The sequence below is a fragment of the Brachybacterium sp. p3-SID957 genome, assembly GCF_025144775.1.
In the GTDB taxonomy this organism is placed as follows: Bacteria; Actinomycetota; Actinomycetes; order Actinomycetales; family Dermabacteraceae; genus Brachybacterium; species Brachybacterium epidermidis.
In genome coordinates this window covers 1-114,161 of the sequence record NZ_JALXKT010000001.1, presented here as the reverse complement: position 1 = coordinate 114,161, position 114,161 = coordinate 1, and the positions used below count along the sequence as shown (strand labels likewise).

78 protein-coding genes and 1 pseudogene are annotated in these 114,161 nt (G+C 69.1%); 40 read left to right on the top strand and 39 right to left on the bottom strand.

Annotation, left to right across the window (positions count from 1 at the left end; all coding sequences use genetic code 11):
• Window positions 1-207 precede the first annotated feature (207 nt).
• The 6 genes from M3B01_RS00400 to M3B01_RS00375 form a co-directional block, all read right to left on the bottom strand.
• Complete coding sequence (locus M3B01_RS00400; RefSeq protein ID WP_259788861.1) at window positions 208-633, bottom strand: hypothetical protein; 426 nt, start codon at window positions 631-633, stop codon at window positions 208-210.
• Window positions 630-1,955 carry an amidohydrolase gene (locus M3B01_RS00395; protein ID WP_259788860.1) on the bottom strand — a complete coding sequence of 442 codons (1,326 nt, stop codon included), beginning with the start codon at window positions 1,953-1,955 and terminating at the stop codon, window positions 630-632. The genes M3B01_RS00400 and M3B01_RS00395 overlap by 4 nt, the downstream gene beginning before the upstream one ends.
• Window positions 1,956-2,025: 70 nt before the next feature.
• Window positions 2,026-2,709, bottom strand: coding sequence for an NUDIX hydrolase (locus M3B01_RS00390; protein ID WP_259788859.1), 684 nt, complete (start codon window positions 2,707-2,709; stop codon window positions 2,026-2,028).
• A gap of 146 nt (window positions 2,710-2,855) precedes the next feature.
• Entirely contained in the window at window positions 2,856-3,863 is a 1,008-nt protein-coding gene (gene glpX / locus M3B01_RS00385; protein ID WP_259788858.1) for a class II fructose-bisphosphatase, read from the bottom strand.
• An 81-nt stretch (window positions 3,864-3,944) separates the two neighbouring features.
• Window positions 3,945-4,100 carry a hypothetical protein gene (locus M3B01_RS00380; RefSeq protein WP_259788857.1) on the bottom strand — a complete coding sequence of 52 codons (156 nt, stop codon included), beginning with the start codon at window positions 4,098-4,100 and terminating at the stop codon, window positions 3,945-3,947.
• Between the two features lie 24 nt (window positions 4,101-4,124).
• On the bottom strand, window positions 4,125-4,589 hold the full coding sequence (locus tag M3B01_RS00375) for a DUF2871 domain-containing protein (RefSeq protein ID WP_259788856.1): 465 nt from the start codon (window positions 4,587-4,589) through the stop codon (window positions 4,125-4,127).
• Window positions 4,590-4,754: 165 nt separating this feature from the next.
• On the opposite strand from M3B01_RS00375, the gene M3B01_RS00370 reads away from it, so the two are divergent.
• The 3 genes from M3B01_RS00370 (at window position 4,755) to M3B01_RS00360 (ending at window position 8,216) form a co-directional block, all read left to right on the top strand.
• Window positions 4,755-5,231: a GNAT family N-acetyltransferase gene (locus M3B01_RS00370; protein WP_259788854.1), complete on the top strand. Its 477-nt coding sequence runs from the start codon at window positions 4,755-4,757 to the stop codon at window positions 5,229-5,231.
• 146 nt (window positions 5,232-5,377) lie between these two features.
• Window positions 5,378-6,940: an HNH endonuclease signature motif containing protein gene (locus M3B01_RS00365; protein ID WP_259788852.1), complete on the top strand. Its 1,563-nt coding sequence runs from the start codon at window positions 5,378-5,380 to the stop codon at window positions 6,938-6,940.
• Between the two features lie 190 nt (window positions 6,941-7,130).
• Window positions 7,131-8,216, top strand: coding sequence for a Gfo/Idh/MocA family protein (locus M3B01_RS00360; RefSeq protein WP_259788851.1), 1,086 nt, complete (start codon window positions 7,131-7,133; stop codon window positions 8,214-8,216).
• Window positions 8,217-8,225: 9 nt separating this feature from the next.
• On the opposite strand, the gene M3B01_RS00355 is transcribed toward M3B01_RS00360, so the two are convergent.
• Genes M3B01_RS00355 through M3B01_RS00340 form a run of 4 tightly spaced genes read right to left on the bottom strand, consistent with a single transcriptional unit; the run spans window position 8,226 to window position 12,976 of the window.
• Window positions 8,226-9,986 (bottom strand): long-chain-fatty-acid--CoA ligase, encoded by a 1,761-nt coding sequence (locus M3B01_RS00355; RefSeq protein WP_259788850.1) that lies wholly within the window; start codon window positions 9,984-9,986, stop codon window positions 8,226-8,228.
• Between the two features lie 31 nt (window positions 9,987-10,017).
• Window positions 10,018-10,794, bottom strand: a complete 777-nt coding sequence (locus M3B01_RS00350; RefSeq protein WP_259788849.1) for a hypothetical protein — start codon at window positions 10,792-10,794, stop codon at window positions 10,018-10,020.
• Between the two features lie 6 nt (window positions 10,795-10,800).
• Window positions 10,801-11,298, bottom strand: a complete 498-nt coding sequence (locus M3B01_RS00345; protein WP_259788848.1) for an MFS transporter — start codon at window positions 11,296-11,298, stop codon at window positions 10,801-10,803.
• Window positions 11,288-12,976 carry an AarF/ABC1/UbiB kinase family protein gene (locus M3B01_RS00340; RefSeq protein ID WP_259788847.1) on the bottom strand — a complete coding sequence of 563 codons (1,689 nt, stop codon included), beginning with the start codon at window positions 12,974-12,976 and terminating at the stop codon, window positions 11,288-11,290. Before M3B01_RS00340 ends, M3B01_RS00345 begins: the two co-directional genes overlap by 11 nt.
• Window positions 12,977-13,141: 165 nt before the next feature.
• Between M3B01_RS00340 and M3B01_RS00335 the strand changes: the two genes are divergently transcribed.
• Window positions 13,142-14,275 carry a glucose-1-phosphate adenylyltransferase family protein gene (locus tag M3B01_RS00335; RefSeq protein ID WP_259788846.1) on the top strand — a complete coding sequence of 378 codons (1,134 nt, stop codon included), beginning with the start codon at window positions 13,142-13,144 and terminating at the stop codon, window positions 14,273-14,275.
• Window positions 14,276-14,296: 21 nt separating this feature from the next.
• Here M3B01_RS00335 and M3B01_RS00330 read toward each other — a convergent pair whose 3' ends face one another.
• Genes M3B01_RS00330 through M3B01_RS00315 form a run of 4 tightly spaced genes read right to left on the bottom strand, consistent with a single transcriptional unit; the run spans window position 14,297 to window position 21,062 of the window.
• The gene (locus M3B01_RS00330) at window positions 14,297-16,810 is read right to left on the bottom strand and encodes a glycosyl hydrolase 2 galactose-binding domain-containing protein (RefSeq protein ID WP_259788845.1); all 2,514 of its coding nucleotides are present in this window, start codon (window positions 16,808-16,810) and stop codon (window positions 14,297-14,299) included.
• A gap of 50 nt (window positions 16,811-16,860) precedes the next feature.
• Complete coding sequence (locus tag M3B01_RS00325) at window positions 16,861-19,290, bottom strand: glycoside hydrolase family 3 C-terminal domain-containing protein (RefSeq protein ID WP_259788844.1); 2,430 nt, start codon at window positions 19,288-19,290, stop codon at window positions 16,861-16,863.
• A gap of 30 nt (window positions 19,291-19,320) precedes the next feature.
• Window positions 19,321-20,052 carry a DAK2 domain-containing protein gene (locus M3B01_RS00320; RefSeq protein WP_259788843.1) on the bottom strand — a complete coding sequence of 244 codons (732 nt, stop codon included), beginning with the start codon at window positions 20,050-20,052 and terminating at the stop codon, window positions 19,321-19,323.
• 11 nt (window positions 20,053-20,063) lie between these two features.
• A complete protein-coding gene (locus M3B01_RS00315) occupies window positions 20,064-21,062 on the bottom strand; it encodes a dihydroxyacetone kinase subunit DhaK (RefSeq protein ID WP_259788842.1) in 999 nt (332 codons plus the stop codon).
• A gap of 85 nt (window positions 21,063-21,147) precedes the next feature.
• Between M3B01_RS00315 and M3B01_RS00310 the strand changes: the two genes are divergently transcribed.
• The 3 genes from M3B01_RS00310 to M3B01_RS00300 are packed head-to-tail and all read left to right on the top strand — an operon-like array spanning window position 21,148 to window position 22,807.
• Window positions 21,148-21,798 carry a hypothetical protein gene (locus tag M3B01_RS00310; protein ID WP_259788840.1) on the top strand — a complete coding sequence of 217 codons (651 nt, stop codon included), beginning with the start codon at window positions 21,148-21,150 and terminating at the stop codon, window positions 21,796-21,798.
• Window positions 21,795-22,397: a hypothetical protein gene (locus M3B01_RS00305; protein ID WP_259788839.1), complete on the top strand. Its 603-nt coding sequence runs from the start codon at window positions 21,795-21,797 to the stop codon at window positions 22,395-22,397. Before M3B01_RS00310 ends, M3B01_RS00305 begins: the two co-directional genes overlap by 4 nt.
• Before the next feature lie 5 nt (window positions 22,398-22,402).
• Window positions 22,403-22,807 (top strand): (deoxy)nucleoside triphosphate pyrophosphohydrolase, encoded by a 405-nt coding sequence (locus tag M3B01_RS00300; RefSeq protein ID WP_259788866.1) that lies wholly within the window; start codon window positions 22,403-22,405, stop codon window positions 22,805-22,807.
• A gap of 31 nt (window positions 22,808-22,838) precedes the next feature.
• Here the strand turns inward: M3B01_RS00300 and ppk2 are convergent, their stop codons facing one another.
• The 3 genes from ppk2 to M3B01_RS00285 all read right to left on the bottom strand — a co-directional run bounded on the left by ppk2 (window position 22,839) and on the right by M3B01_RS00285 (window position 25,418).
• Window positions 22,839-23,717 (bottom strand): polyphosphate kinase 2, encoded by an 879-nt coding sequence (gene ppk2 / locus M3B01_RS00295; protein ID WP_259788837.1) that lies wholly within the window; start codon window positions 23,715-23,717, stop codon window positions 22,839-22,841.
• 121 nt (window positions 23,718-23,838) lie between these two features.
• On the bottom strand, window positions 23,839-24,438 hold the full coding sequence (locus M3B01_RS00290; protein ID WP_259788836.1) for a DUF4352 domain-containing protein: 600 nt from the start codon (window positions 24,436-24,438) through the stop codon (window positions 23,839-23,841).
• A 767-nt stretch (window positions 24,439-25,205) separates the two neighbouring features.
• Window positions 25,206-25,418 carry a hypothetical protein gene (locus M3B01_RS00285; protein WP_259788835.1) on the bottom strand — a complete coding sequence of 71 codons (213 nt, stop codon included), beginning with the start codon at window positions 25,416-25,418 and terminating at the stop codon, window positions 25,206-25,208.
• Between the two features lie 219 nt (window positions 25,419-25,637).
• Between M3B01_RS00285 and M3B01_RS00280 the strand changes: the two genes are divergently transcribed.
• The 10 genes from M3B01_RS00280 to M3B01_RS00235 all read left to right on the top strand — a co-directional run bounded on the left by M3B01_RS00280 (window position 25,638) and on the right by M3B01_RS00235 (window position 37,028).
• A complete protein-coding gene (locus tag M3B01_RS00280) occupies window positions 25,638-27,332 on the top strand; it encodes a nuclease-related domain-containing DEAD/DEAH box helicase (RefSeq protein ID WP_259788833.1) in 1,695 nt (564 codons plus the stop codon).
• A 33-nt stretch (window positions 27,333-27,365) separates the two neighbouring features.
• Complete coding sequence (locus M3B01_RS00275) at window positions 27,366-27,539, top strand: hypothetical protein (RefSeq protein WP_259788832.1); 174 nt, start codon at window positions 27,366-27,368, stop codon at window positions 27,537-27,539.
• 116 nt (window positions 27,540-27,655) lie between these two features.
• A complete protein-coding gene (locus M3B01_RS00270) occupies window positions 27,656-28,555 on the top strand; it encodes a dihydrodipicolinate synthase family protein (protein ID WP_259788831.1) in 900 nt (299 codons plus the stop codon).
• A 196-nt stretch (window positions 28,556-28,751) separates the two neighbouring features.
• Window positions 28,752-30,290, top strand: a complete 1,539-nt coding sequence (locus M3B01_RS00265; RefSeq protein ID WP_259788829.1) for an SDR family oxidoreductase — start codon at window positions 28,752-28,754, stop codon at window positions 30,288-30,290.
• A 217-nt stretch (window positions 30,291-30,507) separates the two neighbouring features.
• The gene (locus M3B01_RS00260) at window positions 30,508-31,227 is read left to right on the top strand and encodes a DUF998 domain-containing protein (RefSeq protein ID WP_259788827.1); all 720 of its coding nucleotides are present in this window, start codon (window positions 30,508-30,510) and stop codon (window positions 31,225-31,227) included.
• A gap of 293 nt (window positions 31,228-31,520) precedes the next feature.
• Window positions 31,521-31,712: a hypothetical protein gene (locus tag M3B01_RS00255; RefSeq protein ID WP_259788825.1), complete on the top strand. Its 192-nt coding sequence runs from the start codon at window positions 31,521-31,523 to the stop codon at window positions 31,710-31,712.
• Window positions 31,713-31,787: 75 nt separating this feature from the next.
• On the top strand, window positions 31,788-32,459 hold the full coding sequence (locus M3B01_RS00250; RefSeq protein WP_259788824.1) for an ABC transporter permease: 672 nt from the start codon (window positions 31,788-31,790) through the stop codon (window positions 32,457-32,459).
• Complete coding sequence (locus M3B01_RS00245) at window positions 32,456-33,577, top strand: ABC transporter permease (protein ID WP_259788823.1); 1,122 nt, start codon at window positions 32,456-32,458, stop codon at window positions 33,575-33,577. Before M3B01_RS00250 ends, M3B01_RS00245 begins: the two co-directional genes overlap by 4 nt.
• A complete protein-coding gene (locus M3B01_RS00240) occupies window positions 33,574-35,274 on the top strand; it encodes an ABC transporter substrate-binding protein (RefSeq protein WP_259788822.1) in 1,701 nt (566 codons plus the stop codon). Before M3B01_RS00245 ends, M3B01_RS00240 begins: the two co-directional genes overlap by 4 nt.
• The gene (locus M3B01_RS00235; RefSeq protein ID WP_259788821.1) at window positions 35,271-37,028 is read left to right on the top strand and encodes an ABC transporter ATP-binding protein; all 1,758 of its coding nucleotides are present in this window, start codon (window positions 35,271-35,273) and stop codon (window positions 37,026-37,028) included. The genes M3B01_RS00240 and M3B01_RS00235 overlap by 4 nt, the downstream gene beginning before the upstream one ends.
• Window positions 37,029-37,094: 66 nt before the next feature.
• On the opposite strand, the gene M3B01_RS00230 is transcribed toward M3B01_RS00235, so the two are convergent.
• From M3B01_RS00230 to iolD, 5 genes are all read right to left on the bottom strand, one after another.
• The gene (locus M3B01_RS00230) at window positions 37,095-38,402 is read right to left on the bottom strand and encodes a Gfo/Idh/MocA family protein (RefSeq protein ID WP_259788819.1); all 1,308 of its coding nucleotides are present in this window, start codon (window positions 38,400-38,402) and stop codon (window positions 37,095-37,097) included.
• Window positions 38,399-39,268: a sugar phosphate isomerase/epimerase gene (locus M3B01_RS00225; RefSeq protein WP_259788817.1), complete on the bottom strand. Its 870-nt coding sequence runs from the start codon at window positions 39,266-39,268 to the stop codon at window positions 38,399-38,401. Before M3B01_RS00225 ends, M3B01_RS00230 begins: the two co-directional genes overlap by 4 nt.
• 14 nt (window positions 39,269-39,282) lie before the next feature.
• Window positions 39,283-40,251, bottom strand: coding sequence for a sugar phosphate isomerase/epimerase (locus M3B01_RS00220; protein ID WP_259788816.1), 969 nt, complete (start codon window positions 40,249-40,251; stop codon window positions 39,283-39,285).
• A gap of 159 nt (window positions 40,252-40,410) precedes the next feature.
• A complete protein-coding gene (locus tag M3B01_RS00215) occupies window positions 40,411-41,904 on the bottom strand; it encodes a CoA-acylating methylmalonate-semialdehyde dehydrogenase (protein WP_259788815.1) in 1,494 nt (497 codons plus the stop codon).
• Window positions 41,905-41,969: 65 nt separating this feature from the next.
• The gene (gene iolD / locus M3B01_RS00210) at window positions 41,970-43,922 is read right to left on the bottom strand and encodes a 3D-(3,5/4)-trihydroxycyclohexane-1,2-dione acylhydrolase (decyclizing) (protein ID WP_259788814.1); all 1,953 of its coding nucleotides are present in this window, start codon (window positions 43,920-43,922) and stop codon (window positions 41,970-41,972) included.
• 361 nt (window positions 43,923-44,283) lie between these two features.
• Here iolD and iolC point away from each other — a divergent pair, with 361 nt between their 5' ends.
• The 13 genes and pseudogenes from iolC (at window position 44,284) to M3B01_RS00145 (ending at window position 56,695) form a co-directional block, all read left to right on the top strand.
• Complete coding sequence (iolC, locus tag M3B01_RS00205) at window positions 44,284-45,324, top strand: 5-dehydro-2-deoxygluconokinase (RefSeq protein ID WP_259788813.1); 1,041 nt, start codon at window positions 44,284-44,286, stop codon at window positions 45,322-45,324.
• Complete coding sequence (locus M3B01_RS00200) at window positions 45,324-46,232, top strand: deoxyribose-phosphate aldolase (RefSeq protein ID WP_259788812.1); 909 nt, start codon at window positions 45,324-45,326, stop codon at window positions 46,230-46,232. Before iolC ends, M3B01_RS00200 begins: the two co-directional genes overlap by 1 nt.
• Before the next feature lie 21 nt (window positions 46,233-46,253).
• A complete protein-coding gene (gene iolB, locus M3B01_RS00195) occupies window positions 46,254-47,141 on the top strand; it encodes a 5-deoxy-glucuronate isomerase (protein ID WP_259788811.1) in 888 nt (295 codons plus the stop codon).
• A 67-nt stretch (window positions 47,142-47,208) separates the two neighbouring features.
• Window positions 47,209-48,318, top strand: a complete 1,110-nt coding sequence (locus M3B01_RS00190; protein ID WP_259788810.1) for a Gfo/Idh/MocA family protein — start codon at window positions 47,209-47,211, stop codon at window positions 48,316-48,318.
• A 208-nt stretch (window positions 48,319-48,526) separates the two neighbouring features.
• Window positions 48,527-49,270 (top strand): GntR family transcriptional regulator, encoded by a 744-nt coding sequence (locus M3B01_RS00185; protein ID WP_311203185.1) that lies wholly within the window; start codon window positions 48,527-48,529, stop codon window positions 49,268-49,270.
• A 403-nt stretch (window positions 49,271-49,673) separates the two neighbouring features.
• Window positions 49,674-50,615: a sugar ABC transporter substrate-binding protein gene (locus M3B01_RS00180; protein WP_259788809.1), complete on the top strand. Its 942-nt coding sequence runs from the start codon at window positions 49,674-49,676 to the stop codon at window positions 50,613-50,615.
• Window positions 50,612-51,703 carry an ABC transporter permease gene (locus M3B01_RS00175; protein ID WP_259788808.1) on the top strand — a complete coding sequence of 364 codons (1,092 nt, stop codon included), beginning with the start codon at window positions 50,612-50,614 and terminating at the stop codon, window positions 51,701-51,703. The genes M3B01_RS00180 and M3B01_RS00175 overlap by 4 nt, the downstream gene beginning before the upstream one ends.
• Entirely contained in the window at window positions 51,700-52,515 is an 816-nt protein-coding gene (locus M3B01_RS00170; RefSeq protein WP_259788807.1) for an ATP-binding cassette domain-containing protein, read from the top strand. The genes M3B01_RS00175 and M3B01_RS00170 overlap by 4 nt, the downstream gene beginning before the upstream one ends.
• A 244-nt stretch (window positions 52,516-52,759) precedes the next feature.
• Window positions 52,760-52,837: pseudogene (locus M3B01_RS00165) on the top strand (hypothetical protein); the annotation flags it as partial.
• Window positions 52,838-52,896: 59 nt separating this feature from the next.
• Window positions 52,897-53,571: a Gfo/Idh/MocA family oxidoreductase gene (locus M3B01_RS00160; RefSeq protein WP_259788864.1), complete on the top strand. Its 675-nt coding sequence runs from the start codon at window positions 52,897-52,899 to the stop codon at window positions 53,569-53,571.
• Window positions 53,572-53,769: 198 nt separating this feature from the next.
• Entirely contained in the window at window positions 53,770-55,074 is a 1,305-nt protein-coding gene (locus M3B01_RS00155; RefSeq protein ID WP_259788863.1) for an MFS transporter, read from the top strand.
• Between the two features lie 95 nt (window positions 55,075-55,169).
• Entirely contained in the window at window positions 55,170-55,907 is a 738-nt protein-coding gene (locus M3B01_RS00150) for a glutamine amidotransferase (RefSeq protein ID WP_259788806.1), read from the top strand.
• 14 nt (window positions 55,908-55,921) lie between these two features.
• A complete protein-coding gene (locus M3B01_RS00145) occupies window positions 55,922-56,695 on the top strand; it encodes an SDR family NAD(P)-dependent oxidoreductase (protein WP_259788805.1) in 774 nt (257 codons plus the stop codon).
• A gap of 156 nt (window positions 56,696-56,851) precedes the next feature.
• On the opposite strand, the gene M3B01_RS00140 is transcribed toward M3B01_RS00145, so the two are convergent.
• From M3B01_RS00140 to M3B01_RS00120, 5 genes are all read right to left on the bottom strand, one after another.
• Window positions 56,852-59,686, bottom strand: coding sequence for a PIG-L family deacetylase (locus M3B01_RS00140; protein WP_259788804.1), 2,835 nt, complete (start codon window positions 59,684-59,686; stop codon window positions 56,852-56,854).
• Window positions 59,687-59,938: 252 nt separating this feature from the next.
• The gene (locus M3B01_RS00135) at window positions 59,939-61,195 is read right to left on the bottom strand and encodes a carbohydrate kinase family protein (protein ID WP_259788803.1); all 1,257 of its coding nucleotides are present in this window, start codon (window positions 61,193-61,195) and stop codon (window positions 59,939-59,941) included.
• Window positions 61,192-61,998 carry a carbohydrate ABC transporter permease gene (locus M3B01_RS00130; RefSeq protein ID WP_259788802.1) on the bottom strand — a complete coding sequence of 269 codons (807 nt, stop codon included), beginning with the start codon at window positions 61,996-61,998 and terminating at the stop codon, window positions 61,192-61,194. Before M3B01_RS00130 ends, M3B01_RS00135 begins: the two co-directional genes overlap by 4 nt.
• Window positions 61,995-62,858, bottom strand: coding sequence for a carbohydrate ABC transporter permease (locus M3B01_RS00125; RefSeq protein WP_396123317.1), 864 nt, complete (start codon window positions 62,856-62,858; stop codon window positions 61,995-61,997). The genes M3B01_RS00130 and M3B01_RS00125 overlap by 4 nt, the downstream gene beginning before the upstream one ends.
• A gap of 166 nt (window positions 62,859-63,024) precedes the next feature.
• Window positions 63,025-64,401 (bottom strand): extracellular solute-binding protein, encoded by a 1,377-nt coding sequence (locus M3B01_RS00120; RefSeq protein ID WP_259788800.1) that lies wholly within the window; start codon window positions 64,399-64,401, stop codon window positions 63,025-63,027.
• Window positions 64,402-64,542: 141 nt separating this feature from the next.
• Between M3B01_RS00120 and M3B01_RS00115 the strand changes: the two genes are divergently transcribed.
• From M3B01_RS00115 to M3B01_RS00100, 4 genes are all read left to right on the top strand, one after another.
• Window positions 64,543-65,313, top strand: a complete 771-nt coding sequence (locus M3B01_RS00115) for a DeoR/GlpR family DNA-binding transcription regulator (protein ID WP_259788799.1) — start codon at window positions 64,543-64,545, stop codon at window positions 65,311-65,313.
• Complete coding sequence (locus M3B01_RS00110) at window positions 65,310-66,752, top strand: 6-phospho-beta-glucosidase (RefSeq protein WP_259788798.1); 1,443 nt, start codon at window positions 65,310-65,312, stop codon at window positions 66,750-66,752. Before M3B01_RS00115 ends, M3B01_RS00110 begins: the two co-directional genes overlap by 4 nt.
• Before the next feature lie 189 nt (window positions 66,753-66,941).
• Complete coding sequence (locus tag M3B01_RS00105) at window positions 66,942-68,195, top strand: ATP-binding protein (RefSeq protein ID WP_259788796.1); 1,254 nt, start codon at window positions 66,942-66,944, stop codon at window positions 68,193-68,195.
• Window positions 68,196-68,502: 307 nt separating this feature from the next.
• Complete coding sequence (locus M3B01_RS00100) at window positions 68,503-69,207, top strand: hypothetical protein (RefSeq protein WP_259788795.1); 705 nt, start codon at window positions 68,503-68,505, stop codon at window positions 69,205-69,207.
• 90 nt (window positions 69,208-69,297) lie between these two features.
• Here M3B01_RS00100 and M3B01_RS00095 read toward each other — a convergent pair whose 3' ends face one another.
• Together M3B01_RS00095 and M3B01_RS00090 are read right to left on the bottom strand one after the other, a co-directional pair.
• Window positions 69,298-70,134: an aldo/keto reductase gene (locus tag M3B01_RS00095; RefSeq protein ID WP_259788794.1), complete on the bottom strand. Its 837-nt coding sequence runs from the start codon at window positions 70,132-70,134 to the stop codon at window positions 69,298-69,300.
• A 142-nt stretch (window positions 70,135-70,276) separates the two neighbouring features.
• Entirely contained in the window at window positions 70,277-70,738 is a 462-nt protein-coding gene (locus M3B01_RS00090) for a DUF3883 domain-containing protein (protein WP_259788793.1), read from the bottom strand.
• Between the two features lie 100 nt (window positions 70,739-70,838).
• Between M3B01_RS00090 and M3B01_RS00085 the strand changes: the two genes are divergently transcribed.
• Window positions 70,839-72,158 (top strand): hypothetical protein, encoded by a 1,320-nt coding sequence (locus tag M3B01_RS00085; RefSeq protein WP_259788792.1) that lies wholly within the window; start codon window positions 70,839-70,841, stop codon window positions 72,156-72,158.
• Between the two features lie 128 nt (window positions 72,159-72,286).
• Window positions 72,287-72,952 (top strand): DUF6308 family protein, encoded by a 666-nt coding sequence (locus tag M3B01_RS00080; RefSeq protein WP_259788790.1) that lies wholly within the window; start codon window positions 72,287-72,289, stop codon window positions 72,950-72,952.
• Window positions 72,953-72,974: 22 nt separating this feature from the next.
• Here the strand turns inward: M3B01_RS00080 and M3B01_RS00075 are convergent, their stop codons facing one another.
• From M3B01_RS00075 to M3B01_RS00050, 5 genes are read right to left on the bottom strand one after another with little or no spacing between them, the layout of a single operon-like run.
• The gene (locus M3B01_RS00075; protein WP_259788789.1) at window positions 72,975-74,189 is read right to left on the bottom strand and encodes a hypothetical protein; all 1,215 of its coding nucleotides are present in this window, start codon (window positions 74,187-74,189) and stop codon (window positions 72,975-72,977) included.
• 3 nt (window positions 74,190-74,192) lie between these two features.
• Complete coding sequence (locus M3B01_RS00070) at window positions 74,193-76,559, bottom strand: UvrD-helicase domain-containing protein (RefSeq protein WP_259788788.1); 2,367 nt, start codon at window positions 76,557-76,559, stop codon at window positions 74,193-74,195.
• A gap of 34 nt (window positions 76,560-76,593) precedes the next feature.
• Window positions 76,594-83,127, bottom strand: coding sequence for a DEAD/DEAH box helicase (locus M3B01_RS14595; protein WP_311203182.1), 6,534 nt, complete (start codon window positions 83,125-83,127; stop codon window positions 76,594-76,596).
• Window positions 83,128-83,139: 12 nt separating this feature from the next.
• Window positions 83,140-88,020: an Eco57I restriction-modification methylase domain-containing protein gene (locus M3B01_RS00055; protein ID WP_259788786.1), complete on the bottom strand. Its 4,881-nt coding sequence runs from the start codon at window positions 88,018-88,020 to the stop codon at window positions 83,140-83,142.
• A gap of 6 nt (window positions 88,021-88,026) precedes the next feature.
• Window positions 88,027-90,948 (bottom strand): DEAD/DEAH box helicase, encoded by a 2,922-nt coding sequence (locus tag M3B01_RS00050; protein ID WP_259788785.1) that lies wholly within the window; start codon window positions 90,946-90,948, stop codon window positions 88,027-88,029.
• 128 nt (window positions 90,949-91,076) lie between these two features.
• Here M3B01_RS00050 and M3B01_RS00045 point away from each other — a divergent pair, with 128 nt between their 5' ends.
• Entirely contained in the window at window positions 91,077-91,622 is a 546-nt protein-coding gene (locus M3B01_RS00045; RefSeq protein ID WP_259788783.1) for a hypothetical protein, read from the top strand.
• 25 nt (window positions 91,623-91,647) lie between these two features.
• Here M3B01_RS00045 and M3B01_RS00040 read toward each other — a convergent pair whose 3' ends face one another.
• Together M3B01_RS00040 and M3B01_RS00035 are read right to left on the bottom strand one after the other, a co-directional pair.
• On the bottom strand, window positions 91,648-97,131 hold the full coding sequence (locus tag M3B01_RS00040) for a DEAD/DEAH box helicase (protein WP_259788782.1): 5,484 nt from the start codon (window positions 97,129-97,131) through the stop codon (window positions 91,648-91,650).
• Window positions 97,128-100,250 (bottom strand): hypothetical protein, encoded by a 3,123-nt coding sequence (locus M3B01_RS00035; RefSeq protein ID WP_259788781.1) that lies wholly within the window; start codon window positions 100,248-100,250, stop codon window positions 97,128-97,130. The genes M3B01_RS00040 and M3B01_RS00035 overlap by 4 nt, the downstream gene beginning before the upstream one ends.
• A gap of 222 nt (window positions 100,251-100,472) precedes the next feature.
• Here M3B01_RS00035 and M3B01_RS00030 point away from each other — a divergent pair, with 222 nt between their 5' ends.
• Window positions 100,473-101,615 carry a DNA cytosine methyltransferase gene (locus M3B01_RS00030; protein ID WP_259788780.1) on the top strand — a complete coding sequence of 381 codons (1,143 nt, stop codon included), beginning with the start codon at window positions 100,473-100,475 and terminating at the stop codon, window positions 101,613-101,615.
• Between the two features lie 17 nt (window positions 101,616-101,632).
• Here the strand turns inward: M3B01_RS00030 and M3B01_RS00025 are convergent, their stop codons facing one another.
• The 3 genes from M3B01_RS00025 to M3B01_RS00015 form a co-directional block, all read right to left on the bottom strand.
• Window positions 101,633-102,250, bottom strand: a complete 618-nt coding sequence (locus tag M3B01_RS00025; RefSeq protein ID WP_259788779.1) for a DUF6642 family protein — start codon at window positions 102,248-102,250, stop codon at window positions 101,633-101,635.
• A gap of 1 nt (window position 102,251) precedes the next feature.
• A complete protein-coding gene (locus M3B01_RS00020) occupies window positions 102,252-109,445 on the bottom strand; it encodes a DUF4011 domain-containing protein (RefSeq protein ID WP_259788778.1) in 7,194 nt (2,397 codons plus the stop codon).
• A gap of 132 nt (window positions 109,446-109,577) precedes the next feature.
• The gene (locus tag M3B01_RS00015) at window positions 109,578-111,617 is read right to left on the bottom strand and encodes a hypothetical protein (RefSeq protein WP_259788777.1); all 2,040 of its coding nucleotides are present in this window, start codon (window positions 111,615-111,617) and stop codon (window positions 109,578-109,580) included.
• A 259-nt stretch (window positions 111,618-111,876) separates the two neighbouring features.
• Between M3B01_RS00015 and M3B01_RS00010 the strand changes: the two genes are divergently transcribed.
• Both M3B01_RS00010 and M3B01_RS00005 read left to right on the top strand, forming a co-directional pair.
• Window positions 111,877-112,731 (top strand): hypothetical protein, encoded by an 855-nt coding sequence (locus M3B01_RS00010; protein ID WP_259788776.1) that lies wholly within the window; start codon window positions 111,877-111,879, stop codon window positions 112,729-112,731.
• Window positions 112,732-112,776: 45 nt separating this feature from the next.
• Window positions 112,777-113,811 (top strand): RelA/SpoT domain-containing protein, encoded by a 1,035-nt coding sequence (locus tag M3B01_RS00005; protein ID WP_259788775.1) that lies wholly within the window; start codon window positions 112,777-112,779, stop codon window positions 113,809-113,811.
• The last annotated feature ends 350 nt before the right edge of the window (window positions 113,812-114,161 follow it).

The following is a 114,161-nucleotide window of genomic DNA, read 5'->3' as shown; positions in this document are numbered from 1 at the left end:
CCTGCGTCCTCGGCGCCTGTCGCCGCGCGTCCTCGCGCGGCAGGTCCGTCAGCCCTTGCTGTCCACCAGGACGCACGCGGACATGGGGTCAGCCTCCGGGAGAAGGGAGCGAGGGTCGAGCACCGTCATGGTGCTGATGACTCGACAGTAGCCCCCTCGGGCGGCCCGGAACGGGGACCTTTGCCCTGCAGTGCGGTGACTCCGGCCCTAGAGCCGGCGGGTGATCTCCTCGGGCGGCTCAGCGCCCGCCTCCTGGGCCCAACCGCCGCTCTCGGTGGGGGCGATGCGCACGTGCTCGCGCACTGCCCCGTTCTCGGTGACGACCCACAGCACGTCCTGCTCGGCCTCCCACAGCAGCGCGGGAGGGGCCTTGAGCGTGTACCCGTAGGCGTCGGCCCAGAGGTCCTCGCCGGCGGCATCCCGCAGCAGTACGCCCACGGAGTCCCCGGCCACGTCGATCACCGCCACGTACGCCCCGGACGGGGACACGGCCTCCGCCCCCACCTCGGTGATCGGTGCGGGGCCGACGGGCTCCGGCTCCTCCTCGGCGCAGGAGACGAGCAGCAGCGGCAGTGCGATCCCCAGGCCGAGGAGCAGCGCCCGGCGCCGCACTGCGGGGCGGGCTGGTCTCACGCTTCCTGCTCGCCCCGGGAGGCGCTCGGGGTGATCGGCGCGCTCGGGGCGATCGAGGCCGTGCGCTCCGCCAGCTCCTGCGCGGTGGCCAGCACCTGTGCCCGGCGCTCGGCAGTCGCGGCGACGTCCTGGATCGCCCAGGCCATCGCGAGGGCCGCGTCGTGCATGAGGCGGTAGGCCTCGTCGGTCGCGGCCGCGGCGGCGAAGTCGCGGGTGTGCAGGGGGGCCGTCACCCCGGTGATGCCCACGAAGGGGTGCAGGGAGGGCACCCGCTGGGACACGTTGCCCATGTCGGTGGAGCCGGCCATCACCCCGAGGCTGCCGGTCAGCGGGCGGCCCAGCACCTCCATTCCCTCGTTCCAGGCAGTGGCCAGCACATCGTCCTGCAGCAGCGGCTCGTAGACCGGTTCGGTGGCGGTGATGTCGAGCTCGCAGCCGGTGGCGACGGCCCCGGCGCGCAGGCAGTCGAAGAGGCGGTCGCGCAGGGAGGTGAACTGCTCCATGGTCAGCGCCCGGCACTCGAGGTCGACCTCGGCCCTCTCGGGGATGATGTTGGTGACGCCGGACTGCTGGGGCACCAGCGCCAGGCGCTGCCCATCGGCCACCTGCTGCCGCAGCAGGCCCGCGGCGACCTGCGCGATCACGGCGGCGTCGTTGGCGTTGAGGCCGTCGGACGGGTTGGCGGCCGCGTGGGCTCCGCGACCGGTGTAGGTGGCGCGCCAGCGGCCCACGGCCTGGCTGGTGGAGCCCAGGGGGTCGTAGGTGTCGGTGTGGCCCATGGCGTGGGTCATCAGCGACAGGTGCACGCCCTCGAAGGCACCGCGCTCGATCAGCAGCTGCTTGCCGCCGCCGTGCTCCTCGGCCGGGGTGCCGATGACCTGCAGGGTGAGGTCCAGTTCGGGGACCGCCTCGGCCAGGGCGAGCGCGGCGCCGAGGGAGGCGCCGGCGATGATGTTGTGCCCGCAGCCGTGACCGATCTCGGGCAGGGCGTCGTACTCCACGCACAGCGAGGCCACCAGGGAGCCGCTGCCCAGGGTGGCGCGGAAGGCGGTGGGCAGCTCGGCGATGCCCCGTTCGACGGTGAAGCCGGCACCCTCCAGCAGTTCGCAGCAGCGATCGTGGGCCCGGTGCTCCTCGAAGGCGATCTCCGGATCGGCGTGGATGGCGCGAGCCACGGCCAGCACGTCCTCACGACGAGCCCGGTAGGACTCGGCGATCCTGGCCTTGGCCGGGTCGGGGTGCGCGGTGCCGTCGGGAGCGGGTGCGTCCGGATCGGCAGCGGCGGGCGTGTCGGGAGCGGTGCGAGCGTCGTCGGTGGTCACAGGTCGATCCTGTCACGACGAGGGCTACCGGCCCAGGGCCGTCCGGCACGCAGCCCTGCAGCATCGGAGGTCAACCCTGGCGCATCAGCGGCGGGTTCAGGGAGGTGCCGTCGCCGGCGCGGTACAGGCGCGCAGGGCGACCACCGGTGAGGTGGGCGCGGGTGCCCACCTCCTCGATGAAGCCCGGGCTGCGGGTGGCCTTGCGGTGGAAGTTGCCGGCGTCCAGGGTCACCCCCCATACGTCCTCGTAGACCCCGCGCAGCTGGGAGATGGTGAACTCCGGCTCCAGGAAGGTGACCGCGAGGGTGGTGTACTCGAGCTTGGAGCGGGCGCGATCGATCGCGGCCTCGAGCACGGTGGCGTGGTCGAAGGCCAGCTGGATCTCGGCGAGGTCCTTCACTGCCCACCAGCGGGCATCGGCCACCGCCTCGCCCCGCTGCGGCTCCGGGAGATTCGCACCGAGCGCCATGAAGGCCACGGAGACGACGCGGCCGCGGGGGTCGCGGTCGGGCTTGCCGAAGGTGCGCACCTGCTCGAGGTAGACGGTCTGCGAACCCAGTGAGGCCTCGTCGGCGAGCACCCGCTGGGCGGCCTCCTCCAGATCCTCCTGGGCGGTCACGAAGCCGCCGGGCAGCGCCCAGCGACCGCGATGCGGCTCCTCGTCGCGCTGCACCAGCAGCACGCTGAGCTGGCGGTCGCGCAGGGTGAGGATCACCAGGTCCACTGCCACCCGCAGCGGCTCTTCATAGGGCATGGCGGCAGGATATGAGCGTTCTGGTCGATGTGACTGCTCGTGCGGCGGCAGTCACAGGGACAACCGCTTGCTCTAGGTCACATAGGAAGCAGGACGCGCCCCTGCCGGGACGAAGGTCCCGCGGGGCGCGTGCTGGGGGAAGGACCTCACGCCTTCAGCCAGCGGTCCCACTTCTCCACGCGGTGCTCGGCGTCCACGAACCGCACGGTGCCGGAGGTGGCGCGCATGACGATCGAGTGGGTGTGCACGTAGTCCTTGTCGTAGCGCACGCCGCGCAGCAGGTCGCCGTGGGTGATGCCAGTGGCGGCGAAGTAGCAGTTGTCGGTGGTGACCAGGTCATCGGTGGTGAGCACGCGGTCCAGGTCGTGGCCGGCGTCGATGGCCTTCTGCTTCTCCTCGTCGTCCTTGGGGGCCAGGCGGCCCTGGATCATCCCGCCGGTGGCCTTGATGGCGCAGGCGGCGACGATGCCCTCGGGGGTGCCGCCGGCGCCCAGCAGCATGTCCACGCCGGTGCCGCGGGCGGCGGCGATCGCGCCGGCCACGTCGCCGTCCATGATGAACTTGACGCGGGCTCCGGCGGCGCGGATCTCCTCGACCAGCTTCTCGTGGCGGGGGCGCTCCAGAACACACACGGTGACCTGCTCGACCGGCTTGCCGAGGGCCTTGGCGACCAGGTTGATGTTCTGCTTGACCGGCAGGCGCAGGTCCACGAAGTCCGCGGCCTCGGGGCCCACCACCATCTTGTCCATGTAGAACACGGCCGAGGGGTCGTACATACTGCCGCGCTCGGCGACCGCGAACACGGCCAGCGCATTGTCGTAGCCCATCGCGGTCAGGCGGGTGCCGTCGATCGGGTCCACCGCGACGTCGACGTCGGGGCCGGAGCCGTCGCCCACCTTCTCACCGTTGAACAGCATGGGCGCCTCGTCCTTCTCGCCCTCGCCGATCACCACGGTGCCGTTCATGCGCACGGTGTCCATGAAGGAGCGCATGGCATCCACGGCGGCGCCATCGGCCCTGTTCTTGTCGCCGGCGCCCACCCAGCGGCCGCCCGCGATGGCGGCGGCCTCGGTCACGCGCACCAGTTCGAGGGCGAGGTTGCGGTCGGGGGCGGTCAGGTTCGAGGGGGATTCGCTGTTCACCGTGGTCTCCATCGTCGTAGGCGGGTCCGAGGGGCTGCCCGGCGCAGAACCGGCCGGGCCGCCGATCTGACGTGCGGATTCACTCTACCGTTATCACCCTGTGACCGGGCGGGCCCTCGCGGCGGCCTCCTCGGCCGTCGGCTCCGGCAGCGAGCCGCGCAGTGCAGGGTGGATCGGCAGCGACAGTGCAACGGGCAGTCCCTCCGCCGCGGCACGCAGGCATGCGGGGGCGGGCGATTCGGAGGGCATGGGGGCATTCTCCCCGCCACAGGTTCAGCCCGGCGCGACCTCGAGCGTCGCACCCGCCCTGAATGACCGCTCCTGGGAATCGGCGACCGCCGCCCTCAGAGCGACGAACAGCGCGATCAGGCCCACGGCCAGCAGCATGTGGCCCAGACCTGCGATACCCGGGATCGCCGCGGTGGTGCCGGCGGGGTCGGCCCCGTTGAGCGTGAGAACGCCCCGCACCACCATCATCACCACCGTGATCACCAGGCCCACGTTGTAGGTCCAGTAGAAGACGGTGAACGAGCGGCGCCCGGTGACGCGCACGGTGGCCTCGAGCGCCAGCACCACGAGAAACACCAGCATGCCCAGCACCAGCAGGTGGGTGTGGAGCGTGGAGAGCTGCGACTGCTCACCGACCGTGCCGGTGAGCTTGGAGTACTCGCGGTAGAAGACACCCGAGGCCAGACCGAGGATCATGTAGACGAAGGACGTGACGAGCAGACGATTCATCCCTCCACCCTAGGAAGCCGCTGGTCAGGCGGCTTCCATCGAATGGTTGAGGTGGGCTCGTGCCTGCTCGCGCCGCGGCTGGCGGCGCCTGAGCCTGATGCGCGAGGCGCGGCTGCAAGGCGCGTCCCGTGCTCGTCGGCGCCACCGGTCGGTGATGATCGGTTCATGGAGACTCTCACCATCGGCGATCGCCGCTTTCTCATCCGTCGGGCTCTCGAGTCCGACGTGCCTGCGCTGGTGGCCCTGCTGGCTGACGACCCGCTAGGGCGCGGCCGGGAGTCGGCCGACGATCTCGGCCCGTACCTGGCGGCGTTCCGCGAGGTCGACGCGGACCCCCGCCAGCTGCTGGTCACGGTGGTCGAGGGGCAGACGACCGTGGTCGGCACGGTGCAGCTGTCCCTGATCCCCGGGCTCTCGCGGGGCGGTGCCTCGCGGCTCCAGATCGAGGCGTTGCGGCTGGCGGAGTCCGTGCGGGATCTGGGACTCGGCAGCATGCTGCTGGAGTGGGCCCATGCGTACGGGCGCGAGCAGGGGGCGGTGCTGTCGCAGCTGACGTGCGACCGCAGGCGCGATGCCGCACATCGGTTCTACGAGCGGGCCGGGTACGTGGCGAGCCATACGGGGTTCAAGCGAGGGCTGTGACCCAGGTTCCTCCACAATGACCAGTTATCCACATTCCTTTCCACATCCTGTTTCCCGTCAGGCTAATTTTTCCCGGGACGGCGCGGAGTTATCCCCAATCGTCGAACGTTCTTTCGATTGTCGGTGCCGCGACGCAGAATGGGAGCATGGAACCTCAGCTCCCAGGCGACGACAGCACCAGGTCAGGCAACAGCCTGCCCGCTGGTGACGTCCTCGCGCGGGCGCTGGAGCACGCCTCCCGCCTGCCGGACTCCGGCGCGGTGAGTAATATCGTGGGTGAGATCATCGCCCGCGCGCTGGCCGCATTCACCGCCACCGTGTCGGTGCTCGATCCCGTTCCTGATACGCAGCCCGGTTCGCCCCAGGAAGCCCTCGCCGTGCTGGCGGGGATCGAGCAGCTGCGCGCGGGGATCGCCGCACTGGACGCCACATGGCAGGTGGCGGCCGAGGACCGCATCCGCGAGGCGGACGCCGCTCGTGATGTGAGGGAACGGGACCAGGGGCGTGCCGCCGCGAACGAGGTGGCCCTGGCCCGCCGCACCTCCCCCAGCTCGTCCTCCATGTCACTGGCATGCGCGCGCAGGCTGGTCGCGCAGATGCCCACCACCTACCAGCAGCTGGCCCAGGGGCGCCTGCCTGAGCGCAGCGTCCATGCCATCACCCGTGCGCTGGACAACGCGGATCCGGCCACGTGCGCCCGGATCGACCGGTGGATCCAGGAGGATCCCACCCGTCTCGACGGCCTCGGCACCCGTCGCACCGGGCAGCTCGTGCGGGAGATGAGCCACGCCCTGCATCCGGGTGACTCCCGTGCCCGCGCCGAGCGCGCCGCGCGGAAGCGGAACGTGACGATGGTTCCCCTCGGTGACGGCATGGCCCGCATCTCGGCCACCCTGCGCGCATTGGATGCCGCCGCCGTGATGAAGAGCCTCACCACCGGGGCGGAGGCCCGCCGCGCGGCCGGCGCCCGGGACTCATTCGGTGCCCTTCAGGCCGATCAGCTCGTCGCCGCCGTGACCGGGGGCACCTACGCCGCCCCCGGGACCAGGCACGACGTCGGGATCGTGATCACCGACCGTGCCCTGCTGGGCGGCGCGGCCGATGCGGAGTTCGCCCGCATCGAGGGATACGGCGCGCTGCCCGCGCACATCGTCACCGACACCATGTGCGGGCGCCCACCCGGCTCCATCATCCCGGCCAACCGCACCTGGAGGCAGCACGAGCACGCCGATGCCGCTTCGACCGCGGTGTTCCGCCGCCTGTACACCCACCCCGTCAGCGGTGAACTGGTAGCGATGGAGTCCACCGCCCGAGCGTTCCCGGTGGGCCTGGCGCGCATGATCAGATGGCGCGACCAGACGTGCCGCACCCCCTGGTGCAACGCCAGGATCCGGCATCTGGACCACATCGATCCCCACGCACGTGGAGGGCCCACCAGCTTCGGCAACGGGCAGGGCCTGTGCGCTCGCTGCAACTACCTGAAGGAGCACGGGCACTGGGTGGTGCAGAGGGCGACGACGACCTCCCCCGCCGCCGGGGCCACGGCGATCACCTGGAGAAGTCCACACGGGGCCCAGGGCACGTCACCCACCCCGCGATCGGAGCCCGCCCCGCCACCGGCGTCGAAGGCCCACGCTCCCCCGCAGCCCGATCCCCCTCCACCAGCTCCCCCGACTCCACCTCATGCCTTCGACGACCCGCCGTTCTGACTCCTGCACGCCCAACGCCCCCCACGCAGGGGCATCCCGCCGCGCGCCCGCGCATGGCAACCACCGGCATCCGCGCTCGACCAGCAGGTGGATGCGGGAGACTCACCATGGTGACCCAGGCCACTCGTCCGCTCCGGGCAGGGATGGGCCGCGTCGCTGCCGCCGCCACCCACGAGCGAAAGGACCCTCGATGAGCGCCTCCGACGGAGCCACCTACGCCCCCGCCGCCATGCCCAAGCCCGTGGTGGAGCCCGGTGAGTTCGTGTTCGCCGCGATGCACCTGGACCACGGGCACATCGTGGGCATGACCGAGGGCCTGATCGGGGCCGGCGGCACCCTGCGCTGGGTGTACGACCCGCAGCCCGAGCGCGCCGCCGCCTTCCAGGAGCGGTTCCCCGAGGTCCGAATCGCCGACAGCGAGGAACAGGTCCTCGCCGACGAGGAGGTACGCCTGGTGGCCGCCGCCGCGATCCCCTCGGACCGCGCCCCGCTGGGCATCCGGGTGATGGAGGCCGGCAAGGACTACTTCACCGACAAGACCCCGCTGACCACCCTGGACCAGCTGGCTGCGGCCCGCGAGGCCGTCACCCGCACCGGGCAGAAGTACGCCGTGTACTACTCCGAGCGGATCCACGTGGAGGCCGCTGTCCTGGCCGGCCAGCTGATCGACCGGGGGGCCATCGGCCGCGTGATCCAGGTGATGGGGATGGGCCCGCACCGCCTGGGCGCCCCGGAGTCGCGCCCCGACTGGTTCTACCGCCGCGCCCAGTACGGCGGGATCATCACCGACATCGGCTCCCACAACTTCGAGCAGATGCTCACCTTCACCGGCTCCGAGGACGCCGAGATCCTCTCCAGCGCGATCGGCAACTTCGCCCACCCCGACCATCCCGAGCTCGACGACTTCGGAGAGGCGCACATCGCCCTGTCCTCCGGCGCCTCCGGCTACGTGCGGGTGGACTGGTTCACGCCCGACGGTCTGCGCACCTGGGGTGACGGCCGCACCTTCATCCTGGGCACCGAGGGCTACATCGAGCTGCGCAAGTACGTGGACATCACCACCGACAACGGCCCCGGCCAGGTGCTGCTGGTCGACGGCGACGGGGAGCATCGCATCCAGGCCGACGGCCAGGTGGGCTACCCGTTCTTCGGGGACCTGATCCTGGACGTGCTGAACCGCACCGAGAACGCCATGACCCAGAAGCACGCCTTCAAGGCCGTCGAGCTGGCGCTGAAGGCTCAGGAGCAGGCGCGGGTGCTCACCGAGCCGCGGTGAGCTGCGGGCTCACTTCCCCGCGGTGAGCTGCTCCCGCACCTCGCCGCGCAGCACCTTGCCGATCAGGGAGCGCGGCAGGTCCTCGACCACCACGATCCGGCGCGGCACCTTGTAGGCGCTGAGCCGTTCCTTCGCCCAGGCGCGGACCTCGGCCTCATCGATCTCACCGGAGGCGATGACGGCGGCGACCACCTTCTCGTCGCCCCGCTCCTGGCGGATGCCGACGACGGCGGCCTCCTCGATGGCGGGGTGGTCGCGCAGCACGCGCTCCACCTCGCTGGGGGAGACGTTGAAGCCGCCGGTGATGATGATCTCCTTCTTGCGGTCCACGATGGTGGCGAAGCCGTCCTCGTCGAGCGTGACCAGGTCGCCGGTGCGCAGCCACCCGTCCTCGGTCATCGCCTCGGCGGTGGCCTCGGGGTTGTTCCAGTAGCCCTGGAACACCTGGGGGCCCTTGACCAGCAGCTCGCCGCTCTCGCCGGGGCCCACGTCCTCGCCGTCCTCGTCGACCACCCGGCGCAGGGTCGAGGGGAAGGGGATGCCGATGGTGCCGGTCTTGCGGGTGTCGGAGAAGGGGTTGCCCATGGCGATGGGGGCGCACTCGGTCAGGCCGTAGCCCTCGACCAGCCTGCCGCCGGAGACGGACTCCCACAGCTCCACCACCTCGTCGGGCAGCGTCATGGCACCGGAGATGCACCACTTGACGCCCTTGAGCGAGATGCCCTTCTCCTTCGCGCCCTGGGCGGTGCGCTCGTACAGCGGCGGGACCGCGCAGTAGATGGTGGGCGGGCTCTTCTTCATCGCGGTCAGCGCCATGTCCACGTCGGGGCGGGGGAACAGCACCTGGCGGACCTGCTTGTACACGCCGAAGGTCACGTACAGCACCATGCCGAAGGCGTGGAACATCGGCAGCATCGCGTAGCTGGTCTCCTCGCCCGTGCGCGCGCCGTGCATCCAGGCCACGCCCTGCAGCGCATTGGCGTACATGTTGCGGTGGGAGAGCATCACGCCCTTGGGCACACCGGTGGTGCCCGAGGTGTACTGGATCGCGCCCAGGTCCTCGATCGTCGGCCGCGGGTGGGAGGCGGGCAGCGCGGGGTGGGCCACCAGCTGCTTCCAGGTCATGTCGCCCTTGGCACCGCTGGTGAGCTGCTTGCGCTGGGCGGCGAGCTTCGGCACCGGCAGGTGCAGCGCCAGGCGCTTCACCATCGGGAAGGCGTCCAGCAGGTTCACCGCCACGACCTTGGGGGCCGACGGGATCGCGCGCAGCTTCGGCACCACGGTGTCCAACGCGATGGCGATGCGGGCGCCGTGGTCGGCGAACACCTCCTCCAGCTCGCGCTCGGTGGAGAGAGGATTGTGCTCGCACACGATGCCGCCCAGCCGCAGCACCGCGTAGAACGCGATCAGGTGCTGGGGGCAGTTGGGCAGCAGGATCGCCACCCGGTCACCGGGGCGCACACCCATGCGACGCAGGCCCTCGGCGGCGGAGGCAATCCGCTCCCCCATCTCGGTGTAGGTCATGGTGGCGCCGAAGAACTCGGTGGCCACCCTGTCCCCGGCCTCGGCGCAGGAGCGCTCGCACATGTCGGTCAGGGACTCGTCGGGGATGTCGATGGTGGCGGGGACCCCGGGCTCGTAGAAGCGCACCCAGTCGGGGGTCGCATCGGTGCCGGGAGCGCTGGTGGCGGGGGTCGCATCGGCGCCGGGGGCGTCGTTCGCGGAGGTGTTCGGGAAGTCGGGCGTGGTGGGGGTGGCGTCGCTGGTCATGATGCCGTCGAGTGTAGTGACCGGCGCGGGGTCAGCGGGTCCCGTCCACCGGCTGCGCCGCCGCCCCTCCGGACGGCTCTGCGCGGTCGAGAAACCGCCGCCGCACCAGCAGGTGCCACCCCCACAGGGCGCTGCCGGCCAGTACGAAGCACAGCGCCGTCACCGCCAGCGAGACCAGGCTCGCGGTGGCCAGGGGCGCGATCACCCCGGCCAGCAGGGCGTTGGTGAGCAGCGTGAAGAACGTGCCCAGGGAGGCGGCCGCGCCCCGCTCGTAGGGGAACAGGTCCAGGATCTCCAACTGGATCGGCGCGAAGAACAGCGAGGCCGTGAAGCTCATCAGCATCGGCCCGATCAGCACCGGGACCAGGGAGGCGTCGTAGCCGCCGGTGGGTGCGGGGGCGATGATCACCAGCAGCAGGTTCACGGTGGTGGTGACGATGGTGGCGAGGTAGCCGATGGTGATCAGCCGGGCGCGGTCCATCGCGTCGGCCGCCCGCCCCACCACCCAGGAGCCGGCGATCATCCCGATGATCAGGGGCGCGAACAGCACCCAGAAGTCCTGCTCCCCCAGGCCCAGCAGGCGCACCACCACGATCGGGGCGGAGGCCACGAACACGAAGTGGGCGGCGAAGCCGAGGGCTGTGGCAGCGGCGATGCGCAGCATCACCGCGGAGCGCCCCACCCGCCACAGGGCCCCCAGTACGGAGCCGAGCCGCAGCGGGGTGCGGTGCTCGGGTGGCAGGGACTCGGGCATCATCGCGGTGAGCACCAGCACCACCACGCCGTAGATGCCGACGCCGGCGAACACCCAGCGCTAGTCCCCCAGCAGCAGCAGCCAGCCGCCCAGCACGGGTGCCAGCACGGGGGCGAGTGCGAAGATCATCATCACCCGGGCCATCAGGCGCTGCGCCTGGGCTCCCTCGAACAGGTCGCGGATCACCACGCGGGAGACGATGGTGGCCGCGCCCGCGCTGGCCCCCTGCAGGATGCGAAGCGCAATCAGCACGCCCAGCCCGCCGGCCAGGATCGCGCCGAACATGGCGGCCAGGTAGATCACCAGCCCGCCGATCATCACCCGTTTCCTGCCCAGGGCGTCGGAGAGCGGCCCGTGGAACACGCTGAGCACCGCGAAGGCCCCCAGGTAGGCGCTGATCAGCTGCTGCAGCTCGGCCTCGCTGGCGCCGAACTCCTCACCGATGCGGCTGAACGCCGGGAACACCGTGTTGATGGTGAAGGGACCCAGCATCGCCAGGGCAGCGAGGGTCAGGGTGATGCGGGCACTCGCGCGTGCCCGGGGAGTCTCAACTGCCACGCAGGTTCCGTCGTACGAATCTTCCGGCGGTGCGCACGGGGCCGGCGCCGGCGGCCAGCAGCATGCCCATCAGGGCCGTGGTGCCGCCCGCGCCGATCAGCAGAGGGTCCCTCATGCGGCCCCCGGCCGACGGCTGCGAGGCCAGCACCGTGGAGATCCCCACCATCAGCGCGCTCATCGTCATGCCCACGATCAGGCGGTCAGCAGTGTTCTCCATGCGGGTGATGACCTTGTCGAGGTCCGCGGCGTCGATGTGCACGTCCACACCGCGGCTCTCGTAGTCGTCCAGCAGGCGCAGTGCCCGCTGGGGCAGGTCGGTGCCCAGCCGCAGCGCGGTGCGGCCCGCCATTCCCGCCCGCCGGGCCAGCGCCTCGGGGCTCAGCAGCTCGCCCATCGCGATCGGCAGCACCTCTTCGAGCACCGTCGCGACCTGGAAGCCCGGATCCAGGGTGACGGCGCTGGACTCGGTGAGCACCAGCATCCGCAGCAGGGCCGAGACGTCCGAGGGCAGCTGCAGGCGGTGGCGGCGCAGCAGGGCGGTGATGCGCTCCACCACGGCGGCGACGGAGATCTCTCCCAGCGGCTTCTCGGTCAGCATGTCCAGCAGTTCGGACACGTCGCGCGAGAGCCGCCTGCGGTCCACCCCTCCGCGTGGGGGCGCCAGCTGCAGCAGGGCGGAGACCGCGCCGTCCTCGTCCTGTCGGCCCAGGGCGAAGGCGAGCCACAGCAGGTGCTCGCGCACCTGCGGGGAGAGGGTGCCGACCATCCCGAAGTCGATCAGCCAGATGGTCCCGTCGGTCTCCACGAACAGGTTGCCGGGGTGCGGGTCGGCGTGGAAGAAGCCGTCCACCAGCACCATCCGCAGCAGGGACTCGGTGGCGTCGTGGGCGACCTTGCGGCGGTTGATGCGGGCGGCGTCCAGCGCGGTGGTGTCGGTGATGACCATCCCGGTGACGAACTGCTCGGTGAGCACCTCGGAGGTGGTCAGCTCCCGGTACACACGGGGGACCCGCACCGTGCGGTCCTCGGCCAGGTTGCGGCGCAGGCGGCGCGCGTTGTCTGCCTCGGTGCGGTAGTCCAGCTCGCGGCGCATCATGCGATCGAAGGCCGCCACCACCGACTCGATGTCGGCGTCACGGGCGAGGGACCACTCGCGGGAGGCCAGCGCCGCCAGGGAGCGGATCAGGTCCAGGTCCGAGTGGATCATCTCCGCGGCACCGGGCTTGCGCACCTTCACGATCACCTCGGTGCCGTCCTGCAGGCGGGCGCGGTGGGCCTGGCCGATGGAGGCCGACGCCAGCGGCACCTCCTCGAAGTGCGAGAACACCTCGTGCGGGTCCGCGCCCAGCTCGCGCCGGATCGTCTCGGCGATCTGCGCATAGGTGACGGGCGAGGTGCTGGTCTGCAGCTTCTCCAGCTCCGAGGTGTACTCCAGCGGGAGCAGGTCGCGGCGGGTGGAGAGCATCTGGCCGAGCTTGACGAACGTCGGCCCCAGGTCCTCCAGGGCACGGCGCAGGCGCATCGGGCCGGGGACGGGGCCGGAGTCGTCGCCGGAGAGGTGGCGGTACACCAGTCCGCTCATGTGCTCGCGCAGGCCGATCTGATCGGCGAGGGCCGACATGCCGTTGCGCACCAGGACCTCGGCGATCCGACGGTAACGGGCGGTGACGGAGGCCATGATGGCCATGCTAGCCAGGGGTCGGGTGGGGCAGCGTGGTGCGAAGCCGCGATTCCCACCGTTCGTACCGCATCCCGGATGCGATCGACGTCGCTCCGGGCCGATACTCAGCATCGGGGAGTAGAAACCTCCGCACTCCTGCCGACCACCCGAGAGGCCCCCACCATGCGCATCCCACGAGTGCTCGCGATCGTCCTGGCCGGTGGTGCCGGGTCACGGCTGGACGCCCTCACCGACCACCGCACCAAACCGGCGGTGCGGGTGGCGGGCAACTACCGGTTGATCGATGTGGCCCTGTCCAACCTGGCCAACAGCCACGTGCGCGACGTGTGGGTGGTGGAGCAGTACCTGCCGCACGCCCTGAACGAGCACCTGTCCAACGGCCGACCCTGGGACCTGGACCGCACCCACGCCGGACTGCGGATCCTGGCCCCGTTCACCGGCGGCACCGGGGAGGGCCTGCCCCAGGGCAACAGCGACAGCCTGTGGCACTTCCGCAGGCAGATCGCCTCCTTCGAACCCGAGCTGGTACTGGTGATGAGCGCCGATCACCTGTTCACGCTGAACCTCACCGACGTGGTGGACACCCACCGGGTCGCCGGCGCCGACCTCACCATCGTCACCACCCGCCACGACGGCGACGCCAGCCGCTACGGCGTGGTGAAGGTGGGCACGAAGGGCGTGATCGAGGAGTTCTGGTACAAGCCGGAGGAGCCGCCCACGGACCTCGTGGTCACCGAGACGTTCTGCTTCGACGGGCCGGCCCTGCTGACAGCCCTGGAGGAGCTGGGTGGCGAGGACGGCCTGGACGACTACGGGGAGGACCTGATCCCCCACTTCGTCGAGAACCACACCGTGGTCGAGCACCGGCTGGAGGGCTACTGGCAGGACATCGGCACCCTCAGCGCCTACTGGCGCGCGCACATGGAGCTGCTGGACGGCACGGGCGTGGACCTGGACGATCCCGAGTGGCCGATCTTCACCGCCCCGCCGCAGCTCGTGCCCGCACGAGTGGGCAGCAGCGCCGACGTCGCCGAGTCCATGCTGGCCTCCGGCTCAGTGGTGAAGGGGCTCGTGCGGCACAGCGTGATCGGCCCATCGGTGCAGGTCGAGGAGGGTGCCCACCTCGAGGACTGCGTGGTGCTGGACGAGGCCCGCATCGGCGCCGGCGTGCACCTGAGCGGGTGCATCGTCGACGAGGGTGCACAGCTGGAGGGCCCCATGGAGGTCCGCACCAAGGACTGCGTCACCCTGATCAACGGTGCCGGCGAGGTGGTCCGCACCGAGCAGGCGGGGTGAGCGCCGCCCGACCGGGCGGGGTCAGTCCTGCTGCTCACGCTCCCGTCTACGGGCGCGGGCGACCAGGTCGTTCGCACTCATGATGACGCCGGGGGCGAGGAACGCCTGCGGATCCAGATCCGCCCGGGAGCGCACCATGACCACTGCCGTCTCCCCGGCCAGCAGGGTGTGCAGCTGGGTCTCGGTCACTGCGTCCGGGTCCACCTTGTCGGCCAGCACGCACAGATCGCGCACAGTGCCGGAGGCGCTCACGATGATCTGGTACCCGTCATCGACACGGCGGACCGTCGCCTCCACGGCGTCCTCGGGAAGGGCGCTGTCCTTGTCCTCGGCGAAGAAGTGCACGGTGCGGCCATGGCCCTCGGTCGACTCCACCACGAGCACTTCCCGGTCCGCGTCCTGCGGGGTGGCGAGGTCCTCCGGGATCCGCACCGATGCCACGCTGCGCGGGGGCACCTCGACATCGATCTCGGTTCGCGCCAGCACCTGGCCGGTGTGGTCCTGGCGGCGCAGCAGCAGACGCGAGTCGAGCTGCTCGTCCGTGTCGTTGCCGACTGAGACGATCTCGCCGTCCTCACGCGGCTGCACGGTGATCAGGATGGGCGCGTAGATGTCCCGCAGGGCGTACCACAGCAGCTTGCGGCGGCCGTCGCCGTCGACCGCGGCCCAGCTGGTCACGGGCCAGCAGTCGTTCAGCTGCCACACGAGGGTCCCGGCGCACACCGGCCAGTGCGACCGGTAGTGCCCGATCCCGCAGATCAGGGCGCGGGCCTGGTTCAGCTGCGTGGTGAAGTGGAAGTCCTCGTAGCCCACCGGCGCCGGCACGTGGGCAGCGAAGCCGCGGTACAGCTTGTCCTGGCCACCCGAGGCCTTCTGGTGCGACAGCATCGTCTCGGAGTCCTCGCGCAGAGGGCGCTCGCTGACCATCCGCTCCACCGTGGCGTAGTTCGCTGCCCCCTGGTAGCCGAACTCCGCGGAGAAGCGGGGCACGTTGTCGCGGTACCGGGTGTAGTCGTTGTCGTCGCCGCTCCACCACGCCACCCAGTTGTGGATGGTTCCGTGGTCGGGGTTGCCCGGCTTGGAGACGTCCCCGCGGGAGTAGGGGCTCGAGGGAGAATAGCTGCGGGTCGGGTCCAGCTCGGCCATCAGTGCGGGGAACAGGTCGAGGTAGTACCCCAGGCCCCAGGCCGCACCCTCCTCGAGCTTGTCCTTCCACCCCCACGTGTAGTACCCGATGACGTTCTCGTTCGAACCGTTCCAGTGCACCAGGGAGGGGTGCCAGGCCAGGCGCACGATCTGCTCGCGTGCCTCGGCCTCGATCTCGCTGCGCAGCGGCTCCTGCTCCGAGTAGGCCGCGCAGGCCATGGCGAAGTCCTGCCACACCAGGATCCCCAGTTCGTCGCACAGGTCGTACAGCACGTCGGACTCGTACAGTCCGCCGCCCCAGACCCGCAGCGTGTTCATCCCCGACTCGACGGCATCCATGATCGATCGTCGGTAGTCGTCCGTGGTCAGGCGCGTGGGGAAGCAGTCCTCGGGGATCCAGTTGGCGCCCTTGGCGAGGACGGGCCGGCCGTTGACCGTGAAGGTGAAGCTGGTGCCGATCTCGTCGGGCTCCTCGACCACGCGGGCGGTGCGGAACGCGATGCGGTGCTCGGTCCGGTCGAGCTCCGCACCCTCGCCGTCACGGATGCTGATCGCGATCCCGTAGAGGGGCTGCTCACCGTAGCCACGGGGCCACCACAGCTCAGGATGCGGCACCCGCACCCGCACATCCGCGCCGTCCTGGTCCTCGGGGATCCCCCTGGTCGCGGTGGCGGCCACGACGCCGCCGGCGTCCGTGATCTCCACCTCGACGACGACGGGGACGGCGTCCCCTGCCCGCTCGAGGCCCACGGCGAGGTCCACGAGGCCGTCCTCACCATCGAGGGTGACTTGCGGGCGCACGGATCCCAGGCGCGCCGTCGACCACTCCTCGAGGCCGATCGGCCCGGCGATGCCGCTGGTGACCAGCACCGGCCCCCAGTCCCAGCCGAAGTTGCACGCCATCTTCCGGATCGCGTTGTAGGGCAGGTCGTTGCCGCTGAACGGCATCTCGCCGAGCACCTGGATGTTCTCCCGGGCGGTGCGCAGCGGGGAGGCGAACAGGATCTCCAGCTCGTTCTCCCCCTCGAGGAGGTGCTCGCGCACGTCGAATCGCCAGGAGCGGTGCTGGTTCTGGACCTGCGCCACGAGTTTACCGTTCAACCTGATGGTCGCCGCGGTGTCCAGGCTCCCGGCGACCAGATCCGTCCGCTGCGCGCCCCGGTCGCTCCAGGTGAACCGTGTGAGGTACCGGGCGTCGACCTCGCCGGTCCAGGCCAGGTCGTGCTCGTTGCGGTCGAGGTACGGGTCCGGGATCAGGCCCGCGCTCAGCAGGTCGGTGATCATGGTCCCCGGGACGGTGGCAGGGACGTCGCGCGCCTCGAAGGGGGCGGGGCCGTCGACGATCGACAGCGTCCAGTCGTCGTGCAGGGGACGGTGGGTGATGCTCACTGATGCTCCTTGGGTCGGAATGGTCGAGCGTAGTCGGGTGCCGCGCGGCGTCAGTGCTCCTCGCGCTCCCCACGGCCCATGCGGTGGCCCTGGGGGCGCACTGCGGCGAGGTAGCCGAGCACGTGGCGGGCAGCTTCCTGCATCTCGCCCAGGGTGAGTCCGTCCTGGGCCCGGTGGCTCTCCAGGACGCCTTCGTCCCTGACCGGCTGCTGGCTGTGGATCGAACCGGGCATGAGCACGTCGACTCCCGCGCGCACGCGGTAGCCGCTGTCGTGCAGGGCCGGGAAGTCCGGGTCCTGCGCCATCCGCATCCACCAGTCGGTCATGACCAGACCTGTGAAGCCCCACTCGCCGCGCAGGATCGAGGTGATCAGGTCGTAGTGGTAGTGGCCCCATACGCCGTTGATTTTGTTGTACGAGGTCATGATCGCCCACGGCGAGGACTCGCGCACCATCAGCTCGAAGCCGCGCAGGTAGATCTCCCGCAGTGCCCGCTCCGAGACCCGCACGTCGACCTGGCTCCGCTTGAACTCCTGGTTGTTGCAGGCGAAGTGCTTGGGGCAGGCGGCCAGTCCCTGGGACTGGATGCCGTTGACCTGGGCCGCGCCCGTGAGGCCGGAGACCAGCGGATCCTCCGAGAAGTACTCGAAGTTGCGGCCGCACAGCGGGTCGCGCTGGATGTTCATACCGGGGCCGAGCAGGATGTCCGACCCCTTGCGGGACATCTCCTGGCCGTGCCGTGCGCACAGCTCCTGGACGGCCTGCGGATCCCAGGTGGAGGCGAGTGCGGTGCCGCAGGGCAGCAGGGAGGCGTACGTGGACAGTCGGATCCCGGAGGGCCCGTCGGTGGTGATCGCGGGGATGACCCCGCGGTCACGCAGCGCCCTGCTGACACCGCCGAGGGCCCCAGCGTTGCCGGCGGCACCCAGCGGGCTGTCCATCGTCACGTCGCCGTAGGTGAGGTCGGCCAGCTCGCGGGGGGTGAGGGTGGCGATGAAGCCGTCCAGCCCGGCGGTCCCCTCCAGGACCTCCTCGAAGGTGGGCGCGTCCCCGACGGGTGGGTCCACGGCCTCGGGCAGCCGGTCGAGGATGCGCTGCTTGAGCGAGGTGGTGCGGGTGGGCACGGGTGCGTACCCGATCCGGGGGTCGCCGTTGTCGTCGTGCTCGAGCACGATGCGCTCGAAGCCGTGGGCGGGATCCACCGCGGCGGCCTCCTCGAGCTGCTGGACCACGCGCAGCTCGGTGATGTCGACAGCTCCGGCGTCATGGGCGCTGCGCACGTCGTGCCCGACATGGAAGCGGTAGCTGCCCGCCTCCAGCACGTAGGCGCTGCGGTGGCCGGTGGCCCCGGCATCGTCGTAGGAGGCGAGATCGGCCCAGGCGATGGGCAGCTCCATCTCACGGCTCTCCCCGGGGGCGAGCTCACCGGTGCGGCCGAAGGCGGCGAGGGCACGCAGCGGCTGGGACAGTTCGCCGGAGGGCTTGTGCACGTACACCTGCACGGCCTCGTCCCCGGGACGGTCGCCGGTGTTGGTGACGCGGGCGCGCACCAGGATCGTGCCCTCATCGGCATGGACACCGGTCGGCTCGATGTCGAACCGGGTGTAGCCGAGACCGGATCCGAAGGGGAACAGCACCTTCTCCGGAGCGAAGGTCTCGAAGTAGCGGTAGCCGACGAACACGTCCTCGACGTACGCGGTGACGTCCGCATCGCCGAAGTGCCCGGCGGAGGGGTGGTCCTGGTAGCGGCGGGCGAAGGTGGCGGTCAACCGACCACCGGGTTCGACCGCGCCGGTGAGCACGTCGGCCGTGGCACGGCCGCCCTCCATCCCGCCCGCCCAGGCGATCATCACGCCGTCGAGCGGGTAGTTCTCCGTCCAGCTGAGGTCGATCACGTTGCCGCCGTCGACGATCACGACGGTGCGGTCGAAGGCGCCGGTGACCTGGGACAGCAGCGCATGTTCGGCATCCGTCAGGTAGTAGGAGCCCCCCGCCAGCTCAGCGTCGCGGTCCTCCCCCGCAGCGCGGCCGATCACCACGACGGCGGCCTCGTTCCGGCCGGCGGCCTCGCGCACCGCGTCGTCATCGAGCGGCATCTCGGGGTAGTGGCGCGGCCAGGCACCCCAGTGCTCGCCGGGGTCGGCGGGGTTCTGCTCGCACCAGGCCTCGTACTGCTCTGCGAGCTGCAGGTCCACCTCCACCCTCCCGCTCTCGCGCAGGGAGTCCAGCAGATTCGTGACGTACGGGGGGTTCACGTCGCCACCGGAGCCGTAGCCCACCGCGATCCAGTCCTTCTGGATGCGTCCGAACAGCGCGAGGCGGGTGCCCGCGGTGAAGGGCAGCACGTCGTTCTCGTTGCGCAGCAGCACCGTTCCCTTCGCCGCCAAGGCGCGGGCACGGGCGACGAGGTCGGGGTCGACGCTGCGGTCGGTGTCCGCTGCAGCGCTGGTGAAGGATTGGGACAGCAGGCCGTCGGTCATGGCACCCATTGTCGTACAGGGGCGGGGCCCTCACCCGATCCAGTCGGCCTCCACGCTCGACTCCCCCGCCGCTGCGGCGCGGGCGGCACCGATCACCAGGGCCATCGTGGCGGCACCCGGATCGATCACGCCCTTGGCGGCATCGCCCACGTAGCTGGCGCGGCCGCGCTTCGCGGTGGACTCGGCCGTGTCACGGGCCCCGGCGATCGCGGCCTCCTCCGCCGCGGCCAGGGCGGCTACGGCGTCGGAGGCATCGGCGTCCTTCAGTGCGGCGACGGCCGGGTCCAGGGCGTCGACCATCGTCTTGTCCCCCACCTTGGCCTCACCGTACTTCTGCACGGTGGCCTGGCCGTCGGCGAGCGCCTGCGCGAACTGCTCGAGGGTCGGCGCGCCGGTGGCATCAGAGCCGGGCACGCCCGAGTCGGGGCCCTGGTCGGACCCGGCCTTGGCGAGGTCGCGGAAGAACATGCCGAACAGGGGCCCGCTGGTGCCGCCCACGCCCAGCCACCCCATGTACATGGCGGTGAGCCACTCGCGGTAACTGGACGGGGCATCGTTCTCGATGTTCGTCGCGGTGCCCTTCATGGCGGTGCGCACGTTGGTGCCGAAATCGCCGTCGCCGGCGCGGCGGTCCAGATCGCCGAGGGCGTCGGCGGCGGCGGTGAGGGTCTCGTGAGTGAGGGTGATGAAGGCGCGACCGAAGTCCTCGCCGAGCGTGGCGCCACGGCCGGCGCCGGTGCTGCTGGTGCTGCTCTCGTTCATGGCGGATCTCCTTACCAGGTCAGGGCGGGGGTGCGGACGGGCGCGTCCCAGAGCTCGCGCAGCTCGTCCTCCAGCGGCATCAGGGTGATGGACACGCCGTGCATGTCCAGGCTGGTCACATAGGAGCCCACCAGGGAGCGGCCCACCGTGATCCCGTCCGTGTCGAGACGACGGTGCAGGGCCCGCGCGGCCAGGCTCAGCTCCAGCGGGTAGGCCGAGCCCAGCCCGTTGACGATCGCCAGCACCTCGGTGCCGCGGCCCAGCTCCAGCTCCTCCAGCAGCGGGTCCACCAGCTGCTCGATCAGCTCGTCGGCCCCGGTGAAGGGGATGCGCTGCTGGGCTCGCTCGCCGTGGATGCCCACGCCGAACTCGACCTCGCCCGCGTCCAGGGTGAACTGGGGCTCGTCGTCCCCGGGGTGCGTGCCGGCGGCGAGGGCCAGACTCATGGTGCGCGAGCGCTGCGCGACCGTGCGGCCCACTGCGGCCACCTGCTGGAGGTCCATGCCGTTCTCGGCGGCGGCCCCGCAGATCTTCTCCACGATCACGGTGGCGGCGGTGCCGCGGCGGCCGGGGCCGTCATCCTCGCCGGTGTCGCTGGCAAGGTCGTCGTCCACCAGCACGATCTCGGTGTCGATGGCATCATCGCCGCTGATCTCACCGGCGATGCGGAAGTTCAGCACGTCACCGGTGTAGTTCTTGACGATCTGGACCACACCGCGGCCCGCATCGGCCGCCTTGGTGGCCTCCAGGACCTGCAGCGCGGTGGGGCTGGCGAACACGGCGCCGGAGACGGCCACGTCGAGCATGCCGGTCCCCACGAAGCCGGAGTGCAGGGGCTCGTGGCCCGAACCACCTCCGGAGACCAGGCCCACCTTGTCGCGGGCCTTCTGCTTGCGGGTGATGTAGCGGTGCTCGGCGTCCAGCTCGAGCATGGTGGGGTGGCTGAGGACGAGACCTTCGAGGGCCTCGGCCACCAGGTCGTCCGGGTCGTTGACGATGCTGCGTCGCATGGGGATCCTTCCGGAGCGGACACGGTCACCCCCAGGCTACGCTCACCCCCTGGGCGCGGGGAGAGCCGGGGCATAGGCTGTGCCCATGGGGGCGGTGACGATGAAGGCGGCCAGGGATTGCGACAGCGGCGGTCCGTCATCGAGCGCGCAGCACTGGGCGCGGATGCTGCTGGTGCTGGTGTCGGGGGTGCTGGTGTTCTCCCTGGTGGGAGCGCCGTACGCACGGGCCTGCAGCTGCGTGCCCACCACTGTGGACGAGGCGATCGCGGAGGACGACCTGATCGCCGAGATCACCATCATCGGGCGCACGGGGACCATCGTGGGCGGTGGGGGCGTCGCCTACGACGCGCGGGTCGAGCGGGTGTGGAAGGGCGAGGAGAGGCGCCGGATCATCTTCCGCAGCGCCGAGCACATCGCCGCTTGCGGGCTGGGACGCATCCCCACCGGGACCACGCTGCTGGCCTGGGCCCGCGGGGAGAACGGCATGTACAGCATGGCATGGTGCGACATCCCTGACGATGCCGGCCACGACCCCCGCAGCGTTTTGACCGCGAAGGTGGGTGAGCCGGTGGATCTCACCGGCCGGCCGGTGCCGTTCGCGCTGCACGACCTGCTCCCCGATCATCCACTGGCAACGGTGGGCCTCGCTCTGCTGGTCCTGGTCGGCATCGGCCACCGGGTCCTCACGGCCGTGGCGGTGACGACGGTGCTCCGGCGCGCGGGGAGGCGGCCATGACGGCGGGCCGGGCGGTCCACCGGGTGCGCAGCGCGCTGGTGCTGCTGGCCGCGGTCGTGCTGTTCTGCCTGGTGGGCGTCCCGTACGCACGGGCCTGCGACTGCATGCCGCTCAGCTTCGAGGAGGCGGCGGAGCAGGCCGACATGATCGCAGAGATCACGATCGTGGGTGAGTCCGGCAGGGACTCGGACGAGTGGGGCATCACCTACGTCGCGGCTGTGGAGCGGGTGTGGAAGGGCGAGGAGTCCCGCGAGATCCGGTTCACCACCGCCGAGGCCATCCCCTCCTGCGGCCTGGGGCGCCTCCCCGAGGGGGAGACCCTGCTGGTGTGGGCCAGCGGCGCCGACGGCAGCTACAGCTCCACCTGGTGCGACATCCCCGCCGAGACGGAGGACGACGTGCGAGCCCAGCTCACCCGGGAGCTCGGTGAACCGGCTGATCTCAGCGACCAGCCGATGCCGTCGGTGGATGAGCCGGTGCGCGGGGCCGACATCGGCGTGCTCCTGGTGGTGGCGGCGGCCGGCCTCATCATGGTGGTGGGGGTGGCCGCAGTGGTGGGTGCGGTCATCCTGGTGCGACGATCGGCGCGCTCACGGTGAGGGCCATGTCCGTGGTGGGCGCGATCATCCGCCGCCGGGACACGGTGCTCGTCGCACGCAGGAGCCCCGAACGCAGCGCGGGCGGGCTGTGGGAGTTCCCGGGCGGGAAGGTGGAGCCCGGGGAGAGCCCGCAGCAGGCCCTGGTGCGGGAGGTGCACGAGGAGCTCGGGGTCGATATCGAGGTGGGCGCACTGGTGGATCGCAGCAGCGTGCCCCTGGGGCCGGGCGGGGAGGTCGTCATCGATCTGGCCTGCTACGAGGCGGTGCTGTTGGGGCCGGATCCGACCTCCAGCACCGACCACGACGCGCTGCGGTGGATGCCGCTGGGCGCGCTCGGCGAACTGTCGTGGGCACCGGGGGACGTTCCGATCATCGAGCGGATGCTCGCCCGGGGCGCAGGGAACGGCTGACGGGCACGCGGGGCCGGCGGGCGAGCGGGGCCTACTTCTTCGAGCCGGCCTTGCGCTTCCCCCCGCTGCGGGGCGTGCGCTCCAGCGCCGTCGCGACGTCCTCGGCGTACAGGAACTGCTCCCGGGCCGGTCGCTCGTAGCGGGTGTCGCGCTCGGCGGGGCGCTTCGGGATCTCGATCCGCTGCGGCTCCACGTACTGCCAGGGGATGCGCTGGAGGATGTCGTGGATGACGTTGATGCGGGAGCGCTTCTTGTCCTCGCTCTCGACCGTCACCCAGCGGGCGCCGGGCAGGTCGGTGGCGGCGAACATGGCGTCCTTGGCGCGGGAGTAGTCCTCCCAGCGGGTGATCGACTCCACGTCCATCGGTGACAGCTTCCAGCGTCGCATCGGATCCTCCGCGCGGGAGCGGAAGCGGGCCTCCTGCTCCTCGTCGGAGACCGAGAACCAGTACTTGATCAGGCGGATCCCGTCCTCCACCAGCATCCGCTCGAAGTCCGGGGCCTGCCGCAGGAAGCGGTGGTACTCCTGCTCGGTGCAGAACCCCATCACCCGCTCCACCCCGGCGCGGTTGTACCAGGAACGGTCCAGGATCACGATCTCGCCGGCCGCCGGCAAGTGCTGGATGTAGCGCTGGAAGTACCACTGGGTCTTCTCGCGCTCCGTGGGCGCGGGCAGGGCCACCACCCGGGTGTGCCGCGGGTTGAGGTACTGGGTGATGCGCTTGATCGCGGAGCCCTTCCCGGCGGCGTCGCGCCCCTCGAAGATCAGGATGATCCGCTCGCCGTTCTCGATCACCCACTGCTGCATGGCGACTAGCTCGGACTGCAGGCGCTGGAGCTCCTTCTCGTACGCGGCCCTGTCGAGCTTCGGGGGTGTCTCGGGACTGGCGAGGTGATCGGTCTTCGACATGGACCGATCGTACGGATCGGACCGGGCGATCGTCCGGCGAACGGCCTGATCGGTGCGGGATGGAAGTCGAGAGGGCGTCTCCCATCAACCCAGCGAGAGCCGCCCTGCGACACGGCAGAGTTCAGTTGAGAGGGATGACCACTCTGGGCTCATCGCTGGACCAGCTGTCCGTCCAGCGGATCTCAGAGAACTCCAGCCCTGCGGGCACCTCGAACACCAGCGTTCCCGTATAGGTGATCCCGGGGTTCACATCTTCCATGATCAGGGGATCCTCGAGGGCCATGAACACGTCTTCGTCGGCCGCATACACGGTCCCGTCAGCTCCGACTATCGAGAACTCGCTCATCGCGACCGAGAGGGGTTCTGACCCTGTGTTCGTCACATCCAGATCGACGACGAAGAACTCGTCCCCCGTCTCAGCGGACCACAGGCTGTCCGACAGTTCGGTGGTGCGCTCAGTGGAGGCGACGGTCAGTCTCATCCCTTCCATCTCACCCGTGGATCCTGCGTACTGCCCCGATGTCTGCTCGCTTTCGCCATTGTCACCGGGTTCCGCGTCACCACCTCCGCCATCAGAGGCCGCGGATCGGTCACTTCCGGACTCGTCGCTCGACGAGCTCGGGCCCGAGAGCGCACCCGCGAGCATCATGAGAACGATCAGTGCAGCGGCGATTCCCAGGCACCCCAGGCAGGTGTAGGCGGTTCCTCGCAGGAATCCCACGCCCTGCTTCTGCGGCGGGGGCGGGGGCCCGTAGTAGCCAGGGTGGTAACCGGGAGGAGGTGGGCCCTGCGGCTGCCCCTGAGGCAACTGCCCGGAGGGATGGCTACCGTTCCCGTAGCTCGGGTAAGCGTTGTGCTGCCAATGGTTCGGCATTGGCTGCCCGTAGTGGGGATCGTGTGCTGGGAACTGGCCCGTGCTCGGAGATCCTGGCCCGTAGCTCGGCGAACCCACAGGTTGCCAATGGTTCGGAGACGGTTGCCCATACGGAGAACCCTGATGGACGTTCTGCCCGGTGTTCGCGGAGCCAGGCCCGAAGTTGGGCGAGGCCCCGGTTCCGTAGGAACTTGGAGTCTGCGCACCGCCCGGCGCCCACCTGTTCTGCGTCCCTGGCGCGGGTGGCGGCGACCACCCAGGGGCGTGCGCATCCGCACCCTGTTCACCGGTCGGTTCACCATCTGGGGTTCCGTCAGGCCAGCCCCGGTGCTGTTCGGTCATTCTCTGCGGTCTCCTCGAGCTCGGTCGGAAGGGCTCGACGACAGCGGCGAGTCCTACGCGAGATGGTTCTGTATCCACAAGAGGACCCACCAACACCTGCGGTGATAGACCCATGTCCAATTATTGACCGGGCGCCGGCATGCGAAGGACCGCCGTCCGCAAAACGACCCCATCGCCGTCGCTGCACCAGAGCCGCGTCAACCCGGCAACGCGTGTCCACTGCTGCACAAGCCTGCGGACAAAGCTGTCGATACCGATCAATCCTGGGTGATTCACTCCCCGATCTGCTGCACCACCGCGGTCTCGGAGCCGGAGGGCTGCGCCTCGGGAGCGGGCTCTCCCAGGCCGAACATCGCTGTCATGGCGCCGACGACGATCAGGCCGAACGTGGCCACGCCACCACAGCCGCAGCAGCCCGGCAGGATGATCGGGAAGGGGAGGAAGCCGCGGGGGCGGGGGCGCTGTGGGTACGGGGGCTGAGCCATGACGGGCCTTTCTGGGGGACGGGGGGTGCGGGTCGGAGCGGGGGCGGTGACTCCCGGGAGCCCCACGCGGTCGGGCGCCCCGGGACGGTGGTCGTCACGGCACGGTAGCCCGCGGCGAGCCGACCGGTCAGCACGGCAGCGGGCAGGATCAGCTCCCCTGGGAGACCCGATCATGCAGAACTCCCGCGCCGGGGCGGTTTCACCTGGCACGATGCAGGCATGCCGCAGCTGATCCCGCCTCAGCCCGCCTTCGCCTCCGATGCCGAACGAGTGGTCTGGGACGTGCTGGCCGCCCAGCTGCCGCACGACGCGACGATGATCGCCGGGCAGCGCATCACCGACGACGCCCACGAGGTGGAGATCGACCTGCTGGTGCTGTGGCCGGGGATCGGAACGGTGGTGATCGAGGTGAAGGGCGGCCGGGTGGGCGTCGAGGACGGCACCTGGTTCCAGCGCGACCGCTCCGGCAGGCGCGCGCTGCACCCCTCCCCCGTCGAGCAGGCGCAGCGTGCCCGGCACGTGCTGCTGCGCCACATCAACGAACGCTCCTCCCGCCCCCTCGGCCGCAGCGTGCACATGGTGGCCCTGCCCTGGTCGCAGCTGCCCGACGACTGGGACGTGCCGGACGCGCCCCGGGCGCTGATGCTCGATGCCATGGACCTGGGGACGGGCGGCAGCGGTGGCGCCGGCAGCGGTGGTGCCGTCGAGCGCATCGTGGCGGCGCTGCGCAGCCATGGCGGCAGCCACCTGTCCCCGCTGGAGGGCGTCCAGCGCGACCACGCCGTGAGGACCCTGCGGCGCACCGAGGCGGCGATCGAGAACCACCAGCTGCTGGCCCGCCAGATCGAGGACTCCGGCAACCAGCTCACCCGCGAGCAGGAGCGGATCCTGGCCCTGCTGCGATTCCAGCACCGCGCCCAGGTGGTGGGCGGAGCAGGATCGGGCAAGACCCATCTGGCCCTGATGAAGGCCCGCGCCCTGACCAGGGAGGGAAGGCGCACCGCCCTGATGTGCTACTCGCGGGGCCTGGCACGCCACTTTCAGCTGCTCACTGCCACCTGGCCCGCAGAGGACCGACCCGCGTACGTCGGCCTGTTCCACGATCTTCCGGTCCGCTGGGGCGCTCAGACAGAGGCGGAGTTCGACGGTACGGCGGTGGCGTACTACGAGGAGTTCCTGCCCGCCCAGCTGCGGGAGCTCGCTTCGACTCGGCCCGTCGAGGATCTGTTCGAGGCGATCGTGGTGGACGAGGCGCAGGACTTCGCGGACCTGTGGTGGGACGCCCTGCGCCCCTGCCTGGTGGAGCCGGAGGACACCGGCGCCTCCGTGCTGTTCGTGTTCACCGATGCGCACCAGTCCGTGTTCGACCGGGACGGCCGCGCCCCGATCACCCTCAGCCCCTTCCCGCTGGACGACAACCTGCGCAACACCCGCACCATCGCCGAGACCTTCGCGCCGCTCACCCCGCTCGAGCAGAACCCGCGGATGGAGGAAGGGGCGCCGGTGCGGTTTGTCGCGTGCCCCACCGAGGACGCCATCAGCACGGCCGACGACCTCATCGACCCGCTGCTCGACGAGGGCTGGGAGCCCGGGGAGATCGCCCTGCTGACCACCGGGCGTCGGCACCCCGAGCAGCGTGAGCGCATCGACTACGCCGGATACAGCGGGTACTGGGACGAGTTCTTCGCCGCCACCGACGTGTTCTACGGGCACGTGCTGAACTTCAAGGGCCTCGAGCGGCGGGTGGTGGTGCTGGCCGTCAACGGCTTCCAGCACTGGGACCGCTCGCCCCACCTGATGTATGTGGGGCTCTCACGGGCGAGGTCGCTGCTGGTCGTGGTCGGCGATCCGGAGCTGATCCGCACGGTCGTCGGGTACGAGGTGGCCGACCGGCTGATCGGTGCGGACCGATAGTCCCTGCAGGAGGGCCCTGGAGAGGAATGTGCCATGTCCCAGCTCAAGGACGCCATGCTCACGACCGTGGAGCAGATCGACCCGTGGCTGCGCCGGGCCGACATGGATGCCCTGCCGATACGGGAGGGCTCAGGCCTCCCGTACGCCTCCGCCTCCACCCAGGAGGACCTCATCGGTACCGTCCAACCGGTGATGCACGCCTGGTGATCCTGGGGCTGCTAGCCGGATCGGGACCATCGGAGACATCCGATGTATCGACGGGCGGCAGAATCGTGGCAGGAGATCCGCGGCCCACGCGGATCCGTCGGGACCGGAGCTGAGCCATGACCTTCCAGGGGATCATCCCTGCCCTCGTCACGCCCTACGACAGCGCCGGTGAGGTGTCCTTGCCGGTGCTGCAGCGCTTGGTGCGCACCCTGAATGCGGAGGGGGCCGACGGCTACTTCGTCACCGGCAGCTCGGCAGAGTGCTACCTGCTCGACACCGCCGAGCGTCTGCGGATCCTAGAGGCCACCGTGGAGGCGGCGGACGGCCGTCCGGCCCTGTTCCACATGGCGGCGAGCGATCACCGCGACACCCTGGAGCTGGCACGGAGGGCCGCCGACGCCGGCGCCACGGGCATCAGCGCCAACATCCCCACCTACTTCACGTACACCGCCGAGTCACTGGCCACCTACTTCCGCGACATCCGCGAGCAGACGGACCTGCCGCTGCTGGCGTACTACATCCCCGGCCAGACGGGCCGGAAGCTGCCGGCGGACTTCTTCCTGGAGCTCGCTGAGCAGGACGTGCTGCACGGCATGAAGTACACCAGCGTCGACCTGTCGGTGATGGCACGCGTGCGCGCCGAAAGGCCCGATGACTTCGCGATCCTCTCCGGGGCCGACGACGCCCTGCTGGGCTCCCTCGCCCAGGGCGCCGACGGGGGCATCGGTTCCGCCTACAACGTAATCTGCCGGGTTTTCGCGGAGCTGTACGCGGCGTTCAGGGCGGGCGATCTGGCGGAGGCCACACGGTTCCAGCACCTGGTGATGCCAGTGTGGAACCGCATGGACGGATGGGAGTTCATCACCTTCCTGAAGGCGGTGCTGCGCGGCCGTGGCCTGGACGTGGGGCAGGCCCGCAAGCCGATGGCGCAGATCCCTTCCGAGACGGACCAGGCGCTGGCCGAGGCCCTCGGTGGTGTGCCTGAGCTGGAGCCGTACCTGATCCGACCCCTCTGATCGGGGCTCCTGCGCGGCCCCGTCCGATCGGGGCTTCTGCACGGTCCGTCGGCGCGGGGCCTGGCGCGGGAGCCTCGGTGTGGCCGGGGTCGGTGTGGCGGGGGTCGGCAGCACGAGGCGCGGACGCCAATCCCGACACCGCCACGCCGACAGCTCCTACACCCTCATCTGTGAAGAGGCGCTCTACTGTGGGCCCATGAACGCACCCTCGCCCCTGCTCAGTCTGTCCGCTCCCGCCGGCGCAGGCCGGTCCGTCCTGGTCACCGGGGCCACCGGTTACGTGGGTGGAAGGCTCATCCCCGAACTGCTGGCCGCCGGCTTCGAGGTCCGGGCAGGTGCCCGCAGACCCGAGGCCCTCAGCGACCGCCCGTGGGCCGATCAGGTGGACCTGGTGCGCTGCGACCTCAGTGAACCAGACCAGGTTCGTGCTGCGATGGACGGGGTCCACACGGTGCTGTACCTGGTGCACTCCATGGGCAGCGGCGGAGACTTCGTGGAGCGCGAGCAGGGCATCGCCGACGTCGTCGCCGTGGCTGCGGAGCAGGCAGGCGTGCAACAGCTGGTGTACCTCTCCGGGCTCCACCCGGATCGGCCCGTCGACGAACTCTCGGACCACATGCGCTCCCGTGAACTGGTCGCACGCCGTCTGGACGCCTGCTCGGTGCCCACCCTCACCTTCGAGGCAGGCGTGGTGATCGGCACCGGGTCGATCTCCTTCGAGATGATCAGGCACCTGGCCGAGCGGCTCCCCGTGATGCCTGGCCCGAAGTGGCTGGCCAACCGGGTGGAGCCGATCGCGATCCGTGACGTCCTGTACTACCTCCTGCACGCGTGCGCGCTGGAGGAGCCGGTGCAGGCACGTGCCCAGATCGGCTGCGGCAGCGCCCAGACCTTCGCCTCCATGCTCACCGACTTCGCCGCGGAGGCCGGGCTGGCCAGGCGTCGGGTGGTGCCCCTGCCCCTGCCGGCGCAGAAGCTGTCCGGGGTGTGGATCGGGCTGATCACTCCGATCCCGGTGGGTATCGCCATCCAGTTAGCCGCCTCCCTCGCGGAGGACGCGGTCACCGACAACCATGAAGTGGCTCGCCTGATCCCGGATCCGCCCGGCGGTCTTACCTCCTACCGGGCGGCCGTCCGGCAGGCCCTCGCCCGACAGGCCGAAGGGCCACTGGAGGTGACGTGGGACGCGGACCTGACGGCCTCGGCCGAACCCGCCGACCCGATCCCCGCTGACCCGGACTGGGCGGGGCAGACGGTCTACACGGACACGCGGGAGAAGACCTCGACGCTGTCCCCCGCCACGGTGTGGTCCGTGATCGAATCGATCGGCGGCCAGAACGGCTGGTACTCCACACCAGGCCTGTGGAGGATCCGCGGCTGGATGGACAAGCTCTTGGGCGGGCCGGGCCTGACCCGCGGTCGCCGCGATCCGCGCACCCTGCGTGTGGGTGATCCGGTGGACTGGTGGCGCGTGGAGTCCATGGAGCGCGGGCGCAGCCTCACACTCCGCGCCGAGATGCGGGCCGGTGGACGGGCCTGGCTGCAGCTGGGGGTGGAGGGCACCCCCGAGGGGTGCGTCTACCGCCAGCGGGCGGTGTTCATGCCCTCGGGCATCGTGGGCCGCGCGTACTGGACGGCGATCCTCCCCTTCCACGCCGTGGTGTTCCCGTCCATGGCCAAGAACATCCTTGAGGAAGCCGAGCGACGAGTGGATGGCGCCACCGTCGCGGACTGAACCGCGGCGGACTGATCTGACGGCTCGCGCTGACGGAGTGGCCCAGCGGGATGACAGGGTCAGCTCCACCACTGGCGCGGGCTCGGGCAAGACCCACCTGCTGATGATGTCGGGCGGGGAAGTGAGCAGGGCCGACAGGTGCGGCCCTCTCATCCCTTGGTCGGAGATCAGCCCGGATCGTTGGCCGAATGGGCGGGAGCAACTCAGGATGGCGAGCATGACCTCCTCCTCTGCCCGCCCGACGGCGACCCCTGCGTCAACAGCTCGCCCGACGACACCCCGTCCTGCCGCGACCGGCCCCGCCTCGACCCGCCGGCCAGTCCTGGTCACCGTCGGGGCCGTGGCTCTGCTCGGGCAGGCCGTTTCCATCCCCGCCGAACTGGTCGGCATGGCCCTCTCCGCCCTCCCTTACGACCCCGTGCGGCAGACCATCAGCGACCTTGGCTCGACCACCTGCACCGCGATCCCCTACCCCTCCGGGGCCGTGGAGGTGTGCTCCCCCGCCCATGCGGTGGTCAATGGCGGGATGGTGCTGGCGGGCCTGCTGGTGCTGGTGGCATCGGTGTGCCTGGCCGGGACGTGGTGGCGCCGGTCCCGTCCCCTGGCGGTCGCGGCAGTCGGCACGCTCGCGCTGACCGGGGCGTCCACCCTGGCCACCGGCTTGGTGCCGCTGGACGTGGACCTGATGCTGCACAGCCTGGTGTCCTTGCCGGCGATCCTGGTGAGCCCGATCGCGGTGATGGCGCTGGCGGTGCTGTCACTGCGCGGGCCCCTCCGCGTGATGTGCCTGGTGGCCGCCGCGCTCGCACTGGTGGCGGCGGTGGTGATGCTGGGGACCGTGGACTCCGGCGGGATCATGGGGCTGACCGAGCGGATCGTCGTGTGGATCCCGGTGCTGGTAATGGCGCTGGTGGGCGCGGTCGAGCTGCGGCGCTGATCCCCCGGCAGGGCCCCTGCTGAAGGACCCCACGCCCACCCCGAGCTGTCGATGCTCGAGGAGCAACCGCGGCCTGATCGCTCAGCACCTCACCGGCCTCGGCTCCAGCACATCGGCGGGGGGTGGTCGGGGTGCTGGAGAACGGCCCGGGCCTGACCGCCGCTGAACGACTGCGGATCCTCGAGGCGGTCAAGGGTGATCTGTGACGCTCCGTGACCCCGCGATGTTCATGGGCGTGTAGGGCAGTGCCATACTGCCCATAGTTTTTCTTTGCGCGACCGAAAGTAACGATGATGACGACGAGCGATGCTCTCCCGGTCGAGGCCGCGGTCTCGCTGGACGACCGCACCGCCCGGACCCCCGTGTGGCGCGCGTTTCTGCGGCCCGTCCCGGCTGCCGCTGCCGTGGTCGTCGCGGCGAGCGTGCTCGCTGCGGTGTTCGCCCCGCAGCTCAACGCACTGTCCGACAATGACCCGTTCACGTAGAACCCCGAGGCCCTGGGCCCCGACACCGCGCCGCTGGGAGCCTTCGGTGGGGTCAGCGCCGACCACTGGTTCGGGGTGGAGCCCGGCACGGGCCGCGACCTGTTCTCCCTCGTGGTCCACGGCGCCCGGGTGTCCCTGCTGGTGGGCATCGCCTCCACCCTGCTGGCCACCGTCATCGGCGTGGTGCTCGGGATTGTGGCCGGCGCCGTCGGCGGGTTCGTCGAGAAGCTCGTGGAGGTGGCCACCGACGTCACCCTGGGCTTCCCCTTCCTGATCTTCGCGATCGCCCTCAGCGCCCTGTTCCCGCTCGAGGCCCCACGCGCCCTGCTGCTCACCCTGGTCATCGGCGTGTCCGGCTGGCCGGGCATCGCCCGCGTGGTCGCCGCCGAGACCCGCGTGATCGTACGTCAGCCGTACGTGGTGGCCTCCCGCGTGATGGGGGCACGCCTGGCCCACGTACTGCGGCACCAGGTGCTGCCCAACGTCGCCTCCACCGTGATCGTCTACTCCTGCATCTCTCTGCCCGGCCGCATCAGCGCCGAAGCCACACTGTCGTTCCTCGGCGTCGGCGTGCTGCCGCCCACTCCCTCGTGGGGCCGGTCGATCGGTGACGCCATCAGCGGGTTGCTGGTGGACCCCGCCTTCCTGCTGTTCCCCGCAGCGGCGCTGTTCCTTGTGACCTTCTCCTTCAACGTCCTCGGCGACACCCTGCGCGACGCCCTCGATCCCCGGGGGGCACAGCGATGATCCCCGCCCTGCAGCGCGCGGCCCGCAGCGTGGTGGTGCTGCTGGTGGTCATGGCGCTCACCTTCGCGATCTTCTATCTCGCCCCCATCGACCCTGCCCTGCAGATGTGCGGCAAGCCCTGCTCCCCGGAGGACCTCGAGGCCGCCCGCGGCTTCATGGGCTTCGACCAGCCGTGGTTCGTCCAACTGGGCACCTTCCTGGTGGCGATCTTCACCGGGCGCACCTTCGGCTCGGCCGAGGTGGCCGTCCAGTGCGCCGCCCCCTGCCTGGGGTACTCCTTCCAGCTGCACCAGTCGGTGACCGAGCTGATCGTGGACCGCTTCCCGGTCACGTTCTCGATCGCCCTGGGTGCCGTCGCGCTGCAGGCACTGTTCGGGATCGCCGCCGGGGCGCTTGCCGCCCGCCGCCAGGGAGGCATCCTGGACCGCACCGTGACCGGGGTGTCCGTGGTCGCGGCCTCCGCCCCCGCCTTCGTGGTGGGCCTGCTGGCGGTGGTGGTGTTCGCCCTGCAGCTGGACCTGCTGCCCAGCGGCGGCTACGAGCCCTTCACCGAGAGCCCCCTGCAGTGGGCCCGCCACCTGGTGCTGCCCTGGATCACCCTGGCCTTCCTCAACGGCGCCGTGTACGCACGCCTGGTGCGGTCCTCGATGATCGAGCAGCTGGGCTTGGACTACGCGCGCACCGCACGGGCTGCCGGCCTTCCGGAACGACGGATCGACCGGTACGCGCTGCGGAACCTCGCGCTACCGCTGACCACCCTGATCGCCCTGGACATCGGGGCACTGCTGGGCGGCACCGTCATCACCGAGCGGATCTTCGGCCTGCCGGGCCTGGGCGCGCTGCTGCTGGACGCGACCTCCACCGCCGACCTGCCGGTGATCGTGGGCACCACCCTGGTGGGCTCCCTGCTGATCGTCCTGGCGAACCTCTGCGCGGACCTCGCCCGCCCCCTGCTGGACCGGCGCCTTGCCGCCACCGGCAGGCGCACCACCACCCTGTCCGACCACGGAACGGGCGAGCCCGATCCCTCCGACTCCGACCGCTCCGACTCCGACCCGACCAGCTCGACCCACTCGATCCCTCGCCCGTCCCGCACCACCCAGGAGACATCCTCATGAGCACCTCGCCCCGCACCAGCTCGACCTTCTCCCGCCGCAGCATCCTGCTGGCCACCCCCGTGGTGGTCGGCACCGGCGCCCTGGCCGCCTGCTCCGGCAGCGGCTCCGGGGGCTCCGGCAGCTCCGGGTCCGACGGCGGCGGTCAGACCGGTGGCACCCTGACCATCTACACCACCGGGGAGGAGATGAGCTTCGACCCGGCCACCAGTCAGAACCTCGCGATCACCACCCTGGGCCTGACCGCGCGCCGCCTCACCGCCTGGAAGACCTCCCCGGACGCCCCCACCGAGCTGATCCCCGACCTCGCCACCGACACCGGCACCCCCTCCGAGGACGGGAAGACCTGGACCTTCACCCTCCAGGAGGGACTGAAGTTCGAGGACGGGACCCCCATCACCGCCGCCGCCGTGAAGTACGGGCTGGAGCGGTCCTTCGCCCCCGAGCTCACCGGCGGCCTCACCTACCACAAGGTGCTGCTGGAGGGCGGTGAGGACTACGCGGGGCCGTTCTCCGGTGAGCACCTGGACTCCATCGAGGCCGTCGACGACCTCACCCTGGTGCTGCACCTGAACCGCCCCTACGGCGACTTCGGCTGGGTGGCCTCCAACCCCGCCTTCGCCCCGGTCCCGGAGGACTCCGGGCAGCCGGAGACCTACGCCACCCAGCCTGTGACCAGCGGCCCCTACCGCGTGGAGTCCTACTCCCCCGGCGCCAAGGCCGTAATGGTGCGCAACGAGCACTGGGACGCAGGCACCGACCAGGCCCGCACCGGCGGCCCCGACACCATCGAGTTCGCGCTGGCCCAGGATGCGAGCGTGGTGGCGCAGTCGATCATCGCCGACCGCTCCGGCGCCCAGGACGGGTTCCTGGCCAGCTTCGTGCCCACCGCCCAGCTGGTGCAGGCCCGCAACGACCCGAAGGTGGGCGATCGCCTGGTGACCTCGGGCCCCGGGGCACTGGAGTACCTGGCGCTGAACACCGAATCGGAGGCCCTGAAGGATGTGAACGTCCGCAGGGCGCTGCAGTACGCCGTGGACAAGGAGGCGTACCGCACCGCGAAGGGCGGGGAGATCTCCGGCGACTTCGCCACCACCTTGATCACCCCGGGCATCGCCGGCCGCGAGGAGTACAACCTGTACGCCGAGGCTCCCACCGGCGATGCCGAGGAGGCCAGGCGCCTGCTGGCCGAGGCCGGGGCACAGGACCTGTCGCTGCGCCTGGTCATCCAGGACACCCAGACCGCCGCCGCCGAGTCGATCCAGCAGGCCCTCACCCGAGCCGGGATCACCGTCACCATCCAGCCGCTGGACGCCAACGCCTACCAGTCCGAGGTGACCGCGGGCGACGGCAGCGCCTACGACATGGTGCTCAGCTCCTGGCAGCCCGACATGCCCTCCCCCAACGCCAACCTCACCCCGCTTTTCGAGTCCACCCAGATCGGCAACGGCAACTACAACCTGGCGCGGTATGCGAACGAGGAGGTGGACGCAGCACTGCTGGAGGCCTCCTCCACCCTCGACGCCGACGAGGCCGCCGCCAAGTGGGCGGCCGTGGACAAGCGGATCATGGAGGACTCCCCCGTGGTGCCGCTGATCTACTCGAAGAACTCCTTCATCCACGGCTCCGGGGTGGAGAACTTCGAGATCGGTCAGTTCCCGGCCTACCCGAACTACCTCACCACCACCCTGAAGGCATGAGCGACAGCACCCGCGCCACCGATGCCGGGCCCGCGCAGGATCCCGGCTCCACGGGAGACCCGGACCTGCTGGCCCTGCGGGACCTGCGGGTCACCATCGCCGGCAGGCCGATCCTGAAGGGCCTGGACCTCACGGTGCGCGCCGGGCGCATCACCGCCCTGGTGGGCGAGTCCGGCTCCGGGAAGTCGATGACGGCGCTGGCCACCATCGGGCTCGCACCCGCCGGCGCACAGGTGACCGGCAGCGCCCGCTTGCGTGGCGAGGAGCTGCTGGGCAGGTCACCCCAGCAGATGCGCCGCACCCGCGCCGGGGGCCTCGGGATGATCTTCCAGGAGCCGGGGCAGTCACTGTCACCGGTGATGAAGGTCAGCGCCGTCTTCCGTGACGTGCTCGGGGTGCGCGAGAACATCCGATCCCGCCCCCGAGCCGCGCAGCGCACCCGGGATCTGCTGGCCTCGGTGGGCCTGCCGGACCCGGACCGCACCGCCTCCTCCTACCCGCACGAGCTCTCCGGCGGTGAGCTGCAGCGCGTGGTGATCGCGCTCGCGCTCAGCGGGGACCCCGCGCTGCTGATCGCCGATGAACCCACCACCGCTCTCGATGTCACGGTCCAGCGCGGCGTGCTGGACCTGCTCACCCGGATCGTGCGCGAGCGCGGCATCGGGGTGCTGCTGATCACGCACGACATGGGCGTGGTGGGCGAGATCGCCGACGACGTGGTGGTGCTGCAGGGCGGCGAGGTGCGCGAGACCGGCACCGTCCAGCAGGTGCTCGGTGCCCCCACCGCCCCTTATACGCAGACGCTGCTGTCGGCCGTGCCGCGACTGTCGCCCAGCCTGGAGCGGGCGTCAGCGCGGTCGAGCGCCGAGCAGGAGGGCGGCGCGTCCACACGGGGCGACGACGATGCTGCCACGCAGGGCGACAGCGACACATCCCGCGGGGCCGCCGCATCGGAGCCCCCGGTGGTGCGCGTCGAGGGCCTGTCTGTCCGCTACGACCGGCGTGGTGGGTCCCACCTGGCGCTGGACGACGTGGGCTTCGAGATCGGCCGCGGGCAGATCCACGGCCTGGTGGGCGAGTCGGGCTCGGGAAAGTCGACATGGGGCAAGGCCCTGGTGGGGCTGGTCCCGGCCCAGGCGCGCGTGCTCGAACTGGACGGGACGGACCCCCGCAGCCTCTCCCCGGCGGCTCGCCGTGGGGTGTACGCGCGGGCCGGCCTGGTGTTCCAGGACCCTGCCTCGTCCCTGAACCCTCGCCGCACCGTCGGGTGGAGCATCAGCGAGCCCCTGCACCTGGCGGGCGGGGTGGACCGCACCGAGGTGGACCGGCGAGTGCGTCACGCCCTGGAGCAGGTGCGCCTGCCCGCCTCCTACACGCAGCGGCTGCCCCACGAGCTCTCCGGCGGGCAGCGGCAGCGGGTCTCGATCGCTCGCGCGCTGATCCTGCAGCCCTCCCTGCTGATCGCCGACGAGCCCACCAGCGCACTGGACGTCACCGTGCAGGCACACGTGATCGAGGTGCTGCGCGAGGCCATCGAGGAGGCGCGCTTCGCCTGCGTGTTCATCAGCCACGACCTCGCGGTGGTGGGATCGCTCGCCGATCACGTGACGGTGCTGCGCCGCGGCCGGGCCGTGGAGCAGGGCACCATGGACCAAGTGCTGGGCAGCCCCCGGCACGAGTACACGCGGGCGCTGCTGGAGAGCGTGCCGGACCCGTCGCGGCGCCTGCGCGAGAGCGGCCGAACCGCTGCCTGAGGCCCCGGCTCAGTCCGGCTTTCACGGCTCAGTCCGGCTTTCACGGCTCAGTCCGGCTTTCACGGCTCAGTCCGGCTGCACGGCCTCCCAGGCACGGGAAGCGGCCGAGCGCACCACGGCCTCGCACACCTCGGCGGCGTGTACGCCATCGCCGGCCGACGGTGCCAGGCGAGTGCCCCGCACCACGTCGGAGCAGAACGCCGCGGCCTCGATGGCCTTGAGGTCGTCGAAGCTCATGGGGATGCCGGGGCCGGGCTGGAAGCGGGCGTACTCGCCGTGGCCGGGCCCGGCGAGCACAGTGGTGTAGCCGTGCTCGGTGCCGCCCTCGCCCAGCTGCACCTCCAGCTCGTTCATGCGGGTGAAGGACCAGCGGGCTGAGCCCTCGGTCCCGTACACCTCCAGGGCGTAGTCGGAGCGGTGGCCGCGCGCCACGCGGGAGGATTCGAGCGTCACCCGGGTGCCGTCGGCCAGCGCACCCAAGGCCGCCACCCAGTCCTCGTTGCCGACGGGCCCGCGCTCACCGCTCAGCTCGACGGCGCCGTGGCCCACCGCAGTGCCGACCGGGATCGGGCGCTCGGGGATGAACACGCCGCTGTCCGCGCACACCTCGGTGATGGGCTGACCGGTGACGTACCGCACCAGGTCCGCCCCATGGGACAGCAGATCGCCGATCACACCGTTGCCGCCGCGCTCACGGTCGTAGCGCCAGGTCAGCGGCCCGTCGGGCGAGGAGGCGTAGTCGGCGATCAGCCAGCAGCGCACGTTGGTGATCCGGCCCAGGCGACCGTCTGCCACCAGGGAGCACAGGTGGGCGATGGCCGGGGCGTGCCGATAGTTGAAGCCGACGGCGGTGGCGAGGCCCGCCCCGTCGGCCGCAGCGGCAGCGGCCTGCTGGATCTCGCGGCTCTGCTCGGCACCGACACCCATCGGCTTCTCGATCCAGAAGGGCTTCCCGGCGCGGACGGCGGCCAGCGCCAGGTCACGGTGCAGGAAGTTGGGCGAGCAGATCGAGACCACGTCGACTGCGGGGTCCGCGAGCGCCTTCTCGATGGTGGCGAGGTCGCTGCCGTCCACGGCGCGGGCGAAGCCGTATTGCGTCACCGCCGCACGACGGTTGGCCTCGACCGGGTCGGCCGCCACCACCAGGCGAGAGCGGATGCCCAGCTCGGGGTACAGCACGGGCAGGCGCAGGTAGGAGGTGGCGTGCAGGCGCCCCATCCAGCCCAGTCCCACCACGGCCACGCCCAGCTCCCGGACGGCGGGCCCCGGTGCTGCAGCCTCGGGCGTACGGGCCTCGGCTGCGGCGGCCCCGCTCGGGCGGGGCTCGGGTGCACCGGATCCGGGCATGCCCGCGCGGGGCTCGGGCGTGCTCACTGGCCGCCCAGCTCATCGAGGATCCGCCGCCGCATCCGGCGGTGGATGTCGTCGGCGTCTTCCTCCCAGCCGAACACGCACACCGAGACGGGGCCGTCGTACTCGCGCTCGCGCAGGTAGGCGAAGGCGTCGTCCCAGTCGATCTCGCCGTTGCCGATCTCGTTGTGCTGGTGCACGCGCGCATCGACCCCGGGCGGGTTGATGATGTAGCGGTTGCCCACATTGGCCAGGTGGTTGTAGACGTCCGCGATGTGCAGGTGCTTCAGCCGGTCGCCGGCGTAGTCCAGCATCCCGCGCAGGTCGGAGCCGCCCCCCGCCAGGTGGAAGGCGTGCGGGAAGCAGAACTCGTAGTTCAGCCAGTCGCGGTCGACGCCGCGCACGATCTGCACGGCCCGATCGTTGGTCTCCACGAAGTCGTAGGGGTGCGCCTCGATGGTGCACTCGATGCCGTACTTCTCGAACACGGGCACCAGCTCCTCCATCGAGCGGTAGAACTGGTGCTCGGACTGCCGGGGTCGGTTCGGGTCACCGGAGAACTCGGTGGCGATCAGCGGCACCTCGAGGGCATCGGCGATCTCCAGCAGGCGCTTCCAGTTGCGCACCTGCGCCTGGCGCTCCTGCTCGTCGGGGCTGGCCCAGTCGAACACGGGGTTGAAGGTCCAGATCTTCACCCCCGAATCCTTCATCGCCTGCTTCACCTCGGCGATCTGGTGGCGATCCACCTTGGGGTAGTGGTGCCACTCGTGGAAGTCGGCGCGCGGGGACAGCTCGAGGTACCTGTACCCCAGTTCGGCGGCCTTGTGCAGCTCCTGCGCGACCGAGAGGTGGGGGTGGTACATGCTGGGGTCCAGCAGGATCTTGACCATGGCGTTCCTTCAGATCACTTCACGCCCAGGCCGCACTCGGCCAGGAACTCACGGGTGGCGATCGCGTTGGGCAGGGGCAGGGCCGGGTCGCAGGGGTACAGGTCCTGCTCGCAGATCACGTACAGCTCTTTGTCCATCGCCGCCAGGCGCTGCACCAGCTGCCGCATGTCCGGCAGACCCGCGGGGGGACGCACCGAGGCGCCCTTGGCCACGGCCTCGCCGAAGGGCCAGTCCTTCTCGTGGGCCTCCCGGGTGATGTCCGGGTCGAAGGCCTTGATGTGCACGTAGCCGATCCGCTCCGGGTACTCGTCGATCATGCCGACGGGGTCCCCACCGCCGTACACGATGTGCCCGGTGTCCAGGCAGAAGCTCACCAGCTCGGGGTCCGTCGCCTCGAACACCCGGGCGATCTCCTCCGGGGTCTCGATGTGGCTGTCCCCGTGGGGGTGCAGCACCATCGTCAGCCCGTAGTCCTCCTTCATGATGCGGCCCAGCTCGTTGGCGTTGGTGACATACCGCTGCCAGGCCTCCCCGGTGAGCTCCCGGTCGTCGGTGAACTCCCAGGTCTTCTCGTCGCGGTACATGGGCGGCAGGTGCACCATGTACTCCGCGCCCACGGCCGCGTGGGTCTCCGCGATCGCGCGGAAGGTGCGCTCGGTCTCCGGCCAGGCCTCCTCCTTGTGCAGGATGCCCCACCCGGTGCCGGCCACCACCCGGAAGCCGTGCTCGTCCATCACGGACTGCAGCTCACGCGCGTCCTTGGGGAAGTAGCCCCACGGCCCCGTCTCCATCACCGAGAAGCCCGCCTGGGCCATCTCCCCCAGGGCGGTGCGCCAGGGGATCTGCTTCTCGTCCTCCGGGAACCACACGCCCCACTGGTCGGGGCACACCCCGATGGTGAGCTTGTCGTACGGCGGCTCCGGGTTGCGGGCCTTGGAGGGCGGGTTCGGGGTCTGGTCGGCACCGGGGTTCGGCACGGTCATGGTCTGCTCCTTCGCAGGTAGAGGCGTTCCTGTCCGAATGGACATTCCCGTTCCAGGTGCGGGCTGCGGTGGAACGGGAACGTCTCCTCGGGCGGGGTGCGCAGGTGAGGTGCGGGCGCGGGTGCACGGGCGGGGTGAGGGTGGGAAGACCCGCTCGGCTCAGTCGTGGGTCGGGAAGCTCATGGAGCTCTCGACGTGCTCGTCCTGGTGCGGCCAGCGCGTGGTGATCGCCTTCTGGCGGGTGTAGAACCGCACCGCCTCCGGGCCATGGGCGTGGTACTCGCCGAACAGGGAGTCCTTCCAGCCGCCGAAGGAGTAATAGCCCACCGGGGTGGGGATCGGCACGTTGATGCCGATCATGCCCACCTGGACCTCCTCCTGGTACCGGCGGGCGTAGTGCCCGGAGCCGGTGAAGATCGCGGTGCCATTGCCGAAGGGCGAGGAGTTGACCAGCTCGAGGGCCTCGTCGAAGTTGTTCACCTGCATCACCACCAGCATCGGCCCGAACACCTCCTGGGTGTAGGTGTCGTGGTCGCGCGGCACATCGGTCAGCACCACGGGGCCCACGAAGTTGCCGTTCTCGTGGCCCTCGACGACCAGGCCACGGCCGTCGACCACCACGCTGGCACCGGCCTGCTCGGCCTCGTCGGTCATGCGGATCACGCGCGCGCGGGCATCGGGGGTGATCACCGGCGGCATGTCGGTGCCCTCGTCGGATCCGGGGCCGACGACCAGCTTCTCGGCCTCCGCCTTGATGGCCTCGACGAACGCGTCGTGGGCGGTGCCGACAGTGACGGCAACCGGGACGGCCATGCAGCGCTCGCCGGCGGAGCCGAACGCACCGGAGGCGATCTGTGCGGCGGCGAACTCGATGTTCGCATCCGGCATCACCACAGCGTGGTTGTTGGCGCCGCCAAGAGCCTGCACCCGCTTTCCGCTGGCGGCGGCCACATCGTGCACGTGCTTGGCGATCGGGGTGGAGCCCACGAAGGAGACCGCGGCGATGCCCGGGTGGCCGCACAGGGCGTCCACCACCTCCTTGCCGCCCTGGACCACCTGGAACACGCCATCGGGCAGGCCGGCCTCCTGGTAGAGGCGGGCCACGATGCTGGAGGCGGAGGGGTCGCGCTCGGAGGGCTTGAGGATGAACGCGTTGCCGGTGGCGATCGCGATGGGGTGCATCCAGAACGGCACCATGGCCGGGAAGTTGAACGGCGTGATGCCGGCGACCACGCCCAGGGGCTGGCGCATGGTGTGGGCGTCCACGCCGGTGGAGACGTTCTCGGAGAACTCACCCTTGAGATCCTGGGTGATGGAGGTGGCGAACTCGAGGGTCTCCAGGCCACGAGCGATCTCGCCCTTGGCGTCGGCGATGGTCTTGCCGTGCTCGCGGGTGATGACCTCCGCGATCTCGTCGGTGTGCTCCACCATCAGCTGGCGCATGCGGTACAGGATCTGGGTGCGCTTGGACAGGGAGACCCTGCCCCACTGCTGCTGGGCCTCGCGGGCCACCTCGACGGCGCGATCCACGGTCGAGGCATCACCCAGGTGAAGGGTGCCCACCTGGCTGCCAGTGGCGGGATCGTAGATCTCCTGGATGCTGCCGGATCCGTCGGCCTCCTGGCCTGCGATCCAGTTCTTCACGTCGTACATGTTCTCGGTCCTCCTCGGGGGGACGGTGGGGCCGGCCCTCGGGCCGGACGATGGGGTTAGGCGGGTCAGAGGTAGTGGCGCTGGGGCTCCAGCGCCTTCTCGTACTGGATGCGGGCCTGCTGGGTGGACTCCAGGGTGGAGACGGCTGCCACCGGCACGTCCCACCAGCCGTTGCCGGGGGGGTTGGGGCCGTACAGGTCGGTGTTGACCACGATGGCGGTGGCCTCCGTGCGCTGCTCGGCGCGGCGGTAGGCCTCGCGGAAGTCCACCGTGCTGCTGACCTCCTCCACCTCGATCCCGTAGGAGCGGATGTTGGCGGGGATGTCGAAGGGCAGCTTCTCGCCGTCCAGCAGGCCGGTGGCCTCGTTGCGCATGCGGTACTTGGTGCCGAAGCGCTGGGACCCGTGGGACTCCGAGAGCGAGCCGATCGAGGACCAGCCGTGGTTCTGCAGGACCACCAGGATCACCTTCATGCGCTCGGCGACGATGGTGGCGATCTCCTGGGGGGCCATCTGGAAGGTACCGTCGCCGATGATCGCGACCACCTCGCTCTGCGGCCGGGCCATCTTCGCGCCGAGGGAGGCGGGCAGCTCGTAGCCCATGCAGGAGTAGCCGTACTCTAGGTGGTACTGGATCGGGGAGCGGGCCTTCCACAGGGCCTGCAGGTCGCCGGGCATGGACCCGGCCGCGTTGATGACGATGTCCTCCTCGCCCATCAGCTCGTTGAGGGCGCCGAAGATCTCGGTCTGCGCAGGCAGCTCCTGGTCGTGCGGCTGGAAGCAGGGCTTCACCAGCTCCTCCCAGTCACCGCGCCGCTGCCTGGCCCGCTCGCCGTGCTCGGCGGGGGCGGTCCAGCCGTCGAGCGCGGCGGCGAGCGCCGCGAGGCCGGCGCGGGCATCGGTGACCACCATGGTGGCGGAGTGCTTGGCGGCGTCGAAGGCCTTCACGTTGAGGTTCACGAAGCGAGCCTCGGGGTTGCGGAAGGCCGTGTGGGAGGCGGTGGTGAAGTCGGTGTACCGGGTGCCCACGCCGATGATCACGTCGGCCTCCGCGGCCAGCTCGTTGGCGGCGTTGTTGCCGGTGGAGCCCACGCCGCCGATGCACAGCGGGTGATCGGCACTCAGGGCCCCCTTGCCGGCCTGCGTGTCCAGCACGGGGATGCCGGTGGCGTCGGTGAACGCCGCGAGCGCCTCACTGGCCTCGGAGTAGATCGCGCCACCGCCGGCGATCAGCACCGGCCTGCTCGCCGAGCGGATCACCTCCACGGCGCGCTCGAGAGCGGCGGGCTCGGGAACGGGGCGGGCCACGTGCCAGGTGCGCTCGCGGAAGAACTCCAGCGGCCAGTCGAAGACCTCGGCCTGCACGTCCTGCGGCAGGGAGAGGGTGACGGCGCCGGTCTCGGCCGGGTCGGTGAGCACCCGCATCGCCTGCAGGGCGGCCGGGATCAGCTGCTCGGGACGGGAGATCCGGTCGAAGTAGCGGGAAACGGGCCGGAAGGCGTCGTTGACGGAGATGTCCCCGCCGGTCTCGTCCTCGAGCTGCTGCAGCACCGGGTCCACGGTGCGGGTGGCGAAGATGTCGCTGGGCAGCAGCAGCACGGGGATGCGGTCCACCGTGGCCAGGGCCGCGCCGGTGACCATGTTGGTGGAGCCGGGGCCGATGGAGGCGGTGCAGGCGAAGGTCTGCATCCGGTTCTTCGTGCGCGCGTAGGCCACGGCGGTGTGCACCATGTTCTGCTCGTTGCGCGCCTGGTAGTAGGGCATCTCGTCCTCGCCCTCGGTGGGGGAGACGGCGTTCTGCAGCAAGGCCTGGCCCAGGCCGGCCACATTGCCGTGGCCGAAGATGCCGAAGGTGCCGGGGATGAAGCGCTCACGGACGCCGTCGCGCTCGGCGTACTGGGCGGCGAGGAACCGCACCAGGGCCTGGCCGACGGTGAGCCGCACGGTGCCGGCGGCGGTGGGTGCGGCCCGGTCGGCGCCCTGCGTCGCGGAGCCGTCTGCGGTCAGGTGGTCGCTCATCGTTCCTCCGTGGTCGAACCGCCCGGCCCGAAGGCGGGCATCTCTGGTGTCCCGTCGCACGATCGGCGTGGCCTGAGGACGTGTGCCCCCAGCATGCCGAGATACCTTCACACCTGTCAACGTTATGTCCGTACAAGGTGTGCCCGTGCGTGCATAGCCCCGACGAGACAAGCACGGATGAGGAACCGCAAGGGGTCTTCTCGCGCAGTACCCCGCATGCTAGCGTGAAGATAACGGACGCTTCTGCACTCATTTGTTAGGACAAGATGTGGCGCCGCCCGGCTGAACGGCACCGGACGTAGCGGGTGCGAGTCGCGAACGAGACGCAGTGCAGACGAGACGCAGAGAGGCATCAGCAGCCATGACGAGCAGCTCCCCCGACATCATCACCTTCGGCCGCAGCGGGGTGGACATCTACCCGCTGGAGATCGACAAGGGCCTCGAGGAGATCAACAGCTTCGGCAAGTTCCTGGGCGGCAGCCCCACCAACGTGGCGGTGGCCGCGGCCCGGCTCGGCCACTCCCCCGCGGTGATCACCGGGGTGGGCGATGACCCCTTCGGCCGCTACGTGGTGCGCGAGATGGAGCGCCTGGGAGTCTCCGGCCGCTTCGTGGTCACCGACCCGAACCTCAACACCCCCATCACGCTGTGCGAGATCTTCCCGCCGGACGATTTCCCGCTGTACTTCTACCGCCAGCCCAGCGCCCCTGACCTGCAGGTGCGCCCCGAGGATCTCGACCTCGAGGCCATCAAGAACGTGCCTCTGTTCTGGTTCTCCGGCACCGGGCTGTCCGAGGAGCCCAGCCGCTCCGCACACCTGGCAGCCCTGGAGGCGCGCGGCCGCACCGCTCACACCGTGTTCGACCTGGACTACCGGCCCATGTTCTGGTCCTCCAAGGACGAGGCCCGCGAGCAGTACCGCGAGGCCCTGAAGTTCACCACGGTGGCCGTGGGCAACAAGGAGGAGTGCGAGGTGGCCGTCGGCGAGACCGAACCGGAGCGCGCCGCCGACGCACTGCTCGAGGCCGGCGTGCAGACCGCGATCGTCAAGCAGGGCCCCAAGGGCGTGCTGGGCAAGACGCGTGATGAGCACGTGGTGGTGGCCCCCAACATGATCCAGGTGATCAACGGCCTGGGCGCCGGGGACAGCTTCGGCGGCTCCCTGTGCCACGGCCTGCTGGCCGGCCAGGACCTGGAGACCATCCTGACCCGCTGCAACGCCGCCGGAGCGATCGTGACCAGCCGCCTGGAGTGCTCCACCGCCATGCCCACCAGCGAGGAGATCGACCTGCTGATCGCCGGCGGCGACCCCAACCAGGGCCGCACCATCGACGAGATGCTGGAGGCGGTGCGCAACCGCGGCGTGGTCGTCACCGAGGACCAGGACGGGCAGGGCGAGTGATGAGCGATTTCGTCTCCACCTACGAGGACGTCACCCGCGTGCGGGTGGAGGATCCGGGCCGCTTCGCGCGCCTGGCAGCCTCCCGCCGGCGGCGCACGGTGGCCGACACGGTCAGCGACGCCGGCGGCACCATGATGATCATCGCCGCCGACCACCCCGCTCGTGGGGCGCTCGGCGCAGGTTCCCGGCCGGGCGCGATGGCCAGCCGCACCGAGATGCTGGACCGCATGCGCGAGGCGCTCGCGGTGCCGGGCGTGGACGGCGTGCTGGGCACCGCCGATGTGCTCGAGGACCTGCTGGTGATGGGCGCCCTGGAGGACAAGATCGTGTTCGCCTCGATGAACCGGGGCGGCCTGCAGGGCGGCTCCTGGGAGATCGAGGACCGCTTCACCGCCTACGACGCCCGCGCCATCAAGGACTCCGGCTTCGACGGCGGCAAGATGCTCACCCGCATCGACCTGGACGACGACCGTACCTCCTTCACCCTGGAGGCAAGTGCGCAGGCAGTGACCGACCTGGCCCGCCACGAGCTGATCGCGATGGTGGAGCCGTTCATGAGCTCCCGGTCGGACGGCCCCGGCACGCCCGTGGTCAACGACCTCTCCCCCGAGGCCGTGATCCGCTCCATCCACATCGCGCAGGGCCTGGGCGCCACCAGCGCCTACACGTGGCTGAAGCTGCCCGCGGTGGCGGAGATGGAGCGCGTCATGGACGCCACCACCCTGCCCACCGTGATCCTGGGCGGCGACCCGGTGGGCAAGGACCCCGAAGCGGTGCGGGCATCCTGGCAGCAGGCCCTGGCGCGCCCGAACGTGCGCGGCCTGGTGGTGGGTCGCACCCTGCTGTACCCGCATCACGACGACGTCACCGCGGCGGTCTCCACCGCCGTGGAGATGATCCGCGGATGACCCGCTGAGGAGGAACACCCGATGAACACCCGAGAGAACGCCGAGCAGCCGAACGAGGACCTGCACCTGCCCGCCGGCTCCACCGCCGAGGGCGCCTTCGACACGGTGGTGAACCCGGGAACCCGCGAGGGCTGGGTCCACACCGGGATCCGGGTGCTGGCCCTGCAGCCCGGTGGCGAGGAGAGTTGGCGGGCCGACGGCATCGAGGTGATGGTGGTGCCGCTCAGCGGCGGCTGTCGCGTCGTCGTCGACGCCGGTGAGGGCGCCGGTGAGTACGAGCTGCGCGGCCGCACGGACGTGTTCGCCGGTGCGACCGACGTGCTGTACGCCCCCGTCGGCTCCCGCCTGCGCATCTCCAGCGCCGAGGGGGGCCGCTTCGCGCTGGCCACCGCGGTGGCCACCAGGCCCTTCCCGGTGGCGCTGATCCGCGCGGAGGATGTCCCCGTCGAGTCCCGCGGCGGCGGGAACATGAGCCGGCAGGTGCGCAACTTCGGCACCGTGGGCTCCTTCGACCAGTGCGATTCGCTGATCGCCTGCGAGGTGATCACCCCGGGCGGCAACTGGTCCAGCTACCCCGCGCACAAGCACGACGAGCAGGTCGATGACCCGGAGCACCCCGAGTCGGAGCTGGAGGAGATCTACTACTACGAGATCGCCCCCTCCCCCGGCGGCGGCCCCGGCTTCGGCTTCCACCAGACCACCTCCAGCGGCCAGGACAAGCCGATCGACATCCTCACCGAGGTGCGCGCCGGTGACGTGGTGCTGGTGCCGCACGGCTGGCACGGCCCCTGCGCGGCGGCGCCCGGGCACGACATGTACTACCTCAACGTGATGGCCGGTCCCGCTCCGGAGCGGGCCTGGAACATCACCGACCACCCCGACCAGACCTGGGTGCGCGGCACCTGGTGACACCGACCGGGCTGGCGGGCCCGTGGACCGACCGGGCGGGCACGGCCCGCCAGCAGGAGGCATCACCATGAACCAGAACCAGCAGCAGTTCCGTCCCGTGGACGCGGACCGGCACGTCGAGAACGCCCCGGCCGACGCGAGCGGCGAGGCCGGGCAAGACCTGCCCCGCGAGGTGCGCGTGGGCGTGATCGGTGTGGGCCAGATGGGCGCGGACCACGTGGCCCGCATCAGCGCCCGCATCAAGGGCGCCCGCGTCAGCGCGGTCACCGACTACTTCCGGGACAAGGCCCAGGAACTGGCCGACTCGGTGCCCGGCTGCCGCGTGGTGGCCACCGCCGAGGAGCTGATCGCGGCCGACGACGTGGACGCGGTGCTGATCGCCAGCCCCGGCAAGTTCCACAAGGACCAGGCCATCGCCTGCATCGAGGCTCGCAAGCCGGTGCTGTGCGAGAAGCCGTTGGCGATGAACCCGCAGGATGCGTACGCCGTGGTGGAGGCGGAGAAGGCCTCGGGCGGGCGGTACGTGTCCGTGGGCTTCATGCGCCGCTTCGACGCGGAGTACGCGGAGCTGAAGGACGCGATCGACTCCGGTGAGCTGGGGCAGATCAGCGTGATCAACTGCAAGCACCGCAACGCCACCACCCTGCCCGGGTTTGTGGACTCGATGATGGTGTACGACTCGGCGGTCCACGAGATCGACGCGATCCACTACTTCCTGGACGAGCAGGTCATCGAGGTGCAGGCGGTGTTGCCGCTGCCGGGCCCGCGGGCCGACGAGGGCCAGCACGATCCGATGCTGCTGCTGTTCCGCACCGAGTCCGGTCGCATCGTCACCGACGAGCTGTACGTGAACACCGACTCCGGCTACGAGGTGCGCACCGAGGTGCTGGGCTCGGAGGGGATCTCCACCATCGGCATGGGCATCACCCGGGTGACCACCCAGAAGGCCGGCGGCAGCTGGGGCGGCGCGATCCCGGCGGACTTCCGCCCCCGCTTCGTGGCGGCCTACGACGCCGAGGTGCAGGCCTGGATCGCCGCCGTGCTGGACGGCTCCAACGTGGCCGAGCGCTCCGCGACCGCGTGGGACGGCTACCTGGCCGCCACCACCTGCGAGGCGGCGGAGACCGCGCTGACCACGCCGGGCTTCGTGCCGGTCTCGGTGCAGCCCCGGCCCTGACCGGGCTCGTGGCAGGCAGAATATCCACATCCCTGCCGCGCACCGAGGCGTCGGCACCGGAAGGAGCACCGTGAGCGAACAGCTGGACGAGACCACGACCGACACCCGTCCATCGGGCGCGGTGGTGCCCGCCGGCAGCGACCCGGCGCCCGCTGGCGACGACCAAGCGCCCGCCAGCAATGACCCGGCGCCCACCGTCAGCGACCCGGTGCGCAGCGCTGACGAGCCGCTGGCCCTGCCGATCGACCGCTCCTCCTCCACCCCGCTGTACCTGCAGCTGGCCGCGGGGATCGAAGCTGCAGTGCGCGAGGGCACACTGGCCCCCGGCTCCCGCCTGGAGAACGAGCTGGCCCTCGCCCAGCGCCTGGGCCTGTCCCGCCCCACGGTGCGACAGGGTATCCAGGAGGTGGTGGACAAGGGCATGCTGGTGCGCAAGCGCGGGGTGGGCACCCAGGTGGTGGACTCCCCGGTGAGCCGCCAGGTGGCGCTGACCTCGCTCTACGACGATCTGGCCCGTGCCGGCAAGAGCCCCCGCACCGAGGTGCTCGAGTACAGGGTGGGCCGGCCCTCCCCCGAAGCCGCAGATCGTCTGCTGCTGGAGCCCGGCGAGATGGTGCTGGAGCTGATGCGGGTGCGCTACTCCGGTGACGAACCGCTCGCGGTTATGCGCAACACCCTGCCCGAGCGCATCGCCCCGACCCGCGAGCAGCTCAAGAAGCAGGGCCTGTACGCATCGATGCGGGACAAGGGCATCCGCCTGGCGGTGGCGCACGAGCGCATCGGCGCCACCACCGCCGACGCCGAGCATGCCGAGTTGCTGCACGAGCAGGAGGGCGCGGCCCTGCTCACCATGGACCGCAAGGTATTCGGCAACGACGGCACCGTGATCGAGTACGGCCACCACGTCTACCGCGCCTCGCGTTACTCCTTCGAGGTCACGCTGGTGGAGTGAGCCCGCTCAGCGGCGCTGATGGAGTGAGCCCGATCAGAGCCTCCCTTGCTTTGTTCTGTCATTGATTCCCGCACCGTCCCCACGGGGGCGGTACGGAGGCAGCGCCCACGCAAGACGGCCTGGAAACGGCGCCTGTGCGCGACGTCGCTGGCACACCGGGTGCCAGGGGCCGACGCCCAGGAGCGGCTGCCCCGTGGCACCGCCCGGGCCAGCCCACGCCGTTATCATTTCTTGTCCTGACAAATCCTTGACGCGATTCGTGGTTTCTGTCACGCTGTCGGCAGTCGGCAATGGAGTCGATCGGCCGCGCGGCACGGACGCCGGGCAGCCCCGTCCGAGCAGGGATGTGATCATCGTGCTGAAGACCCTCAGAAGAGTCACCGTCGGGGCAGCCGCTGTGGCCTTGACCCTTTCTGCGTGCGGGACCGGCGGGAACGCCCCCGCCGACAGCGCCGGCGAAGGGGACGCCATCGCCGGCGCTGAACGCGATCTGACCTACGCGGTCGTGGTCCACTCCGTCCCCGACGGTTCCTTCTGGAACGTGGTCAAGAAGGGCGCCGAGGACGCGGGCACCCAGTACGGCGTGAACGTGCAGGTCACCGGCGACCCCGAGGGGTCACGCCAGGCGCAGCTGATCGATTCGGCGGTGGCCAACGACCCTGACGGGATCATCGTCTCGATGGCGAACCCCGATGCACTCCAGTCCTCCATCGAGGCCGCCACAGCCGCAGGGATCCCCGTCATCACCATCAACTCCGGCGAGGATAGATCAGCCGAGTTCGGTGCCCTCGCCCACTTCGGGCAGTCGGAGGGCGCCGCCGGGGAACGCGTCGGCGAACGGCTCGCGGAAGAGGGCGCAGGCAAGGTTGTGTGCCTGATCCACGAGGCCGGCAACGTCGGCCTTGAGCAGCGCTGCGAAGGCGTCGGAACGGGCTTCGGTGGGGACGTGGTCAATGTGCAAGTGGACCTCAACAACCCCCAGGGGATCCAGTCCACCGTCGAGTCGACGATCATGGGCGATGAGCAGATCGACACCGTGGTGGGCCTGAACCCCAGTGTCACCACCGCCGCCCTGGCAGGCATCCAGGCCAGCGGGCGCGACATCACCGTGGCCAGCTTCGACATCGACAGCGACGTGCTGCAGGGCATCAAGGACGGTGACATCGCCTTCACCGTCGATCAACAGCAGTACCTGCAGGGATACCTGCCCATCGCGATGATGGTGCTGTACCACGACAACGGCAACACCCTCGGCGGCGGCCAGCCCGTGCTGACCGGCCCGGCCTTCGTCGATGCCGAGAACGTCGAGATGGTCTCCGAGTACGTCGAAAGGGGCACCCGGTGAGCACGGCCGCCTCCCCCGACCTCACCGCGGGTCCCGGACCGGCGGGCTCGCCGCAGACCCCGCCGTCCCCGGCTGAGGACAAGGATGATCGTCTCGTCGCCGTCGGCCGCCTGCGCGCGCTGCTGATGACCCCGGAAGTCGGGGCCGGTGGAGCCGCACTGCTGGTCTTCATCGGGTTCTCGCTGATATCCCCGGTGTTCGCCTCACAAGCCGGCGTGGCCAACTTCCTGGATCCCGCCGCTGTCATGGGCATCATGGCGATCGCCGTGGCGCTGCTGATGATCGGTGGTGAGTTCGACCTCTCCACCGGAGTTCTTACGGGGTCCACCGCCCTGGTGACAGCGCTGTGCGTCACCCAGCTGAACATGAACGTCTGGTTCGGGATCCTGCTCTCCCTCGCCTTCGCCCTCATCGTCGGGGCGATCAACGGCGTAATGGTGCACCTAACGAAGCTGCCCAGCTTCATCGTCACCCTCGGCATGATGTTCGTGCTGTGGGGCCTGAACTACGCGGTCACCCAGCGACTGACCGGTCAGGTCACCGTCTCCGGGATCCGCTCGTACACCGGGTACGACTCCGCCCGCGCGCTGTTCGGCAGTTCCGTCGGCCCCTTCCAGGTCTCGCTGGTGTGGTGGCTGCTGCTGACCGCGCTGGGGGCATTCGTGCTGTTGCGAACCACGTGGGGCAACTGGATCTTCGCCCTCGGAGGGAACTCCGAAGCCGCCCGCGCTGTGGGCGTCCCGGTGATGAAGGTCCGGGTGGGCCTGTTCATGGCCACCGCCGCAGCCGCGTGGCTGGTGGGCACCCTCACGGTCATCCGCTACGGCAACGCCACGGTCACCTCGGGGATCGGCCTCGAGTTCTACTTCATCATCGCGGCCGTGATCGGCGGCTGCCTGCTCACCGGCGGTGCCGGCTCGGTGATCGGCGCCTCCATCGGGGCCCTCATCTTCGGGATGGTCCAGCAGGGGATGCCGCTGGTGGGCCTGCCCAGTGAGTTCTTCCGAACGATCCTGGGCCTGGTGCTGCTCGGGGCCGTGCTGGTCAACCTGTACATCAAGAAGCACGCACTGAAGGTGACGACATGAGCGACAACCCCGCCCTGACACCCCCACCGGATCCCGCCAGCGTTCCCGTCCTCGAAGCGCGCGAGGTCACCAAGACCTTCGGCCGCGTCACGGCCCTGCGCGAGGTCAGCTGCTCGGTGCGCAAAGGTGAGGTGACCTGCGTGCTCGGTGACAACGGCGCCGGCAAGTCGACGTTCATCAAGACCCTGTCGGGATATCACGCCCCGGATTCGGGTCAGATGCTGGTCGATGGGGAGCCGGTGCGGTTCTCGAGCCCGCGTGATGCGCTGGACCGCGGCATCGCCACCGTGTACCAGGACCTCGCGATCGCTCCCCTGATGCCGGTGTGGCGGAACTTCTTCCTCGGATCCGAGCCCTCACGCTTTGGGGTGATCCGCACGAAGGAGGCAAAAAGCATCGTGATCGAGGAGATGGCGAAGATGGGGATCTCCGTGCGCGACGCCGATCAGCCGATCGGCACGATGTCCGGCGGTGAGCGCCAATGCGTCGCGATCGCACGGGCCGTGTATTTCGGGGCCCGGGTGCTGATCCTGGACGAGCCTACCGCGGCTCTCGGGGTCCGCCAGTCCGGGGTGGTGCTGAAGTACGTGATGCGAGCTCGGGAACGTGGGCTCGGGGTCATCCTCATCACCCACAACCCGAACCACGCCTACCTGGTAGGGGACCATTTCGTACTGCTGAAGCGGGGCCGCACCGTCGCTGACATGACCCGTGACCAGACCACGCTGCAGGACCTCGCCCAGGAGATGGCCGGCGGTGCTGAACTCCAGGCCCTGGAGCACGAACTGGGCCGCGCCGCCCAGACCGCGTGACCCGCTCGGTCGACAGGAGTTGTCATGACCTCCCCCCTCCGCATCGCCGTCATCGGCGCCGGCATGGCAGGCCAGGCTCACGCCTTCGGCTACCGCAATGCCATGATGGCGGTGAGCACACCGATCGACGTCGAGCTCGTCGCGATCGTCGACCCCGCCCGGGACCTCGCCGTCGAGACCGCGGCGGTACGGCTTCACCGGAGCCGTAGACTCGATCGATGCCATCCTCGAGTCCGATGTCGATGTGCTGAGCGTCGCCCTGCCCAACTTGGTTCACACCGAGGTCCTTCCTCGCGGTCTCGCCTCAGACAAACACGTCTTCGCGGAGAAGCCGATCGGCCGCTCCCTCAAGGAGGCGCGCGGCCTGCAGCACCTTGCGCAATTAGGCCCCGGCATCACGGGCGCGGGATTCTCGTTCCGTCGTCTGCCCGGCTTGGCCGGTATGCGGCAGCTCGTGGCCGACGGGGCGCTCGGCGAGATCCACACCGCCAGGGCCTGGTACCTGGCCGACTACGCGGCCGACCCGAATGCCGCACGGTCTGGCGCTACTCGCAGGGGAAAGCGGGCCCTGGGGCGCTCTTGGACATCGGTGCACACGCGATCGATGCACTGCGGTTCGTCGCCGGTGACATCACCGAGGTCTCCAGCGCGGTCCTGCACACCCAGTTTTCCGAGCGACCAGTCCCAGCATACGGGGCGATCGGGCATGCCGCCTCCACCTCGGATGTGCGCGGCCCGGTGACGAACGGCGACATCGCCCTGCTCTCGCTCAGGATGACCAGCGGTGCCGTGGCCCGGGCGGATCTCTCCCGTATCGCGACAGGCACTCCGAACTCGCTCGGATTGGAGCTCTACGACACCGAGGGCCACGCGCGGTTCGATTCCATGGCGAGCGGGGAGTTCCACCTCTACACCTTTGGCGCCGCCCCGACCGCGGCCAACGGTGCCAGGCGCGTCATCGTCGGCCCAGAGCACCCATATTTCCGCGATGTCGCCGCCATGCCCTGGGGTGGGGTGGGGACCGGATATGCCGAGGCGTTCACCGCCGAAATCTAGCAGTTCCTTCGCTGCGTCGCAGAAGGTCACCCGATGGACACAGGGTTCGCCGAGGCGACCCGCATGATGGAGGTCGTCGATGCGGCCCTGAGCAGCGCGAGGTTAGAGGCCCCCGTGCCCGTCGGGTGAGGGCAACCGCGAGCCCCCCGGGTGAGGTGCCGCGACATGGCATGCCTGGGGCTGCGGATACCGGAGGTGATGTCCGAGTCCAGTCCGTCCCGTCCTGGCGTCCTACCGCAGGTCGCGCCCCCGCACACTGCCCGCCCGTCAATCCCGCGCGGGATCATCGTGCTGGTGATCGCGGCGTTCGTGATCGCGATCGGCTTCGGGATCATCGCCCCCGTGCTGCCGGCCTATGCTCGCAGCTTCGACGTGGGCGTCACCGCGGCCAGCACCGTGGTCTCCGCGTTCGCGTTCATGCGCCTGGTGTTCGCCCCGGCCGGTGGGCAGCTGATCACCCGCTTCGGCGAGCGCCGCATGTACGTGGCCGGTCTGCTGATCGTGGCGCTGTCCACCGGAGCCGCCGCCTTCGCGCAGAGCTACCTGCAACTGTTGGTGATGCGCGGCCTGGGCGGCATCGGCTCGACCCTGTTCACGGTCTCCGCGATGGCGCTGCTGGTGCGGCTCACGCCGCCCCTGGCCCGGGGCCGGGCGTCCTCCCTGTACGGCTCGGCGTTCCTGTTCGGCGGGATCGCCGGTCCTGCCCTGGGGTCCCTGCTGGCGGGCTGGGGGTACCGGGCGCCGTTCCTGGTGTACGCGGTCGCGCTGCTGATCGCGGCCACGGTGGTAGCGGTGTTCCTGGCCGGTGCGGATCTGCGCCCGGCCCGCACCGGCCCGGAGGACCCGCCGCTGGGGGTACGGGAGGCCTGGCGCGACTCCGCGTTCCGTGCCGTGATCGTGGGCGCCTTCGCCAACGGGTGGGCGAACTTCGGGGCACGCATGTCGCTGGTACCGCTGTTCGTCGGCTCCATCGCGCACCTGACCGATGCGGTCACCGGCATCGTGATGACCGTGTTCGCGGCCGCCAACGCCGCCTCGCTGCTGGTGGCGGGCCGACTGGTGGACTCCTGGGGGCGCAGGCCCCTGCTGCTGGGCGGCCTGGCGGTGTGCGCACTGGGCACCGGGGTGATGGGTCTGGTGCCCACCACGCCGTGGCTGTGCGCGATGTCCGTGGTGGCGGGCGTGGGCGCCGGCATGCTCGCCCCCGCCCAGCAGGTGGTGGTGGCCGACGTGGTCGGCTCGAACCGCTCGGGCGGCTCCACCCTGACCAGCTTCCAGATGGCGCAGGACCTGGGGGCGATCCTGGGGCCGGTGGTGACCGGCTTCGTAGCGGGGTGGCTGGGCTTCGGCTGGGCGTTCGGCCCGACCGGGGCGGTGCTCGCCCTCGGTGCGATCGCGTGGCTGGGCGGGCGGGAGACCCGTGGGGATGCGGACGGGGAGGCGCAGCGGGAGCTCGCGCAGGAGCCCCCGGTCGATGCCGCTACGGGGACTGCGCGGGGCTGAGCAGCCGGGAGCAGCACACAGCTGAGCACCGGGACGGCCAAGCTTTCCGACCGGAACTGTGAATCAGGCGGTCTGCCTGCGGTTACGATGCGCAGATGAGACCGTTCCTGCTGTTGGCCACCCGACCTGAGGACGAGGCCGCCGACGCCGAGTACGAGGCGTTCCGTCGTTTCGCCGACCTGCGCGAGGACGAACTGGTCCGCGTGCGCCTGGAAGCGAGGCCGCTGCCGCAGCTGGACCTGGAGGAGTTCTCCGGGGTGATCGTGGGCGGCAGCCCCTTCAACACCTCTGATCCCGAGGACGAGAAGTCCGAGCTCCAGCACCGCGTGGAGGGTGATCTGCAGGGTCTGCTGGACCGGGTGATCGAGCACGACGTCCCCTTCCTGGGTGCCTGCTACGGGGTGGGGACCCTGGGCGTGCACCAGGGCGCGGTGGTGGACCGCACCCACGCCGAACCGGTGGGCTCGGTGACGGTGCTTCTGACCGAGGAGGGACGGCGCGACCGACTGGTGCAGGCCGCGAACCTGCCCGACTGGTTCACCGCGTTCGTGGGCCACAAGGAGGGGGTGCGGGCCCTGCCCGAGCACGCCGTGTGCCTGGCCAGCTCGAAGACGGCCCCGGTGCAGATGTTCCGCATCGGCACCCGCCAGTACGCCACCCAGTTCCACCCGGAGCTGGACGTGCCGGGCCTGGTGCAGCGGATCCGCATCTACCGGGAGGCCGGCTACTTCGCCCCGGAGGAGACGGAGACCCTGATCGAGGAGGTCCAGAAGGTGGAGGCGGGTGCCCCCGCGGGGGTGCTGCTGGGCTTCGTGGAGCTGTTCGCCAGGTGAACGGGAGGAAAGAGATGGCAGGCAGGTTCGAGGGCCGACGGGTCCTGGTGGTGGGTGGTGCCCACGGCATCGGTGCCGCCTGCGCGGCCCGCTTCGCGCGCGAGGGTGCCCACGTGGCGATCGCGGATCTGGAGGACGACGCGGCACGGGCCACAGCAGAGTCGCTGCCCGCGGTGCAGGCCGGTGCGCACCTGGCGGTGCGCATGGACATGATGGAGGCCCAGTCGGTGGAGTCCGCGGTCGCAGAGGTCGCTGAGGCACTGGGCGGACTGGACGTGGTGGCCAACGTGGCCGGCGGTGACGACACCGAGGGACCTGCCTTCGAGGACCTCGACGACGCCACCTGGCTGCGGATGCTGGACTGGAACCTGATGGGCGCGGTGCGGGTGACCCGTGCGGTGCTGCCCCACCTGCGCCGCAGCGAGCACGCCGCGGTGGTCAGCGTGTCCTCCGTGAACGCGCTGATGGCCTTCGGCGGGGAGCCGTACTCCGCGGCGAAGGCCGGGCTGATCTCGCTGACCCAGAACCTCGCCGCGGATCTGGCCCCCGAGCAGATCAGGGTCAACGCCGTGGCCCCCGGGACCGTGCGCACCCGCGTGTGGGGCGAGTCCGGCCGGGACGCGAACTCCATGCGCCCCATGTACCCGCTGGGCCGAGTGGGCGAACCGGAGGACATCGCCTCCGCTGTCGCCTTCCTGGCCTCGGACGACGCCGCCTGGATCACCGGGCACACCCTGCCGGTGGACGGCGGCGTGCTGCTGCGGGGACCGGGCACGCCGGCCGGCTGAGCGGGCCTGGCGTCATCAAATCTCTGCAGGTCACGGGCCAGTGCATAACCGGACCGGCGGGCGGATGGGCGACTGCGCACAGGCGGCCCCGTGTGCGAAAAGGGGACTCCACCCGGGACCGCTGGTCCTGCACGCAGCCTCCCCGCAAGGAACTGCTCAGACAGCACGGCTGGCGGCGGCGTTGCCCTCCTCGTTCTCCAAGGACACGACCAGCACCAGCGAAGTCCCATCAGACACTTCGCCCGTCACCGGCAAAATGATGTCGCGGGTGCCGGAGCCGATCTCCGCCGCTTCGGCGGTGCCCACGATCGCCTCACCGTCCCACAGGTACGCCCGCAGGGTGCCGCCCTGCCCGGCCCTAACCGTGGCACGCACCGTGGCGCCGTCCTGGACCGCCTCCGTGATCCGCAGTGTTCCCGCAGGCAAGGCCGGATACCCTCCGAGGCCCACGCCGTCCTGGGAGGACTGGATGATCGACTGCGGGGACTCCACTGAGCGCGCCCCGGTATCGGGGATGACGGGATCCTCCGGGGCGGACGGCGAGCTGTCCAGCTCCGGCAGCTCCAGCACACCCCACCGGTAGGGATCTGCCTGCACACCCGGGAAGGTGGACCAACCGATGCGGGACTGGCCGGTCTTGTCCTGGGTGTCGGAGTCGTAGGCCACGACGTTGAAGCCCATGCGGGCCGGGTCGATCCCGTTGGGAAGTTCCGCGAAGGGGATGGTGACCTCGATGTCGTACCCGTCGTACGGCTCGCGCACATGGGAGGCGACCTGCACGCTGGGGGCGGTGGTCCCGATCGGTCCCTGGTGGCCGTCGTGGTCGCGGCCCGCGGCCGGGCCGGCGAAGGAGCCGTCGGCATCGAGCGTTTGCGGCAGCACGCCCAGGATGAACGTCGTGGCGGTGTGGTCGGAGTCGCCGCGCGGATCGATCATGATCTCGATTGAGTCAGTGCGGAAGCGCTGTTTGTTGTCCTCCACCGGCAGCACGGCACCGAGCACGTCATCGACCACGTGCACGAACACATGGATCGCCTCGTCGTCGTAGGTCACCCACGTGCATCCGCCGGCATCGGCCGGTTCGACGGGCTGTCCCTCCCACAGGGTGCCGATGTCGATCGGATCGTCAGGGTACTCCCCGGTGCCGCGCTGGGCGTCGACCTCGACCCCGTCGCTGGGCGAGGCGACCAGGCGGGGCACCAGGTGCAGACCCTGCTCACGGGTAGCCGTGATGCCGGAGCTGGTGGCCCGCACGTCCACGGGGTACACGCCGCCGTTGGGCGCCCGATTGGCGGTGGGCAGGGACGGATCGGTGTTCTCGATCGTCACCGTCACCACCTTCTGGTCGCCCGCCGGGATCGCTTCGACCTGCAGAGTGCGCGGGGTGACCATGATGCCCGGGGGCGAGTCGATCTCCACCTCCGCGGAACTGGCGGTGGTCGAGAAGTTCCGCACCACCAGCTCGAACTCCTCGGACAGGCCGGAGCCCAGGGAGCGGCGCGTGGGAACCAGCGCATCGAGTCGCTGCATGCCCAGCTGCTCGGTCCATTCGAGGAACTGTGCGATCTCGTCCCTGTCGGCGAGGCCGGCCTCGACCGGCCCGGCCACCCGCAGCGGGAGCACGTTGTGACCGCTGCCCTTGTTCGAGTGCAGTACGGCGCGCAGCAGCACGGCCTCACCGGTGGCGGCGTCCGCCGGTGGCGTGAGGGTGAAGGTGGCCGTCGTCGAGCGCTTGGCGGCGATGGTGCCGATGGCGCCGTCGCCGTCGACAGACCAGCCCTCGGGCACCTCGAGCTCCACGCGGGCCTTGGGAATCGCGGAGTTCACCGCGCGGGCGGTGACCTCCACCGTGAAGTCCTCCCCAGGCAGCACGGCGAAGCGGTCGCTGCTGACCTCCAGCCGCGTCCCCAGCGGCAGCCCGCCACGAATCGGGAGGGTCGCTCCGCGCAGAGCGGCCTCGTCCCCACTGGTGGCGTCCACCAGGGGGGTGCGGGAGTCGATGAGGGTGAACCAGGCGGTGCGGATCTGCGCCGGATCCGTCGACGACGGTGGCCGGGAGTGCCAGCCCTGGGTGGCGTAGGTGTGGATCGACTCGTCCAGCAGCTCGCTCCAGCGCTTGCCGTGAAGCCGGCTCTCTGTGCCGTTCCAGGCTCCGAACACCACGTCGCTGGGCACATCGGGCTTGTACCCCTGTTCCACGGCATCGGGGCCATTGGCACCCTTGCCGTTGGAGCCCGAGCGCAGGATCCTCGCGGGGGCGAAGGGGCGCAGGCCCTCCTCGAAGTGCTCGGGGAACACGTCGTCGCGTCCCGCCAACAGGTACGCCTCCACCGCATACATCGCGGCCTGCTGGTGGTTGCCGTGGTTGCCCTCCACGGCGGAGGGGTTCATGGTGACGATGACCTCGGGCCGGGTGGCGCGGATGACCCGGATGATGCGGCTGAGAACGGCGCGGTCGCCCCAGACCTGCCGCGACAGCGGTGCGGACAGCGTGTAGTAGAAGTCCACGGCGTCGAGGTTGAACACGTGTTCGATGCCGGCGATGCCCACGGCGGTGCGCTCCTCCGCCTCGCGGATCATGCCCAGCGCGGGGCCCTCCTCGAGGCCCACGGCGTTGCCACCGCCCTCACCACGGGTGATCGTGATGACGCCGGCCTGCTGATCGTGATACTCGTTCCACTGGCCGAAGGCCGCCAGCGCCCACGCCTCGTCGTCCGGGTGGGCGCCGATGTACAGCAGGTCCAGATCGACGGTGCCGTCGGCGAGTGCCTTCTCGGCGGGACTGAGGGTGAGGTTGCCGAGGGTGGCGACGCCGCTGGCCAGTGTGAGCGCCGCACCACCGCGCAGCAGGCTGCGGCGACTGGGTCGGAACGAACGGGAGGCGCGGGCCGACGCGGAGGCGCCAGGCGGCGCACCGGTCGATGTCGCATACGCGTGGACGGCCCTGACGGCGGTGGTGGGGTGGGCAGTGCTGGTGGGCTGAGAGTTCATCGGTCCTCCTCGACCTGGTTCTCCTGCGTACGAGCGTACTTCCACTGCGGTGCGATGATCTGGCTGCGCGGTGGCGTGCTGCTGTGTCGACCTCCTAGGGCAGGTGCGAGTGAAGTCGGGCCACTGCATCGGATCGCTGAAGCAGCAGTTCGGCTCCTCTCGCGGGCGTCATGGCCTGGGGTTCACGGACGTGCGTGGTCGCGGCGTCCTGCGCCAGGGCTGGCATGGTCGTGGCCCGCATCCGCAGTCCGCTCAGTGCTGCCCGGCGTCGGAGCCGAGGGCGAAGGTTCCCTGGGCGCGGCGGCGGCCCAGCACCTGGTGGGTGGGCACCACGTCGTCCAGGAAGCGGTAGCCGTCGCGGGTGAAGGCTGCGCGCAGGTCCCCGGAATCTGCTGCGGAGCTGAGGGATCGCCACCAGTCGGTGATGTCGCCCCAGCCGGGGGCGGCCAGGGACCCGCCGAACTGCTGCACGGCCAGGGCCGAGCACAGGGAGGCGAACTTCAGCCTCTCTACCAGGGGCCATTCCGCGAGGGTGCCCAGCACCAGGGCGGCGGCGAACACGTCGCCCGCGCCGGTGGTGTCCATGGCGGTCACGGGCACGGCCGGGCAGTAGGCCTCCTCGCCGGTGGAGCCGTCGATGGCGTAGGAGCCGGCCTCGCCGTCGGTGACCACAGCCAGCGGCACGAGTTCGGCGAGCGCCCGCACGGCCCGGTCGGGACTGTCGGTGCGGGTGTAGGCCATGGCCTCGACGGCGTTGGGGGTGAAGGCGTGGCAGTGCACCAGCGGTGCGAGGTCACCCTTGTCCCAGCGGCCGGTCTCGTCAAAGCCGATGTCGGCGAACACCTTGGAGCCGCCCTGGGCCAGGGCCGCCCACCAGCTGGTCTCCCCGGCCAGGTCCACCACGGCGGCGCGGGCCTTGGGGGCCTTGGCGATCAGCGATGAGAGAGGTTCGGGCAGGTCGTGGCCGTGGGTGACCATGGCGCGGTCGCCGTGGGCGGCGATGGAGACGGTCAGCGGGGAGTGGAAGTCGGGGAAGCGGCGGGAGGCGCTGAGGTCGATGCCCTCCTCCTTAGCCATGGTCTGCCACATCCAGTCGGCGTAGGCGTCGTCACCGAAGCCCGCCACCAGGCCGGTGCGCAGGCCCAGGCGGGCGGCGGCGGTGGCGAGGTTGGCGATGCCGCCAGGGCTGGAGCCCATGCCCTTGCTCCACAGCTCCTCGCCCGGTGCGGGCAGGCGCTCCAGGCCGGTGAACACGATGTCGAAGAAGACGGTGCCCGAGAGCAGCACGTCCAGCGGCGGGTCCTCGTGTGTGCGCTTTTCGGCCAGGGGGTCCCAGTCCCCGCAGGGGGCCGACGGGGTGGGGTCGGTGCGCTGGGGACGATCGCCCGCGGGCGCGGGCTCGGCGCCGCAGGCGGGGGCGACGTGATCGGGCCGGTCGCCGAAGGGAGCAGTCGGGTCTTCGCCGCTCCCGAGTGCGGGGTCGGCTGCGGGGTCGAGGGGGTCGGTCATGACTTGGTGGCTCCTTCGAGCATGCCGCGGATGAAGTGACGCTGGAGGAACAGGAACAGGATCACCATGGGCAGCGCCACGATGACGGCGCCGGCGGAGAGCAGGGCGATCTCGGAGGTGTACTGGCCCTGGAAGTTCGCCAGACCGAGCGGGGCGGTGCGGCGCTGACCGCTGGGGGTCATCACCAGGGCGATCAGGAACTCGTTCCACGTCCACATGAACACCAGCACCGTGAGGGTGGTCAGTGCCGGGATGGAGGCCGGCACCAGCACCCGGGTGAGGGCCTTGACGGGACCGGCGCCGTCGAGTGCGGCAGCCTCCATCAGGCTCTCGGGCATGGAGCGGAACTGGGCGCGCAGCCAAAAGGTGCCGAAGGCGACGGACTGGGCGATCTGCGGAAGGGCGATGGCCAGGTAGGTGCCCGTCAGGCCCAGGCTGCGCAGGTCGAAGAACAGGGGGATCACGGTGGCCTCGGCGGGGATCATCAGCCCCAGCAGGAACAGGTAGAAAAGCACGGTGGAGCCGCGGAATCGCATGGTGCCGAAGGCGTAGCCGGACAGCACCGACAGCGCCAGGGCGCAGCTCACCACGATCGCGGCCACGATCAGCGAGTTCCACAGGGAGTCGCCGAAGCCACCCACCTCCCAGGCCTCCACGAAGTTCTCGGGGTGGAAGCCGGGCTCGGCCCCGATCCTCGGGGACACGGCGGTGGTGAGAATGGTGATGATCGGGGTGAGTGCGAACAGGGCGAACAGCACCAGGACCACGTAGTTCATGGTCGTCTCGGCCTTGGAGACCCTCATGACTCACGCTCCCCGATGCGGGTGACCACCAGGTTGATGGAGAACACCAGGAGGGTCAGCACGATGGCAACGGCGCTAGCCGAGCCCACCTCGCGCAGCTGGAAGGCACGGTCGTACACCTCGTAGCTGGGCACGGTGGTGGCGTTGCCGGGGCCGCCGGAGGTGGTCATGTACACCAGGTCGAAAGTCTTCAGCGCGGCGATGATGGTCAGCACCAGGCTCACCACGATCTCCCCGCGCACCGAGGGCAGGGTGATCGCGAAGAACTCCTGGATCGGCCCGGCGCCGTCCAGGCGGGCGGCCTCGTACTGCTCGTCGGGGATGCGGCTCATGCCGGCGAGCAGCAGCAGCATCACGAGGCCCATCTGCAGCCAGGTGCCGATGAAGCCGACCGCCGGCAGGGCCGCATCGGGATCACCCAGCCAGCCGCGAGCCAACTGGTCCAGGCCCACGGCCCGCAGCCCCTGGTTCAGCGGGCCGCTGGGGGCGTAGATGTGCCGCCAGGCCACGGCCACGACCACCAGGGCGATCACTTGGGGCAGGAAGATCACGGTCCGGAAGAAGCCCATGCCGCGCACCTGCCCGCGCCGCAGGATGGCCGCCAGCACCAGTCCGACGATCAGCGGCAGCACCGCGTAAAACAGGATCAGCACCAGGGCGTTGACGATGGCGGCCCGGAAGTCCGGGTCAGCGGCCAGGGCGATGTAGTTGTCCAGGCCCACGAAGGTGGAGGCCCCGAAGCCGGACCACTCGTACAGCGAGAACTGGGCGGCCCGCAGCAGCGGGTACAGCGAGAACGCCCCGTACACCAGGAACGCCGGCAGGATGAAAAAGTAGGGCGTCCACCGGCCGCGCACCACGGCCGACGGGGGCCCGGTGGTACCGCCGACGCGGCCAAGCCCGGAGCGATCCCCGCCGCCCGAGCGTCCGGCGCCGCCCGAGCCGCCCGGGCCGTCGCCGTGGCCGCCGGGCCCGTCGGCGCCCGTTCCTTCCCGGGATGCCCGGGCACTGGCGATGGCGGTCATCTCAGCCCTCGGAGGTGAAGTCGCCGTAGTCGGTCTGCAGCTGCTCGGCGGCGGCGGCCGGTTCAACCTGCCCGCCGATCACCTGCTGCAGGGTGGATCCAGCCGTATCGGCGAAGGACGGGGTGGCGTAGTCCAGGTACGGCAGCAGCACACCCTCGGTGGAGACCGCGTCGAAGGCCTCATAGATGTCCTTGTTGACGCCGCTGTCCGGGGCGAGCTCGGCGGTGCGGTTCACGGGCATGCCGCCGTTCTCGGCGATCAGCTCCATCGCGGTGTCGCTGGTGATGTAGTCGATGAACGCGGCGGCGGCATCGGGGTTGGCGGCATTGGCGGGGATGGAGAAGGGCAGGCCGGTGCCGCCGGTGGTGGCGACCTTACCGTCGGCCCCGGGCGGCGGGGCCATGAACCGCAGGTCCTCCCCCATCACACCCTCCATGTCCGGTCCCAGCCAGGAGCCGCCGATCAGCAGCACGCCGTCGCCCTCGGTGAACTCGGGCCAGGCGGTGTCGTACGCCAGGCCGTTCGGGGAGTCGCCCAGGGCGCCGCCGGTGCCCCATTCAGCGAGCTTGGTGAGGGCCTCGAGGTTGGCGTCGCTGGTCCACTCGGCGCCGGCGTTGCCCATGCCCAGGGTGACGATCTCCTCGCTGGGCACGAACTGGGCCTGCAAGGGGCCGAACACGTGCAGTGCTGGCCACTGCTCGAGGTTGCCCAGCTTGATGGGCAGCTCGCCGGCGTCCAGGGCCGTCTGCACCAGCGAGAACAGCTCGTCCCAGGTGGTAGGGGGCTCGGCGCCCAGCTCCTCGAGCTTGGCGGCGTTGTAGTAGATACCGCACACCTCACCCGTCTGCGGCAGGCCCCACAGGGAACCCTCGCCGAAGGTGACGCCGTCCGGGGAGTACATCATCTTGCGCAGCACGGACTCGCTGAAGCGGTCGGTCCAGCCGTAGGCCTCGGCGTAGCCGGTGAGGTCGGTGAGCTGGCCGGCCTCCACGAAGGTGCCCATGTCGCCGCGCGCGTTGTTGACCTGCAGCACGTCGGGCACGTCGTTGCCCGAGAGGGCCAGGCCCGTCTGCTGCTGGAGGTCGTCGAAGGACTGCGAGAGGCGGTCAATGGTGATGTTGGGGTGCTCGTCCTGGAAGCTCTGGATGAGCGCCTCGATGGCGTCGTTCTGGGCGCCGCGCACCTCTTGGTCCCACATGCGCAGGGTGACCTCGCCCATTGCGTCGACGTCGGTCTCGATCTCGTCGGCAGCGGGGCCGGAGCCGCCGCCGTCGGTGCCTCCGCTGCCCCCTCCCGTATCGGATCCGGGGGCGCAGGCGGCAACGAGGCCAATCGAGCCCAGGGCAGCAGTGGAGCCGAGGAAGGTGCGGCGGCGCATGGGGTCCTCCTGGAGGTCATGAACAGCGACAGTGCTGTGACGTGGGCGACCATCGTCGCACAATCTGCACAACTCTGCACCCTTTCGATCGTCCTTGCGCGAACCTGCTCGGAGCTGCGTGATCGGTGCTACGGTTCGAGCATGCTGGTCGAGGAGCGTCACGCGGGCATCGTCGCCGCCGTGCGCCGCCGGGGCACCGTCTCGGTGGGCGAGCTCAGCAGCATGCTCTCCGTCTCCGAGGCCACGATCCGCCGCGACCTCGAGCAGCTGGCCGCAGGCGGCCTGCTGCGGCGCGTGCGCGGCGGCGCCTGCACGGTGCGCGGCAGCGTGCGGCCGGAGCCCGACGCCCGCCCCTTCGAGCACGTGGCCGCCAGCGCACCGGAGTCCAAGCGCCTCATCGCCGAGCGTGCCGCGGCGCTGATCGCGGACGGTGACGTGATCGCCCTGGACATCGGCACCACCGTGGCGGCCATGTGCCCGCTGCTGACGAGCCGCTCACTGACCGTGGTCACCGCCTCCCTCGCGGTGGTGCGGGCCCTGGCCGACGCTCCTGGGATCGACATCCTGGTGCTCGGTGGGCTGCTGCGCCCCAACTACCAGTCCCTGGTGGGCACGCTCACCGAATCGGCCCTGAGGCAGGTGCGGGTCGATTCCGCCTTCCTGGGCACCTCTGGGGTGCGGGCCGACGGCACCGTGCTGGACTCCACCCCCAGCGAGGTCTCCGTCAAGCGCGGGCTGCTGGACGTGAGCGCCCGCGCCTACCTGCTGGCCGACCACGACAAGTTCCCCGGCTCGGGATTCCTCGAGGTGGCCCCCCTGTCCCGCTTCACCGGCCTGGTCACCGACCGCCCGCTCACCGCCGATCAACTGTCCCTGCCTGACGACGAGGATCTGGAGGTCCTGCTGCCATGAAGCTCACCATCCTGGGCGGGGGCGGGTTCCGCGTGCCCCTGGTGTACGAAGCGGTCGCCACCGGCGCCACCGGGCTCACCGTGGACGAGGTGGCCCTGCACGACATCGACGAGTCCCGCCTGCGCACCATCACCGCCGTGATCGAGTCCATGGGCGCCGAGCTGCAGGCCGCCGGGCGGGTGCGAGGCGGCGCCGACGGCCGCCCCGCCGCCCTGCCGCGCCTGGTGGTCACCACGGACCTGCGCGAGGCCGTGGCCGGCGCCGACTTCGTGTTCAGCGCCGTACGGGTGGGTGGCGCGGAGGCCCGAACGGTCGATGAGCGGGTGGCGCTGAACCTGGGGCTGCTGGGCCAGGAGACCATCGGCCCCGGCGGCCTCGCGTACGCGCTGCGCACCATCCCGGTGGCCCTGGAGATCGCCCGCACCGTGGCCGAGGCCGCACCGGGGGCGTGGGTCATCAACTTCACCAACCCCGCCGGGATCGTCACCGAGGCGATGCGCACCGTGCTGGGCGACCGCGTGGTGGGCATCTGCGACACCCCGATCGGACTGGTGCGCCGCGTGGGCCGCCTGCTGGGCGTGGACGTGGTGGCCGACGACCCGGCCACCGGCGCCCCCGTGGCCGAGGTGGACTACGTGGGCCTGAACCACCTGGGCTGGCTGCGATCCGTGCGGATCGACGGCGAGGACCGCGTGCCGGGCCTGCTGGCTGACGACGACGCCCTCGAGGAGATCGAAGAGGCCCGACTGATCGGCAAGGACTGGGTGCGGGCCGACGGCGCCCTGCCCAACGAGTACCTGTACTACTACCTGCACACCACCTCCGCCATCGAGCGGATCACCGCCACCGCGACCACCCGCGGGGAGTTCTTGGCCAAGCAGCAGGGGGACTTCTACGCGGCCGGCGAGGAGGCATGCTGCTCCTCTCCCCTGGAGCTGTGGCGCGGCACGCTGCACGAACGGGAGGCCACCTACATGGCCGAGTCCCGCGACGAGGAGCGCCGCGAGGAGGACGTCGCCGGCGGCGGCTACCAGGAGGTGGCGCTGCGCCTGATGACCGCGATCGCCACCGGGCGCCCCGAACGGATGATCCTGAACGTGGGCAACATCGGCGCCGGCCGCGAGGACGCCCCCGCCTCCGAACGCATCGTGCCCGAACTGCCCGCCGAGACGGTGCTCGAGGTGCTGTGCGTGGTGGACGGCGACGGGGTGCACCCGCTGCCCGTGGCACCGCTGGAGCTGGGCCGGCTGGGCATGATGGCCGCACTGCGCTCCTCCGAGCGGCTGATCATGGAGGCCGCCGTGACCGGGTCCCGCGATGCCGCCTGGCGCGGCTTCGCCACACACCCGCTGGTGAGCTCCCCGGAGTTGGGGCGCCTGCTGCTGGAGGGGTACGAGGCGGGGCACCCGCAGATCGCGGAGCTGCTCGCGCGGGGGTGAGGCGGCTGGTGCGCCTGAACCGGGATGGATCGGGCAGGGATGGGTCGCGAAACGCCGGTTCGGGCGTCGCGAACGTCCGACCGGGGTGTCGCGAACGTCCGGCAAGAGGTACCGCGAACGTCCGACGGGGATGTCGCGAACGTCCGGCAAGACCTGTCGCGAAACGCCGGTCGCGGCTAGTCTGGATCCATGACATCGCTGATCACGCGGAACCTTCTCCCTCAGGCGGAGGATCTCCTCGCACACTTCCCTGCTGTCGTGATCCAGGGTGCCCGGCAGGTCGGGAAGAGCACGTTGGCGTCGATGGTCGCCGGGTCCCGCCCGCATGTGGCGGTGAGCTTCGACGACGACGACGTGCGGGAATCGGCCCGGTTGGATCCGCGCGCCTTCGTACGGCAGGCCGGCGAGGGGCTCCTGGTGATCGATGAGGTCCAGCGCGAACCATCGGTACTGCTGGGCATCAAGTCGGCGATCGATGCGGACCGCCGTCCCGGACGGTTCCTGATCACCGGATCCTCCGACCTGCTGCGCCTGTCGCGGTCGCCTGACTCGCTGGCCGGTCGCGCTGTCACTCTTGATCTGTTCGGCCTCAGCCAGGGGGAGCTCGCCGGCCGGAAGGAGGACTTCGCCCACTGGGTCCGCACCACGAACGGGGCCCTCACCGGGGCTGGGCACGGATGGTCGAGGGAGCAGTACGTCCAGGCGATCCTTCGCGGCGGTTACCCCGAGATCCAGCGCCTCCCGGTCAGGCTCCACGGCACCTGGTTCGACAGCTATCTGGACCGGGTGATCACCCGCGACGTCGCGGATGTCTCCCGGGGCCTGTCGAGCGATCGGCTGGATGCTGTGCTGCGCATGGTGGCTGCGAACCAGGGCGGGGAGCTGGTGCAGGCGCGACTGTCCGACGAGTTGTCGATCCCACGGTCATCGGTCGCGGGATACCTGAACGCCCTGTCGACGATGTACCTCACGCACGACCTGCCGCCCTGGCGGGCGAACCTCACCAAGAGGGAAGTAGGCAGGCACAAGGTGGCGGTGGCCGACTCCGGTCTGGCCACGCGACTGTCGAAGCTGCGAGCCGCGCAGCTCTCGACGCTCACGGCGGCACCGCTGCTGGGTGCGCAGCTCGAGGCCTTCGTGGTCGCCCAGCTGATGGCTCAGAGGGGCTGGTCGGCCGAGGAGTTCGAGCTGTTCCACTTCCGTGATCGCGATGGCCTGGAGGTGGACGTGGTGATCGAGTTCGCCGATGGCCGCGTGTTCCTGATCGAGGTGAAGGCCTCCTCGACGTTCCGAGCCGAGCACTCCCGCGGGATCCGGGCATTGGCGCAGAGGCTGGGCGATCGCTTCCTCGGCGGTGCCGTCCTCGGCCTCACCGAGGAGACACGCCAGCTCACGGAGCAGGTGTGGGGCCTGCCGATCTCCGCGCTGTGGGAGCACCCATAGGCATCGAACCTCCCGGGGGCCCACGTACGCCGACTGACGGTACATGACCTCACGCCATGCTCCACTGCCAGGAGAACGGGGGTCAACCCCCAGGACTGTTTCGGATTGTGGTCGTAGCCTGGACATGGCCGAGCACGCCACCCGCTATCCGTCGGGCCTCGGCCAGGAAGGGGAACGTCCGCCCATGCAGCGCAGGCCACCGGTCTCGTCGCGGCTCAGCCACCAGCTCAGGCAGGGCCGTCGGATCCCCCCTGCCCACGCACCCGGCCCCCTGGAGGGAAAGGTGTTCCCGCCGACCGGTCGTGGGATGGCGATGCCTCGCCGTCGCGGCAAGTGGCTCACCCGGGACGTCCCGATCTTTTTCGGCGGCATCGTGTCCCTTGGCACGTTCCTGCTGTTCGGCTTCGGCAGCCTGGTCGGTGGCACCGGCCTGATCGGGCCCGCTCTGGGCGCGGTCGCCGTCGGAGCCGCCGTGGCCGGGGGCAGTGCCTACCTGCTGCGCAACCGTCGACCAGCTCAGCAGCCCTTGCGCGCGGTGAGTGCGGCGGTGCCCGAGGGCACGCGCGCCCTGCTCGAGGGTGCTGTCAGCACCGCCATGAAGCAGCGTCGTCGGATCGCGGAGCTGAACCGCCGCTCCACGCCCCACGCGGCTCGGCCCGTGCTGGCTCGCGCCGATGCGCTGCTGGTGCGGATCGACGCACTGATGCGCACCGAGGTGGTGCAGTCCCGCCGCCCCTACGACGAGGACGTGATGCTGCTGGAGGGCATGAGCACCCGGTACGTGCCGGAGCTGCTGGGCGCAGTGGAGGACAACGTGGGCTTCCTGTCCTCGTTCACCCCGGGCTCCCAGCAGCAGGCGCTGCAGAACCTGCAGGCGATCGACGAGCAGCTGGCCGCTCTCAACGACGGCGTGGACCGCATCGAGAACGAGGTCCTCGGCGGTGCTGCCCGCTCTCTGGATGTGCAGCGGGAGTTCCTGCGCACGCGGCTGGGAGAGCAGCGCCCGTTCTGACCCCCACGCAGCAGCGGCGCCGACGCTCTGGCGCCGACGCCGCTGCGTGCACCGGACCAGTCGGATGGACCGGTCAGTGCGGGATCGTGATCAGAACCCGGGGTTCGCGGGGTCGGCGCCGATGCGGCCATCGGGGTTGTCCAGGCCGTTGATCTTCTCGATCTCCTCGCTGGAGAGGTCGAGCTCGACCGAGGCGAAGTTGGAGACGATCCGCTCGGGGGTCACGGACTTGGGGATCACCACGTTGCCGATGGCCAGGTGCCAGGCGATGATCACCTGGCCGGGGTCGGCGTCGTGGGCCTTCGCGATCTCGGTGATCACGGGGTTCTTCAGGATGTCGCCACCCTGGCCCAGCGGGCTCCACGCCTCGGTGACGATGTCGTGCTTGGCGTGGTAGGCGCGCAGCTCGCCCTGTTGGAACTCCGGGTGCAGTTCGATCTGGTGCATCACCGGCACCACACCGGTCTCGGAGATGATCTCCTCCAGCTGCTCGATCGGGAAGTTGGAGACGCCGATCGACTTGGCCTTCCCCTCCTTCTGCAGCTCGATGAGGGCCTTCCAGGACTCCAGGTACTTGCCGCGCTGAGGGCTGGCCCAGTGGATCAGGTACAGGTCCACATAGTCCATGTCGAGCTTCTGGAGAGAGTCCTCCAGTGCCTTCTTCGCGGAGTCGAAACCCTGGTCGCCGTTGGCGAGCTTGGTGGTGATGAACAGGTCCTCGCGGGCGATGCCGGACTCCTTCACGGCGCGGCCCACACCGCCCTCGTTCTCGTAGCCGGCGGCGGTGTCGATGTGTCGGTAGCCGGCCTCGATGGCCTGCACGACGACGTCGGCGGCGACGTCGTCCTCGACCTGCCACACGCCGTAGCCGAGCTGAGGGACGGAGTTGCCGTCGTGGAAGGACAGGGTGGGAACAGTGCTGGTCATGCGATGCCTCCTGAGTGGTGGTCCGGTGGTTCCAGCCTAGAACTTGTTGAGCGCTAGTTCGCAGGAGGCGTCCAGGTGGTCGGGCGCTCATACAGGTGACGAACGTAGGTGGCAGCCCCTTATTCGGGCCGGGTTGCGGATCTCAGTCCGTGGCGAAGTCGGGAAGAGGGTCCGCCTTCGCAAGCATCTTGTCGTACATCGAGGTCGGCAGTGGGACCTCGAAGTACGCCTTCGGTCGCTTCACAGCAAGACGCTCCCGTAGCTCGTCGCCGGTCAGATCCAGGATCCGGACGGAACCAGGTTCCGGCGAACGCACGTTCGTGACGATGTACAGGTGCGGATTCGGGACTGACTCGAGTACCTCGATCTGGGCAGGCTCCAGCCATAGATCCTCGCCTCGCCCGGAGCCGCCGTACGCCTTGATCTCGATGTGCCGCTCCTGCCCGGTCGCCTCGTCACGGCTCACGACATCGACACGGGCAATACGGTCGATGCGCGTGTCCGACGCGGTGCGGCCCGCGGCCTCCTCGTAAGCGATGACGTACGCGATCGCGCGGTCCTCGACCTCGCGATTGGACATGGGGAGAAGCTTCGTCGCGTTCATGGAGGAGATCTTCCCACGCAGGGGAGTTGAGGCATTCGTGTGTCGGTCCTTCATGGGACGATCCTTCCCAACTGCCCTACGGCAAGGAGCTCACACAGTCGTGCCGGGGGACGCCCGTCTCAGCGAAGGGATCGCCGACATGGCTCGATCAGACCTATCCCCAGTGTCATGGGACGAATTGCTCGGGGTGTACGGGACATGGTTCGACCTCGCCTCCCGCACTGCCGGCGGGGAAAGGGCGCTGGTCGAAAAGGTGGGGCGCTGGATCCGGGAACGCGACGTGTTCTGGTCTGCACCACCCTTGTGGCACGGCTGGATGGATGCGTTCAGCCAGGAGCTGCTCATCGAGTCGGCTCGCGGGTGGTCCAGCTCGCTCCGCGAGTCCGACCACAGGCCCGTGCCACCGGTCGAGCCGCTCGTGCGTCGCGCTGTCACTGAGGTGTGCTGGGACCTCATGAGCAGCATGTCGAGCAGGTCCTCAGAGGAAGAGAGGATGCTCCTCTTGTCGGTCGTGGACGAGATCGTCGAGCGGCGCGAGTACTTCGCGCGTGAGCTCTACGGGGAGGAAGAGGGAACCGCTGAACAACTATTGGAGCTCGCATTCGAAGCCGAACAAGCACGGGACTGGGAGGACGCCACGGATTTCTACCGGTGGTCGTTCGATGAGATCGAAGTCCGGCGACGTCAACTCCAGGCCTTGGACACGGACGATCCGGATGATGATCTCTCCCTCGACCGCTCACTCATCCCGGATGAACGGCTGCGGGCTCAGAAGTTCGTCTCTACAGTCCGTCTGGCGCAGATCGAAGTCAGAATGGGGCGGCTCTCTGAGGCCCTGTCGCTCTACTCGTCCGTCGCTCGCGAGGACGACCCCATCTCCTTCTGGGTCATCGACGACGCGGAGGTCGAAGCTGCGGATTCGGGTCCTGAGGATCAGGCTTGTGAGCTGTGGGGGCCTCGCGCCGTTCTGAGCTACGAGAAGTCAGCGAGACCTGCTCACCGGGCGGCCACTGTGGGCCAAGCATCCGTGCTGCTCTCCATGGGGATGGTGGAACCCGCGGTGGGCATCCTCATCGAGGCGATCGACAAGGGATCCGGTGCGCGTGCTCGGAATCAGACCACCGAGGCACGGGACTGGTGGACTCTGGTCAAGGACGCGATCAACAACGCCACGTTTCCCGATGAGGAGTCAGCGGCACTGTTCTCGAAGTTCCGGCAGGCCGCCCTGCCGGAGATCCACGGTTTCACCGGTGACCTCGAATTCGCCGCTGGCAACAAGTGGGCTGCTGATGTGGCATTCGCACAGGCGGCCGAGCTCGGGGACGATCTCGCCTCGAAGAGACTCCAGCAGCAAGGTTCATCGATCGAGTCCGTCAGGGCAGAAGCAGTCGCTCGTGCCACGGGGCGATCCAACGACTGACTCCGGTGAATCCCTGTGGGAGTTCGCACCACGGTCCACCGACTTTCGGCCGACGAGACGTACTCTAAGGAATACCGGGCCGAGATTCTCAGAACTGACCTGGCCAGTGAGCGACGAGGAGGTCGACGATGACCGTGAAGATCCCTGAGAAGTTCGAGGCTTTCCGCCAGATGGTCCTTGATCCGGCGAACGAAGCCATGTTCGTCAGCTACCTGAAGGAGTACTCCGCTGGTGGACGGTACACCGGGGCCTACTTCGGCGAACTCACGACGAGGACAGGTTCGGATCCGAACCGGGTCGACATCGCGGATCTGATGTCACTCAGTCTTCTGCAGGTCCGATTGAACCTCGATGCCATCGAGTACTTCCTGGACGAATCCACCCTGGTCGAACTGCAGAAACATCTGAGTGCTGAACCCGATCGCGATCTCGCGGACCTCACCGCGGACGAGGCTGTCGAGCTGGAAAGCGGACCTCTCAACGACGCTTGGTCGCTGATCAGCCGTCCCAAGAGGGTGGGGGAAACTCGCACCGCCAAGCTTCTGGCTCGCAAACGCCCCCGCCTGATCCCTATCTGGGACTCCAGGATTCAGAAAATGTTGGGATTGAAGTCGACCAGTGACTACTGGACGATCTTCCACGCCGCACTGACCGAGAACGACAGCGCACTGGACAAGCGATTGGGCGAGCTCGCTACTGAAGCTGAAGTTGCAGAGCGCTACTCCCGGTTGCGCGTGCTCGACATCCTGGCGTGGATGCACGGGTCGCAACCCAGCGGAACGGCCAACGCCTAGCGGTCTGCTGGGGCGGCGCCGCTCAGCCGTCCTCGTTCCTTCGTCGCCGTCGCTGCTCCAGCAGTCTGTACGCGACGGTGGCAGGCGGAGGCGTCACCACCTCCCCACGCCGCCTCACCTCTTTCGCCGCAGTCTCGAGATGCCTCGGGTTGCGTAGCGAGTCCCTCCAGGGCGTGCTGCTGATCGCGCGGTGAGTCGGATCCAGTCCGAGCGGCGACCGGAAGTCGTCCACGGCGTCCCCGACGGCGTTGACCGATGCGACGACCGCACGGGACGTGCGGAGATGGAGGACCGTGTTCGAATCGGCCACGACCCCGACCTCATGGAGCCGAGCGAGCATCCCATCGATCGCCGTGAGGAGTTCGTCCCGATGCTCCTTCCGGTCCTCCGCCAGAGACCTGCGAAGTGCGCTCAGGTCCTCCAAGGACTCCTGCGCTGCACGCTCCAGTCTGAGAATGTCGAGAGCATCCTGCAGCTCGAAGCAGCGAGCGGCGATGGCCAGCAGCTCCGTGACCTCGGACTCAGCCTGAGCTGCAGTCCTCGCGAGCTTCTTCAGCTTGACGTCCTCCTGCTGGGCCGCGATCGAATCCAGTCTCAGTACGACGCTGCTCAGGGCATGGCTCAGGGTCCCGTAGTGACCCTGCACGGTCGACCAGGTGTCGTCATCCACCCTGCCGACGTCCTCGAGGACGCCCACTGCGGATCTGATGTCGAACCCGGCCCCGATGACCCTTGCGAGTCGGTCGTCCCGGTGCGCTCGGAGCAGCTCGTCCACCTTCGCATCGATGCGGGCGAGATAGTCCTTGATCGCCTTCATCTCCTGGTGCTTGGCGACCTGTGCCAACACCCCGGCGATGCCGGCGAGATACGCAGGGTTGGTCAGGTTCGTCAGTGTGCCTTGCTCGATCTGGACCCACTGCTCGATGTCTCCGGGCCGGCCGATCATGGCGTGACGGACCCCCGGGATCTTGCTCTCCATGAAACCCATGGCTTCGACGGCCCGCGCGGACTCCGGCGTCAGCTTCACCCATCGCCCGCCCTCGGCGATCGCCTCTGCACCGGCCTGCACCGCCCCGGCGGCGAGACCCAGGGCAGTGCCGAGCTGGAGGTGCTCGATCTGTTCCGAATCCTCCAGGAGCCCCCACGCCCGCAGGAGGTCCTCGACGTCCCCAGTGTCGCCAAGGAAGACGAGTCCGTCCCCGTCATTGACTACCTCAACGGTCCGATCAGCATCCATGACTCACTCCTCTTCGTCGGTCAAGCCCTCGATCGCCGGCGTGATGTACTCGCTCGGCTCGTCGTTCCAGGTAACGGCCAGGTAGTCCCTGGCACGTGTAGCGCCGACGTACAGCAGCGACCTCTCACGCTGCTGGAACTGGTGGAGAGCGTCCTCGTCGTAGTCCATGCCCCGTCGGTTCGACGGGATGGTCTCCGCGCCCATGCCGAACAGAATCACGCGCGTGAACTCCATGCCCTTCGAGGTGTGCAGCGTCATCACCAGGGGCAGCCCCTCGGTGGGGGCGTTCCTGTCGATCGAGCGCACACGAACCCCGCGCTCGCCGAGGGCGGCGACGAGGCTGGCGGATCGACTCTTCATGTGGGTGAGGATTCCCAGGCTGGAGGGGTCCAGTCCCTCCTCGTCCAGCTCCGTCACCCACTGTCGCACCAGCTCTGCGATTTGGTCGTACTCCTCTGTGAGGTTCTTGGCCCGGATCAGCACGGGGGCCGGCCCACTGCGGGCCGAACGGTACGAGCCCTCCCCCGCGTCGAACTCGCCGCCTTCCGCCTCGGAGATCGAGTAGTCACCGTCCCGCAGCACGGCGAGTGCGAAGCGCAGGTTCTCGGCGGTGGTGCGGTAGTTCAGTAGGAGCCTGCGTGAGCGGCCGACCACGTTGATCCCGTACCGCTTGAGGACCACGCGGTTGCCGTAGATGCGCTGGTGGGCGTCGTCCGCGATGAAGAGGTCGTCCTTGCCCTCGGCGACCAGCGCCCGGAACATCTGCCAGTGGGTGGGCCGGGCGTCCTGCGACTCGTCGATGAGGACGTGGTCCACGAGGTGCTCCCCCGTGCTCTCCGCCTCCTTCTCCAGGATCCGGCCGGCGATGGCGGAGAGCTCGTCCCAGTCGATCTGCTCCTCTCGCATCCCCTCGTCGCGGTAGCGGCTGATCACCGCCCAGACGGCGGCCCTCTGGTGCCGGCCGAGCTTGGTACCCCGCCCGGCGCGGCCGGCGCGCATGTATTCGCGTTCGGTACGGATCCGCTGCGGGAGCACGATCTCCGCGTACTCCGTCTCGAAGAAGTGCCGTGACCGGAGGTGCTCGGGCAGCTCGGCACCTGCGTCCCGGATCGCAGCGTCCCAGGCGACGGCAGGCCTGCCGTTGTGGGGCATCGTGTTGACGCCCCAGCCGATCACGTCCGTCATCGCGGCGTGCTTGTGGCGACTCCTGTTGACCACGTACCAGGAGATCTGGTCGATCCCGCCCACGTAGATGCCCGCGTCGCCGGGGTGCTTGGCCACGGTGTGATCGGGGGCCAGTGACCGCAGCTGCCTGGCCACGGACTCGGCGAGCCCTCGGGTGTAGGTGGTCAGGACGATCCGGGCCCGGGGCTCGGAGCGGGCCAGCCGCACGGCACGGTGCACGAGGACCACCGTCTTCCCGGTACCGGCTCCACCGCTGAGGCGGAACGGCCCCCCGGTGGTCATCTCCACGTAACGGCGCTGATCGGGGTGGAGGAACACGTGCCACGCCTCCAGGTCACCGCGCTCGAGGACGTCCGCGAATTCTGCGTCGTCCTCCAGGAGCACGAACCGGCCGCGCGCCGCATCGGAGCGGATCGCCTCGACCACGTCATCACTACCGGTGGGGACGTCCGTCGCGGTCCCACCGCTCACCCCGGTGCTGTACTCCTGGCGCACCTCCTCGAGGGACTTTCCGGTGGCGAGGTCCAGAAGAGCTGACCCCTGCCAGGAAGGGGCCTCGGCAGCGAGGGCGAGAAGCTGGTCCTCGTCCGCCTCGACGGCCCGGGCGGCGATGTCCGGGTCGAGCCCCAGGTGCTGGACCAGGTCGTCCTCGGTGACGGTGAGGACCGGGCCGGTAGGAACCGTGGACGGGCGGGTGTCCTCCTCGGGGACCGGATCACGGGGCGTCCCTGACCGCTCCGACTCCCTCCTCGCAGCCTCCGCCCGTTCACGCTCGGCCTGCAGCCGCGCGGCGAGGGCCGCCTCTTCGGCCTTGCGCTCGGACTCGCTGATGAGCCGCTGCGTTCTTGCTGCGGGCGCGTCGCGGACCTCGAGCTGACCGGTGATGTCGTTGACGCGGAGGAACTTGCTGCCGGCCACGTCGTAGGCGTCGTCGTGGTTGTAGACGCCCTCGACGTAGAACAGGTCCTTGGGAGATTTGCGGAGGTGGAACAGGACCATGCGGTACTGCTGGTTCACCCGCGCGGTGCGGACCCGGTCGTCGTAGGCCTGCTCGATCGGTTCCACGTGCAGTCCGGGGCTGCGCCAGTCGTCGCTGAGCTTTTTCACCGACGACCTCACCCGCCCCAGGAGCCGGCTGTCCATCCCCATGAGCACGTTCTGGTCCAGCACGACATCGGATCTCATCGCCGGCCCTCCTTATCCGTTCAGTTCGACCCTGTCAGTTCAGTCCGAGGCGTTCGATGACGCCGTCGATGTCGGGCCCCAGGATCGTCCATCCCTCGGCCTCGAGCGATGCCTGGTCCTCGGGGCGGAGCACGTCGAGCACCACGCCCTTCTTCCTGTCCGGCCAGGCGATGTCGACGATCACTCCGGCGCTGCCCTGCTCCTCCCCGACCACAGGGAGGGGCACATCAGCGAGCGCCGCCTGGATCAGGACCGAGCGTTCCTCGTTCGTGTACGCATCCTCCACCAGCTGCTGCCAGTCCGAGGGCAGATCATCGTCCACATCGGCGGCGCCGTCCGTGCCCTGTCCGGCGGAAGGCGCATCGGGGGTGTCCCTGCCCGGCCCCAGGTCGAGGGTGCTGTCCAGCGGGGTGTAGTCGCTGCGCATCGCATTGCGAGCGCGGGTCCAGGTGGTCGCCTCCAGGCCCACACCGAGCGCTGCGCCCTGGCGCAGGTTGGACAGCCGTAGCCATCCCTGCCATGCCTCGACGAAGTCGTCTGAGGCGACGGCTGTGTCCCTGTCGTCGAGCATCAGGGTGACGGTGCCGCCCGGGGCGAAGTCGGCAAGGGCCACGAGAGCGCCCAGTCGCCGCAGGACCCCCCGGCTCAGATTCGCGCCGCTCCTCTCTGTGAATGGTTTGCGGTGCCCGTCGTCGAGGAACCGCGCGAGGTCGTCCACTGCCTCGGCAGGGTCGATCAGTGCGACGTCCTCACGGTTGACCAGGAAACGGGACAGCAGCTGGGCGACGGTCCTGTGAGCGGACGTACCGCCGTCCCGGATGACTGCGAGCACCTGGTCGACAGCTGTCCCGAGTACCAGGTCCCGCATCTCGGGGCTGATCTGGTGCTGGGCCTCGGCGAAGTCGAGGACGTTGAGGTCGATCATCGGCGGCGGCTCGACCCGGGCTGTGCCTTCCTGCATCTTCTCGAACCGGTCCAGGTCGGCGTGGGTCACGCCGATCACCAGGTATCCCTGCTCGCGCAGTGCGGCGCGTTTGGCGGCGTCGTCCGCGAGTCGGTTGTGCGTGGTGGAGGCGTGGTACTCGCGGCCGTCGGTGTAGACGGCGATACCGGCGACGTCGGCACCCTGCCAGGTGAGTACGAAGTCCGGGCGAGTACCGCCGATAGTCACCTGCGGCTTGAGGGTGAAGGTGCGGCCGTCGTGACGGATGGAGAGGACTTCTCCCCCGTCGCTGCTGCGTGCTTCCACGGACGCACCCGGCAGTGCGGCGACGGCGCGGTGGAACACGCGTCGGAACCGCTTCTCCAGGCTCGACTCGAAGTCGTCCTCGCCGGTCCCCTCCCCCTCGGTGACCTCCCAGTCCGGTTGGTCGGGCTCGGGAGCCTCGGTGCCCAGGATCTCCTGCAGGATCTCCTCGGCGCGCTGCCGGCTGGTGCTCTCCCGAGCGCTGCTGGGGACGTACGGCAGTAGGCAGCGGTGGCAGGCGGCGGCGGAGCCGTCACCGCAGGGGCAGTCGGTGAGCACGCGGAGGGCCTCGGTGAGGACCGCCCACACCGTTGCCGGGGTGGACAGCTCGGCGAGGTACCCGGTGCCTCCGGGAACGGTGTCACTGAGCAGCAGTGCACGCCGGCTCACGTGACCGGGGGCAGAGATCAGATCGGCCTGGATGTGCCCGACGGTGCCCCCGAAGCGAGTGGCGAGGCCCAGCATGATCGCGGCGCGGAGGCTGAAGAGGTCGATGTCGGTGCCGGCCTCGGCGAGAGAGCTGGGAAGAGAGATGACGACCACCTCGGTGGAGATGGACCGGGCCAGGACCACCTTCTTGTTGTCGGCCTCGGCCGCGTAGCGCTTGGAGCACCAGGCCTGGTGGTCCTTGGGCTGGTTGCCGGCGGTGTCGGAGTCGAGGTGGCCGCACTCCGCGCACAGCAGGAAGCCTCCCACCTTCCTGGTCTCGCCGGAGAGCACGGTCTCGTCGGCGGCGTCGAGCGGCCTGCCCAGGTTGAGGCGAGTAATGTGCGCACCACGGTGGAAGGCGAAACCCAGTCCCTTCCCCGCGACGGCCCAGCTCGCCCGGGTCTCTGCTCCTTCGAGATGCACCGTGAGGGCCTGTTCGAAGTGGAGCCTCTGGCGTTCCTCGTCCTGGTCGGTGATCAGTGCACGGTTGCGCATCATGGTGGAGTACACGCGCTGGAGGTCCACCACTTCGAGGTGCTGGCCCGCATCGGCGATCTGGGGGGCGTGGCAGGCCGGGCACGCCACCGGTGGAGTGCCTTCGATCCGCACGGTGGTGCCACAGGCGGGGCAGAAGGCTGTGCGGACGATCCCGGAACCGTCGGTACCGAGATCAACGGTGTCGATGACCAGTTCGTTGCCCTCCGCGTAGAAGTGGGCGCCGGGGGCGAACTCGGTGAGGGCACTGGAGCCGCCGCGGTCATAGGCGACACCGCTGTGGCGCCAGGCCCCGTCGTCCGTCTGCCAGATGAGGGTGGCCTCGAGGGTGACGCCGTCGTCGACGAGGGTGAAGTTGGGCAACAGGCCGAACCTCTCGAGCACGGCGATCCAGTGGGCGGTGTCCACGGTGGAGACCTCGGCCCGGATCCGGCCGGCACTGCTGCGCAGCCTGCGGCGGTCCTTCTCCACCTCGGCCGGGTCGGCGCCCGCCCGGGTCCCGTCGGCCCCGTCGAGGTCGTCGACCTGGATGTCCAGCAGGTTCTTCTCTGCCTCGAGCTGTGCTCGCACCTCGATCGAGTCGGCGTGGGCAGCGGCATCGGCGTCGAGGTCCCGGAGGTTCCGTTCAATGGCATGGCGTCGCCTGATCAGGCTCTCCCTCGCGGTGTTCCATCGCTGGACGGCACCGTGGACGGTCTTCTCCAGCCCGGTGGAGCCTTTCGACCTGTCCGTGACCCAGGTGCGGAGTGCGGTGGCGGCGTCGGTGGTGAGTCCGGCCCAAGGCTCTTCGGCGTTCTCGAAACCGGAGAGGAACTCCTCGATGCGCCGCTCGCCGTGCTGCGTCACATCCGCCAGAAGGGCGCCCAGGTAGGTACCGGGTTCGCTGGAGCGCAGGACGGGCACATTGCGGCTGGGTGGTTCGATGCGGTCGTCGCCAGCGAGGCCGTCCATGAGGAAGGCGAGGAACTGACGGTGCAGGAGTTCCTCGGCCGAGAGGTATGCGCCGGGGGCAAGCACGGAGCCGTTGAGGACGTCGAGGGGGTCGGTGAACACCCCGGTGCTGCGTCCGGGTGCGCCGACGAAGGCCACGTCGAATGCGTTGCCGGTCAGGCGCCCGGCGCGGCCCACCCGCTGGAGGTAAGACGCAACGGTGCGAGGGACGGAGGCCAGCATCACGGTGGAGAGGTCACCGATGTCGATGCCCATCTCGAGAGTGGGGGTGGCGACCAGCACGTTGGGGGCGCCAGGTTCGGGGTCCCTGGCCTTGAACCGTCGTTCGTGGTCGAGGCGGGTAGGGGTGGCCACGAGGGCGGTGTGTTCCCGGGCGATGACGCGTCGCATGTCGGAGCGGTAGAGGCGGCTGTAGTAGCTGCGGGGCACGGCTGCCGTCTCCAGCCTCCCGGGGCAGGCGAAGGTGGTGCAGGGCGCTCCGTGGAGCGCCTCGAGCAGGTCATCGGTCCCGGTGACGACGGAGGTGCACTCACGGCAGGTCAGTACGGGGGTGGTCTCGTCGTCGTCACCACGGGATCGGACCAGGACCCGGTCGGCGATCAGCGCGTAGCTGGTGACCTCGGGGGCGGAGCGGGTGGTGACGGCGTCGAGGATGCCGTGCTCGACAAGAGCCTGCAGCAGGGGCCTCATGAGGGAGGCGGCCTGGTTGCGGTCCCCGAGCCCGAGTACGCGGGCGGTCCAGTCGGCGTACCAGCTGCCGCGGGCGGAGGCGTCCTCGAGGAGGCTCTTGGGGCCGCGGCGTCCGAGGGCGGGGAAGCCGGGAAGGCTGCGCCCGCGGGGGAAGGCCGGCATCACGTCGCGTTCGGGACGGCCGCCCCAGAGGTGGTACTGCTGGCCTCCTCCCTTGCGGAAGGGGTCGAACCAGGGGTGGGAGATCGCGCCTCGTTGCCGGAGCCGTTCGAGGATGCCGTGCACCCAGACGCGGGCGTCGACGGGCATTTCCTGGGCGAACATGTCGCCGCTCGCCCGCAGCCCGTCGAGCACTGGGGCCGTGACGGCGGCGATCTCCTCATCGGTGATGTGCACGGAGGCGGCGGCGTTCCCGGTCATGGACAGCGTGCGCCCCACCTGTCCTGTGAGGCCGAACTCGAGGGCGAGGTCGAACCGGAGGCGTTTGCGGACCCGTTCCTCGGCCTTGCGTCGTTGGGCCCTGCTCGCGCCGGGCTGGGAGAAGGGTGCGACGGCATCATGACCGGCGATGGTGGGGTGCAGCAGGCGGTACTTCTGCTCGGGGGTGGTGGCGGCGGCAAGCAGGCGCTCCACCACTTCGGAGATCGGCGCGGGGGTGGGATCCAGCGCACTGCGGGTGACCGCGCGCAGGGTGAGGGTGTGGGAGCGTGCCTCGACGAAGCCAGCCCGGTGGGCGGCGTCCTGGACGGAGTCGGTGAAGACGAGGGCCTTCTTCTCCGAGGGGTCGATACCGGCGGTGCCGAACAGGGAACTGAGGGATACGGACAGCAGGGTGGCGACGCGGGAGCCGACGAAGCGGATGCCGTCGCGCCCGCGGCAGGCGGGGCAGGTGTCGGCGAGGGAGTCGTCCTCGGCGTCGGGCCCGGTGTGGACGAGCACGGGAATCAGGTCGGCGTCGAGGTCGTCGGCCCCGGGTGGGGAGCTCTGGAGCATCTCCCCGGGCAGGTCGAGCCAGCGCCTGCTGCTGCGTCGGGACTCATCGGCGGGGGCGCCGGTGGTGCTGGTGTCCAGGACCAGAGCGCGGAAGCGGCCGGTACGGCGGACCTGGTCCTGGCGGATCCGGTGGGGGCGGGTGTCGAGGGTGTCACCGATGCTCGCCAGGGAGACCCCCCACCCGGACCGCCCGCAGTGGCGGCAGTAAACGGCGGGTAGTGCGCGGTCGTCGTCGGCCTCGGGCAGGTCGCTCCACTGGAAGGTGGGGGTGGTGGTGACGGCGCGGTCGATCCGGGAGACCTCGCGGATCCACAGGTGGGCCTCGAGGGAGGGGAACTCGTTGCGTCCGGCCAGTGCACGGAGGTGGGAGAGGGCGGCGAGCGCGAGGGTGATGAAAGCACGGGCAGCGGAGTCATCGAGCACCCCGGGGTAGGCCTCCCGGGCTAGGTCCGCCAACGGGGTGGCCTCGCGGGAAGTGCGGGCCAGGAGCGTGATGATCGTGGGGTGGGCGATGAGGAGGTCGGCCTCGCTGATCCCGAGTGCTGTCGCGGCAGCACCGGCGGAGAGGTCGACGGCTTCCTCGTCGGTGGTGCGGGTGGCTTCCCAGAGGGCGTCGAGCACATCGGTGGTGATGTGCTCGGGGCTGGTGGTGCCGCCCGTGATGCCGAGGTGGGTGCGTCGCAGCTCGCGCATGAGGTCCAGGGGGACGGTGCGGGGCGTGAGGTCAACAGTGCCGTCGTGTTCCAGGGCGTTACTGATCCTGGTGGTGGCGAGGTGGGTGAAGGTGTCGAGGTCGATGCGGCTCTCGGTGACTACGGAGTCAGGATCGAAGCCGGTACCGAAGACGGTGCGGGCGAAGGCGAGCATCTGGCCGGGGTCGGCGTCGTCCCCGAGGGTGGCGGAGGTGGCGACCGGGGTGATGTGGACCTTGCCGGGGGCGCGGCGTTCGAGGACCAGGCGGAGGCGGCGCAGCAGCATGGCCACGTCGGTGCCCTGGGCGCCGTCGTAGGTGTGGAACTCGTCCAGGACGAGGTAGCGCAGGCTGCGGGCGGAGGTGTCCCACAGGGGCCTGTCGGCTGCGCGCAGCAGCAGCTGGTCGAGCATCTTGTAGTTGGTGAGCAGAATGTCGGGGGCCTCGCCGCGGATGATTTCCCGATCGGTGATGAGCCCGTCCGCACTTACCTGGGTGCGGGGGGTCTGGCTCGCTTCGCCGGTGTAGAGGGCGGCGGTGATGCCACGTAGGCGGGGGTTGGTGGCGAGGAGCTCGGCGAGGCGGCCTGCCTGGTCGTTGGCCAGGGCGTTCATCGGGTAGAGGATCAGTGCCTTGATGCCGCCGATGCCGGCGGCCCGGGCGCGGGCCGCGTGGTCGAGCACTGGCCACAGGAACGCCTCGGTCTTCCCGGAACCGGTGCCGGTAGTGACGATGGTGGGGTCGGGCAGGCGCATGCCCTGCTCGTCCTGTGCCCCGTGGATGGCAGGGTTGGTGGTGAGGCGCCTGAACGCCCGGGCCTGGTGCGCGTAGGGCGTGAACCATTCGGGGAGCACGTCGAGCGGGGGCACCTCGCCACCGGCGGAGTCGTCACCGGTGAACGGCAGGCGCGTGCGCAGGTAGGGACCCAGGAAGATGCCGCGCTGGTCGTGGGTGAGGAATTCCTGCAGGGCGGCGTCCACGGCGCTGTCGCTGAGGCTGACGGCGGTGGTCACGTACTCGGTGACGGCACGCCGCAGGTCCCAGGCCTGCCGGGTGGGGAGGAGTTCGCTCATCGGGTCCTCATCTCACATGCGCTCTTTGAACGCGGCGTAGGCGGTGCGTAGGTCCTGCGCACGGTCGAGGATGCGGAACGGCTCGGGGGCGGTGATGGTGCGACCGGAGTCGTTGGTGTAGGTGCGGTCCTGCTCGGGCAGCCCGGTTACGGGGCGGCCCGCCTTGTTCCATGCGGTACGCACGGAGGAGGGGATGATGCGGCCGTCGTCGTCGAAGATGTAGGCCCGTTTGCCGCCGCCCCTGTCGTACTGGGCGAGCACGCCGAATTGGGTGCGATACAGCGTGACCAGGTCCTCGATATCGATGCCGGTCACGATGGCCATGATCGCGTCGATCTCCACCAGGGCCTGCCTGCGGTCCTCGTCCATCCGCAGGGGTGTTGCGGCACTCCAATCAAGTTCCACGTCCCCGAGGGCGGGGCGGTTCGGGCGAGCTCGCCGACCGGTCCATGAGTCACTCGTGAAGGACAGGTCGAAGCAGTCACGCCACAGGTCGGCGTAGGCGTCGGTGAGGCAGTTCAGGCGCAGGATACGCAGGATGGCGGCGTTGGCGAGGGGGTGGTCCTCGGGGATGCGAGGGAGTCGGTCAACAGCTCCTTGATAGATCCCGCTACCTACAGATGCACGTACCTCGAAGTCGGACAGCAGCGTCGCCATGGATGCTGCGGCGAGAGAAACTTCGCGGCTCGAATGCTGTGGCATACCGATACAGAAGACAGAGTTAACTGTGCCGACGCCCGGGGGGTAGATAGCCGGGATCAACGTTCGTTCTCCGGTTCCGGCTGCCATCGCTCGCCACATCACGCGGTACTGGGAACGGACGGGGACGCTCGCCACCACATTGCCGGCCCCGTCCCACTCGGTAGGCCAGCGACCGTATGCTCGGTCGTACCGCGAGGTGTCGAGTTTGCCGTCCTCGCGGACCTCGTGGATCGGCTTGTACTCCGTCACCGGGAGTGCATCCGGAGCGAGCGTTTCCAGGTCGACCGAGGAGTAGTCCAGGTTGTTCTTCATCGACGCGTTGCGGCTCGAGTTGAAGGGATTACCCACATGGAAGTACGGCCCCTGGAGGATCACGTCCTTCCATGAGTCGGGGGCTCCCCACCTGCTCTCGAAGTAGCCGTCACGCCTACCACCGGACTCGTGCCACCCGGCTGAGAACTGCGGCCGGAGATCACCGATGCGCGCAGCCTCGACAAGTATGGAGAGAGCAGTTGCGGCGGAGCTGTTCACGGTCGAGACGGTGCGGGCCGCTTCCACTGGAATCTCCGACGACCCTGCCTCCATGAGCCGATGCCAGACCTTCAGCTCGCGGCGAGTGATCCTCTGGATCCTTCCGTGGTGCGGGCGGAGGTCCCAGGCATCGTTGGCGTCCTTGAAACCGGGCTCGGGACCGTCCCCGTTGTGCCGCAGCGATGCCTCAACGGTCTCCGGGTGGTACAGCGCGACCGCGCTCAGGAAGTCAACGGTGGATGGATCGCCGTAGACGTTGATCGCATATTCGACGAGATGGTGAATCTCGTGAAACAACTGCATCTCGTTGACGAACCGCCACTGGCGACGCAACCGTGCATACGTTGCGCGCCTCAACGGATATGCCCGCGCATCCGTGAGGTGGGAGGGGGGATGGATCAGCGTGGAGACGCCACGCTCGGACGCGTGGTTCCACACTTGCACCATGAAGCACCGGTATAGATCGGGCTGGGTACCCGCACATTCCGGGTAGTTCCCTGCCGAGCCGACGAACTCAGCGAGGGCAGCGACATCTCGAGATCCGACGAGCACCGATTCAGTGGCGCCCTCTCGCTCCAGTGTGTCGAGTCGCCGAACTTTCTTCACTGACTCGGACGGCTTGTTGGTGAGCATCCACCAGGGGTCGTGTTCACCCAGAAGGGCACCCAGATCCAGTGTGGGCCGCACCCACGGAGGGTTCCCGACCTGGAGATCGAATCCGCCAAGGCGAGCGAAAACGGCAGCGAATTCCAGCTCCCAGTGGAAGAAGCGCTGCTCGGATGCGATCTCCCGCGTTCGGCGGAGCCACGGAGTATCGGAAAGAACCCGGTCCACGTTCTCCGCGCGCTCCATGGAGAACATCGCTTCGAGGCTGTCCAGCTCAGCCCATTCCGAGGACGACGAGGTGAGCTGCCCTTGCCCGATGTTCCGTCGCATGACCTCCGACCGCGACACTTTACCGAGGATGCGTTCCAGCGTTCTGATCCACTCGGTGAAGGACGGGGGTTCGACGTCATCCTCCTGGAGCACGGGCCAGAACCAGAGAGCACACCAGGCGTCCATGACCAATCGCAGTCGCTGATAGGCGGAGTTCGGATCGGCGAGTGACCGCTCTATCTCAGGCCGCCCCACTTCACCACCCTCAGGCGTACTGGTCCCCCAGACCCCGATGGAACGCGAGGACTGACGCTCGGCCTCGACAAGGCGCCGCGTCGCCAGGCCCCACATGTACTCGACCCGGTCGGAGAGCCGTTGCAGAGCGACCCAGCTCGTCCCACCCCGCTCCTGCTTCATCCCCTTGGCCCACTGCCGGATCGTCTTCGCCGCATCCGGTGCGATCTTCTTGATCTCGGCGTCATCGCCGGCGGCACCCCACCCGGACCCAGGCACGAGGAAGTGGAAGACTCCCCCACGGGGACGAGCTCCCCCAGCGCTCGTATCCACCGGGACTGCACGCGGTGGCTTGCCGATGTACTTGGTGAACGGCTGGTCCTGAACGGTGGTGCCGGCGTAGACCGCGTGCCGCGCGCCGATCAGCGAGTTACCGGCACGCAGGTGGAGGCCGAACCAGGGGGCCTTCAGGCCCTTGGCCATCGAGTCCAGCCAGAGGGACACCTCGGCGAGTTCCACGGCGGTGGCGTTGAGGTCCACCCCGTACACGTTGTGCAGGGCGATGTGGGCCTTCACCTTCTGCAGCTCGAGGGCGTGGTCCTCCGGGGGGATCCTCTCCCCCAGCTCGTCCTGCCGCCGCGCGAGGTACTCGGTGGCGAGCTGGCGCACCGCCTCGATGGCGAAGGCACCGGATCCCAGTGCCGGCTCGCACACGGTCAGGTTCAGGACCTCCTGAGCGGTGGTGCGCCGGCGCAGGATCGAGTTCCCGTCGAAATCCGTGTCCTGGAAGGTCTCCACGCCCTCGGGCAGGTCGTCCGTGTTCTCGACGACGGGGTCGAGGAGCTCGGCGAGACCCTGGGAGACGGTGAACCGGGTGAGAACCTCCGGTGAGTAGTAGGAGGCGGAACGCTGGCGTTCACGACCGGAGAGACGGAACACGAACTCGCCGTTGCGGTAGCGCTTCTCGATCGGACGGCCGGTCTCGTCGTCCTCGACCATCACCAGGTGCGGGCGCAGCTCGTCGTCGATCCGGTCGGCAGGGACCACCCAGGAACCGTCGGAGGGGTTGCCGTTCTTGGCCACCTCGACCAGCTCACCGTGGGCAAAAGAACCTGTGTAGCTCATGAGCGACTCGTACACGGCACCGAGCTGGTTGATCCCGAGCGCCACGTAACTGATGAAACCGCGATCCCTGCCGCGCTTCTCCCGACTGAGCAGCAGACGCTCCAGCACAGCCTGCAGCGCGGCATTACCCAGCCCCACCTCGGCGATCAGGGCGATACGGTCCGGCAGGAACAGATCGGCCTGGAGGTTCTCGAACTCGAGAGTGCCGGCACCGTGGGTCGCCTCCCCCTCCGGGTCCTCACGGTGCGTGACCTCTGCTGTTCGATGGCCCTTGTCCACCAGGTCGAACAGCACCTTGAGGGAGTCGTACAGGTGGGTGCCGTTCGCGGAGGCCGGGGTGAGGGGCTTGAGGGTGAGTTCCCGTAGCCGGTCCATCGAGTACCCGTTCTCGTACTCGGGCGCTCCGACCGGGAGCATCCCGAGTTCGGGGGATGCCTCGGCGTGCAGCAGGAACAGAATCCGGTAGAGGTAGCGCAGCGACTGCAGGGCGAGCGGCTGGGCCTGGGAGTCCTCCAGGGGTTCCAGCACCTTCGCCTTCCGTCGGGTCACGACCTCGTTGGCGATGATCTCGATGGACTCGCGCACCCCGTCGCGGAGGTCCGAGCTGACGCCCACGGCGTTCAGCACGGCCTTCTGCCGGGTCTCGCTCCACCACACCTGGCCGTCGGCCCCGGGGGCCAGCGACGCTGCGCTGATGCAGGCGAGCATCCGCTGGATCTCCCCACCCGCCTTGGTGTCGCCGCGTTCGGTGACGGTCTGCAGGTCGATCGCGAGGTAGCGACCCTGTGCCCACTGGTCGGCGCTGGTGAGCAGCAGGGTGCGACCGGCGATGACGAGCATGAACTCGGGGGCGTCCGGCAGCACGGCAAGGTGGGACAGCACGGCCGGGACGGAGGTGAGCCGCACCTCGTCCGGGGTCCCTTCGTCGAGGAACACGTCAGCCGGGAGGTGGCCCGCGTCCTTGCGGACCAACTCTTCCTTTGTTCCTGCCGCGAGGGCGTCGAGCATGGCCAGTGGGTACTCCTGGACGCCACGGGTGGCGAAGCGTCGCAGTGGGCCGTTCCGGTCGACGTCCCAGGAGATGGGGCGGCCGTCATCGTCGGTGTACCCGAGCACGGTGCGGAGCGTGTCGGCGAGGGTCACCGACCCGTCGCCGATGGCTCCGCGCCGGGAGTGGGCGTCAGCGTTCTCCGGGAGTGCCTCTGCGGCGTCGTGCAGCGCCAGCAGCATGGAGATCAGGCGCGATCGCGTCGCGGTGAAACGTGCCAGCGGGCTCTGCCACCCGGGCTGGTCCTCACCCTGCTTCTTCCATTCGGCGACCAGGTCCCTGGTGCGGGCCAGGAAGGTGCCGGACCTGTCGTCCGAGGTGAAGTAGTGCTCGCTGATCCAGTCGTCGACGATGACGAGGGCATCACTCGTGGGCATCGGGGCTCACTTCCGGTTCGGAGCGGGGACGACCACCAGCAGGGGTCGCACGAAGGAACGGTCAGGTCGCATCTCCTCGGCGATGTCACGCTCGGTGGAGAGGACGTTCTTGGTGGTGCGGAACAACACCGACTGGCCGGTGCGCAGCTGGGAGGCGGACTCCTCCCACCGGTCCATCTGGACGATCCAGTCCTGGGTGCGCTGTTCGGCCTGCTGTTTCGCGGTGTCGGTGAGGCCACCGTCCAGGTGGGCGCGGGCTGTCCCCACGGCGCGGCGCACCAGGTTCTGGTACTGCTCCGGATCGGGCACGGCCATGCCGATGCTGTCGGGACCCAGGCCGATCTCCCGGAACATGGCGGCCGGCCCCGTGTGTTCCATCGCGTGCAGCTCGCCCTGGTGGTCGAGAACGCCGATGAGACGCGAGGCGATCGTCTGCCCCCGGCGGTTGACCAGGCTCCCGTGCAGGATCACCACGGGATCACTGACGGAACCGGCGACGGCGAAGATCTCGCCTCGGCTCAGGCTCGCCAGTGACCTGTCGGCCACCCACTCGAGGACCGGGTGCTGCGGGCCGAGGTAGTGGGTGTCCGGCCAGCTGGACCCGGAGTCGTCGTCCAACGCCGCCCGCAGCCGGGCCTCGGCGGTACGACGGTCCGGCGTGAGACGCACCTTCTCCAGCACCTTGCGGTCCTTCAGGTACCCCTGGGGCAGGAACCGAAGGCGCTGCTGAAGGTCGGGCCCGGGAACGAAGCTGATCAACCCTGCATCGCGTTCGTCCTGGAGGGACACGCCACCGTTGGCAGGGGGACGCCCAGGCTCACCGTAGATCTCGGCCAGGCCCGCGACGAGGAAGTCGGCATCGGTGCGGAAGAGCCCCGTGCGGGCAGGGTCGTCGGTCGCGGCACGGTGCCCGGCACGCCCTCGATCGGTGCGGAGGTGTTCACCGGCCAGGAGCGCGGCCAGGAACGGGTCTTCACCCGGGTCCAGGGACGAGACGGCCGGGAGGGCCTCGTCGAGATCCTTGGTGCCCTGCAATACAGCGACCAGTTCCTTCTCCTCGAGGTCACCGTCGTACTTGCCCATCAGGGAGGCCACGTCACCGAGGGCCGTGTGGGCCTCCCGCTCACGCTCGAGGAGCTTCGAGAGCACGCGAAGGTCGCCCTTGAACCCGTGGACGTCCTCGAGGTTCAACAGCAACGCCGTGATCTGCGGGGGGACCCGCTGCCCGTAACGGTCAATGCGACCGTTGCGCTGCTCGATCCGGATCAGCGACCACGGGATGTCGAAATGCACCAGCTCATGGCACTGCTGGTGCAGGTTCACGCCTTCGGAGGCGACGTCCCCGGTCACCAGCACCCGGATCGGCGAACTGCTCTGCTTGAACGACTCCACGACGGCCTGCTGCTCGGTGTCGGTGAGACCGCCGTGGAGCACCTGGACCTGGTCGTCCTTGAGCTTGAGGTCGGTGATCAGGTGGCGACGCAGCCAACCCAGCGTGCCCACCCGCTCGGCGAAGACGACCACGCGTTCCGAGGAGTTCCTCGCAACCCCCTTCGAGCGCAACAGCTCCACCAGCCGCTGATACTTACCCGATCGGGGGGAGCCGTCAGGAAGGCAGGCATCGTTGAGTGCGCCGAGGCGCAGGAGTGCATCCCGTTCGGCGGCGAGCGCCGAGGTGTGCGCGATCTCCTCGACGACCTCGACGCCGGCCCGCTTCGCCAAGGACGCAAGGCGCGCGCGGATCGTCTCCCTGAGGGCGACGGGTGAGGAGAGGAACGCCTTGGCCAAGGTCCACGGGAACAGCTTCGCCCCGGATCCCGAGGTCGGTGCGGACATCCCGGCCGGCGGGTGGGTCCAGTTGCCGGCCAACTCCCGCGCCACCGCCCTCTCCTGCGGGGAGGGTGAGACCAGCAGCAGGTCGGGGTCGCGGCGCGGTGCCCACTTGTCCCCCACCACGTCCTTGACGCTGTCGGAGTAGCGGTGGCGCCGCACCATCAGACGCGGCACGGCGTCCTTGACGATCTCCCCCTCGGGGGTGACGGCAGTGGGCTCAAGCAGGCTGATCAGCTGGGCGAACGAGGTGTTGCTGCCGTTGTGTGGGGTCGCGGAGGCGAGGATCAGGGCGTCGGTGTTGGGGGCCAGCACCCGGGCCAGCTGGTTGTTCTGGGTGGCCTGGTTGGTGACGTTGTGCGACTCGTCGATGACCACGGCGTCCCAGCGATGGCGGCGCAGGTCGTGCACGAACCTGTCCTGCTTCAGGGTGTCCATCGAGACGATGACCTTCTCGAAGTAAGAGAAGGGGTTCCTGGTGGCAGGCAGCTTCTGCTTGACCTCCTGCACGCCCTCGGAGTCCAGCCGCACGAAGGGGATCGCGAAACGGCTCCACATCTCGTGCTGCATCTGTTCGAGCACGTGGCGGGGACACACAATGAGGATGCGCCGGCCCCTGCCCCGACGGATCAGCTCGGACAGGATCATGCCGATCTCGAGGGTCTTGCCCAGGCCCACGGCGTCGGCGATGAGCAGCCTGGGACGCAGCCTGCTGGAGTCCAGTGCGGTCTCCACCGCCTCCCGCTGGTAGGGGAGATCGTCGGCCAGCATCAACGGGGCGACGGTGAGGCCCTCGTGGGCGATGGGCAGCGGGGACTTCCGGAGCGTGGACTCGAGCCAGAGCCGCGCCTTGCGGTAACGCGGCGAGGTGTCCGCGACCACCCGGGTGTCCTCCGGGCGCAGCGCCCGCACGTGGTCGATGGAGCCGTAGAAGGTGGCCGTGGTTCCCTCGACGAACTCGCTCACCCCGCGCACCGAGTACAGCGGGCCATCGTCCGTGTTCTCCACCGATGTGACCAGCCAGGTCTCGTCGCGCACCTCGATCAAGGAGCCGGGCGAGATCACCTCAGTGCCGTCCCGTTCCGCGACAACGCTCACCCGTGACCTCCATGCTCTCGGCTCGTGCTGTGACTTTATTGCATCGGTCCACATCATGCAGGTGGGGCCAGACAATCGACGCCTCCGAAGGCCCACTTACCGGAGCCAGGAGGCCGTACGATCCGACCATGACGCCGAGGAACAGCGCCGGTCACGATTTCTGGTGGTCAGGAGACGCAACCGAACGGTTCTGGATCGAGTTGCTCAAAACAGACGAGCACGGCGACCGGCTTTTCGCCCCGGACAACTCGAAGTACCGGCCGATGTACGGCGTGGAGGTCGGCGACGTGGTGTTCCACTGGTTCTCGGAACGCCATCCACACGCCGGGCCCAAGAAGGGTGGGATCTACGCAGTATCCCGTGTGACCGGTCCTCTGCAGCGCGCGGATCGACTGTGGGAAGAGCAGACGAGCATCGAGATCCCCCTCAGCAGGCGGTCGAACCTGAACCGGCCGATCCTCCTCGAGGACCTCAAGCAACGCGAACACGAGCTGCGGGAGAACAAGGACTCCCTGACGTCACATGTACAGGGGAAGCCCCTCTACTCGCCACGGCAGTTTCCGAAGACCGGGGTCAAGCCCATGACCAGGTACCTCACGAAGCTCACCGCGGCCGACCTCGAGGTGATCGCGGCGGATCATCCGCATGTCGTGGCGGTGCTCGCCAGGACCTGACGGAATCCAGCGGGGATCGCCTCGCTCAGAAGCTCTTACGCCGGGCCCTCGCCTCCGGATCGCTTGCGATCGTTCGCGGTGATAGTGCCTGCAGGACCTTCACCGGGGTGCTACGGATCTCCACTGGGTCCGTCACCACGACTCCTAGGCCCTCGGAGGCCACCTCGGCGGCCACGACCGCTGCGGGACTGACCGCAGCGGCGGACTTGCCGTCACCTGAGCGGGGCCACAGGGGGTGCGAGATCACGAGCGCCACGCCGCCATTGCGGACGACGGGGATGCCGAGCTCACCGCGCCTCTCGACCTCACTGCCCTCGGAGCGGACCCCGCGGTAGTCGTCGAGGAGACGAGCGATGTCCTGCACCTGGCCGAACCATCGCGTCGGGTCCAGCCCCCGCCCCGCCGCGAGGTCGAGCATGTCCAGTGCGAGCCGCCAGTTCAATGCTCCGTGCAGGCGCTGGTTGTCCCAGCCCTGTAGGCAGTCCGGGCACAGGGAGGTGCAGCGGGCCTGGTGAGCCCTCCGCGTGTACTCCTGCGTGAGGTCTTCGCGGGTGGGGCCCAGCAGGGTGCGGAGGTTCTCCGTACGACCGAACTCCTCGGCGTATCCCGCGCCGTTGGCCGCTGCGTCCGCAAGGTAGACCCTCATCGTGGTCCCGCCGGAGCCGGGGTTGGTGACGGCATACAGACCGCTCTGCAATTCCTGCGGGTCCACGTCGAGGCTGACCTTCGCCGAGCGCCGTAGGATCTCGGCGAACGAGTGATAGGCACGCATCCCGGCGGGCATCACGGCCGCGTCCGCGGAGACGAGCCCTCCTGGCACTGACGGGTTCTCGAGGCCGAAGGTGACAGCATCGGTGATACGGGTGAACCCGAGTGCAGCGCGCTTGAACGGCTGGCCGTTCTGGCCCTCCGGGAACCGGTCGAACAGTTCGGGGTTCACGGCATGGAGCCTGTACTGCCATCTGGTGAGCTCGTACAGGTCGCCGCGGTTGTCGTTGAACTGAACGATGCGGCTCTGGGGGAACCGCTCGACATGCAGCCGCTCCACCATGCCCTCCGACTCGCTTTCGCCGGTGGGTGCGAACGTGGGTTGGGGCCGGCTGTTCAATGCCGTCGACTCACCTCGGTAATCCTGTGCGCGTTCCTTGGACGCCCAGAAGCCGCGGGGCTCGAACATCGGCACTGTCGTGATCTGATCAGCACAGACCGGGCAGGTCTCCGCAGGAACCTCGCCCAGGCCCCCCGAAGGTGTCATGTGGACGTCCGCGTACCCGCAGGAGCGGCAGGTGCTGAGTGATTTCTCCGGGCCGACAGGGTCCTGGGCCCAGAACTTCTTCCCGCGGGAGAACCCCCGAGGAGGCTCGTAGTGGGCCAGCCCTTCGACCGTGTAGAGCACACCGTCGCGAACAACCTGTGCTCCCGGCGCGTAGGAGGACAGTGCCTGGGCCATGTCCCGATCGGCGACGGTCGCCTCTTGAACGGCTTCCGAGATCGTTTGTCCCTTTCTCTGCTCGGGGACCGAGTGGTACAGGCTCCGTACCAGCGTCGGGAAGCCGTGCATGGGGAGGATCCCTCCGCGAGCTGCCACCTCGGACATCTCCTGGCCACGCTCGTACTCGCCGGCTTCGTCAGACGTCCCGAACTCATCGGAGATGACCTCGTCGATGCTCCTGACGAGTCCATCCACCAGATCCCGCGCTGCTCGCCGGCGGCCCTCATCGGGAAGGCGGGTCCCCACCAGGATCATCTGCCCGAGGTCGTCCACTCGATCGCCGTGCTGAGCGATCCATGCCCCCAGGTGGTCCCTGGTGATCCCGTCCCACCACTGCCCCACGGTCCCGAACGCGCCGTGGCCACTGGCGGCGGTCCACTCGGCGACTTCGAGACCGTCGAACGCCTCCTTGAGGACCGCCGAGGCGAGCACCCTCATCGCGACTTGCACCCTCTGGGACATCAGGTACGGCTGGGGAGCGGGATCCCCGGTGATGCGGTCCGCATGTTGGAAGTAGTACTGATCGTGCTCGGAGTCACGGCACATCGTGATCGCGTAGGAGAAATGCTGACCGGAACGGCCGGCTCGACCCACCCGCTGCTGGTAGTTGAACCGCTGGGGCGGCATGTTGGCCATCATCACGCTGTTGAGGCTGCCGATGTCGACCCCGGCCTCCATCGTGGTCGTGACGCTGAGGGCGTCGAGCCCGTCGGCCAGTTCGCTCTCCCCGAGCTCCTTCAAGGTGATGCCCTGGAAGAGCCGTTGACGCCGGCGCTGGACCGTGGCCGGCCTGGTCTGTGCGGTGAGCTCGGCCGTGGCGATCCGGCGCGGGGCCTCCTCCGCCAAGGTGCGGTAGTACTGCTGGCCGATGTCGTCGAACGTCACCGGCTCGAGCACGCCCTCGGCACACCCGGTGTTCGCGCAGACACCAGCCGAGGGATGCATGTGGATGAAGGAGCAGCGGGTGCACAGGTACATCACGTCGGTACCGCCGACCACCGTGAGGTCCTTCACCGCGTCACTGGGCAGGATCACCCACTCCTCGCCCACATATGTCCCGACCAGCGCATCCTTGACCGCCTCGAGCAGCTCCTCGGCAGACCCGGGCACATGGCGATCAGCCACCTTCTCGAGGAACTCGCGCACCGGCTTCGGCGCCTGTCCGTCCCTGGACGCGCTACGGCCCCCTTCGCGGTAGCCCTTCAGACCGAGGATTCGTAGTACGGACGCGATCACCTGCTGCGTCGTTCCGTGGTCAAGTCCGGGTAGGGATTCGAGATCCTCCAACGGCCGGAGGTACCCGATCCCCGACGACTCCGTGTCACGCCGCGCACCGTCGAAGAGGAGCCCGAGCAACTCCTCCGCCAGCTTCCTCTCAGAGGAGTAGGCGAACCGTTCGGCGATCGCACCGGGCACCCGTCGCCAGTCCCCCCTCTCACCGGGATCGAACGCCCGGTACCACGGATGGGGGGTGTCCTCAATGGGGGATTCGAAGAACTTCGCCGACTGTGAGACACCCGCGGGGCTGATTCCTGCCTGCACGGCAGCGTCACGTACCGCGGTGATGAGTCTGGGCCAGGACTTGGCTCCCGAGGAGGCGATCGCCTGGGCAAGCCCCGGGGGACGGATTCCCGTGGACTGCTCGACATCGAACTCGTCGATCCACTCGGGGTGAACCTTGTCGAGCTCGTCGATGAAAGCCAGTTCCGTATCCGTGAGGTAGCGCGCCGTCCTGCGGTCCAACGACTTGGCCATGACATCGGCGTGGTCCTGGATCTCCGTACGGTCCAGCAGCTGCTGGGCCAGGGCGTGGCTCAGGAAGTCGACGTACTGCCGGTAGTCCAGCGATGCCGCCGTGCGAGCGGCGGTGTCGCGGTTGTCCGTGAAGATGATGGTGCGGTAGTCGCTGGGCTCCTCCCCCATCACCCGGGGGAGCCTGCGTGCGTACACCTGGGCGAGCTGGGCGGGGCTGGTGCGGTGGGCCCGGATCGGTGAGTGAACCCGACCGCCCGGCGTGTAGTCGCTCTGGCGGGCGACGAGCTGCTGGGCGCACGACAGGCAACGGTCCGGCAAAGCTGGGAGAGGTCCCGAACCCTTCTTGGCATCGACCTCGACCACGAAAGCGTTGCCCTCGGCCGCACTGGCGGGGACCTCCAGCTGGCCGGACGGGTGCAGGGTCGCTGCTTCGACGCGGTGTGTCACCTTGCCGGCGGTCCACTTCTGCTTGGTCGCGTACGTGTCCCTTCCGCCGGGCAACCACACCCACCGGTAGTGGGCCCGGGTGCGCATGTTGATCATCTGCGAGGTGGAATTGACCAGCTCGAACGGGGTCGAGGAGAGGAACTCCTGCCGAGGCAGGTCGTCGTCCTTGTGGAGGTATCCACCCAAGCTGATGTCACCGCACTCGGTGCAGTAGAGCAGCTCGAGCACCCGGGAACCGCAGTGCTCGCACGCGGCGGCTGGCGACGGGTGGAGCGCCCCGATACGTGGATGGTCCTGCTCCGGTGCCCCGTCACACTCGGCGTTGATACATGCCCAGAGTCCTGCCTGGGCCCGGGCGAAGACGTGTGCGCGCAGAGGAAGGGTGCGCGTCTGGCCGGACTCGGCGATCACCTCGAGCACCCTCGAGAGCGCTGCCTCCCGTGTGGCCTCGTCGCCGGCACCGGAGAACATCCGGTCCGCGATGTCGGCGATGCGTGTTGCCCTGAACGCGGTCGAGGCCTGGTCCGAGGGGTCGGTACGGCAGGCTGCGGCGATCTGTTCCGAAAGATACGGGGCATCGTCGGCGGTCCAGTTCGCGTCCACCGCGTGGGTGTCGAGGGCGGGGACGGCCTCGGCACGGCCGGCGGTGACATGGAAGCTCTGCCCGTCGACACCGAAGAACTCCTGGAGGTAGTCCCGCCCGGAGTCGTCGGCGCCAAGAGAGGCGGAGGCGGCGATGATGCGAAGTTTCGGGGAGTCGGGCCGAAGTCCGATCCGATCGAGGAACCGGCGCAGCAGAAGGCCCACCTCGGTGCCCGCTGTACCGCGGAAGGTGTGGAGCTCGTCGATGACCAGGGTGAACACGGCGTCGTCGCCCCCGGCCAGCCATTCCCGGGTCTGTTCGAACATCCGCTCCTCGTGCTCCCGCATGAGCATCACGTTGAGCATGGCGTAGTTGGAGATGAGGATGTCCGGTGGGCTCAGGACGAAGTCGAGCCGGTGCACCAGTTCATTGCGACGGGGATCGCTGAACAGGTCCAGCACATCACCGTCGTTCTCCTTCGCGACGGCGTCGAAGTCCTCGACCATCGCGCGGATCTGATCGGCATCGCCGCTCAGTCGGGACCCTGCAGAGGACCTCGCGGAGCCGAGTGTCGCCCCGGTGTACCGGCCGAACCAGATTCGTGCCTGCGGCTCGGTGGACTCGATGCGACGGACGGCACGACGTAGGCGGACCAGCTGGTCCTCGACCAGAGCGTTCGTCGGATAGAGGATCAGGGAACGGAGTGCTGCCGGGCGGGACTCCCCGTCCCTCACACCGACGCTGCCCGGCTTCGGATCTCTCCACCAGTCCTTGATCCGTGCCGGCTGCCCCCAGGTGCGTGACTCCTCGACCAGGCGGGTGAGGATCGGCAGCAAGAATGCCTCCGTCTTGCCACTACCGGTGCCGGAGGTGACCACCACGTGGGGGCGATCGGCACCGCTCGCCAAGGAATGCTCGAGGGACTCTGCCTGGTGGTCCCGGAGGAAGACCTCGCCCTGGGGGTCGTCGATACCGAAAAGGGCACGGGCCACCTTCGCGATGAGCTCCGGGTCCTTGCCGATTGCCGAGGCGACCCGGTCGACGGGGTACTCGCTCGGGTAACGCAGCACCGGCTCGATCAGGGGTTCGGCGAAGGTGCTGTTCCTCGCCGTGAGCAGGTCTCGACGGGCCGCCGAGATCCCCTTGTCACGCAGGCGGAACGCCGTCTCGTAGTAGGACACGAAGGCGTCCTGCAGGGAGTTCTGGACGGTGAACGGCGTGGGTGCGTTCATGAGCTCATCCTTGAGTGGAGGGTGGCGGCGATAGCCGGGGGGACCCCGGTGTAGGTCATAGAGAACGTGGCGAGGTCCTTCTCGGGGACACGACCGCTGCACAGGACGGCGGTCCTCTCGTACAGGCCCGGCAGGCGGGCACCGAGCGGCACCGTGAGCTCCTGTGACCCGGGGTCGTAACCGAGGAGCGGTTCCCCGGCGAGGAGACCGAGGAGATGTTTGCCGAGGTCCACGTCCACCGGGGCCCCGGTCCCGTCCTTTACGTCCTGGGCGGTGCGGAACCAGTAGTCGCGGCGGTAGCCACGATTCCGTCGGTACAGTCCCGGTGCGTCCCACCCGGCGACGTCAACCCAGGCGAGCTCCCGGACCAGATACATCTGCCAGGGCCCTGCGACCATGGCGGTGCTCTTCCTCGGCAGCTCTTCCGCGACATCGGAGAGATCCGGGAGATGCGCGGCGATCTCCTGCGCAGCGAACGCGGCATCGACGACCCCGTCCAACTCCTCGTACTCGATGGCGTCGGCGACATCGACACCCGTGACGGTCGTCAACTCGGATCCCGTCACTGCGTCGTGGACCTCACCCCCCAGCTCCTCGACGACAGCCTCGAGGCCCAGATGCTGCCTGAGCGACCACGCACCGGTCAGTCCGAGGCGGCCATCCGACAGGGTGACCAGTGCCGGGGAGGAGGTCTCCCACCGATCGCGACGGAAGTACTCGTCACGGGAGGTCTCGACCGTGCCCAGTGCCGCGAGATCGCGTAGGAACTGGTCATGGTCCTCCGTGAGGTCGGGGACCTGGCTGGTGAGTGCCAGCAGCATCGCAGCATCACCGCTGCCGAGGTGAGCGAGAGCATCGTCCACCACACACGGCGGGATCAGGTCCTCGACGACCTCGGGGAGCGCTTCGACCTGGACATCGACGTCCTCCCCAGAGGCCACAACCACAGCCGGCTCCGGAACAGCTCGCCCTCGACGACGGAGGCTGGCCTCGCGCTCTTCGGGCTTCAGTGCGTTCCAGTGCCGCGTCGGGGTTCGACGGACCGCACCGCAGTGGATACACACACCCGTCATCCACGAGCCGTTGACCTTCCCGCCCTTGAAGGTGGGAAACAGGAAGTTGTGACTACCCGTCACCAGGCAGGACGTACTGGTCGGAACGGGGAGGGACAACCCGGTGCGGGAGGTCCGTTGGCGCACGTGACGACGTGCCCAATCGACTGCCGGGGGGACCTCACCTGACTCGATGAACGTGCGCCGGGCACGGACGATCGCACCCTCGATGACAGGATCTTCCTCGCACGGAAGTGCGATCACGGCACTCAGCGGGCGCTCGTCGTGCCCGAGACCTTCACGCTTCCGCCAACCCTCGTAGTACTTGGTGGATCCAGAGCGGAGCCGGAGCACCTCGGTGTGGATCACTGCGCCACGGGACGAGACCAGCTCGATCCGATGGTCACCGTCGCGCACGTCATCAGGGAGCTCGACGATCTCCGGACGGGCGATCTGCTTTCGCAGCACCCGAGAGGCGGACTGGGTGGAGAGGTCCTTGATCCTGAGGTCATACTTCCCTCCCTCGGCACCGATGGTGACGACGATCCTCGGGGTGGCGTCGGAGTGCCATCGCTTCACGCGGCCTGGGAGCCGGATGCCTCCTCGGACGTGGATCTGGGTCGTGACCGAGGCGAGCAGGGCGGTGAGCTCGTCGGAGACCTGGAAGTCTGCCGGGACCTGACCCGGCACGAACCCATCGATGACCAGCCAGTCCTCAGGGACGCCCTCCACCTCGAGGTCCTTGCGGCCGGAGAACGCCGTCATCTCCAGCAGGCGACGCAGCTCATCGACGACCTGGTCCGGGGTGTCGGGGCTGACAAGGATCCGGTGACGGGCACCGGAGACGGCTCGCCGCACCTCGATGTAGGCGCCGGCAGCCTCATCCTCGGCGAGGACGACGATGCGACGGGGCTCTCGCTTGAGCTCACGGCCGGACTCACTGCGCAGGACGATCTCCCGCTGCAGGATGTCGTTCGGGTCCACGCCGAGCTCGTACCCGGCCACGAAGGAGTTGGTCGAGGAGATCGGTCGGGGGCGGAGCTCCTCTGCGCCGGACTCGTGCTGGATCGACCAGGTCTCCGTCTCGTTGCTGCGCCGCATGGCGAAGCCCATGTCGGTGATCTCGACACCGCCGCTACGGCCACGGGTGAGGAGTGCGAGCAGGACCCGCTCCCTGTGAGCGCTGCGCACCGCGGTGCTGGTCTCCCGCCCGGACTGCTCGACAGCGCCGTCCCACGCGGCGAGCTCGGTGAGGGCGACGTCGATGATGCGCTCCCTGGCCTCTGCGACCTGCCACTTGGCGACCAGTTCCTTCGAAGCGCCGCTACCGAGGGTGGTGATCCACTCCCCGACGACCTCTGCCATCTCGGCCGGGGAGATCGCTGCCCCTGGGGGCAGACCGAACTGGTGGAACATGCGACGGAGGGCACGGCGATCGGCGAACCGGACGAGGGACTGCGACATCGGCAGCCCCACGTAACGGTGCGAGGTGGCTCTCGCGCTGGGCATGCCGAAACGGCCGTCCACCTCGTCCAGCCACCATGAGAAGTCCTCCCAGAAGTCCTCCGTGACGGTGAAGTCGCGCCGGAGCTTCTCCTTGTGCGTCGGATCGATCCCGAGGACCTGCTCAAGGTGCGCGTAGTAGTTCGTGGACGAGATGTACTTCCCCGTCGCACTCGATTCGTCCATCTGCTGTGCCGCGAGGACCGTGGCGGTCAGCAGCGCAGTGACAGGCGGAGGGAAGGCACGTTCCTCCAGCTCAGCGGCGCCCTGCCGGCGCCGCGCGTCGACTCGCCATCTGATGACGGCGTTGTCCACCCTGTCGAAGAGGTTCTCCCTGGATTCAGGATCCTCGAGGACCGCCCGCACCACGTCCAGGAATTCCCCGCGGCCCCGCCCCTTGTCAAGACGGAACCGTGATTCCAGGAAATCGAACAGTCCGGGATCCGGGTCGAGATAGACGGGATGCCCCTCGTTCGACTCCTTGAGGAAGTACTGATTGAGGTGCTCGTTCCACTTCAGGTACACCTCGAGCGGAGTGCGGGGCCCTCGTGCGCGTCGTCCCAACCTGGATCACCTTTCCGCGGCAGGATCACCGTCCACCGTGGACGGTCACCTCATTGTCTCGTGAGGGTATGACGAACAAGGCCAGTACGAGGAATCCGAGCGCTCAGGACTTCTCGACGAGTCGCCGATACGTCTCGAGGACCTTTTCCGACGGCGTGACAATCGTCGTCACTGCTGCCGGTTCCGCCACCGAGGGCGTCGGGCCGGCTAGGCTCCGATGTCGTGGCCATTGTTACGTCCCATCCCCCCTCCTCGGACGAGGTACGCGCCCGCGGCACCATCCGGATGCTGGACCTCTTCGCAGGCGTGGGCGGCCTTTCCGAAGGGTTCCGACAGGCCGATCCCCGCTACCGAGCGGTCAAGGCAGTGGAACTCGAACCCCGCGCCGCTGCGGGTTACGCACTCAACCACGATACCGAGGTGTTCGTCGGGAGCATCCAGGACTGGCTCGCGTCGGAACCGACACCTGAGGTGGACCTGGTGATCGGGGGACCGCCTTGTCAGGGGTTCTCCGCTCTGGGAGCCCGCAGAATTGACGACGAACGCAACGTCCTGTGGCGTCATTACGCCGAAGCGGTGGTGCGAAGCACCCCCCAGTACTTCGTGCTCGAGAACGTGCCCCAGTTCCACTCATCCGCACAGTTCGCGATGTTCGAGGACATGACCCGCCCAGGGGCGGTACTCGAGGACTACGCCATGCGGGCCCACCTCGTGAATGCTGCCGAGTACGGGACCGCACAGATCCGTCGACGCGTGATCGTCATCGGGCACAGGCGCGATCTCGTCGATCCCGGGTTCCCCGAACCCCAGGTGGATCGGACTCAGTGGCTCACACTGCGCGACGTCATCAAGGGCTTCCCCATGCCCGGGGAACTCCCCGTCGACCGCGCCCACGTCCTCCCCGACGGTCGAATCCTGCCCGGTCCGTACCGCTCTGATGAACTGCACGTCGCACGCACGTACTCGGAGCTGTCGCTTCGCCGTTTCCGGGAGATCCCCTACGGCGGGAACCGATTCGACCTCCCCGAGGACCTCAAGTGCGCGGCCTGGAGGAAACACACCACGGGCAGTGGGGACGTGATGGGGCGCCTGCGTTGGGAGCAGCCGTCGGTGACGATCCGGACGGAGTTCAACAAGCCGGAGAAGGGCAGGTATCTGCACCCGGTTCACGACAGGGCGCTGTCACCGCACGAGGGCGCACGAATCCAGGGTTTCCCCGACTATTACCAGTTCGTCGGGCCGATCACCCAGATCGTCAAGCAGATCGGTAATGCCGTCCCGATCCCGCTGGGGAAGCGGATAGGGGAACACCTGGCACCCTTCCTGGCCACGTCAGCCGAGGTTTCGACAGCCACTCACATCTGATCGTCCGACCGGGATCGTCATCCCTTCGGGCGGGATCTCCTCAATGGCACCTTGTGCACCTTGGAGCGCGTAGCCACGACAAGGCCGAGTGTGCGTGCGAGGTTCTCGTGCTCGTTCACCAGGCGGTTGAACACGGCATCGCTGCGGATCCCCCGTGCGAGGCGGTCCAGCAGGAGCACCTCGAACGCGGCCGTCTCCAACCAGGGGACGTTTCGCCGGTATCCGATGACCGCTCTGGCGCCCGTCATCCGCGCGAACTCCTGCAAATCCGCCAGCTCCAGCTTCAAGGTGCTGCAGGATCCGAAGTACACGACTCGACCCTTGCAAGCACCCTGGAGCATGTACCCGAGCTCATCGAGTGACAGCGAGTCCTTGCCGAGGGCTACGGCCCCGCTGCCCCCGTGCATCGCCAGGTAGAGGATCTTGTACTCCGTGTACTCGTCGATCCACTTGCCGAGGTAGTGCTCGAAGTCCCCGATGGTGACCGCGTCACGGTGGATGTAGGTAGCGACCCCCAGGGACCTGAGCAGGTCGAGGATCGGCCTCACGCTCAGTCTGTCGCTGAGGTCGTCCTCCCACTCCCCTTCCAGGCAGAAGATCCCGGCCGGGAACTCCCGTTCCACGGTGATGCTCATGTCAGTCCCCGGCAGACGGATACAGGTCCCACGGGAACAGCCCGCGCTGTGCTGCCTGCCGGTGGATCAGTGCGGACGCGATGCGGCCGTCGGCCTCGGCGTGGTCCGCGATCAGTTCGAGGGACGGGGGGAACCCGTCATGAGCGGCGAGCGTGTGCATGTAGAAGGATGTCTCGGCGTCTCCCTGCTGCTCCCGGATGTCGGCCAGAGCACCGAAGACCTCACCCCGGTAGAACTGGGTGCTCCGAGCCTCTGTCGCTGCATGTTCGTCTCCGTCGCGACCTGCCTTTCGAAGGCGCGCCTGGCGCTTCGTCAAACGGGCCCTGACCGCCTCGAACTCCTCGGCTGCACCATCGAGATCGCCGTTCCTCGCCATCGCAGTGGCTCGGCTGCGGGCATCGACGATCTCCTGCATCTCCTGCTCGGGGTCGATGCGCGGCCTCCCACGCCGGCGCCCAGTGACCGTGGACGGGGTGGCGCTCTCCTGCTCTGCTTTGCGAGCCGTCCCAGGTTGTTCCGTGGGGATGTCCTGCCCCGAGGAGACATCCTGCTCCGTGGAGACGTCCTGCAAGGCCCGAAGAAGGACACTGCGGATGTGCTCGGTCAGGCGAGTGCCACCCAGCCGTGCCAGCGCGTCCCGGAGAAGGGTCTCCTGCTCCTGCGATCGGGAGCGCCCAAGGGTCTCGCGCATGACATTTCGCAGTTCCAACGGGTGCAGGTCGTCGATGGACAGGTGACGCAGCGGCTGTCCTCGGTAACCGGTGAGCTCCGATGCCTCCACGCCGGTGGGCCAGACGTAACCATCGTCGTCGGTACGGACCTGCCGCCGGTCCACCACCTGCCACAAGGACTCGATCCTGGCAGCCCGGACCTTCTTCATCCCCAGCGATCCGATCACGAGCCGGGCCACCCGATCCGTGGAGATCGGGTACTCCGCCGCCACTGCCGAGACCAGGAGTCGCGTCATCAGCGCTGCCCTGGCCGGATCGCCCGCAGCCGCCTCCAGGTCGGCGACGGTGCCCTGCTCCGGGGCCGCCCAGGGACGGTACGCCTTCGTCGATCGCGGGTCGCGTGGCTCCGGCGCTGTCTGTACCGGCCCGTTCCCCGCCTCCTCCTCAGACTTCCCGAGGGTGGCGTACCGGGGCTCCTCGTCCGGAATCCTGTGGGACTCGGACGAGGGTCCGTCGGTCGATCCAGGGGTGACGCGCCACGGGTCCACGTACTCCTCATCGTCCGAGTCCGGGGACCTGTCCTGCGATGCCGTCGCGGAAGTGGGGACTGCATGCGGCTCCGCCTCGGTCTCGCTCCCGGTGGGATCGTCGGCGACCTCGTCGCTGTCGATCGCTACGGCGGCCGCAGCCTCGGCTGCCTCGATTTCCTCGACCGTACGTCCCACGCGTTCCACCAGGCGGTCCAGCACCTGCTCACGCCGCTCGATCCAGTCCAGCAGCCACACCCTCTCCACGGCAGGCCAGCCGGCCACCCCCGTGAGCACGCTGCGCGGCAGGAGCTCCCGGTCATCCGTGGTGGCGCGTTCGGCCCAGGCCATACCGTCGAGCATGATCGCCAGCACCAGGTCACCGTCGTCCGGACCGACGCCGAGGTCCACCCGGAACCCGGAGAGCCCCATGGCGGTCCTGACCTGCAAACCGCGGGAACGGAGCGCCTCGGCGACGTCCTCGCGGTGGCGATCCACCGCACCACCCTGCTGTGCGATGGTCGTCAGCGTGGAGACGCCGCGTGCAGCCAGGTCGAGGTAGTCGCGGAGGTGCTGCAATCCCACGGAGTTCGAGCGCTCTGCATGCAACTGAGCAGGGTCGAAGGATGAGAAGACGACGACCTCCTCACGGGCCCGGGTGATGGCAACGTTCAGGCGCCGTTCCCCTCCCTCACGGTTGAGAGGCCCGAAGTTGAGCGGCACCTCCCCCTTCGCGTTCGGGGAGAAGGCGATCGAGAAGAGGATCGTGTCCCGCTCGTCCCCCTGCACGTTCTCGAGGTTCTTGACGAACAGCCCGTCCGGGTCGTCGAGCGACTCGAGAACGTCGTCACCGCCGAGCTCACGCAGGCGCGTCTCAATCAGGTCGCGCTGCTGCATGTTGAACGTGACGATGCCGATCGAGGGCTCTCCATCGGCGTTCTCGAACCGGGCGAGCACGTCCTCCACGATGGCCTCGGCCTCGATGGGGTTGGTGCGTCGCATCTTCCGCGGGGCGTCCTCGCGCAGGAAGATCCCCTCCACCCGCCGCAGGCGTACCCCAGGACGGCTGCGGCCCGGAGCCTCGTCGGCCTGATCACTGGGGCGTCCGGCCTGTGGACCGGGGAAGGTCGCCAGTCGGCTCTCGTAGTACCGCTCATTGGAGAATGCGATGAGCTCCTCGGTGCGGGACCGGTAGTGGTTGCTGAGCCAGTGCCGCTCCACCCTGGCCGCGACGCACTCCCCGAGGATCGATTCCTCGTCCGGGACCGTGTCGGCGTCGGCGTCCTCCTCGGCGACGGCCGAGGTCAGCTGAGCGAACCGGGTCGGTGGCATCTGGCGGGAGTCCCCGACCACGACGACGCTACGGCCACGACCCATCGCCCCTACCGCCGCCGGCACCGTGATCTGGGAGGCCTCGTCGAAAACGACGATGTCGAACATCGGTTCGCCGAGGGGGATGAACCGGGCTGCGGACTCCGGGCTGACCAGGACGCACGGCATGGCACGGCTGATCACCTCGCCATACCTGGTGATCAGGGGCCGGATCTTCGGCGCTCGCGCCCGACCAGACACCTCCCGGCGCAGGTCACTGGCCTTCCGCTTAGACTCCTTGGTGGAGTTCGCCTCTCGATGGGCGAGGATCCGTGCACGGATCGCACTGCGTGCTCCCTCGCGCACCCTCTGGGAGAGCGTGTCGAACCCGTCGATCAGCTTGTTGTGGGCCATCCCGTCGAAGGACCTCAGATTCCCCTCCTCCACACGCTCCCGGAAGCTGGCCTGCGCAAGTCCCTTGTCGAAGGCGAGCGGGAGGTTCACGTGGTCCACAGCACCGTCGAGGATCTGGGAGGCCGTGGAATCAAGCCCTATCCGTCGCAGCGGTTCCACGGCCCTCTCGAGGCCCATCCACAGGGCCAGGCCACGAGGGGTCAGTTCCTCCGTCGTCCCCACCTCGAGTGTCTCCACGAGCTGTGGGAGAGGTGCGCGCCCCGGAGGGACGACCCAGCTCCTGCCGGCAGTGTCATCCACCCTCCGCCACAGGGTGCCGATCTCACGGAGGTGCTGTGCCAGGCTAGGACGGTCCCTCTCAGGCACACTCCTCACCGCGTCGTCCAGCGGACCGCTGGAGACAGCCGCCCGCGCATCACGTGCGGTTCGCAGTCGTGAGATCTGGTCGCGGACGAACTGCACCGCTGCGGGATCGAACAGAGCGTTCGGGGGAAGCTCGGGCAGGCCGGGGACGGTCCGCATCGAGTGCACCAGATGCAGCGCCCTGTCACGAACGTCCAGGAGTTCGTTGACGGCCTGCTCGATGAACTCGTCCGGGATCGTGAGGCCGGGGCGCTCCCAGCGTGCCAGCGGCGCAAGGGCCCTGCGCATCTTGCCCCGTCGTCCGAGGAAGGCCGATCGGGCCTCGGACAGCTCGGCTCGTACCTGATCGAGCGGGCCGGTGAGCACGTCGGGGTGGTAGACGGACAGCGGGGCCACGGGCACGGAGTGGAACCGCTCCAACTCAGCCTCGATACCCCGAACGGCCTGCTCCCATCGGGGTTGCGAGATCGCTTCCACGAGGTCCCAGGGAAGCCCCTGGTGCGACATCAAGTCTGCCAGTGCCTCTGCCTGATCGGGGTCCCCGAGACCGTCCACCATAGGGCGGTGGGCCTCCACCGTCCCGACGACCCGGTCCCGCAAGGCGAGTACGGCATCGACCAGCGGCCCTTCATTACCCGAGGTGATGGGACCGCCGAACATCCGCCACGGGTGATCGGCACGGGCGTCGACCGCACGTGAGGCGGCAGCGATGTCGGTGAGACCTGCCTCCACCGCACGGAGCTCGTCGCGGCTGAGCCGGGGGATCACATGGGCGGGAACCTCGAGCGCGGGGATCCCCGCACCGACGGCGAGCTCCCGGGTGTGCGCCGAGTACAGGGACATCGACGCCGGGTTCTTGGTGTGGAGGGCGTGCCGGTAGTGGACGAGCTCCTGGCGTCTCGCATCCAGGGCTCGCCTGTCGGCCTGCAGCCCCTCCTCGTCAAAGGTGGCCTCGAGGTCCAGGGCGGACCGGATCTTGGCCTTCACCGCCGTCGGCTTGAGGCTCACGTCATGGAGGTTGAGCACCAGGTCGGACACGCCGGCCGCGGTGAGGCGCCGGCTCACCACCTCCAGCGCGGCCTGCTTCTCCGCCACGAAGAGCACCCGCTTGCCCTCCACCATGGCCTGCACGATCAGGTTGGTGATGGTCTGGGACTTGCCGGTCCCGGGAGGACCTTCCACAACGATCGTGCGACCGGCCACAGCTTCGGCCACCACGCGCGCCTGGGAGGCATCTGCCGTGGTGGGCAGCTCGGCGACCAGCTTGTCGAGATCACGGGCCCCGGCCTCACCGGCAGGGTCCTCGAAGGGCTCGGAGGGCTGGTGCACCAGGTGATGCACCAGCGGGTTCTGCACCACCGCCCGCCAGTTCTCGTCCAGGTCCTTCCACAGGCGGAAACCCCCGAAGTCGAACAGCCCGAGATGGGCCCGCGTCTCCACGCGGAACGGGAGCTGGTGTTCCGTCAGCGCGTTGCGCACAGCTCGGAAGGCGGCATCGAGGTCGATACCGGCGTCGTCGGCCTCCGGGTCCTCCAGACCGGGTATCGCCAAGTCCAGGTCATGAGCGAGGCGCTGCAGAAGGGAGTGATTAGGGGTGGAGCTGCCCGTCTCGTCCAGCGCGATCTCGTAAGTGGTGCCCCGGCCCTTCGATGTGATGGTCATCGGGATCAGCACGAGCGGCGAGACGAGATCCTTGCCGTCCGTGTTCCAGTGCAGCGTCCCCAGTGTGAGGTAGAGGTTGTTGGACCCAGTCTCCTCCACGACGGTGCGTGCCGTGCTGGCGAGCTTCTGGAGTGCTCGCGTGTAGTTGTCCTCGTCGATGTTGATCGTGACCTTGTGGTCATCCACGAGGCGCTCGGCAAGGACCGGCGGATCGAGTTCGGTGCCGTACCCGACCCGGCGCCCGGCTTGATGAGCGGAGAGGCCGCCGTCCGCCTGCAGAGCGAACCTCGTGCCCGCATGCAACATGTCCTCGAACGCACCCTGGACCTCGTCGGGGATGGCGAGGGAATACGCGGCCCGGGGGGTGAGATTGATCAGTCGGTTTCGGAGCGACAGGTCCAGCAGCTCACGCTTCCAGGTCTCCACCCGGGGCGGCACTTCGGTGTCACGTTGCACCTTGCGGGCTGTTCCCGGGAGGTTCTCCCTCACCAGCTGGGCGAGATCACGCTTCTCCGCCCGGTATTCGACGTAGGTGGCCTCGCCGTCGGCACCTATCGCGAGGACCGGCAGGGGGTAGATACCGGCTTTCCTGGCACCGCGTATGTCCAGAACCGCGTCCACCGTCGGTGCTCCTTGCCCGCCTGCCCTGCGATGGGCCTCGGCATGGAGCTCCGCGAGCCCGGGATACCTGGGATCGGTGAGGGAGGTGGTCTCTAGGAGCCGCAGCTCTCCCCTGTCGATCTCGTTCGACGCCCTCACCGGGTTCTGGGCGACGTCCCCCGCGCTGGGGTGGTCCTGCCTCAACCAGTAGCCGACGAAGATGTGCCCCGGCAGGAGCCACAACTGGGTATCGATCCCCGCCTGTTCCAGTGCACTCGCGATCAGCACGGTCGTGTCGAGGCACGTCCCCATCCGGTCCGTGAGGACTTCCTCGGCCGACCGGATCCTCTGCGTATGTTCCGCCCATGCCGCAGGCGGATTCGCGTAGGTGATCCTCCGTGCGTGCACCGCCCGTGCGATGGCATCGACGATCGCTTCTGTCCGTTCCTGCCCGGACTGGTAGGCATCGAGGGCGCTGCTGCCCGTCCGCTTCTCCAGGATCCCCGCCGCGTCACGGAGCAGTTCCGCGAGCGCTGGCTGTTGGGGCTGTACGAAGCCGGGCAGCGTAGCCTCCGGCGCCCCGTCCCGTGCTAGGCGCCAGTTGCGTGGGCCGTAGACCTCGCACCGACTGTTCTCCGGGCGGATCGTGCGCTTCGTACCGGATGCGGAGAGCACGACCTCGATCTGTGCATCGGCAATCTGTTCGATCCGCATGAGGGCAGAACGGTCCAGGGCCAGTTGGGCGCTCACCTCGAACTCCTCGCCGGCCGAGATGGAGACGACCTGATCGTTCTCGAGGGTGAGCCGGTCGTTGTCGACCATGAGGCCGATGGACACCCGCAGGATCGGGATGTCCGCTACTGCACCGCCGATCCTCATCCGGACGAGAAGGCGTGGCTTGGGGATGGTGGAGGAAGCGAGGACGTCCCCGAGCTCCGTGTCGAACTCGATCGTGAGGGAGTCGAGCGCGGTGGCGGTCTCGTCACGCTCCGGCGCAGCTACCTCCGAGACGTCCGCGGCGGCGGGGACAGCGGGTGTCCCGGGGGCGTCCACATCATCCACGTCATTCGAGCCGTCGGTGTCCGACTCCTCACCGACCGACCCATCGCCTGCGTCATCGCCTTCGTCACCCGCGGAAGCCTGATCGCTCCCGGTGCGCTCCTCGGAGGTCGGTTCATGCGCCTCGTCCGGAGGCACATCACCGCCACCGTCGGCCTGGAGGCGCCGGAGGTGCCCCAACAGGTCGTCCAGCTCCTCCACTGCCGCGTCGACGTCCAGGAGCTCGAAGAGCCCTTTCACCTCGAACAGTACGGTCGTGGCATGCCCTACGCCGATGGGGCCGCTGGGATGGGCGAAGGTGTTCCGCAGGCGCAGGACCACCTTGGCCTTCTCGGCGATCTCCGGTGCGGTTCGCAACAAAGGTCGACCGGCGATCCTGTAGAACAACAGCTTCAGTTGGACCGCGGGGTCGGAAAGTTCATAGGTCTTCCCCGAATGCCCGTTCTCCCGGTCCGGCCTCGTGAACGCGAGCTCCCAGGTGTCCTCAATGCCCTGCTCACGGAGGCGGTCCTCGACATAGGGATACAGGTACTGCGGCAGGACCTGGAACAGCGCTCGGGTCACGAAGTCGATGCTCTGTGGCTGCACTGATCTGCTCCGCTTCGTCGGGGTGGGTGGGAAGACTTGCCAGTCCATCTTCCCACTGGTGGGTGTCCTGGTGGAGCCGGAGACAGAGGTCCGGGAACCGGTCGCCGGTGACGTGTCACTCAGACGTGACACTCAGCTGCCTGAGATCCCCAGATGCCTGCCGATGTAACCCACATAGATCTTTCCGGTGCCGGCGACATCGTCGTGGAAGTGCAGCCGGGGACTGATGCGGCCGATCTGCTTCAGCTTCAGGTGAGCCCACATGGTGACGTACCCACCCGGGTCGACCTCGGCGGGGACCGGAAGCCGACGTTGGGCAGCCAGATCGCGGCGCCCCATCGTCGTCTCGGACTCCACGGGTGCGTACTGAGATGTCGGGAACCCGGCGTAACCCTCCGGCGTGCTCATCAGGTATGTGTGCAGGTTCCCGTCATGCACCCCGTCGGCTCGCGCTCGCGCGTAGTCGAACAGCGCGGTGATGCCCTCCCAGCATCGCTTCGCCCCGAGATGGTTGAGGTCGTACTCGTCCAGTTCCTCGGTGACCGACCGCTTCCCCGTGAACACCACGAACCTGTCCAGGGAGGCCAGGGCCTCCGGGATGTCGGAGAACTGTTCGGGCTGTTCCAGGTCGAGTGGGTGGACCGGCTGTGCATAGGGCTCAGCTGTGGGCTCGCGGTAGATGGTGAGAGTTCGAGCGTTCTGCTCCGCGGTGCGCCTGCGATTGATCTCGTTCGAGAGCTCCCGCTCGAGGTCGTCGACAGTGAGCTCGAGCTCCAGTGCGACATCGGCGTGTTGGTCGCGTTGGACGAGAAGCCGCTGGGCATCCTCTGCGGCCTCGTCCAGCAGGGCACGCATCATGCGGACCTCGGTGATCACGTCGTCGACGGAGTCGGTGCAGAAGAATGCCAGCAGTGCGTCGACGGACTCCCGCGCCCCGTCCGGGACCGGTGCAATCTCCCCCGGGCGGGGGTCGGGTCCCGGTGATGGCGTCGAAGGGGACCCGGGCGTTGGCGCCCGGTGAGCCGGCGTGCGAGGGGAGGGTGGCGGCGACTCGATGACCGGGGCCGGCGTCGGTACCTCGACGACCTCCGGGCTCGGGCCGCCTGCCGGCGACGAGGTCGGGGTGACCGGCAATGGTCTCTCGGGCCGCACCAGGCTCGAAGGGCCCTGTGGGATCGGGGTCCACACCGGCGGACGTTCCTGTCCTTGCCGGGGCGTGGAGTCGCGCTGTGCCGGGGAGCGACGGTAGCGGTCGTCCACGGCCTTGCGGTCGAAGGCACGCCTAACCTCCCGCAGCTCCAGAGGTTCGACGATCGTGGCTGCCTCGAACCGGGCAATGCGCCCGGCGAGCGCCCGCGTAGCACCAAGGCTCGAGTCCTGCAGCCGGGCCGCACCGATGACGCGGTGTCGCAGCGCATCGGTAGGATCGTGCGCGACCGGGCGCGGAGCGAAGGACCGGATGGTGCCGGGGCGAACACCCATGAACGGCCCGAGACCCTGCATGAGCGCAGCGTTGGCGCTCGCATCGAGCACGTAGGAATGGGCGAGCCCGGCGAGTTCCTGCGATCGCTCGCTCATCCATCGCCGGACCTTCTCGAGATCAGCTCCGGGCGGGGCTGCCGTGACGAACACGGGTGCCCGCCGCCCCCTGTCACCGAGCACGTGGAGGAATTCCTGCAGATGCTGGATCTGCACCGCCCAGGTGTCGTCGACGAGCTCACTGCGCCCGTCGAGCACCTCGATGCGCTCCAGCAACCTCGGCACCACCCGTGGACGGTTCGCGAACCTGCCCTCGGAGTTACGGACGGTGGCGCTGATCCAGCTCCCTGCGTCAGGGTCGGCAAGGGCCAGGAGCTCTGTGCGCCACTCCCCTTGGTCCCCACGCTCAGCCAGGGTCAACCGAATCGCGAAGGCCGCACCCAGAGGTATCCGGTCGAGACGGAGGTCGAATGCCTCCTCCTTGCGGACTGAGGGGTATCCACCTGAGACCCCATAGCCCTTCTCCTCCAGCCAGTCACGAGTGATCTGCTCGAACGTGGCCAGCCAGTCCCCGGTGTCGACGACCCGCAGCTGGGAGCGGAAGTCGTAATAGCGATGATCCACGGCAGAGGGGTCCACGGCCGTCGTGTCGGCCCTGCGCCCTCGCACCGGGACCGTCTGTGCCTCGTCCACGCATCGCTCCTTGATCGTGATCTGTCATCAGGAGCTTAGAGGCCGGCCCAGACAATCGAAGAGCGGTCTTGCCCCCCGCACGGGAGTCACAAAATCTGCACCGGATGAATCCGTCTCGGCGGCGTAACCCGCCCCACTGCCACGCCCCGATCACTCCCCATCCTGCGCAGGGACGGTTAGCATGCCGACGCTGCCCGCGGGCAGGACGGCACGGCCCCTAAGGGTCGCCGCCCCGATCCCCGACGCACAGGAGTAGCTCTTGACCGAGCCTTCCTCGCAGGCGGGAGCCGGAGATACCCGGCCCTCGCAGAACCAGCCGCGCCCGGCTGCACCCGGCGTGCGCATCAACAGCCCGAGCGTGGTGCCCCAGGGCCCCGCCGCCAAGCCGGTACCCGCACAGCCTCCCGTCGGCGGCAGGCAGCCTGCGTCGTCGGCCCAGCCCCCGCGCCGTACCGCCGCTACGGGCCCCGCAGGAGGCACCGGCCGCGCCGCTCCCCCGTCGGAGGACTTGTTCGCCGGCTCCGCCGCATCCTCCGGTGACGATACCCCGAACCGTTCCCGCAACCTGATGGCCTGCGGCGGGTGCCTGCTGCTGGCGCTGCTGCTCGCACTCGGGGCGTTCCTGGGGTACCAGTGGCTGAAGCCCGCGGAGGGCGGCTACGAGCGCCCCACCACCCCCACCGCAGAGCAGACCGAAGGCGGGGGCGAAGAGCAGCCCAGCGAGGAACAGCCCAGCGAACCCGTCGAGGAGGTCTCCCCGGCGCCGGAGGGTGCCATCGAGATGAACGCCCTGGTCTCCCCCAGTGGCAACATCCACTGCACCCTCGAGGGCGATGACGTGGCCTGCAGCATGGCCGACCACCGCCTGGAGAACAACACCGACGGCCAGTGCAGCAACGATGAGCCCTTCGCTGTGCGCGTGGGCGCCGACGGTGACCCCCAGCTGGACTGCGGGCAGAGCCTGGCCAGCGACTCCACCCAGGAGCTCAGCTACGGTGATTCCGCCAAGAGCGGGAACGTGGCCTGCACCAGCGAGGAGAGCGGCATGACGTGCTGGAACGCCCGCACCGGGAAGGGCTTCATCGTCGCCAGGGACACGTACGAGACGTTCTGACCGTATTGGAGAAGTTTAGTTCGCCCGACCACATATAGTTCAACCATGAGCTACCCCACGCCACCCGATGCATCGAAGAGCAAACTGAATAAGGCCGGGGCATTGATTGCCAGTCCGTCAACCGGAACCTTGGAGGCCCTAGAGGCGCAGCAGCTCGTTGATCAGTTTCGAGCCGCACACACTTGGCCAATGCTTACAGCACGTGTGGCACTTGACACTCGAGCAAAACAGGTATCGCCCGCGGCTCTGGTAGTTCAGCGCCTAAAACGAATGCCCTCTATCGTGGGCAAACTTGAGGGTGGTCGCATAAGGGATGTCGCCAGTATGCAAGACATCGGCGGATGCCGAGCAATCATGCCCACAATTGATGACGTTAGGGGGTTACGAAAGGTTTATGAAACGCCCCGGAAGCACCGCACATTCTCATTTCGTCTGCGGAATGATTATATTGACAATCCAAAGACAAATGGCTATCGAGGCCTACACTTCGTAGGAAAGTATGATTCACCGAAGAGGCCGGAGTATAGGGGCTACTGCGTGGAGCTTCAGTTTCGGACACAACTGATGCACTCTTGGGCGACGGCCGTAGAGATCGTTGACACTTTTGCGCAAGCTGGCCTTAAGGCCTCCGATCCGAACTCTTTCGACACCGACTGGGATTATTTTTTTTCCTATGCTAGCGCAGCCATGGCAATTGAAGAAGGTGCGCCTATCCCAGACAAGGCGCCAACCTCGGCGAGAGATGTTCGGAAAAAGCTTAGCGACATAAATGGAAAACGTCTGGTAGAACGCATCGAGCAGTGGTCTCGGACTATGGACGAAGATCTAAGTGTTGTCCCTAAAGGCATCTACTACATTTTGTCGCTTGACTTTGAGAATGACTCAGTTGAGGTCAAGCAATACGCCAACGCGTCGGCAGCAGACCAGGTCTATCGGCAACTTGAAGCTGACAGCTCGACCTCCAAAGACTCCGTATTAGTGGCGGGTGGAAATATTTCTCAGATCAAAGCGGCCTACCCAAACTACTTCATTGATTCAGGTCGCTTTACGGCCCACATGCGCCGCTATACACATGGGTGATTATGGCGGATTTAATAGCAATTGATGCGGCTTCCACGCGAAAACCGATTCAAGAGTCTATTCAGCTTCTCTCGAGACGAGACACACGCGATACACGAGGGTGGGGAATGGGCGTAGTGCCCTGCGAATAGGCCAGGTCGAGGCCCTGCCACCGGCGTTGCAGTCAGGGACCACTTGGACCTCTATCAGCCCCGCGATGCGGGCTATCGAGAAAACAAAGGACTCCTCCCACTCGTCTGTCACACCGTTGCGCGACAATGTCGCTGTCGCGCCGCAATTCGGCGCTCCTACGACGATGAGGACGCCATGAGCAGCGAGATCGAGATCATCAAAGATGGCGACGGCATTGC

Excerpts from the sequence above, each read along its gene's own strand:
- M3B01_RS00045 (WP_259788783.1), top strand. The coding sequence starts at position 91,077 with ATGACGCCGAGGAACAGCGCCGGTCACGATTTCTGGTGGTCAGGAGAC.
- M3B01_RS00360 (WP_259788851.1), top strand. The coding sequence starts at position 7,131 with ATGAGCGCCTCCGACGGAGCCACCTACGCCCCCGCCGCCATGCCCAAG.
- M3B01_RS00080 (WP_259788790.1), top strand. The coding sequence starts at position 72,287 with ATGACCGTGAAGATCCCTGAGAAGTTCGAGGCTTTCCGCCAGATGGTC.
- M3B01_RS00200 (WP_259788812.1), top strand. The coding sequence starts at position 45,324 with ATGAGCGATTTCGTCTCCACCTACGAGGACGTCACCCGCGTGCGGGTG.
- M3B01_RS00135 (WP_259788803.1), bottom strand. The coding sequence starts at position 61,195 with ATGACCGACCCCCTCGACCCCGCAGCCGACCCCGCACTCGGGAGCGGC.
- M3B01_RS00375 (WP_259788856.1), bottom strand. The coding sequence starts at position 4,589 with ATGAATCGTCTGCTCGTCACGTCCTTCGTCTACATGATCCTCGGTCTG.
- M3B01_RS00235 (WP_259788821.1), top strand. The coding sequence starts at position 35,271 with ATGAGCGACAGCACCCGCGCCACCGATGCCGGGCCCGCGCAGGATCCC.
- M3B01_RS00105 (WP_259788796.1), top strand. The coding sequence starts at position 66,942 with ATGACATCGCTGATCACGCGGAACCTTCTCCCTCAGGCGGAGGATCTC.
- M3B01_RS00095 (WP_259788794.1), bottom strand. The coding sequence starts at position 70,134 with ATGACCAGCACTGTTCCCACCCTGTCCTTCCACGACGGCAACTCCGTC.
- iolD (WP_259788814.1), bottom strand. The coding sequence starts at position 43,922 with ATGAGCGACCACCTGACCGCAGACGGCTCCGCGACGCAGGGCGCCGAC.
- M3B01_RS00335 (WP_259788846.1), top strand. The coding sequence starts at position 13,142 with ATGCGCATCCCACGAGTGCTCGCGATCGTCCTGGCCGGTGGTGCCGGG.
- M3B01_RS00270 (WP_259788831.1), top strand. The coding sequence starts at position 27,656 with ATGACCTTCCAGGGGATCATCCCTGCCCTCGTCACGCCCTACGACAGC.
- iolC (WP_259788813.1), top strand. The coding sequence starts at position 44,284 with ATGACGAGCAGCTCCCCCGACATCATCACCTTCGGCCGCAGCGGGGTG.
- M3B01_RS00075 (WP_259788789.1), bottom strand. The coding sequence starts at position 74,189 with ATGGATGCTGATCGGACCGTTGAGGTAGTCAATGACGGGGACGGACTC.
- M3B01_RS00380 (WP_259788857.1), bottom strand. The coding sequence starts at position 4,100 with ATGCCCTCCGAATCGCCCGCCCCCGCATGCCTGCGTGCCGCGGCGGAG.
- M3B01_RS00170 (WP_259788807.1), top strand. The coding sequence starts at position 51,700 with ATGAGCGACAACCCCGCCCTGACACCCCCACCGGATCCCGCCAGCGTT.
- M3B01_RS00370 (WP_259788854.1), top strand. The coding sequence starts at position 4,755 with ATGGAGACTCTCACCATCGGCGATCGCCGCTTTCTCATCCGTCGGGCT.
- M3B01_RS00220 (WP_259788816.1), bottom strand. The coding sequence starts at position 40,251 with ATGACCGTGCCGAACCCCGGTGCCGACCAGACCCCGAACCCGCCCTCC.
- M3B01_RS00325 (WP_259788844.1), bottom strand. The coding sequence starts at position 19,290 with ATGACCGACGGCCTGCTGTCCCAATCCTTCACCAGCGCTGCAGCGGAC.
- M3B01_RS00110 (WP_259788798.1), top strand. The coding sequence starts at position 65,310 with ATGAAGCTCACCATCCTGGGCGGGGGCGGGTTCCGCGTGCCCCTGGTG.
- M3B01_RS00280 (WP_259788833.1), top strand. The coding sequence starts at position 25,638 with ATGCCGCAGCTGATCCCGCCTCAGCCCGCCTTCGCCTCCGATGCCGAA.
- M3B01_RS00040 (WP_259788782.1), bottom strand. The coding sequence starts at position 97,131 with ATGAACGCACCCACGCCGTTCACCGTCCAGAACTCCCTGCAGGACGCC.
- M3B01_RS00100 (WP_259788795.1), top strand. The coding sequence starts at position 68,503 with ATGGCGATGCCTCGCCGTCGCGGCAAGTGGCTCACCCGGGACGTCCCG.
- M3B01_RS00305 (WP_259788839.1), top strand. The coding sequence starts at position 21,795 with ATGACGGCGGGCCGGGCGGTCCACCGGGTGCGCAGCGCGCTGGTGCTG.
- M3B01_RS00365 (WP_259788852.1), top strand. The coding sequence starts at position 5,378 with ATGGAACCTCAGCTCCCAGGCGACGACAGCACCAGGTCAGGCAACAGC.
- M3B01_RS00265 (WP_259788829.1), top strand. The coding sequence starts at position 28,752 with ATGAACGCACCCTCGCCCCTGCTCAGTCTGTCCGCTCCCGCCGGCGCA.
- M3B01_RS00300 (WP_259788866.1), top strand. The coding sequence starts at position 22,403 with ATGTCCGTGGTGGGCGCGATCATCCGCCGCCGGGACACGGTGCTCGTC.
- M3B01_RS00260 (WP_259788827.1), top strand. The coding sequence starts at position 30,508 with ATGACCTCCTCCTCTGCCCGCCCGACGGCGACCCCTGCGTCAACAGCT.
- M3B01_RS00120 (WP_259788800.1), bottom strand. The coding sequence starts at position 64,401 with ATGCGCCGCCGCACCTTCCTCGGCTCCACTGCTGCCCTGGGCTCGATT.
- glpX (WP_259788858.1), bottom strand. The coding sequence starts at position 3,863 with ATGGAGACCACGGTGAACAGCGAATCCCCCTCGAACCTGACCGCCCCC.
- M3B01_RS00310 (WP_259788840.1), top strand. The coding sequence starts at position 21,148 with ATGGGGGCGGTGACGATGAAGGCGGCCAGGGATTGCGACAGCGGCGGT.
- iolB (WP_259788811.1), top strand. The coding sequence starts at position 46,254 with ATGAACACCCGAGAGAACGCCGAGCAGCCGAACGAGGACCTGCACCTG.
- M3B01_RS00225 (WP_259788817.1), bottom strand. The coding sequence starts at position 39,268 with ATGGTCAAGATCCTGCTGGACCCCAGCATGTACCACCCCCACCTCTCG.
- M3B01_RS00130 (WP_259788802.1), bottom strand. The coding sequence starts at position 61,998 with ATGAGGGTCTCCAAGGCCGAGACGACCATGAACTACGTGGTCCTGGTG.
- M3B01_RS00275 (WP_259788832.1), top strand. The coding sequence starts at position 27,366 with ATGTCCCAGCTCAAGGACGCCATGCTCACGACCGTGGAGCAGATCGAC.
- M3B01_RS00340 (WP_259788847.1), bottom strand. The coding sequence starts at position 12,976 with ATGGCCTCCGTCACCGCCCGTTACCGTCGGATCGCCGAGGTCCTGGTG.
- M3B01_RS00315 (WP_259788842.1), bottom strand. The coding sequence starts at position 21,062 with ATGCGACGCAGCATCGTCAACGACCCGGACGACCTGGTGGCCGAGGCC.
- M3B01_RS00140 (WP_259788804.1), bottom strand. The coding sequence starts at position 59,686 with ATGAACTCTCAGCCCACCAGCACTGCCCACCCCACCACCGCCGTCAGG.
- M3B01_RS00190 (WP_259788810.1), top strand. The coding sequence starts at position 47,209 with ATGAACCAGAACCAGCAGCAGTTCCGTCCCGTGGACGCGGACCGGCAC.
- M3B01_RS00320 (WP_259788843.1), bottom strand. The coding sequence starts at position 20,052 with ATGAACGAGAGCAGCACCAGCAGCACCGGCGCCGGCCGTGGCGCCACG.
- M3B01_RS14595 (WP_311203182.1), bottom strand. The coding sequence starts at position 83,127 with ATGAGCGAACTCCTCCCCACCCGGCAGGCCTGGGACCTGCGGCGTGCC.
- M3B01_RS00355 (WP_259788850.1), bottom strand. The coding sequence starts at position 9,986 with ATGACCAGCGACGCCACCCCCACCACGCCCGACTTCCCGAACACCTCC.
- M3B01_RS00215 (WP_259788815.1), bottom strand. The coding sequence starts at position 41,904 with ATGTACGACGTGAAGAACTGGATCGCAGGCCAGGAGGCCGACGGATCC.
- ppk2 (WP_259788837.1), bottom strand. The coding sequence starts at position 23,717 with ATGTCGAAGACCGATCACCTCGCCAGTCCCGAGACACCCCCGAAGCTC.
- M3B01_RS00005 (WP_259788775.1), top strand. The coding sequence starts at position 112,777 with ATGAGCTACCCCACGCCACCCGATGCATCGAAGAGCAAACTGAATAAG.
- M3B01_RS00055 (WP_259788786.1), bottom strand. The coding sequence starts at position 88,020 with ATGCCCACGAGTGATGCCCTCGTCATCGTCGACGACTGGATCAGCGAG.
- M3B01_RS00070 (WP_259788788.1), bottom strand. The coding sequence starts at position 76,559 with ATGAGATCCGATGTCGTGCTGGACCAGAACGTGCTCATGGGGATGGAC.
- M3B01_RS00390 (WP_259788859.1), bottom strand. The coding sequence starts at position 2,709 with ATGCCCTATGAAGAGCCGCTGCGGGTGGCAGTGGACCTGGTGATCCTC.
- M3B01_RS00255 (WP_259788825.1), top strand. The coding sequence starts at position 31,521 with ATGACGACGAGCGATGCTCTCCCGGTCGAGGCCGCGGTCTCGCTGGAC.
- M3B01_RS00090 (WP_259788793.1), bottom strand. The coding sequence starts at position 70,738 with ATGAACGCGACGAAGCTTCTCCCCATGTCCAATCGCGAGGTCGAGGAC.
- M3B01_RS00145 (WP_259788805.1), top strand. The coding sequence starts at position 55,922 with ATGGCAGGCAGGTTCGAGGGCCGACGGGTCCTGGTGGTGGGTGGTGCC.
- M3B01_RS00115 (WP_259788799.1), top strand. The coding sequence starts at position 64,543 with ATGCTGGTCGAGGAGCGTCACGCGGGCATCGTCGCCGCCGTGCGCCGC.
- M3B01_RS00245 (WP_259788823.1), top strand. The coding sequence starts at position 32,456 with ATGATCCCCGCCCTGCAGCGCGCGGCCCGCAGCGTGGTGGTGCTGCTG.
- M3B01_RS00025 (WP_259788779.1), bottom strand. The coding sequence starts at position 102,250 with ATGAGCATCACCGTGGAACGGGAGTTCCCGGCCGGGATCTTCTGCCTG.
- M3B01_RS00155 (WP_259788863.1), top strand. The coding sequence starts at position 53,770 with ATGTCCGAGTCCAGTCCGTCCCGTCCTGGCGTCCTACCGCAGGTCGCG.
- M3B01_RS00150 (WP_259788806.1), top strand. The coding sequence starts at position 55,170 with ATGAGACCGTTCCTGCTGTTGGCCACCCGACCTGAGGACGAGGCCGCC.
- M3B01_RS00240 (WP_259788822.1), top strand. The coding sequence starts at position 33,574 with ATGAGCACCTCGCCCCGCACCAGCTCGACCTTCTCCCGCCGCAGCATC.
- M3B01_RS00285 (WP_259788835.1), bottom strand. The coding sequence starts at position 25,418 with ATGGCTCAGCCCCCGTACCCACAGCGCCCCCGCCCCCGCGGCTTCCTC.